Genomic DNA, 115,343 nt, shown 5'->3' on the forward strand with positions numbered 1-115,343 from the left:
CTCTAAATGTTGGAAAATTATTCTTGCTTTGTAGCTCATACTTGTACTTTAGAGTGCTAAAAATTAGCACTCTAAATTGTTGTTAAACGAGGAAAGTTTTGTCACAAGTCTGCTTGATGCGCTGAACAGCAGTTAAATTATATTGACAACAATGTTATCGTGCTATGTCGGACAAAAATTTGCAATCTATTCGCAAATAGTTATCATTTTTATAATGCATCGACATGGTTGAGGAAGCTTAAATTTACCAATTCCTAGAAGCTTAAATTTACCAATTCCTAAAAAATTATTTAGGATTGAAGAATATAAGATTGAAGAATATTAGTAGATAATATTGTTATATTTTTGAGTGTTGTTACAAATACCTTTCAACACAACTGAAATATATATTTGCTTCGATTTTAGATATCTGTCGAACTTATTTTTATCAAGAACAAAGCAAAAAAACAACTAAGCTTGTTTTTAAAATGTCGTTGTGCGTTGAATATTAATAGTGATAGAACACTAAATTAATAGCAGTTTTTTTGGGAATAAAGTACTTTTCCATACTTTACTAAAAAAAACAAATTGAAGAAACACGATTATGCATAAAGCAATTAAACTTTCCATAGCAGCCTGCGTTGGTTTTTTAGCCTTATTCATGGCGGCTAATGCACAAGACTTTGTTTATGAGTTTCATTCTTACCTTTTCTTAATTTCTGCGGTTGCAATAACGTTCTGGTTAATTGCTCGTAAGGAAGATAATATTAATCTAAATAGTTATATGGACGCTCCAGTGCGCATTGGCGTGATTGCCACTGTCTTTTGGGGTGTCATTGGATTTGCTGTCGGTGTTTTCGCATCTTCCCAGCTGGCTTGGCCAGATTTTAATATTGCGCCATGGTTTAATTTTGGACGTGTACGCCCTTTACACACCTCAATAGTAATTTTTGCTTTTGGCGGTAACGCGCTTCTTTGTACCAGTTTTTATGTAGTACAACGTACATGCCGAGTACGCTTATTTGGCGGCGATCTTGCTTCGTTCGTTTTTTGGGGATATCAACTCTTTATCGTCCTAGCAGGAACTGGCTACTTGCTTGGTAACAGTGCATCCAAGGAGTACGCTGAGCCAGAATGGTACATCGATATTTGGCTTACAATTGTTTGGGTTGCTTATCTGGTCGTATTCCTCGGCACTATCCTTAAACGTAAAGAGCCGCATATCTACGTAGCTAATTGGTTTTACTTAGCTTTCATTATCACAATCGCTGTATTGCATGTGATAAACGCCTTAGCGATTCCGGTATCTCTAACTGGCTCGAAAAGCTATTCACTATTTTCTGGCGTACAAGATGCTATGATTCAATGGTGGTATGGACATAACGCAGTTGGATTTTTTTTGACTGCCGGGTTTTTAGGCATGATGTACTATTTCATACCTAAGCAGGCTATGCGACCAGTGTATTCTTATAGGCTTTCCATTGTGCACTTTTGGTCGCTGACTTTTTTATATATATGGGCGGGCCCACACCATTTGCATTATACAGCTCTGCCTGATTGGGCACAAACTCTTGGCATGGTATTCTCTATCATGTTGTGGATGCCGTCGTGGGGAGGAATGATTAACGGATTAATGACCATGTCTGGGGCATGGGATAAGATCCGCACTGACCCAATCATACGAATGATGGTAACAGCACTGGCATTCTATGGCATGTCCACATTTGAGGGACCTATGTTAGCTATAAAAAGCGTAAATGCTCTTAGCCACTATACTGAGTGGACAATAGGTCATGTACATTCCGGCGCACTTGGTTGGGTAGGTATGATCTCTTTCGGGGCTATTTATTTTTTAACTACGAAAGTATTTAAAAGTGATAATTTATACTCAGTAAAAATGGTAAACTGGCACTTCTGGCTTGCTACATTAGGAATAGCTGCTTATGCTAGTGTGATGTGGGTTAGCGGAATTATGCAAGGCCTTATGTGGCGTGAGTACGATTCTGAAGGTTTTTTGGTTTACTCATTTGCTGAAACTGTTGATGCTATGCATCCTTTCTATGTAGCTCGCACCATTGCTGGCATACTATATCTATCGGGTGGCTTAGTAATGGCGTATAACATAGGTATGACTATATTAGCTGGTAAAGATAACAAGAAGACAAGTCTTACTGTATTACCTAGCTCTGCTTGAATTTAGGAGAAAGCTAATGTCTATCCTGGACAAGCATCATCGTCTTGAAACCAATGCAACGCTACTGCTTATCCTTTCTTTTTTAGTGATCAGCATCGGGGGGATTGTTGAAATTGTTCCCTTATTTTATCTACAAAACACTATTGAACGCGTGGAAGGGATGCGTCCATACTCACCATTAGAATTAAAAGGTCGTGCAATCTATCAGCGCGAGGGTTGCTACGTGTGCCATAGCCAGATGATCAGGCCGTTTCGTGATGAAGTGGAGCGTTATGGTCACTACTCTTTGGCAGCTGAGAGCATGTACGATCATCCATTTCAATGGGGATCAAAGCGAACCGGTCCCGACTTAGCCCGTATAGGGGGGCGTTATTCTAACAAGTGGCATGTTCAGCATTTGACAGACCCTCGTTCAGTAGTACCGGAATCAATAATGCCATCTTACAAATTTTTAGCAAAAAACAAGCTCTATATAAGCGATATTACAAGTCACCTAAAGGCCAATCAATTACTTGGTGTGCCTTATAATCAGGAGATGATGGAGAAAGCATTTGCCGATGTACAATCCCAGGCTGATCCAAACGCTGATACAACAGAATTACTAGAGCGCTATCCTAGGGCTAAGACTGGTGATTTTGACGGTAATCCAACTCGACTCACAGAAATGGATGCCTTAATTGCTTATCTACAAATGCTTGGAACTTTAGTAGATTTTTCGACGTTAGAACAAGGGCAAAACATTAGTTTAGAATAATTGCATGACCTAATTGCAAGCTATCCAGCTTTAATGATCTTCCAGCTATGAGATACTTTGTGTAATTTGGTAACTTATTATATTGATAAATTTCTCAAGAAATTCCTTCTTAATAAATTCTAATCTACTAATATGCAAGCCTTATCCACATTAAAAGCGAATAAATAATGAGCAAAAAGGAGAGTGACCTTGTTCAAAAAGTCGAAACTACTGGATACGAGTGGGACGGCATCAAAGAACTAAATAACCCCCTTCCTCGCTGGTGGCTTTATGTATTTTATAGTACTATAATTTTTGCTGTTTGTTACGCTATTTACTATCCTTCTATTCCTCTAATAAAAGGATATACTGAGGGCTTTTCTGGCTATTCTAGTCGCGAAGAATTAGAGCATGAGATGGCAGAAGTGCAGTCAAGTCACGCAACAATCTTAGAATTAATCAAAACAATGGACGTAAGTGATATTCAATCTGATCCTAAGCTAGCCCGCTTCGCGACCGCTGGCGGTGCCTCGAATTTCAAAGTTTATTGCTCACAATGCCATGGTTCTGGGGCGCAAGGTGGAGTGGGCTATCCCAACTTAAGCGACGATGATTGGCTATGGGGTGGATCGATCAAGCAAATCGAAACGACTATTCGCCACGGCATTCGTTATGAAGCCGATGAAGATACCAGATTTTCGGAAATGCCTGCTTTTGGACGTGACCAAATCTTGTCAAAAGAGCAAATAATTGCAGTAGCTAACTATGTTTCCTCATTGTCTGGTTTGGAGCACGAAGATAGTCTTATAGATTTAGGAGCTATGGTTTTCGCTGAAAATTGTTCAGGATGTCATGGCGATGATGGCCAAGGGATCAATGAAGTTGGCGCCCCAAATCTTGCTGATACGCTCTGGTTATATGATAACAGCAAAAAAGCAATTATTTCCCAAATAATTAATCCACAGCATGGTGTAATGCCTGCTTGGGATGATCGTCTTGGTGATATTATAGTGAAAGAACTCGCCTTATACGTACATGGACTAGGAGGTGGCGAGTAATCAATGATTAATACTATTAAGCTAAGAGCATCTGATGAACAATATTAGCACAAGCGATATCGAGCAATTTGACGTTGAGGCTGTAAACCGCTACGATAAGCAACAACCCCTTTATGCTCCACGCAAAAAAATTTATCCAAAACTGGCAGACGGTGTATTTCGTCGCTTTAAGTGGATGGTGATGCTAATCACTCTTAGTATTTATTATGTTACCCCATGGCTTCGCTGGGATCGAGGAGAATTTGCTCCAAATCAGGCAGTGCTGGTCGATTTATATCACCGCCGTTTTTATTTTTTCTGGATCGAGATCTGGCCGCAAGAATTCTATTACATCGCCAGTCTATTGATAATGGCGGCAATTGGTTTATTCATGGTCACATCCTCAATCGGTCGTGCATGGTGCGGTTATACTTGCCCACAAACGGTTTGGGTTGACTTGTTTCTTGTAATTGAACGTTTTATCGAAGGAGACCGCAATAAACGCATGCGCCTCGATAAATCACCAATCAACCCAACAAAACTAGCTAAAAAAATTAGCAAGCATATTATTTGGTTGCTGATTGCAGCAGCAACCGGAGGTGCTTGGATTTTCTATTTTGCTGATGCACCAACACTTCTATTAAAAGTATTAAATGGCAGCGCATCAACAGTTGCTTATGGAACTATAGCTGTGCTTACTTTCACTACATATTCGTTAGGTGGTTTAATGCGTGAACAAGTATGCACCTATATGTGTCCCTGGCCACGCATTCAAGCAGCTATGCTTGATGAAAATTCGCTAACCGTAACATACAATGCCTGGCGTGGTGAACCGCGTTCTCACCACTCGAAGATCCAGAATCTTATTGCTGGCTCAGAAAATATCTCTGTTTCTAGCGGAGATTGTATCGATTGTAAGGCTTGCGTTGCTGTTTGTCCTATGGGAATTGATATTCGTGATGGTCAGCAACTTGAGTGCATTACTTGCGCGCTTTGTATTGATGCATGTGATAAGGTAATGGAAAAGCTAGGTAAGCCAAAAGGGCTAATCTCCTATTCTACTTTGGCAGATTACAAACACAACACGGAACTATTTTTCGCTACTGTTAATTCTGAATTAGTTCAAGTAAATAGAGAAATTATAAAACCCAAATTTAAACATACGACTATAAGCAGAATTCTGCAGCAACCAAGAACGATTATATACTTTGCTATATGGGCGCTAATAGGCTTAAGCATGATGATTATGTTAACCACACGCTCTCATTTGAAGATTAATGTTCTTCATGATCGTAATCCATTATATGTACGCTTATCGGACGGTAGTATACGTAACGGTTACATCGTAAAAATATTGAATATGATCCCAAAACGCAGAACATTCACCCTAACCGTTGAGGATTTCATTGATGGGGAGATGATAATGCCGCAGAAAAAAAATGACCGTTTTCGTAAAATACTCTTAAATGTTAAGCCAGATAGCTTGTTGGCGCAGCGGCTTTTCGTAATTTCCAGTCCTAACAAGAAAAAGGCCGTACAAAGAACCTTTCGGTTCCAAATACATGACAATGCCAGTAGTGAATCAGCGGAATACACCACTATTTTTTCTTATGGATAACTGCAGAAGCAATAAATACTAAACTTATAATTCCTGCTAGTTTGACTAGTTGTTTTAAAAATGACCGACCGACACATTTTGATAATCTTAATTTTTTTCTTTGGAATTGTAATAACGGTTAATGCAATACTGGCTATTTTAGCTAATAGAACTTGGCCTGGCCTAATAGTAGATAATTCCTACGTGGCAAGCCAGCAGTTCAATTCTCACATCGCTGATGCACGTAAGCAAAAGGCTTTAGGTTACACTCTAGATTTTGAACAGGCAAAAAATCAACTTACTCTAATTCTTTATGATAAATTTGGACAAGGTATAAATATTCTCGGCGGTAACGTTCGTATTGGTCGGCCAGTAACACGTAATGAAGATCGTGTAATTCATATTCCTTTTTTACCAAACGGCCGATTTAGCATACCAAACGCTTTAGCTGCAGGTACTTGGGTGGCTGATATCACTCTTACGCTGAGTAAAGATTGCACTTGGCGATCTGAAAGAAGGTTTTCTGTAATAAAAAACAATTAATGTATCGTATTCTTAGTTATATATTTTTATCTTTAAAAGAGTTATTTTTGACCAAGAAAATTGATAGTAATCTTTAAGAAAAGTTACTCTAACACTTAAGTAGAAGCAATATATTAGGCTTGATCTCTTGAGAAATAGCTAATCTCGATTATTTAGTCTTTAGCTTGCATAAACACTTTTTTGGACGGGAAAACTGATGAGCATTAGTTAAAAAATTAAATTATGCTAGATTGGGCTAAGCTAAAATTTATCTCTGTGCCGTCGACTAGCATATCTTTTATATATTAACGACATCGAGCAATCCCATATACTGCTATATAGCATTTAGGGGATTTTTGTTAGATTAATGACTACAATTTTAAATTATTTTTCTTTTTTTTGTAAAATTAATTTGCTTGCTATAGAAATACATATCTTGATACATTAACGTAATGTAAAAACACGCTAAATAAACTAATTTATCATCAGTTCTATGACCTATCTAGCAAAAGCATTTTTAACTTCTTCGGAAGAATTCAGGTATAATAAACTTCATGTAACTAAAATAGTTAATTAAACGTAAGAATAATAGCAAAATCTCAGTAATAAAAATCTACTATTTTAAAAGTTAAACTCTCTATGAATACACAATCGACAGCACTTGTAACCCAGGTAATAATATTTTAAGGGATTAAGTTATACAAAAATTCTCATCAAAAAGTTGAGCACTTTCTAGAAAAAACAATCCTCAGCGTATTGTATTAGATTAATCAGAGTTTGCGATTAATCAGAGTTTGCAATAAAAAAAGAAGCATCATTTTGGAGTAGAATGCAAGCTTAAAACCTAAGACTCTTTGAGTTTGTAATCAAAAACGATTTAAAAGAGTATTAAATGCTAATTGAATGATTAAAATTAAGGAAGCAAATACGATTAGAATTTTTCAATAAAAAAAGAATATTTAGTTTCCTTTTGTCCAAGACTTTAGATCAATTAATTTTCCTTTAGACAACTCTTGGATTATAAAATATGAAGAGTTAGATTAAATCACATGTTAAATACCTAAATATGTATTCATTTTTCTCAAAAGCCATTAAATGTAAACCAAATCAAATATATTATCAACTAATCTTAATTAAGTTATAAATTTAGCTATAGCAATGAGTTGATCCGGTAAAAAAAATTTTTTAGAGGTTGCTAAACATATTTGATAGGTTTGAGTTATTTGGTATTATTTTAAATTTATTTATTACCCTACTATTGTATTAAAAGGATTTAATGCTTATGACGTATCAAGTCAATCATTTAATTTAAAGTTAATATCTTTGAATACTAGCTTTAATGAGTGAAATAAAAATTCTTATTCATGCGGGTTAAAATATTCTCTCTCTCTATCTTTGAGAGAGAGAATATTTACTTGTTACCCACTTAAATTGACCTTGTTTACAAAAGAATTAGTTTGTGGTGTTTTATATCCACGATATTAGGTAGCAACAATCGTAATGAATTAATTTATTAGCTAGAAAAGTTCTACAAGCGAATCAGGAAAGCGTCTGGCATTATTTTGATAGTTCAATTAGCATTCATTTATATACTATGCTCAACAATTAGCTTTATTAATCAAAGTTAATTATTGTTATATAATAAAATATTATATGAGATAGAATCTATTGTAAAAAATCACATGCTTTACAAACGACCGTGACGATCATAGCAATTTAATTATATTAACGCTAACAAATACAGTTTAAACGTTTAAAGGAGGAAAATAAAATCGAATGCCTGCTTTGTGGGCTAGGTAAAATTTTATTCAAAAATTAAATTGTACTGCTTATTCTTATATGGAACTTCCTAGAAATTAAGCATTATTATTGTTATGACATTTCTTCGGCAATAGCAAGAAAATCTGCTGCTTGAAGTGAGGAACTGCCAACTAAAGCACCATTTACATTAATAACTGACATCAGTTTTTTAGCGTTATCCGGTTTTACAGAACCGCCATAAAGTACTCGAATATTAACTGCGTCGTAGCATATATCACCCAGAATGTTGCGAATGTGAGAGTGAACTATTGATATGTATTCAATATTCGGTATGCGACCTGTACCAATCGCCCAAATCGGCTCGTAAGCGACGACCAAATTATTGCTATTTAATCGTTCAGGTAGTGAGCCACGGATTTGCTTATCTACTACTTCTAATGCTTTTCCTGCACTTCTTTCATTTTCGGTCTCGCCCACACAAATAATAGGAATAAGTCCAGCCTCTATGGCTGCTTTTGCCTTAGAGCGCACAACGAGATTATTTTCGTTGTGACAGATTCTTCTCTCAGAATGACCCAAGATTACATAAGTACAGCCAAGATCAACAAGCATTTCTGGCGCGATATCGCCAGTATGAGCTCCGCTCTTGTAATTATGACAATCTTGGCCTCCAAGGAGGACTTTACTAGAACTAAGCAATAGGCTAACTGGCAATAAATAAACAAAAGGAGGACAAATTGCTAATTCAATTGTTTTTGAACTTACATTTTGTATAATATCTGCCGCCAATGTCTTGCTAGAAAGACAATTCATGTTCATTTTCCAATTGCCGACAATTAAAGAACGAGGAGCCAAGAAAGATACCCTAAATATTATTTAATTTTTTTAAAAATTTACTGTTTTATAGTAATTTTAAGGTCAAATAATGACAAGCTATTTTTAAAATTTACGAATAAACTTTGAGAAATAATTCATCTCTTTTACAGGAGTAAAATCTTTGTCTAAACAGTAAAATTCAATAAATTCATACAATAGCTCGGCATATCTTGTTGATAATACTGGAAACTATACTTAAGAGTTATCTTAAGTTGAATACGTTCAATAATAGAAGATGGTTTTAAAAAATAGCGAACGATCCTTAGTAAGATGGTTGGACATAAAACAAACTATCTTTATGCTAACTATCTTTATGCTTATCATAATGATTATTTACTTTAAGAGTCGTTCGGACCTCAGACAATTGCCAAATTAGTATAGCAAAACTAACTGCGATCATCAGCTACAATAGATACACAAATATAAGTCTATATAGACTAGTCTTAAAATCATCTATACTAAAAAATCTCGCCTCTAATTGACTAGTAGATATTTGGTATAGTTTTTTCAACTAAGATTTTTACTTAAAATAACATTTTTACTTAAAGTATTTTGCGATCAGGAAAAGATTAACACACTCTATTAATTTTTTAACACGATTCATCCTCGTTATGACACTTTTATAAAGTTGATTACGATATTATTTTAATAATGATGCTTAGGGAGAACATTAACTCGTATTATATACTTATACCCAATCAGTATTGGGTATGTTGAAAAGAGATATAAATAACATTACATTTTATTATTAGCCGAAAAAATATTCTTTATACTTTAATGAACAATAATAAAGATAATTAACAAATAATAAAGATTCATATGGATTAGTAAAAATCCTTTAGATGTAGTACGGTAAATCATACGACAAGCATTAAACAAATCACTTTTTCTATCGACGATCTTAATATTTGCTTAATTTATTTTAATAAATTTTTTAGAAATTATTGAATATAGAATCTAAAATTATTGAATATTTTGTTCTACAATCAAGTTAAGTTAATTCCTCTTGAGACTTACTAAGGGTAATTATATAATGCAGTATATGCGACAATCAACTTAAAAAGATTGTTATACATTATAGGTTGAGTTTATGATGCTACGGACAATAGAGTAGGTAGTTGATCTATTATCATGCTTTGCGGTTAAAAATTTTAAATTATTGAAATTGCTTTTAGAGATATTCTAGGCATATTTGCGAAAAACGAAACATATTTCAATATACTCATAGCTACAATGTTATAATACGATCTTCGATATTATAGATTTATAGATCCTAAAAAATAATATTTTATTAAATAACCTTATTAAAGGTGGGTTGAATAAGTGCTTTCAAAGTATTTATTAGCTTGGTGGTTGGAGATATTTTATCGGCTGATCTAGCATGTAGTTATTTAATATTATGTTTGTTGTATTCGATAGTGTGAGATCCAAGCGATATAATGGTTTAGATTTTATCATCATAAAAACTTTTGTAAACTGAGTTGTTTTTTTTTGAGAAAACATCCAAAAGCCAACGGTAATACAGTCGCTTGCGTTAGCAAAGCGACTTGCAAAGTACTAACTGCTAAAATTTAGCATGGTTAAATTTTCACAATATTTATTGCAATACTTTTTTAAGTAAAAAACGTTAGTATAGCATGCATATAATTATTCTATTTATTCACCTAATGATTGCTTTGGCATTGATCTTTACTGTATTAATTCAGCCTAGCGAGCATGGCGGTATGGGAGTAGGTACTGGTGGTCGCATCGATTCTTTTATCTCTGGGCGAAGTAGTGCAAACCTGTTAACCAAAATCACGACCATTTTGGCTGCCTGCTTTATGGTGACTAGTTTAATTTTAGCAATCATAGCCTTCCAGGCTAAAAAGATATCTATAGTGGATCAAAATATAGATAATAAAGCATTTATTAATTCTCCATCTCCAGCTGCACCACTGTCTCAGTAATTATGAGGATTTGGCAGTATTTTGTCACCTATTGATTTGTGTAGTACTGGATAGTTCATAAGAAATGCCCAACTAACATTGAATAATCTTTATAGAACTAAGATGACACGGTTTATCTTTATCACCGGTGGCGTAGTGTCTTCTCTTGGAAAGGGGATCGCCACTGCTACTCTAGGTGCTTTATTGCAAGCAAGGGGTTATACAGTTAGGCTACGTAAGCTGGATCCTTATTTAAATGTTGATCCAGGTACCATGAGTCCGTATCAACATGGTGAAGTTTACGTTACTGATGACGGGGTAGAAACTGATTTAGATCTTGGGCATTATGAGCGTTTTACTGGCGTTTCTGCTCGTAAGAGTGATAGCATAACGACTGGGCAAATTTATATGGACGTGATCACAAGGGAGCGTCGAGGTGATTATCTTGGCGCTACGATCCAAGTCATTCCACACGTTACTGATGCTATCAAAGAATTTATAAGATGCGATATTACGGAAGAGGATTTTGTTCTTTGTGAAATCGGCGGTACCGTAGGAGATATCGAAGGGTTGCCCTTCTTAGAAGCGATTCGCCAACTAGGTAATGAGCTAGGGCATGATAATTCTTTGCGCTTACACTTGACCTTACTCCCCCATATATCCTCAACTGGCGAATTAAAAACCAAGCCAACTCAACACTCTGTAAAAGAGTTACAGAGTATGGGTATTCAACCAGATATTTTGCTATGTCGCTGCAATCAATATATTCCGATCGATCAACGCTGTAAAATTGGACAATTTTGCAATATTCGTCCTGAAGCTGTGATTACAGCTCTAGACGCTTTGTCTATCTACGAAGTACCATTGCGCTACCATGATGAAGGGCTTGATACAGAGGTGCTTCGCTATTTTAGCATTTTGCGAGAAGAGATTAAACCGAGTTTAGCACGTTGGACTGGTATTATGGATCGAGTGTCAAATCCGGAAGGTCAGGTTAAAATCGCTGTAATAGGTAAATACACTAGCTTATTAGATAGTTATAAATCGTTGGCTGAAGCATTAATTCATGGTGGAATAGCTAACAAAGTGAGAGTTGAGCTTGATTGGATTAATAGTGAGATGTTTGAAAAAGAAAGCGAATCTTTTATTCGACTGAATGATGTTAATGGCATCTTGGTTCCTGGTGGGTTCGGTGAACGTGGCTCGGAGGGAAAAATTGCAGCAGTGACCTTTGCTCGTGAACGGAGAATTCCATATTTTGGAATATGCTTTGGTATGCAAATGGCTTGCATTGAAGCGGCACGCTCAGGCGGTGGATTGCTAAATGCTAGTTCAAGCGAATTTGGCCCCTGCGACGAGCCAGTTGTCGGTCTACTCACTGAATGGATTAATTCTACTGTAGCAGAGATTCGTAATTTTGATAACGACTATGGTGGTACGATGCGTCTTGGTTCATATAAGTGCCAATTGGATAAGAATAGCCGAGTGTATAATATCTACGGCAATGCTTTGATTGATGAGCGTCATCGCCATCGTTACGAAGTTAATATCAACTATAAATCTTTGCTAGAGAAAGCCGGCTTGCGTTTTGCTGGTATGTCACTTGACGGATTGCTACCGGAGATAATTGAGCGGCCAGATCACCCTTGGTTTGTCGGAGTTCAGTTTCATCCAGAATTAAAATCCAAACCTTTTGACCCCCATCCACTATTTACTGGATTCATTGCTGCGGCGATAAAGCAGGCAAGTCTAGTATAGTATTTTAAAGTGAGGTTTTAATTTTATCATGGATGCTCCTACACATACTGTACGTATTGGGGACTTACTGGTTGCTAATGATCGTCCTTTTACCCTAATAGCTGGTCCTTGCCAGATCGAAAGCCGCGAGCATGCACTAGAGGTAGCGAGTGAATTGGTTAAATTGACTAGCGAAGTTGGTGTTTCTCTAGTATTCAAATCTTCTTTCGATAAGGCCAATAGGACCAGATTAAATGCGAAGCGTGGAGTCGGTATAGATAATGGACTCAAAATTATGGCTGAGGTAAGAGAGACTTTTAACTGCCCAGTATTGACTGATGTGCATGAGAAAATACAATGTAGTATTGCTGCTGAATACGTTGACGTCATTCAAATTCCAGCCTTTCTTTGCAGACAAACAGATCTGGTAGTTGCAGCTGGAGAAACTGGCAAGGTAGTTAATATCAAAAAAGGTCAGTTTCTTGCTCCTTGGGATTTAGTTAATATTATCTCAAAAGTGATTGCCACAGGCAATAGGAATATTTTGTTGACTGATAGAGGCACAAGTTTTGGCTACAATACGCTTATTTTTGATATATGTGGCATATCAGAAATGGTTCGTAACGGATATCCAGTAGTGATTGACGCTACCCATTCTGTGCAGCAACCGGGTGGTATGCGGGATTCTTCGGGCGGCAAGCGAGAGTTTGTCCCAGTTATAGCTAGGGCTGCCCTGGCTGTTGGTGTAGCTGCTGTGTTTATGGAATGCCATCCAGATCCTGACGTTGCCCCTTCTGATGGAACCATCATGATTAGACTAAAACAGGTTGCCGACTTGCTGAGAATATTCAAGAATTTTGATAGCTTAGCTAAAGCTAATCCTATTATTCCTTTAGAATGACGATAAACAAGAGGTTTATGTCACTCTCACTCAGAGTAGCCAAGTGTGTAGTATTAAGATATGAAATATCTTAATGACAAGTAGATATAATCTTTGATAGTATGATAAGCGGCTCTTTATTAATCGTAAAAGCACTTTAAAAGCTGATAGTAAATAGATAACGTTGATTATGATATCTAAATAAAAATGTATTTTGACGATTCATTTAAATTGCTATTAGAGAAGATAGCACTCAAGTAATATGAAAGCAAAAAATACATTAATAATTATGCTAACCGAAATAATTATTGCTTGTTTTCTTAGGAAATATTTATTGTATTATGGGTAATAGTTAACTGATTAAACTAACGGTTATTATTTTTATATGATTAATATTAATAATATCACATCTTGTGATTCATTAAAGTTTTTAAGCATAAGCATCCATACTGTAATGCTGCTGTATGAAATTTAATATTGGACTCTTGTATTAACTAATATTTAGTTGTAGATTGACTAATATTTAGTTGTAGATTGAGAGATAGAAGTATTTCGATTGATTGAATAGCTTTGCCGGAGTATATTTTTTATTGCTTTAAATAAGTTAAAGATTATAATATTTTTGCTGAGCTTTAATTTATCTTTAATATGAATCTATAAAGCAAATTGAGTAATAATTAAGAATTTTTTATTGACATCTTTAGGCAGAGGGTTACATAAAATCGTATTGGTGATATTGAAGCAACAAATCTTATGATTTTGCTAATCAATCTAGAGTTTTTATTATGATATTTATATTAATTTCTACTTCATTTATTTGTCTGCAAAATTGGTATTAATGTTTATAATTAACATTAAAATGTTATAGATTATCTGTATCAATGTTTGCTTTTATTTTATAAAACATTAAGGTATACATCTGAAAATTACTCACGCTTTTAGGGTAGTATCGAATGACCTGAATATTCCTACCTAAGTCTCGGATATAATTTTAGTATTCAAACTTATATAATTAAGAAGAGCAATACTAGGTATTGCAACTATGATATGTGTGCGGTTATTTCGCTTTTATAGGCTGCGCTATGGTTAGCAGGTTGATGTAAGTAATTATGTGACAGACAAGTGTTGAGTTATTAAATGAATCATTGATATTTTGGATCCTAAAAAAAGAGAGATAGCTTTATGTTTATTGGCATCCTCTAACTTTGCCTAAAAGTTATTCATTGGCTGAACTACATCGGGGAGGAAAGTCTTTGATTATTATTATTTCTGCTAAACATTGCTTTTAGGAAATTGATCCTTTTTTATTATTGTAATTGTAATATATAATCTACTAACTATTCCTAAACTTAAGATTTTACAAATTACATGTTAAGTATCGTATCAATAGGAAATACTGTTTTTCTGATTTTCGACTTAAGTGTATAGGGATAATTATGAGCGCTATCATAGATATTACTGCTCGCGAAATATTAGATAGTCGAGGTAATCCAACTATTGAGGTGGATGTAAAGCTTGAGACGGGGGCTTTTGGCCGGGCTGCGGCCCCATCAGGCGCTTCTGTAGGATCTTATGAGGTATTGGAGAAGCGTGATAATGATGTTAAACGCTATGCTGGTAAAGGCGTACGGTCTGTTGTTGATGCGGTTAATGGTGAGATTTTTGATACCTTATCTGGCCGTGAAGCTTCAGAACAAATTCTTATAGATCAGACTATGATTGATTTAGATGGTAGCGAAAATAAGGCTCGTCTCGGTGGTAACGCATTACTTGGCGTATCGTTGGCAGTTGCTAAGGCACAAGCAGCAGAGATCAGCCAGCCTTTGTGGCGCTATTTAGGCGGTATCTATGCCCGCGTTTTACCAACTCCAATGATTAATGTAATCAACGGAGGTCTTCACGCTGATAATCCTATAGATTTTCAGGAATTCATGATCATGCCGGTAGCCGCATCCTCTTTCGCTGAGGCGCTTGCTTGTAGTGCGGAGATATTTTATGCTTTGAAGAAGCAGCTTTTTGCCGATGGCTACAATACTAATTTGGGTGATGAGGGCGGATTCGCACCAAATTTACATAATGTTCATGATGCGTTGGATGTCATCATGAAAGCAATTGAAGAGGCTGGTTATAATCCTGGCAATGAAATTATGATTGCTCTCGATTCTGCGTCAACTGCGTTTTTTCATGACGGCAAATACGTTTTGAAAGGTCAAGGAAAGAGCTTAGACAGCGATTCTATGATTAGGTTTTATGCTGAGTTATGTGAGAATTATCCTATTGCTTCAATTGAGGATGCTCTATCAGAGGATGATTGGGGGGGCTTTAAGGCGCTAACAGCTGAAATCGGTAAAAAGGTACAGCTTGTTGGCGATGATTTATTTGTTACCAATCCTAAGCTATTAAAACGTGGCGTAAAAGAAGAAAGCGCTAATGCCATTTTAATTAAAATCAACCAAATAGGCACAATATCGGAGACATTAGAGACCATCTCTATTGCACGAGCTGCAAAATTCGGTACTGTGATTTCTCATCGTTCTGGAGAGACAGAAGATACTACAATTGCTGATATAGCCGTGGCTACAAATGCAGGTCAAATTAAAGCTGGTTCAATATCTCGTTCTGAGCGAACTGCTAAGTATAATCAGCTTCTTCGCATCGAGGAGTCACTTGGTTCTGCAGCTAGCTATGCTGGGCGTAGTTTCCTAGCTTCGCTAGCTAATTAAAGAAACTGAGAAATCTTTCTTGACCCTAAAGATTCATACTTTTAATCTGATAATTCTCTGCATGTTGTTGCTATGCTCGCTATGAATTTATAGCTAGCACTTGTTTTATTACCTATAGAGCTGTATTCAAATACACAAATCTAGCATTTAAACGTCCAAAAATTATTCGATTGCAGATAAGCAGACTTATACTGAACATTAGGAAAAAATCTCAAGTAAGTTATAATGCAAATTGTTTAATAACTTCAATAGTAAATACCCTTATATGTTATTTTTACTTTTATCAAAAAAATTTTAAGATTTGTTAAATAGACTTATGTCGAATTAACAATTCATTTTAATTAATGCATATTTTGTAATGTAAATATTTATTAATAAAAATTATCGCTATTAGTTAGCTCAGTAGCGATAAGCTTACTTGACTAATAAGTAAGTTTCTTAAGCTTAAGATTTGAGATTAATTGTAGATACAAAAAAACAAAAAAACTGAAAGTTAATTAAATTATTGCTTGTTAACTATAAATTATTTAATAATAATATTAATTAGTTATTAAATAATTTAGCATGAAATAAATTAGCTTTTAGGTGAATTTACTAGACAATAAAAAAATAATAAAAGACGCTCCAGATATGAAATTAATATAATCTAATTATAAAAATTGTTTTTTATTTTGACTCCTATTAAGTTTTTTTATTATCTGTTGGTGAAATATAAAGGTTTTATTAGTGTAGGTATTAATCTAAGTTAGATGAGCTATTTTTTTTTGCCGCCTTACTCATACAATATAACATTGTTTAAAAAATACGATGCCATATCTCAAGTTACTTGTATTGTAGGGATAAGCGTTCCTTCCCCTTGGAAGGTATTTTGTTTATTTATATGATTCGATCTTGATTTACTTTCCAGCTTAGTATACTTCTTTTGTATAATACTAATAGAGTTACGTTAATATGAAATATATAATGATTTATAGATGAGCCTTTAACTTATTTAATCTGTATGAGCGTTCTGATAAAAGTTAATTATGATGTTGTCTATGACAAAGACTGCTGCAATTGATTCGATGCGGGGTGGACGTTTTGTTGATGTGATTGAGGATGCTGTTGCGCGAATCAACACATCGATCGATTTTGATCGTCGTCTTTGGCGCGAAGATATTGCTGGCTCTAAAGCACATGTAGAGATGCTTGTTGCTCAAAGAATTATCACTAAAGAAGATGGATATGTAATTGAACGAGCTCTAGGGGAGATTTGGAGTGAAATTGACTCTGGGACTTTTAATTTTTTGCATTCGCTCGAAGATATACATCTTAATATCGAGCATCGATTGCACGAAAAAATTGGTGATACCGCAGGCCGACTTCATACTGGACGTTCACGTAATGACCAGATAGCACTTGACATGAAACTTTGGATTCGTGGTGTGGTCGACTTAATCGATAGTGAACTTAAGGAGTTACAAGCTGTATTAATTGAGCGCGCTGATCAATATGCTGAAACTATTATGCCAGGTTTTACTCATCTTCAGCCAGCCCAACCAATTACTTTTGGTCATCACCTTATGGCTTATGTGGAAATGCTTGGTCGTGATCGTACAAGGCTGGCTGATGCTCGTCGTCGAATGAATGAGAATCCGCTTGGTGCTGCAGCATTGGCTGGTACACAATTTCCGATCGATCGCCAGATGACTTCTGCTATACTTGGCTTTGATCGACCGGCAGCTAACTCGTTAGACGCTGTATCTGATCGCGATTTTGTTATGGAAGTGCTAGCATCTGCCGGTATATGCGCTGTGCATTTGTCACGTCTTGCTGAGGAATTAATTATCTGGACTACTTCTCAGTTTAGCTTTGTGCATCTGTCTGATAGTTTAACTACTGGCAGTTCAATCATGCCACAGAAAAAAAATCCTGACGGAGCTGAACTGGTGAAGGGAAAAACAGGCCGTATACTTTCAGCCTTTACCATAATCGCGATTGTTCTAAAAGGAATGCCCTTATCGTATGGCAAAGATATGCAAGAAGATAAGGAGCCATGCTTTGATGCAATTGACAATCTCAGGCTTTGTATTGCTTGTACCACCAGCATAGTACGTAATTTGCAGGCGAATCAGGAGGCTATGCGTAAGGCTGTATTTGCCAGCTTTGTTACCGCTACCGATTTAGCTGACTGGCTGGTACGCGAGACTAAAATGCCTTTTCGTAATGCTCATTATATAGTTGGCCAAGTTGTTCGTGTGGCTGAGGAAAAATGTTGTGGACTTGCAGATTTACCACTTGATTTGCTGCGCAAAATCCATCATGCTTTTGACGAGCGGGTATACAAAATATTATCAATAGATGCTTCGCTCAACGCTAGGAGCAGTTATGGTGGCACTGCTCCGGTTCGAGTTCGTGAGCAGATTATTGAAGCTCGTAAGAGATTTTTAGGTAGAAGTTGCTGAAAATTTCAGGTTAGCTTATGAATAGTGTACGTCGAAGATTGATATATAGCATATTTTTAGCCGTAGCGATTGGAATTTTGTTTTCGTGTGGAAGAAGAGGCGATCCAATTAAACCAAAACTATATTGATTGTCTAGCTGTAGCAGTATAAAGATAATCGGTTAGGCTACAGAATAGTAATAAATTTATGGTATATTTTTAGATAGTTAACGTTTTTTTTGATATTTATTGATCGCTTCTTACTCTTTTAGGCTATTGAAATTAAATATATTGTTGTGCTAATTGATTAGTTATAGGAAAAATACACAATGTAGCTAAAATATACTAATAAGATGAAAAGTATCTTTTTGTTTGTTAAGATTTAATATACTTGGATTGAATTTGTCGTTTGCATTGTGATCAACCTTCCTTAAAGGTGCTATACTTAATAAGACATTTTTTGATTTAGTATATATACTCAGTGCTCATGCTAATGTTTTATCGTAAAGATAGTTTTACTAAATTTTAATATTTACCATCCAGCTAATATAAAAAGTTATTATTTCTACTAAATATTGCTAAGAAGTGGTAATTTGGCTTTATCTTCTGTTGTACTTGGACGGAGATATTGATGCAAATTTTCGGTTGTAATGAACATGATGTAATTATTGCTAATCACCGAGTCTGCTTTATTGATTTCTTGAATTTTTGCTAGCGATTTCTGTAGTTACATTATTGTTTAGTCAATATATTATTGTGTTCTTATAGCAATTTAAGTCAAGTAATTTACCCTATATTAGTAGTACAAAATTTGTTTTCCTTAATATGCTTTATTACAATAGCTAATGTTTTAGCTATTGTAAGATGAGCTGGAGCTTATATATTAAGTCAATTTATCAAATAGCAATAAATCTATAAACTAATTTGATACCCAGTGTAAAAATGATGTAGCTAAAAAGGTTTTTCTTGTTTTATACTCTATCTATAGTATTGTAATTTATTCTGGGATGAGAAATAGCAATAATATGCATTAGCCATGCATTTGACCTAGCTCGAAATATCCTTAGAATAATAAATTTATTACCTAGCGTATTTCTCTTTTTCTTTTGATGAAAATTAGTTGCTAAAGGCAATGAAATAGTTTCTGAATAATTAGCAATAATAGTTTAATCAATGAACTTATTCATCTACTAGCTTTGGATGGGTTTTTTGTATAGCTACTTAGAAGGAAATTTAGTAGCGGCATCAGATGACTGAATCTTTTAATCAGTTAGCGAGTTTATTTGAACTCATGAGTTATATCCCCATGATTGCTCCTATTCAGACAATGTAATCATAGGCATATAACTCATCTATAATCCAGCTGTTTGCCAGCATAAAATCTTAAAATTGACCACTGTCTATGATACTATTATTACTGTCTATGATACTATTATTTAAGAAGTAATAGAAACAGCTCGCGATGAAATTTGCATTTTGCTCGATCCCCTGATGAAGAAAATGCCTAAAAACTGCTGAAACGTTTAAATTAATATTTGACTTTTTATTAATTTGTAAACTAAATTCTATATAAATATTATGCTTTTGCTATTTTTTATATTATTGAATAAACCATAGAGAACAAAAAATACTTTAGTTTTGCACTAATTTTTAAAAAAATTAGCTTTGTTGTCGACAAAATATTAGAGATCAAAAGATTATATTTTTACATCTAAGGATTAGAGTGTACTTATTAAGATAAGGGTTAGATATTATCACATTTTCCTAAATGTATGAATCATTTAGAATGCGAAATTTGCTTGCTAATGTTTGTAATTCAGCAAGCGTTGCTTATGGGGTATATATAATTTGACATATATTTTATCTTAAAGTTTTTCTTTTAAAATGTTAATTTGCAAGACTATGTTTATCTAATTAATTATAAATTGTAGGCTAATAAGTAATACTATTAAAGACTAAATCTTCGCTCAGGAAAGCGCAAATTCTAATGTGCTTGCTAGATTGGATACAGAGGACTAAAATATAGTTTTTTAATTATATGTCTTTATTGAACAGTCTATTAGCTAGATACTTACGTACTATAATTACATAACTAAACCAGAATACTTTTTTGCACAAATGTTGTACGCTAATTGCAACCGTATACTGTACAATTGGTTGACAGATATTTAAAGTAAAATAATAATATTTGTATTTTGTAAAATATTTAATAACAATATCGTCTAATATTGAGATATAGGCTTTACTAAACAATAAATCTTTCCTATTAGATAGAAGTAAGATTCATTTTGTTAAGTAGTAAATTTTAAATTTACTTGAATGCTTACTGGTTTGTAGAATTTTACAAATGGTAAAAAACAATTTTCAATAAACTTAATAGTGCTTTTGTTGCATTTAAACAATTTGTTTATTCTATTTTAATTAGTTTATTTGCATTGTTACAGTAATGATAAAAAATGTTTTGCTAGTAAACTTAAAAATTGTTGCAGATATTTTCTATCTAACTGACTTGTTAATTTAAATATATTATACTAAGACAAGTAGAAAGATGATGCAGGATGTTAGTTATTTAGTATTTGACAATAGATATAAGTTCATACTTATGGCAAGGAATTATCGGTTGATTGTTTTTGATTTTTACTCGCATTGTCAATAGAGATGAACAACTATGAAAAAAGATTAATGAAGTATCTTGGAATACATAGTCTAAGATAAAAGTAATCCTATGAAACTATAAATAAATAACTTATTTTCAAGTTTTTAAGGCTGATTAATATGATTAATTCGGATATTATGTAATTGTGAAAATGTTTAGTATCAGGATATTGCCTGCAATTGAATTAATAATAAATTAGAGAATAAAGTAAATTGATTTAACGGAGCTACAAATGACCTACATCGTTAACGAGAAATGCATTAATTGTAAGTATACTGACTGCGTAGAGGTATGTCCAGTAGACTGTTTTTATGAAGGTGAAAATATGCTAGTTATTCATCCCGATGAATGCATTGATTGTGGAGTATGTGAACCGGAGTGTCCACCAGAGGCCATTATGCCGGATACTGAATCAGCAGCTGAGAAGTGGATAACACTTAACGCAGAATATGCGAAGATTTGGCCAAACATCACGCATAAAATATCAGCGCTGCCGAATGCCGATCAACTACAGGAGGAGAGCGATAAATATGATCGGTATTTTTCTATTCTTCCCGGTGACGGTAATTAGCAAAGGTAAATAATTTATAGGTTAGTTTTAGTTTAATTTTACAATCATTGATGAGTATATATTTGATATATCTATCTTTATGCTACACAGCTGTACAAGCAATCTAGTTTGTCGTAGTACAGCTGAATTAGGTTGATGCTAATAAATATCTAACAACATGGCCGTATTTTATTTCTTGGATGTTTTTTAGACGCCTAATAAATTTATTGTTGTATTTTGCTTTGTTTTTTTTGGTATCATTAAGTTTTGCTTGTCATTTGTTATCCTTAAGCTAGAATACGCTTAATTAATTTTTTTTGCCTATAATAAGTATTTTATCCTGATTATTGTTTTATAGTTGTATGAATCAATAATCTTATATTGCTAATAATACTACCGGATGATTATTAAAAAATATAATACAGCAGATTTGCTTTGTTGGAAACTTTGTCTTGAAATTACTTGTTAATCAAATAGATTGATCAATGCATGACAAAATAATTTTATTAGTTTTCCCTTAAAATAAAGGATTTCAAATATTTTTGAAGTTAATGGAAGGTTGTTGATGAATTATTCGATAGGTACTTTTCACCATTCAAACATAGCATCATGCTTGAATGTGATTACTAAATCGCATTAGTAATTCTACCGTTATTAGAGTTTGCTATTATTCAATTGAATTTAAGCCTTTAAGAATTTATTTTTTGATTTTTGCAGAATGTTAATCGTAGTAGCATCTACAAAATATGATCATTGTTAGTAATTTTATAATAAAAAACAATCTTTAGTAGAAAAAAACTAAATTGTTTAAGTATATTTGCAAATTATTAATTTCTACAATTTTAGATTGAAATTACTATTGTCATTTTCATCGAAAAAAATAACTTAGGGTTATCTCTATATCCACAAAATCTTGAAATGTAGAGATAAAGCATTCAACTCTTTCGCCTGTTGAGGGCTTTGTGTTAAAAATTGATTCTTTGGATCGGTAAATTATTATTTTATCTTTGTTCGGCAGGATTAGACTGAATGCGTAAAAATAGTGAATTGCCCGAGAATGTGGAAATTAGTCTTAAGCAAAACCTGAGTTTAATATACTGGTTAATTTCTGTTCTATTTCGATACATAGTGTTAGTTTGATCAAGGGTACGGTCCTCAAAAAATTTCAAGAAGTAGACTTGAACCGTTCCTTCTTGATTTCGAATAGAAAAGGATTATCCTGCCTATTCCTTTTAACCAAGCAAAGATAAATGCTTTTGCATTGTTTTAATTCCCTTAATCAGATAGATGCAGTTCATCATTAAGCTTAAGCATCCTACATGGGTTGGTGCTATTATTCCTAGTCTTCGTAATCAATAATATAAAACAAAGATTAGTTCTGACGATCCAAATTGCTTATTGCAGAAATTCTCTGTGACTTGTAGCATCTTATTCGTTAGTTATGATCATCTTATAGTATAAACTAATAACTTTACCAAGCTGCTATTGATTCTCTGGATCATGAATTTGCTAAGATATAAAATACACTGATGAGGAGCTAACTCTCGAACGATTTAACAGTTATCTATAATGCTTGATTTTTTTTAAGTAAAATAAATATCTATTCGCATAGATAACGTTATATTCGCTTTTGGATTTTTGATTAAGACAAAAATGATTATCTTAAATATTTAGTGATATATTGATAATTTTACTATAAATATAAAATTTTAGTCATTATAGATTAGTTAATCTGCTATTCTGTTATATTATTTTTTAGTGCAATTTGCACCATTCGTGAGCTTGCTAGTTATAAAATAGCTACAAAAGACATAGCTATTAAATTGAACTAACGTTTAGAGAACTGAAAACTTCGTCTAGATTTAGCTTTACCATATTTTTTACGCTCTACCATGCGCGGATCGCGAGTTAAAAAACCACTCTTTTTTAAGGTAGAAAGCAAATTTGGTTCAAATAATACTAGAGCTTGAGATATTGCATGACGTATTGCACCAGCCTGTCCGGACAGGCCACCACCGATAACTGTGCATAAAACGTCAAATTGATTAGATCGCTCAGTAAGCTTAAACGGTTGTCCAATAATCATTTGTAATACTGAACGAGCAAAGTATCTATCGTGTGTTTTGCCGTTAATAATAATAGTTCCTTTGCCATGCTTTAACCAAACACGAGCGATCGCATTTTTACGACGTCCAGTAGCATAGGAGCGACCAAAACTATCAAGTACTTGTGTATTAGCTGATAAGGAGTCTGTTGCTAAATTATCATATAACTTCGAATCTAAAACATCTAATTGTTCAAAAGATTTATATTTATTAGTGATAATAGTTTTATCTTCAATCGACATCGCTATACCTCGTATTTTTTGCGTTTATGGCGCTTATATCAAGAAGATTTGGCTGTTGTGCTACATGCGGATGCTTCTCACCTACGTAAACTTTTAGTTTAGACATCTGTTTTCTTCCAAGAGGACTTCGAGTAATCATCCCTTGCACTACTTTGGTAATTAGACGCTCAGGATGAGCACTATTAATAATCTGTGCTGGATGACGTGATTTGATTCCACCAGGATAGCCTGTGTGCCAATGGTAGCACTTTTGGTTCATTTTATTACCTGTAAACCTAACTTTTTCGGCATTAATAACTATAACGTTATCACCGCAATCCATATGAGGCGTGAAGGTAGTTTTATGTTTTCCGCGAAGATACCTTGCTATTATTGAAGCAAGCCGACCAATGATTAACCCGCGTGCATTAATGAGAATCCACTTGTTCTTTATTTTGCTTGGTTTTTCAAAATAAGTCCGCACCATTACCTCGCTCATTGTATGATATAAAATAATATAGTACGTAATGCTAAAATTTATTGATTTAAAGGTTATAACCTAAATCGAGCAATAGCGCAATTATACTGGACTATTTTGTTAAAAAAATCCTAAATCAAAGTTAATCAAAGATTAAAATTAATTAGCTATACTCATAGAGTAGATTTAGCATATTTGTATACAAGATTTTCTGTATAGATAAGTTTATTATTATAAATTAAATATAATCGCTAAATGTAGAGTGGAATATAAAAATCAATTAACTAATAATTTAAATTATTATCAATAATTATGCCATAATTTATGATTAAAAGAGCTTTTAAACTTTAACTGACTTCATCATCCTTTTTGGAATCTATTAATATGTTATAACTACATAAGAATAGTTAATTTTTATAAAAGTACAAAAATTAATAATACTTAGAAGAATAAGTATTATTTTAAGATATAATAGATACGATAATTATAATACAGTATTTTTTAAAGAAAATCATGTTTTGATCTAAAGTATTATACAAATTTTATAAAATAAACTACCTAAAGTACTAGTAAAAATTTTAAAATCATGAATAAAAGAAAATTTTTACTAGTACTTTAGGTAGTTTATTTTGATTTATAAAGAGATAATACAAAAATAATATTTTGCATGTCTATTATTATATAATTTATTATTAGTAAATGCCTTATAGCAATTTAAAACGTTTATGAAGTGCAATAAATTTTAAAATAAATTGTTAGAATTAAAGTTCGCCAAAAATAAGCGTAAGGCTTTCACTAAGATAATTAAGTAGATTACAGAATAATAAACTGTGGTGTTATAGTTAAATTTATTTGATCTTCTCTAAGAAGTATAGTTATTAATGTGCTTATGTTTAAAAAGCAGACAAGTAAATTAATTACAAAATAGCATCATGATGCTATTTTGTAATTAATTTAAGGCTAACCACTAATGAAACTAATTTAGTCCAAACTAAACTTAAATACTAACAATAATTAACTTATCAATAAAGCAAACATACATTGCTATTAGCTAAAGCAACAAAGCTATCAAGATTATTTTTTTATTTTTAATAGTTTATTATTATAGCAGTTTAAGTTGTTAATTGAGATACTGAATTATTTTCTCGCACATTTTTTTAGCGTCGCCGAATAACATCAATGTATTTTTTCGAAAGAACAAATCGTTTTCCACGCCAGCATATCCAAATGCCATTGAACGTTTAGCAAATAGCACAGATTTAGCATTTTCCACATCTAGTATAGGCATCCCATAAATTGGACTTGAAGGATCGTTTTTAGCTGCAGGATTAGTTACGTCATTAGCACCTATCACAAAGGCTACATCAGTTTGTGCAAATTGAATGTTAACTTCGTCTAGCTCGAGTACATCCTCATATGGCACATTAGCTTCAGCTAGTAGTACGTTCATGTGTCCAGGCATTCGCCCAGCTACCGGATGGATTGCATAGCGCACAACCACACCCTTAGCCTTTAACAAGTTTGCCATTTCACGTAATGCATGCTGTGCTTGTGCTACAGCCATACCATAGCCAGGTACGATAACAACTGAAGATGCTTGCTTCAACATGAAAGCTGCCTCTTCTGCATCACCCTCTTTTACTGAAATTTGATTGCTTTCTGATTGACTTTTTCTAATATTTTTACTCTTTTTTCCAAAACCTCCTATAATAACACTAAAAAACGACCGATTCATTCCCTTACACATAATATAACACAATATAGCCCCAGAAGATCCTACCAAAGCCCCGGTTATGATCATCAGGTGGTTATTGAGTGTAAAGCCGATTCCTGTTGCTGCCCATCCAGAGTATGAGTTAAGCATTGAGACCACAATTGGCATATCAGCTCCCCCAATTGGTAAAACAAGACAGCAACCGAGTACAAGCGCGACAAAAAATATTAGCCAAAAAGCTGCTGGACTCTGACTATAACATAACAATATAACCAAAGTTATTAATACACCGCACATAAGTGCGTTAAGTACATGTTGTCCGGAAAAAATAAGTGGATTGCTGGTAATAGTTCCTTGTAACTTGCCAAAAGCAACAATTGAGCCAGTGAAGGTGATAGCACCAATAGCTAAACCCAAAGCAACCTCAAGAAGCGCACCTGTTTTCATCAAGCCGAGTTTATTACCTATGCTGTACGCCTCTGGTTGGTAAAATGCCGCAATTGCTACAAAACAAGCGGATAGACCGACAAGGCTGTGAAAAGCTGCGACAAGCTGGGGTAGGGCAGTCATCTGTATTTTGCGAGCAATTATTGTTCCGATTGTTCCGCCAATGAGTAGTCCTACAGTAATTATTGCGTAATTCTGAACTACTTCTAATGTTAAGGTAGTAAATATGGCGATTACCATTCCAACTACACCACAATAATTTCCTGCTCGTGACGTAGCTGGGTGAGATAAACCTCGCAGCGCTATGATAAAGCAAATACCTGATATTAAATACAGAAAAGAGGAGACAGTACTACCCATGGTATGAGTCCTTTTCTCACTTTAAATTTTTTTTAAACATGGTGAGCATACGCTCAGTTACTAAAAAACCACCAGCGATGTTAACACTTGCTAAGACCACAGCAAAAAAGCCAATAATTGAAGAGAAATTCATACTATCAGGACTTGCTGCAATTAAAGCCCCGACGATGATTACGGAAGAGATAGCATTAGTTATAGCCATTAGTGGTGAATGCAAGGATGGAGTGACACGCCAAACCACATAATAGCCGACGAAGCAAGCTAGTACAAATATAGTTAACCCAACTACCGTCGGGCTAAATCCGCTATCATGTAAGATTGGTATTGATGTTTCTGGGCTATAATAGTGTAGCGTAGCCGTATTAGCCTGGCCAGATAAATTAGCGGCATTCAAAGCAAGTTCACTAGCCTCTTCTGCAAGGTTTTCTAGTTTATCTGCAAAAGGAATATTTGACATTAATAAATATAGTCCTCTCTAAAGTTAAAAAGTTTTGACATGATGCTATTATAGTAGATGCTACTATATAATATAATTATATATTGTTAATTATATAATTATACGTTTTTCTTTAGGTGCTGATTAATCGTTAATTCTCATTCACTTATACATAAAGCTAACTTGTTAGTAATCATACCGTTATTGATGATACTTGATGCCTTAATGATCTCATCATTTTCGTTTATGTTAATATTGTGGCTATCCTTATTAATGATTAGCGTCATAAAGTGTAACAGATTTCTAGCGTAAAGTGCACTGGCATCAACCGCTATGCGGCTTGGAGCGTCATTGTAACCAACTATAGTGATTCCATAAGCTTTTACTGTTGCTCCTATTTTAGATAATTGACAGTTGCCACCTTGCTCAACTGCTATATCGACTATGACTGATCCTGGCTTCATAGACTTTATCATATCCTCAGTAATCAGCAAAGGTGCTGATTTACCGAGGATTAGAGCAGTAGTGATAACAACATCCTGATTAACTATTGTTTTTTCAATCAGGGCAGATTGCCTATTTTTATACTCATCGCTCATCTCATTAGCATAACCGCTGGCTGTCTTAGTTTGCGTATAATCCATATCTTTTACACTCAAAAAAGTTCCTCCTAAGCTCTCAATTTGCTCTTTTGTATCTGGCCGAACGTCCATGGCAGATACTACAGCGCCGAGCCGACGAGCGGTAGCGATTGCTTGTAAACCAGCGACGCCAGCACCTATTACAAAAACACGAGCCGGTGGCATAGTGCCAGCAGCCGTTATCATCATCGGAAAAGAACGACCAAATAAGGCTGCAGCGTCAAGTACGGACTTGTAGCCGACTAAATTAGATTGGGAGGATAGTACGTCCATCGACTGAGCACGAGTAATTCTAGGAATTAATTCTAGAGCAAAAGCACGTATACCTTGTTTAGCAATAGCGCTTATTATCGCCTTATCTTTGTAAGGTTCCATTAAGGAAATCAACAATGCTCCATGTTTAAAAAATGGAATCTCTTCAAATGTAGGTTTTCTAACTTTCAATACTATATCGGCATCGGCAATCGCTTCTCTTGCAGTGTTGACGATATTTGCTCCAGCAGTAGTGTATGCTTCATTGCTTATCCCAGCTGACAATCCTGCGCCAAATTCAATTACTACGTTTGCACCGAGCTTGATGTATTTACACACTGTTTCTGTAGATACTGCAACACGTTTTTCGCCATCCCGACGTTCTCTGACGATACCAATTTTCATCTTAAAACCTCGATTAAATTATTTTCTATCGATAAATTATGCCATTTAGTGCACATGTTATACAAAGCAGTAAGAGAATATGACGTTATCATCAGATAATCAAATTAAAAGGTTAGGCGTTACTATTGGCAATCTCTGAATGAACTAGTAAGTTGAAAGTTAGCGATGATAATGTGTATAATTTCAAAAATTATTTTAGTGTCTTTAAAATAAACATGATAATTAGGTACTAGTAAATTCTGGCGTTTATCAACTTTAAGATCTATTATTTATTGAATTATCGTATCTTTTCGATAACTCAATTAGTTATTAAAGTTAATTAGAGATTAAATCAAACAGAAATTACTTCAATCTTATTTGCCAGCAATAAACTGTTTGATGTAATGTTTAAGTTTAATATGTTTTCCACATAAGTGTTTTTAAGTACAGCAAACTTACGTGTACATATCTTCTATATTTTGGTATTTAGCTAGAATAGCTGTAGGAAAATCTTTTCGTACTTCAGCACGAAGCGATAATAATACGCTTAATTTTATGTAAAATCTCAGCGTAAAAATGATCTTGCAAAGGCGTTCTAGTTTTGAAATCTTCAATGTATAACAAAGCTTAGCTCTGGCTATTTATTTTTTTTAAAGTCCACGGACTTATGGTAAAAGTTATCGTAAAATAATAATATATAAAATTTTATAATAATAATATTTATTCTAATCAAGTAAAACAAAGCATAAGCATTGAATACCAGTGATCGATGATCAGCTTTTATTAATAATAAAAAATAAAGATTATTGGTTAAAATCACTTGCTATTAGCAATACATCTATAATTGACTTAACGCATTATTGTTAGGAATTTTTAGAAAAATTTAAGAGTATAAGTTGATAATGCAGCCGCACCTTTCTTCTAATTTACTATTTAAAAGCTATCGTTATGTTTTGTTGAGGTAACATTATTATATTAAGTGTATAGTAAATTTTATTTTTATTGCTTAATAAACAGATTCATAAATATTTATAGTTAAAACTTCGTTTTAATATATAAGCAGCACACTATAATTGTAATTTATTCTTCAATTCTCGCCTGTAATAACATTGATTATTCCGTTGGTTTTTTGAAAAAATATTGTCCAAGCGGTTTATTTTTGATATTAAGCATTGTAGCAGATTAATTTCATATAAAAGCTACGCTTAGCTAAAATTAAAAAGCTCAATCAAAGGCCCTGCTACAAGCAGCACTGTACTTTATACCGATTACTATTCAATTTTAATTGAATAGTAATCGTAACACTAACAGCCAACAACTAATATTTTTATTTTTGCCCAAAGCCTTACTTCAGCAGCACATTAATCCAAACAGATTATATTGCTATGTAATCTCAAGTACGATGTCGGGAAATAACTTTAGACATGAAGAATCACAGCATACGAGTAATATTTGAAATCTATTTTTATAAACACATCTACCTAAAAGAGAATTACTGCGTGCTAAATAAGCAATAGTCTATAAAAAAATAGAAGTAATTTACTGTTTAATACAAATATATTGGTCATTATTTCGCAAGGTAATTCTTATTTACATGACACTTATCGATATGAAGAAATATAAGCTTATGAAAATCCTTGCATTTTAATTTTTATGTCAGCAATTTTGATCAGTATTTTTAATTTTAATATAAAAATAGTAATTTTCCGCAAAATTGCTTTCGGTTAAAGTTTTGCGTATTAAGTTACTATGAAATGCAGGTTTTATTCACTGTTTAAGCGACAAATATAGTAAAATACTTCAGAAATTTTCTATTATTATCTGATAATTGAATCAGTATATACTTTTAAGATACTAAAACGTTTTTATCAGTACTGTTTTATAGTATTCGTTGTAATATTTAAAATTGCACCTAATAATAATGTGTTAGTATTTTAGCTCCTGGCTTAATCAAACAGAGAAATTCTCTACAAGAATAGTTTATTTCTTGTAAAATTTGCTATGCTAGACGTTAAATGCAGTTTTATAAGTTAGTTGTTAAAAATTGGGTCAGAATTTTAAGAATTAATAAATCAATATAAGTAGATATCGAAAAAATATCTAAGACATACGAATGATTTTTTATTCATTTCCGTGAAAATAGAAAAAAATTTTTTTTGCTAGCATTGTACTGATCCCGTTTACCGCTTTTAAATCTTCAAAGCTTGCGCGATAGACTCCTCGAGCCGAACCGAAATGACACATAAGAGCCTTTTTGCGATTTTTCCCAATACCGATAATATCATCCAATCGATTGGTTTTAATATTTTTAATGCGTTGCACTTTATGATTTGTGATAGCGAAGCGATGGGCCTCATCGCGTAATCTCTGTAAGAAGTGCAATACTGGGTCGAATTCTTTCATGAAGAATGGTTCGCGACCAGGTAAAAAAAAGCGCTCTCGACCAGCATCTCGATCTTGGCCCTTAGCTAGAGCTACTACTGTTATATTGTTGATCATAAGTTTCTCTAATATTTCGCAAGCTACATTCAATTGACCATGGCCGCCATCGATCAATATTAAATCTGGCCAGCATTCAACTGTACGATCTTGATTTTGCTTCCCAGCTTGAGATAATCTTCGTGTTAATACTTGTCTAAGCATTGCGTAATCATCGCCAGGTGTGAATTTGTAAATTCTTTCATGTCCAGTGGCTTTTTCCCCGATGAAGTTGCGTATGTTGAACTTACGATAAGCATTTTTAATTAGCCCATCTGGCCCGGCTACGATCATAGCACCAACTGCGTTACATCCTTGTATATGAGAGTTATCGTATACTTCAATGCGTTTCAGCGTAGTATTAATTCCAAACGCGATAGCAACTCCTTCTAGTAGCTTACTCTGATTTGCATTTTTTACAATTCGACGGGCAAAAGCTTGATGAGCATTAGTTAGCGCATAGTCTATTAGTTTGCGACGCTTACTACGTTGCGGCTGTAATAGCTCTACTTTACGTTTAGCTTTCCTGGAAAAGGCCTCAGCGATCAATTCGCTTCCGGAAACATCATGACTGGTCAGCACTAGCTGTGGAGGAACCTTGTTATTGTAGAATTGCCCAATAAACGCTGCTAAGACATCTTCTGATCTAGCCTGCCTATCGTGGTCAAGAAAATAAGCTCGATTACCAAAATTATTGCCAGATCGGAAGAAAAATACCTGAACACAAGTTAATCCGTTTTCTCCGTACATAGCGATTACATCTGCATTCTCCGATTTCTTTAGCTTGATTTGCTGGTTAGTCTGGATGATTGTCAGTGCACGTATGCGGTTGCGATATATAGCTGCGGTTTCGAAGTCGAGAGCTTCGGCTGCTTTCTGCATTTTATTAGCAAATTCGCGCTGTATCTGGTTGCTTTGGCCAGTTAAGAATCTCGTTACATCTGCTACTTGTTTGGCATATTGATCCTCACTTACATATCCGACGCAGGGAGCTGAGCAGCGTTTTATTTGATATTGTATACAAGGTTTTTGACGATTGATGAACATGTTATCGCTGCAGTTGCGCAACAAAAATGCACGCTGCAAAGCTGTTATAGTACTACTTACCGAACTAGCTAATGCGAATGGACCAAAATAACGTCCTTTTATTCTCTGTATTCCGCGGTGCTTCATTATACAAGGGTAAGGGTGATTTTCAGTCAGTAAGATATATGGAAAAGATTTATCGTCGCGGAGTAATATGTTAAAGCGCGGTTGTAGTTGCTTAATTATGTTATTCTCAAGCAATAGAGCCTCTATGTCTGTATGAGTACGTATGATCTCCATAGATGCAGTTTCGCTTACCATACAGAAAAGTCGGTATTCTAACTTAGCTGGTTTGGTATAGTACGCTACTCGTTTTTTTAAATTGCAAGCTTTACCGACGTAGAGTACTTTACTATTCGCGTCCAACATTCGATACACTCCTGGAGCATTTGGTAAAGTACGTACTTGAGCTTTGATCACATCCACACCGCGTTTAATATCAGCAACATTGTTACTAACGTCTCTGCTATCCCTGTTTTTTAAGCGCAGTTTAGTGTATTGGGTATTTTTTAAAAAGTTATCCATTATTTGTTCGATAAAATTTATGTCATCTTTCCTAAAATTATTAAGATAATAATGCACTATAAAATATTAACAGACAACTTCAATAAAGAATTACACTAAAGTGATATATTTAAAGGTATGATATACAGGTTACTTATATCTAGCTTATCTATATCTACCAAAAATAAATTTTAAAAAAAATTAATCCAAGATTACTTGGAAACACAAAACTAATTGCAAGCTATCTTATTATATAATAAGATAGCTTATGTTTTAATTATGTTAAACTAGTACACAGTTTTTCTTTGGTTCATCCATATAAACCATTAACTTTAAAATTTAATAGTTTACGTACATTTTGTACGTTTCATTTTTGTATCTTGAGTAGTATCGTTGATGCTTCAACTATCCTACTCATACGAGTAGCATGCAAGATGCTGCCCACTGTCTACCGCGATCATCTGGCCTGTTATTGAATGTGCACCAACTAGAAAAATTACCGCTTCAGCTATTTCCTCTGGACTAGCATTATGTTGGAGGGGTGTTGCTTTAGATTGACGATCAAAATCTTCTTTATCTTGGTGAATACTCGGTAATATTGGGCCTGGGCCGATTCCATTTACCCGAATTCGCGGTGCAAGCTCTAAGGCGAGTATACGAGTTGCTCCCCATAAGCCAAGTTTAGATAGTGTATAAGACAAAAATTTATCGTTTAAATTCCATACCTTTTGATCAATAATATTTACTATGACTCCTTCGTTTTTTTTTGGTAAGCGGGCAGCAAAATCTTGCATAAGAAATATAGGTGCCCATAGGTTTGGAGTCATATGCCAGTCCCAGGAGGCTCGAGTAACGGTTGCTAAACTATCTTGCTCAAAGGTAGAAGCATTATTAACTAATAGTCCAACAGGCCCGAGAGCGATTTCGCACTGGAGAATGAGGGTTTTTAATTGAGATGTGTCAGCTAAATTTGCACGGATAGGTTCAGCTTTTACCCCAAAAGTACGTAAGTTGTGTACTGTAGCTTTCGCCTCATCAGCCGAATTATCATAATGAACAGCGATATTCCATCCTTTGGAGGCCAAAGCTATAGCAATAGCTTTTCCTATACGACGAGATGAACCAGTCACTAGCGCCGTTTTTGGAACTAGTCGATAGATGTATTTTGCCATAAATAAACTCAGCCAGAGAAAAAATTTAAATACTCAAGTGAAAAAACTGATGAGTAATAAAAACTACATAAGTCGCAAAAAATACCGTAGCCCAGATTCTATTAAACTTTGGTAATACAATAGCTATTCCCACAAAAAGAACAGTAACACTAAACATAAACCATATGTTTAGTGTTACTACATCTTCTGGGATAGGCAGCGGATTGAGCAAGGCAGCCATTCCTATAATACCCATTGTATTAAAAATATTGGATCCTATGATATTACCTACCGCTAAGTTGTTTTGTCGGTGTAGCGCAGCGACGATTGTAGTGGCAAGTTCCGGTAATGACGTGCCTATGGCAACGATAGTAATTCCGATAACTGTTTCTGAAATACCGGCATGATTAGCTATGCTAACTGCTCCGTCTAGTAAAAAGCGAGCGCCAACAAGCAGAGCAATTAAACCTGCCGCTATGTATAAAGCGATACATCCGGCGTTTGTTATTGAGGAATCGCATCTTTCAACTTTTTCTGGATCTAAATTCTTGTGCTTTCTTTGTTCTTCTCGATAGCAGTAGAACAGATAGATAATAAGTGTTAGCAGCATAATCGCACCATGCCAACGCTCAATGATGCTGTTGTTTATGCTGATAGCAAGAAAAAAAATAGTTCCAATTATTAGAGTTATTCCATCGCGTCGTATTCTTACGCTATTACAGATGAAAGGAGAGATCATGCCAACTGTACCAATCATCAGCAAAATATTAGCTATATTAGATCCAATTACATTGCCAATAGCGATTCCAGGTGAGCAGTTTATTGCCGCTTTGAGGCTGACAAATAGTTCAGGTATTGATGTGCCGAAAGCAATGACTGTAAGACCTATTACATGAGAGCTGATGTTTAGCTTTTGAGCAAATACAACTGCGCCCCTGATCATTATTTCTGCGCCAAAGAGAAGCAAAACTAGTCCTGCTAGGATGAAACCTGACGATATCATGTCTTCCTCTCAGAGAATTAATAACTAGTCGTGTACAAAAGGCATCTGAGAACTTTTATTCTGTTATCGTAGTTAACTAAACAACTATATTAATGCTAAATTGTGTTTTATAAAATCATTAATAAAAAGAGTCTGTTCTGAAAAGGTAGGATAAATTATAAATAGTTATACTAGGCACTATATTACATCACTGTGAATCAGTATGTATGGCTTTGGCCATGATTGACTAGTAGATTTTATAAGATAAAACGACGATTGCTAAATACGCCATAAGAATCATATTGTACAGATGCTTGGCAGTTTTTATATCTTAACTATTGGTTCAAGATTGTTATTTTTATTATTTGAACTTTTACATACGTAGTAATTTAATCTAATTTTTGATCTTATCTTTAAGGTATATTTCCATATTCTTCTTGAGCTCCCCTTAATAAGCAAATTCGCTTAAATTTACGAATTTATATTTTATATAATCATTATCGTTTTCTGTTAATTGTACCAAAAATTTTTTCTGCTCCTAGAACAGAAACCACAATTTACACGGATGATTTTGTTAATTACTCTAATGGAGCTAGTATTAAGGATCGTATATAAGTTTACAATACCCGATTGCAAAAGATATCTACTAATCTAAATATCGCATCTAAATTTATTACTAGTGTATTTACTAAGTAGATTCATTCTTAATATATTGCTTGGTTGTCTATTAATTAAAATATTAACTAGAGTTTTGATTTAGTAATACAATTTTTTTGAATTTAGGTAGAATGGATCTACTGGTTGTCTGTAGGAATATAATACTTAGCTATTATAGTTTTTTGTACTGAGCTATTGAGCTGCACTATTAAATACAAATTATTTCTTAGTTTTAAGAATAAACTAAAATTTGGAAAAATTTTTATAGTGACAAAGTTTAATACTTATGTTTATTATTGAATTAACTTAATAACCCGTCGATGAGCAAATATGCAGGCTTGTTAATTGATTGTTCTATGATTTCTCAAGATTAAATGTTGCTGTACTAAAGATAGCTTGGGTGAATAGCAACACTATGATATAGAATTATTATTTTAATGTTTGATATATTACAGTATATATCAATTAAATGTTTTTATTTTAGACACAGAGTCTAAAAACCTTTTAGTAATCAATTGTAATAAGGTTAAAAACACAGCTATCATTTAGTTTTAATACTATTATACTAATAAAATCAGTAATAATGACATAAAAATGGTCTATCCTTACACTAAGGATCGATTGGATGAACTGATTATGTACAATAAATCCGAAAACATTACATTTATAAGCTAGAATAGAAAAAGCAAATTTCTAAAATTTGCAACATGCAAATAATTACGAGATTAATTATTGTTTTATTATCTTTGTGCGATTTTGTTTGACAAAGTATCAATGCTGATATCCTTAATCAGCTTAGTTAAAACACTACCGCACCCAATTTCCTCGAAATTCGCACCGATTTCTTGCATCAAATATTGAATGCTTTCGACCCATCGGACTGTGTGATCGATTTGTTGAACTAAATTGTAAGAAATTTCATCATCACGATAAGGTAAGGCGGTTAAGTTAGCAATTACCGGTAGCATCAGTGGCTTAAAGGAAAAACCAGCAATAAAGGCACCAAAAGAATTTTTAATAGGTTTCATGTAACGCGAATGGAAAGCTGCACCAACGTTTAGCGAAATTACTCTTACATCATTAGTCTTTTCACAAGCAAGGGCAACTGTTTTTAAATCTTCTGTGGGCCCGGCCAACACTATCTGTTTAGGTGCGTTGTGATTAGCTATATCTATTCCTTGATTCTTAGTCTCTACTAGAATTTCACGAATCGCTTCAATCTCTAATCCTATAACTGCTACCATAGCGCCATCTGAAACTTTACTCATCAACATACCACGACGCTGTACCAAACGCACCCCATCTGCAAAGGAAAACACTTCAGCAGCAAATAGTGCGTTGTACTCTCCAAGACTGTGGCCCGCCACAAATGCAGGCTTCTCTCCTGACTCTTCAAGTCTAGCTAAATAGGATAGCGCATTAACAACAAAAAGTGCTGGTTGAGTAAATTGAGTGCGTATTAAATCACCATTTGGGTTTTCTAAGCAAAGAGTTTTGATAGAATAGCCAAGAATATCATCAGCTTCTGCTACATAGTCCGGGTAGCGATCAAATAAATTTTTCCCCATTCGCTTTACTTGGGAACCTTGTCCAGGAAATACAAAAATTTTAGTCATGCTAACCTCTCTACTGCTTGGTTAAAAGTACGAATATCACTTCCGAACTGATTCATAATAATAATTGCTGGCCTAGTTATTTTTTTGCTCTTCTGTGAAGAGGCGGGGTGACGATTAGGTATCCTAAGAAAGCCAGCTAGTGTTCCTGATGGTCCTACATCTACGAGTCTTGTAGTATAATTGTTCGCCAATGGAACAATTGTATCATAAAATCGCACTACTTCACGAGCTACTCGCCAGAAATGATAAGCTTTGAATTCATGGATTTCACCGCTTAAGGCGCATGATTGCACGGGAATTCTCGGTACACAAAAAGAAAGTTGTTCTGTTATTTCGGAAAAATTTTCTTGGGCATTATCTATCAGTGGCGTGTGAAAAGCAAAGCGAATTGGTAATAGTGCATGGCTAAGACCATGAGAATGAAGTGCTTCCATAAATGCACTGCAATCATTTTTTTTCATACCGTAAACGTAATGAGCAGGTGCATTTGCCGCTGCTAAATGTACTCGCTTACGTAGATATAATGGCATCGCTTCTGTTATTATTTCATGGGAAGAGAGCACGGCAACTAAGCATCCTGGACTAACTAATTTCTCAAATACGGCTGCTTGGGTCCGTACTGCCCATATCGCCTCTTCAGGGGTTAAAGCACCTGATACCACAGCACTAATAGTTTCACCTAGACTATAACCCAACACTCTATTAGGAACAATACCTCGTTCTGCCAAAGTATCAGTTAGTGCCAGAGAAACCGCAACAATCAGCGGATGAGTTTCTATCAACTTGTCAAAGTACATGCTATCAGACAGTGGCCTAGAAAATATAATTTCCGTCAATTCGCGTCCGTTAATCGGTCCTGTTAAGTTGCTATAACGTTTAAGCGCGGCGCGGTATATTGGATCATGCTCCCATAGTTCTCGACCCATCTGGTAATACTGCGCACCTTGTCCTGAATACATGAAAACGATTTCTTTGCTGGTCATGCTTACTCTCCAGTAGGACTAGGCAGTATACTAAAAATTAACTTTTTGCATATTTTAGTATTCAGTATTTCTAAATTTCGATATAAAATTTCTTGCTAGCCGGAGTAGATTTTTCGATTTAATTAAGCCTTAATACAACTCAATAACAAACTGATTATTTACGCTCAATCAGGAAGACATTAAGGTAGAATAAAATATTTCTTTAAGTTCTAAGTAATTATCCTAACAAAATTTCATTTACTGCATACTTTTGCAGAGTGCGAGTAGTTTCATTTAACCACATCATTCAATAATCGTTGTTTATGACTATAATTTATATTTGTGAGCTTAGGTTTTATGAAGTACCATTGATAAAAGATGAGAGGTTTTTCCGCCAATACAATAACTATCTCTGAGAAACCTTAGACTTTATTACGCTCTTCAGTACTCCAAACTTCTAATGCTTTTGTTGTATAAAGCTACATGAAACTATAGCAAAGAGATAAGGTTAGTATAATATTAAAAAATTAACGCGAATCTAAAGCATAGAAAACTTGAGGAAAAATTTCCATTATTAATAAACAGCAAGCATAAAACATTAAATATTCAATCATTAAAAAGTACGGAAAGATCTTAAATCTAATTGAGCGCTAATAGATAATTTATTGTTTCATTGATGATTAAAAATAACGTTTTGCTTGTAGGTTTATTGAAGTTGCTTCTATTGTTGCAACTTGATTTCTGGACATTCTCGATTGATTTTTAGTTAGGATAATATAGCCTAAGTATAAAAAATTTCTCTATCATTATAAACTAGATTTAGCTATTCAGCTAAACTATAGTTACATAACATAAACATAGTTACATAACAAATTGTTTTATTTAGAATTATAGCTCCTGACTCAATATTTCTTGTATAAAGTTGCTTTTATACAATTTTTTCAAAACTATATGCGTACTTTACGCACTTTGTAGTAGTCAAATAATATAAGCTGTACGATTAAAATCAAATTTGTGTTCGGATACTGCTTATCACTAATTCTTAATTATCTTTGATAAGCTAAATCAACTACATACGACTTTATAACAAGAGCAACTTAGGATGAATTAAGTTGGTATTGATTGAATAATTGGCGTTGAGTTAAGCAGTGAATGATGATCAAAATATGCTAATAGATTATTTTTGACTTTAGATATTAAGTAAGCTATTCAGCTTGGAGTACATTTTAAATCATTACTGATTTGTTTCTACAATTATCTGGCACTTAGTTTTGCTTCCGAAAAAACAATTTACACTAGAGTTAACTTTCTTGCGTTGCTGTAATTACTTAATTTGGTTACAGCATACTTGTATATTTTTAGATTTTGACGAATTAGTCCTAATTAATAAACTAAATTAAGTCTTTCTAAAGTAAATATTTATCGATTGTAGATGAAGAGAGCCAGTATACATCGATTCCTACGAATCGCTTGGACATTTTAACATCCTTGGCTATTAAGTTAATTATTAAGCCTGGCTTTAATTATTACTCAAAGAGATATTTAGAAGGGCTAATAGCTGACTAACAACTAAAATGCACTGTACTAGGTTAGTGGTTTCATTAAAAATTTTAAATTAATTAAGTATACTTCTTTGCCTACATAAAGTGAGAAACATATATACTAAATATCGTACATACAAAAGCGCATAAAATTAACATGATGCTATGTGTACAGAGTAGCATAATAATCCATTTACTATCTTTTGGTTTATTTATTGAAGTACTAGTAAACCAAAAGTTAAACATAAAATGAACAATCACTAAATTAATTATCTATTTCGTTAATCAATAGATAATTAATCATTGATTACCTGTTACGATTGAGAAAAATTTTCTTTAGCTAATTAAAATTAGATAAATAACGTTAATGAAGTTAGCAAAAACTAATTACCAAATGATTATTAATGACTGCAGTGTTCTTCATTCTTAATACAGGTATGCGTTTAACATAAAATAGATAGCTTTAAAAATTAAAAGGTATTATTTTTTAAGTCTACAACAACCGAATAGGGAATATATTTAGCAGACAGTGTTGTATTCCTTATAGCTAAAACTTTTCACAATTATCGCTAATAAAATAAGTTGTATTGAGGGGCGTATAGGCAAGGATTTCAACAAAATTGCGAGTAGTTAGCTAGTTATTCTTGCAGATATGATGAATATCAATAGCAATGAATGGCTAGCATGGATTTAAGTTTTTGGCGCGAAAAGTGAATAAATAATCGCTCGTAACTTGGCGATAAAAATACAATTCAAATTGCTTATTGTTTGCTTATAGATTAATACCATTGTTAGTTCATTATCATAAAACCTATAAATTTCTAATGTATTATTGTTTAAATTGATGCATTTAGAGACGATATTTTTTAAATTAAGAAAACTTCTGAAGTTAACAAGAGATAAATTAATCGTAAGTTATTAAACTTTAAATATTAGTTTATAAGTATATTCTATTAGGTGCAATCTAAGGAAGAAAATAAAATCATTGGATTACTTAAAGAATCATGAAATATATGAATTTGTAGTATAAAATTTTCGTAGACAATTAATAGTTTAACATAATATTTTAAACTATTACATGGGAGTAAAATAGTTTAATATTATCATTTCAATAGGTTTTTTGACTTTGTTTAATTTTTATTACAGTAACTTATTCAGTTTTATTTTTGATAAATGGCAATAGGAGTTGTTATTTAGCTGTGCTGTTTTAAGTTTGAAATGTTTTTATGCTTAATAATATGAGAGATACTTTTGTTGTGAAAGACTGTCGCTCTTGGCGAATATATTCTAAAAGTATCAAATTATATTAGTACGCATATAAAACTGCAATAGACTACTTTTACTGCAGCCAGCTCAAATGGAAGATAAACCCAAGAGAGTAGGGAGAAAGTATTAATGATGCAGCCGCTGATGCCTAAGGCTACCGCTGTCTGGTTGATTGACAATACTGTACTTACTTTTGAGCAAATTGCCAACTTTTGTGAATTACATAAGCTGGAAGTTCAAGCGATTGCTGATGGAGAAGTGAGTGTTGGGATTAATGGTTTTGATCCAGTTTTGAATGGTCAACTAACACGCGCGGAAATTGAACGCTGCGAGAAGGATCCAAAGACTAGATTGACAGTAACTCAGTCTGTGCTGCCTAAGTTTTTTGATCCGATTTACCGACCAAAATATGTACCACGTGCGAAGCGAGGCGATAAGCCGGATGCCATTGCTTGGCTTTTAAAGCATGTTGAGCATTTAAAGGATGCGCAGATTGCTAAGCTGATTGGGACTACAAAGGATACAATTAATAAAGTGCGTGATCGTACTCATTGGAATGCAAATAATATTGAAGCTCGTCACCCTGTATTTTTAGGTCTTTGTACCCAGCGTGACCTCGACGCTGCTATTGAGAAAGCTGGGGGAAATAAGGTACCGCCTGAACAGCAACTTGCATCTATTAGTGAATTGCCTTAAATTTTATATCAAGATATAAAATTTAAGGGGCTGAGGGCATTTACAAATCCAGTTATTTGTTGCAGTTTGGTTATAATGTGTAATGTTTTGACAAAAAAACGAAGATTAATTGATAAAAATTATAGCCTAACAAGGACATTGTAGTGACAAAACACTGAATAATTTTTGGAGCCTATGATGGTTTTCTGATTCAGTTCACAGTAAGAATTTTAATAATTTTTTAAATTTATTAAGGCACAGCTTATTTAATAATCTAACTATTTATTTTCTGACGTGATAACTTTGTTATGGAGTGTATTTGCTTTATTCTTTTTTTTGCTACTTGTTAGCGAATTGATTGAGGCTCAATATAAGAGTCTTACACGAGGATGATATTTTAATCTTTCTTAAATCTATAAATTTTAGCTTAATTTTCGATATTATGTAATTTATTTTGTAGTTCGAAGTACGACAGTTCTCATTTTAAGAACGTTGAAAATTTGCTATCACTTGCTTAGGCATTTTTACGATAATTATAGTGATGTGCGTTAGTTTAATAAATAAAATATTTGCTTAATCATTTGTTTAGTAAGCCTTGGTCGATATTTTTGTCTTAGATTAAATCCTTTAATCGATGATTTTGTTTATACAAAACTAGCAAATAAAAATTAATTCCTTAAAATATTGTTTTGTTTAATATAACGATTATTATACGACGAGGTGTTTATAAAGTGTACAAGTAAACTACAATAAACATAATCTAAAAATTACTGGCTACTTAATGTAAATTAACCCATTTAAGAATCATTAGCTTGTATTTTATGATAGGGATGGTGTTTAAAAAAACAAGCAAAAACTTTTATCATTATTACTATGATGGCGTTATAGTTATGAAAATAATACAGGATTTAGATGCTGTTTGCTTAGTTATAAATCGAGTTAAACAATGATAATTGATGAAACGGTTTTATGTTGTTCTCTGCTAGGTGCGCATTCTGATTATATAGCATATCATAATGATGAATGGGGACGTCCAGTGTGCGAAGACAATCTGTTGTTTGAAATGATATGCTTGGAAAGCTTCCAATCAGGATTATCATGGTTAACTGTCTTGCGCAAGCGTGACGCCTTTCGTTCAAGTTTTGTCGGGTTTGATTTTTACAATGTAGCAAAATTTAGCGATGTTGAAATAAAAAAAATTCTAGAAGATAGGAAAATAATAAGACATCATGGAAAAATTCGCTCTGTTGTTAATAATGCCCAGCGTGCCGTGCAGCTTGTGGAGGAAGCTGGTTCACTCAGCGCTTTTATGTGGAGCTTTGAGCCGAATAGAAATTTAGAACAAGCGCAATTGGGTGAGGATGATATCTTAGTTCCTAATAAGAATGATGAGAAGTGGGCAGCATCTATTTCCCTATCAAAAGCGTTAAAAAAACGCGGATGGCAATTTCTTGGTCCAAAAAATGTATATTCTTTTATGCAGTCGGTAGGTATCATTAATGATCACTTGAGGAAATGCGCATTTTGGGATGTTTGCCAACAAGAAAGAGCGCTATTTAAAAGGCCTTAGCACAAGATGTAGAATATTCAGAATAGATTATTGTATGATTCAATGGTTGTTGCTTTTTATTAAAATTTATTCAGAACAAACAAGACGAATCACAGTAACAATGTCTTTCTTAATCGGGGAATTTCAATTAAACAAGATAACCATTTAACTGTGCTGTTATGTATTTATCAGCATATTTGAACCAAAAATGTTCGTAGTTTTTTTTTACAAAGAGGTCTTCTTTTTTTTAAATGTATTGTTTATTATCTTTACAAAAAACAAACAATTAACTTAATCATTCATAACATATTATTTGACATTTTTCCAGATTCTCCTTTTAGTTGCATAGAGCAATAATGTAAAAATTACAAGAAAAATCATAGTGATGACACCTATACGTTTACGCTCTTCCATTTCCGGCATAGCAGCCCAAGCAAGAAAAGTAACAACATCCTCAGCTTCTTGCTCGATTGAGCTCGGCGTGCCATCTTCAAAAGTAACATCATCACCATAAAGTGGCTGCGGCATGGCAATTTGGTGACCAGGAAAGTAGGTGTTGTAGTGTAAACCAGACATCAAATTAAATTTCATAGGAGTTGATTCATAGCCAAGTAGTAGAGCTCTAACATAATCTAAACCATTGGGCCTAGCCTTAATAATTAAAGACAGATCTGGTGGCAAAGACCCCCCATTAGCATCACGAGCCGCTTGCTCATTAGGAAAAGGCGAGGTAAACTTATCAGACGGCAATGCAGGGCGCTCATATAGCTCAAGTCCTCCATTTTTATTATACAATACCTTAGCTTCAGAAGCGATTGATTTAATCTTATTCTCGCTATAGCCAAGATCTGCAAGATTACGGTAAGCTAAACGTTGAATACCGTGGCAAGTAGAACAAACATTTTGGAATATAAGAAATCCCCGGCGCAAAGCAGCCTTATCAAAATTATCAAAAGGACCAGTATGTGACCAAGAATGATGCGGTATATTTATATGTTCATCAACAGCACTTTCCCCAGACATAGGCAAGGCGATAAGTACAAAAAAAGATGTAATAGCCGCAGAAATAGTAATTTTAATTTGAGATATGATCAGAATTGCTCCTTATTGGAAAAGTTTTGTATTATTCTATTCCGTTTACTTCTGGCATCGGCGTACTGATTGACTTAGGGAGTAATCTAGAAGAATCAAATTTACTTAGCACTGGCAAAATTACTAAAAAATAAGCAAAATAGTAAGCAGTAGCAAGACGAGAAAAAATCACATACATTCCTCTACTAGGCTTACCACCAAGATAACCCAGCGCTACTATATCTATCAGCAAAATCCCAAAAAATATCTTAAATACGCCTCGAAAATGACCACTACGCACTGGAGAACGATCAAGCCAAGGTAATAACAAAAGAACAACAATAGAGCCGAACATACTAATCACACCGCCGAGCTTGTCAGGGATAGAGCGTAGAATAGCATAAAATGGGAGAAAATACCATTCAGGCACTATATGCAATGGTGTAGACAACGGGTTTGACGGAATATAATTGTCAGGTTCGCCAAAAAAATTTGGCGCAAAAAAGACAACTCCCGCAAATAAAATTAGAAATACACCCAAGCCATATGCGTCTTTAATAGTGTAGTACGGATGAAAGGGTATAGTATCATTCGGATATTTTATGTCTATTCCAAGTGGATTGTTTGATCCAAAACGGTGTAAAGCTACAATATGTAGCAACACAATGCTCACGATAATGAATGGGAATAGATAGTGCAAAACAAAGAATCGATTAAGTGTGGGGTTATCGATAGAAAATCCTCCCCACAGCCAAGTAACAAGCGATTCACCGATAAGTGGAACAGCAGAGAATAAATTAGTAATAACGGTCGCCCCCCAAAAACTCATCTGCCCCCAAGGTAAAACATAACCCATGAAAGCGGTCGCCATCATAAGTAATAAGATAATTACACCAAGAATCCACAGCAGTTCACGCGGCGATTTGTATGAACCAAAATAAACTCCACGGAAAATATGTATATAAACTACTATAAAAAAGAAACTTGCCCCGTTCATATGAATATAGCGTATCAGCCAACCGTAATTCACATCACGCATTATGCGTTCAACGCTATCAAAGGCGTGATTCACATGTGGCGTATAGTTCATCGCTAAAGCTATGCCGCTAACAATCATAATTGCTAGAGATATTCCAGCCAATGAACCAAAATTCCACCAGTAATTTAGATTTTTTGGGGTTGGATAATCGTACGCTGCATGGCGTAAATAACTAAAAACCGGTAATCGATGATCAATCCACCGCACCAAAGAATTAGAAAAATTTGCAGCCATTATTTAAGTACTACCTCATTTAACCGATACGTACGACAGTATCGGAAACGTAGCGATATTTCGGCACTGGTAAATTAGTTGGCGCCGGACCTTTACGAATGCGTCCGGAAGTATCGTACTGTGATCCGTGGCAAGGACAAAACCAACCCTCGTATTCGCCTTTTGGCTCATTTGGATTTTGGCCCAGCGGTACGCAACCAAGATGCGTGCATATACCCACAACAATTAAATACTCAGGCCTTTGTGCTCGACTAGAATCGTCTTCAGGATCTGGCAGATCAGCCAGCTTCACTAAATTAGCTTTTTCAATTTCTTGTGCTGTTCGATGACGCACAAAAATTGGTTTTCCTCTCCAAATCAATGTGGCTGATTGGCCTGCTGTGATTTTTGACAAATCGCAGTCAACTTTTGCCAAAGCTAACATGTCAGCAGCTGGATTCATTTGATCAATAAATGGCCAAGCGAAACAAGCTACTCCCACTATACCAAAGGCATTTGTGGTTGTTATTAAAAAATCCCTGCGGGAGGTATTTTTGTTATTCATGGATCATAGAACTCAACAATCTTTAATAAAATAACTCGTTAATTCTTTAACAACAGATAACGTGAAATAGGCTGCAATTTAGAAAATAAAACCCAATGCACATTTTGAAGAACATAGCGTAAGCAACTGTGCGCTATAGCCTACTAGAGTTATAGTCTTGGCAATAGGAATTCAAGAACTGAATTATGATATCTTTATTACCTTAGCTAAAATAACCCAGAGGTATCTGGGAATATTTTATCATTAATGTCAAACGAATATATTATAGTATATCATCATGCAATCCGGATATGATGAGAAATATTCACTAAAAATATCCGATCTCTCTAGCCTAACTTGACAAGTTAGGCTAAAATGCTTTCACAATTTTTATTTTACTAGAAGCTTAGCTTCTTAGATTAATTATTTCTATAACTTAGTGCTACTGCATTGGGAAAAACAAATTACAAACTTACGACTAAAGTGATCACAAATGATCACATGTAAAACATCAAAAATTAATATCTGGAAACTAATTTTGTATTCCTCAACACATTAGTTTTTATAGTTTTTAGAGGATTAATACAGTATTTTAGATGATTTACAGTATTAATTCATAAACTTACTATAGTTTTAATAATATGTTTAAGTAATTAAAAGAACAATTGTTTCTGCCTTGACTTAATTACATTTAAGCAAACGATTAATACACAAAATATATTCTTAGTATTTAGCTATTTTATATATTTAGCTATTTTTATGCTTAATGCTATATCAGAAGGATTGCTTCTAGTTGTTTATTTCACGCATTTTTAGTGTACTCAGATTGATATGCAAAATTAGAAATTATTGTATATGTTGGACAATGGAATGGACAATGGAAAAAAATCAATTGAACAATATTCCTTAATATACAGAATTCTATACAATGGATGAGCTTTGTCTCTTAGAATGATGTGAATTATCAATTTGCAATAATATGCTAAGTTTGCAATAATATGCTAAGTTATAAAAGCACATTATTTTTATCATGTTGCCGTATTGAGCAAACTAAGTGAATAGACTCATTAATTATAAATCAATTTAGTTATTTCATTAGAAATTATATCAGCGTGCGCAAGTTTATTAAGCATTCGGATAGATATGCTATGTTTTGATCAAATCTTCGAACAAAATTTTTTTTCATAAAGCGTGAAGCTGAGTATATAACGAAGATTATTCAGCATAATCATCTTTAATTTCCTTTACCTAAACTTTAAAAAAGTTAATAACATCCGATTCATACAGTGCGATCTCCCAGTGCTGCAATTTGAGTATATAATCTTGGCTGGAAATGAGAGAGTGAATTATAGTTCGCTTACCTTTCAGGAGCACAGTGCGGGTTATTCTACACTTTCATACGACGCATTATTACCCATTGCTGTATAATCGATAATAAGTTATTCCAAGTCCAGTAAATTACTAAGCCGGCAGCGAAATTAGATAGTAAAAAAGTAAAAATTAACGGAAGAAACATAAATACTTTTGCTTGCACTGGATCAGTTGGCTGAGGATTCATTCTCTGTTGTAGAAACATAGTTATGCCCATAAGGAGAGGCCAAACTCCTATCATAAGCATTGTCGGTGGATCCCATGGAATCAGGCCAAATAAATTAAATATCGTAGTGGGATCGGGAGCCGATAAGTCATGAATCCAGCCAAAAAATGGCGCATGGCGCATTTCAATATTAACAAATAAAACTTTATACAATGAGAAAAATACTGGAATTTGCACAATTACTGGCAAACAGCCGGCTGCAGGATTAACTTTCTCTGATCTGTACATCTCTATAATGTCTTTATTTATAAGCTGACGATTTGCCCCATACTTATTCCTCATTTCTTGCAGTCTTGGAGCTAGTTCCTTCAGCTTTGCCATTGACCGATAAGATTTGTTAGCCAGAGGGAAGAAAAGTAATTTTATGCAGACTGTTAGCGTAAGGATTGCTAGGCCAAAATTGCCTAGGATGCTATGAAACCAAGTTAACACGATAAAGAACGGCTTGGTTAGGAAATAGAACCAACCGAAATCTATAGCTAAGTCAAATTTGGGTACGCCTATTTGATCTTCGTATTTGTCTAGCAGATCAAGCCTCTTGGCTCCAGCGAATAAGCGTAATCGATTGGTAATCTTATCACCTACGTGTAATGTTTGAGCAGCTCCCATATAATCAACCTGAAATCGTTCACTGCGATCTGCCATGAAGTGGCGAAACTTATAATTCAACCTGGTGTTTTGGTCTGGAATTAAGGCTGTTAGCCAATATTTATCAGTAAAGCCTATCCAACCGCCCTTAGAATGTACCTCCATATCATTTTGATCCTGGAGATCACCATAGTCAATTTCCATCAGGCTATCGTCAAATACTCCAAGCGGACCTTCATGAAGAATATAAAATCCTCTAATGCTTGCTGGAATACTACGACTTATTAGAGCATAAGGAAATAATTTTCGCGTTATTCTGCCTTCGTTGCTTATAGTATCAGTGATACTGAACATATAATCATTATCGACTTCTATTGTGCGCTTAAATGTAAGATAATTTTGACTTTTCCAGGTTAAAGTTACTGGTGAATTCGGGGTTAACGCTACTCCGTCAGACTCCCACCGGGTGTTTGAATTAGGTAGATCTACGTCATTGACTGTTTCGGATATCCAGCCAAACTCAGCATAATACGGCCGCAAGTAACCTTTAGGCTCTAGTAAGTGAATAGGCCCGCTAGCTGGATCAAGCGTAACTTGGTAATTATCCAGAACTATGTCGTCAATACGAGCGCCTATCAAAGAAATTGAGCCGTTAATAGTCGGAGTCTTAATCTTAATCCTTTTAGTAGCAGCCAATGCCAGAGTTCGTTTAGCATATGGAACCGTTGCTTTATCCGACGAAGGCTTTATGTTCTCAGCTCTATAATGCGAATCATTATCTAAACTATGTTCAATAGATCGCTGGGGAGTAGTGATTGCTGACGGCCAAAAGTGTGCAACCAGCAACTGAAACCCTAATAAGATCGCCAAAGAAAGGGCGATGGCAATGATTACTTTCTTCTGTTCGTTCATCGAACGCTTCTATAACATGGTTGAATAACATGAAAATTCAGTTGATTATGTGAGAATTTATGAAGATAAGCGGATTAAAGATACATAAAAACAAAGCTACTATTTTTTACTTACCCTAAAAATCTTACCCTAAAATACGGTCTATCTGTTCAGGGTCTAGTAGAAAATCAAATACTAGACAATCAAATATAAAATTTTCCTCGCAGCTGAACAGTTTAAAATTTTTACTCCCAGTCTAAAATCTTAATATGCTGAGTCAATTGCAAATGCAAAGAGTTGATGCAGATGATAAGTAGCTTCTTTATCAGTTAGGTCAGGATAGCACAGGACATTTAGTATTAACTTACAATCTTGTACTTTCATGCAATATTATCATTCTTCGACTTCATCACTATTTTTTCCATTCGATCTAGAGCACTGGCTAAGTCATTCAGTAGATTACTATACGTACGTTTTGCAGTTGCGGCACGAGCTATTAGTACGTAGTCACATCCTGGTTGCGCTCGGCGCACGAGTACATCGTTAACTATTGCTCTGAGACGACGGCGTGAGCGATTGCGCTTTACTGCGTTACCAACCTTACAGCTAGCGGTGTATCCTACACGAGATAAAGAATAAACCCCTTTACGTATTCTCATTTGTAAGACCAAGCCCACTGCTACAACTTTATAAGCACGCGCGGTAGCAAGAAAATCATTACGGCTAGGCAACTTCTCCAGATTAATTGAGTTCGAAAACTTCATGCTATCACTGTCTTTTCATGCTATCACTGTGCTGATAGATCTAGTGTTACTTTAAATTAATAGCTACTTTAAAGTGTTACTTTAAATTAATAGCTACTTTAACTTTATCATTATCAGGCTATTGTCATTTATGGACAAGAAATCTATAGTTTATAAGTTTCGTTTACAAGTGATAAAATTCTTAGAGTTTGCGTTTTTTAAGGCAATTCCATTAAGATACAAAATTAGCCTAAAGTAAATTCTCCGTATTTAAGGTTATACGGTATTGTGCTTTGGTAAAATAAGCGAAGCACATGCTTTCTAACCAACTAAATTTGTCTAATGCCAAACATTAAGTTCTTACTTAAAGACATTTTCAGTTCTCTTAAAAAATAAATAATTTATTAAGGTCTTAATAACAGGGTAATTTAACAGGGTATATTATAGAATGTTTCAGGATATTATAGATAATATAAATATATAGATTTACTATAATATTTTGTACTAGACAATAATTGTACTAGACAATAATGTTTTATTGCTATTGCGCAAGTAATTAATTCGTTAAGTCATGAGCTGGAAAAGGAGTGTTTAGAAGTGATGTCTCATGAACAGTCTGTTAAAAAAATTGTTCTTGCCTACTCTGGCGGGCTAGACACTTCTATTATTCTGCGTTGGCTGCAGAATAATTACAAATGCGAAATTGTCACTTTCACTGCTAACATCGGCCAGGGGAAAGATATCGAGATGGCTCGAGAGAAAGCTAAATTCATGGGCGCTAAGGAGGTATACGTAGAAAATTTATGCGAGGAGTTTGTACGCGATTTTGTATTCCCGATGTTACGTGCTAACACACTTTACGAAGGGACTTACATGTTAGGCACACCAATTGCTCGTCCGCTTATCGCTAAACGCCAAATTGAGATTGCTGAGGAAACTGGGGCGGATGCTGTAGCTCATGGAGCTACTAGTAAGGGGAATGATCAGTTGCGTTTCGAGTTGAGTTATTACGCATTAAAACCAGACATTAAAATTATTGCTCCCTGGCGTGAATGGAACTTAAAATCGCGAACATCATTGATGGATTATGCAAAAAAACACCATATTACAGTACCAATGGATAAGTGCGGTGCAACGCCATTTTCTGTAGATGCCAACATGTTGCACGTTTCCTCTGAAGGAAAGGTGTTGGAGTATCCTGAGGTACAGGCTGCAGAGTACATTTGGTCTAATAGCATTTCACCGGAAGAGGCGCCAGATGAGCCGACTGTGCTAGATATTGATTTCGAAAACGGTGATCCTGTATCTATAGACGGCGAACGATTGAGCCCGGCGGGCATATTGCTAAAACTGAATGAATTAGGCAGCATGAATGGCATTGGACGCCTTGACCTTGTGGAAAATCGTTTTGTTGGATTAAAGAACCGCGGACTTTATGAGACTCCGGGCGGTACTATTTTGCATATTGCACATCGAGCCATTGAGAGCATTACTCTGGATCGTGAAATGGGACATTTGAAAGATGAGCTTATGCCTCGTTACGCTAAGCTTATTTATAACGGATTTTGGTTTGCTCCAGAACGAGAAATGCTACAGTCTGCCATTGATTTTAGTCAATATGCGGTGTCTGGCACAGTTACAATGAAACTTTACAAAGGCAATGCATTGGTTGTTAGCCGCAAATCGGTTAATAGCTTATTCTCTGCTGACTGGGTAACATTCGAAGATAGTAGTTTGAATGATTATAACGATAAAGATGCAACCGGCTTTATAAAATTAAACGCCTTGCGTTTACGTCTAAAAAAGATACTGCAAGCATGATCTAGCTATTAACAAAATCGATGGTATTTTTACTCACTTCGGTTTTTTTACATTATGTTATGAGGAGCGCATTTAACATGGGGTATGTAGTAAGTTTTGTGCAAAGTTGCAGCTTTGATTAATAATCGATACTGAAACTATAAACTTTAGCAAATAATAAAAAACTTTAGCAAATAATAAAATTTATTACTTTCTGTGGGTTAGGCTTGTTATTTTGTTTTCGCTAATACCGATTACTACAGCAAATTGCTTTAGTGAGCAGTATTTAGTGCCATAGTAAGTCTATGGTCAATATCGATATACTTTGTTGATAATTAGCAAGATCTAATACTCTGGCTTAGAAGTAAATAACCGGTTGATTAATTATCTATAAATTCTTTTTCAACAAGGGCTGAATTTTTGAATGATTTAGGACTGAACAGCAGGGGTTTTTAATTCTAGAAAAATTATCGCAATTACAGTTTAGCAGCTGTCGATGCTTATTTTTACGTAGCTTAGAATTTAATGGATGATTATCTTGCTTTCACTAATTTTTTTAAAACTATACCATTTGTAATTATCGCAGAGTGCATTCAAATCTAGGATTTGATAGTATTTTTGCTTCTTTAATTTCAGAAAAGAATTATTTTATCACCTTAAATTTGTCGAGAACCATATCGCCTATAATTGCAATGATTTTAATATTTAGGTAGTTTTGTTGTTTTAATATTTTAGGTAGTTTTGTTGGCTAATTAATTAATTTTAATGCGTTGTGTTGCGCTAGTTAAATGAGAGGAATGGGCATTTCACGTGGTTTCACAATTAAAGGATATTGCTGCTCGCTACGCTTTGGCGCTGTATGAGTTAGCTAACGAGCAAAAATCTTTGCATGCTTTAGCCGAAGATCTTACTTTTTTACGTCAACTGATTGCAGAGAGTCGGGCATTTGGTTATTTGATTTACTCTCCGATTTTGTCTCGTAGCGATCGGACTAAAGGGATGCTTGCAATTTGTGAGAAATTCTTTACTGAACAGCTAACGTTAAATTTTTTGGGAGCATTAACCTATAACCGTAGATTATTCGTTTTACCTGAAATTATAAACCTTTACATTGAAAAACTGGCACAAGAGCGTGGTGAGTTAGCTGCAACAGTTATTTCTGCTGTGCCTTTGTCCGTGGAGGATATAGATGCGCTGGCTAAGGCTTTGTACAAAACAATTGGACAAAAAATATTCTTTGATCTTAAGGTTGATCCATCACTTATAGGTGGTTTGATAGTGCGAGTCGGGTCGCGTATGATTGATAGTTCGCTTCGTACTAAACTGCGTCGTTTGCGCTTTGCTATGAAAGGGTTTAGCTGATGGGAATTCGTGCTTCCGAGATCTCTTCTATTCTAAAGGATCAGATCGCAAACTTTGATGTGAATGCCGAAATAGCGGAAGTAGGTAGTGTTTTGTCTGTTGGCAATGGAATTGCGCGCATATACGGTCTTGATCAGGTTCAAGCCGGTGAAATGGTTGAGTTTCCAGATGGCGTCAAAGGGATGGCTTTGAGTCTCGAGTCCGATAATGTCGGTGTTGTGATTTTTGCTGATGACAGTAAAATCAAAGAAGGTGATACGGTAAAGCGTACCGGCAGTATACTGGATGTGCCGGTTGGCAAGGGTTTAATTGGTCGCGTTGTTGACGGCTTGGGTAATCCGATCGACGGCAATGGTCCTCTGGTGGATGTTGAACGTAAGCGCGTTGAAGTGAAGGCACCTGGAATTATGTCGCGTAAATCTGTACATGAGCCAATGCAAACCGGATTGAAGGCGATTGATATTATGGTACCAATTGGCCGTGGCCAGCGTGAATTGATTATAGGTGATCGACAAACTGGAAAAACCGCTATCGCTATCGATACTTTCATCAATCAAAAAAGTATTAATGATGCAGCCGGTGAGTGCCAAAGCAAAAAAATGTTTTGTATATATGTAGCTATTGGTCAGAAGCGTTCTACGGTTGCTCATATTGTGAAAACTCTAGAGGATCATGGCGCAATGGAGTATTCTATCGTTGTAGCCGCCACCGCTTCCGAGCCAGCACCACTTCAGTTCTTGGCTCCTTATGCAGGTTGTACTATGGGGGAATTTTTCCGCGATCATGGGATGCATGCTTTAATTGTCTATGATGATTTATCTAAACAGGCTGTTGCTTATCGACAAATGTCTTTGTTGTTAAGGCGACCGCCAGGACGTGAGGCTTATCCGGGGGACGTGTTTTATCTTCATTCTCGATTACTTGAACGTGCTGCAAAATTGAATGATGCCAACGGAGCTGGTTCATTAACCGCTTTGCCAATTATTGAAACTCAATCAGGTGATGTGTCAGCGTATATCCCAACTAATGTTATATCAATAACTGATGGTCAAATTTTCCTTGAGACTGAGTTGTTTTATAAAGGAATACGGCCTGCGGTTAATGTTGGTTTATCGGTTTCCCGTGTCGGTTCTTCAGCTCAAATCAAGGCAATTCGGCAAATTGCTGGATCTGTTAGGTTGGAGTTAGCCCAATATCGCGAGATGGCTGCATTTGCACAGTTTGCTTCTGACCTAGATGCTTCCACTCAACGTCTTCTTGCTCGTGGAGCTCGCTTGACTGAAATACTAAAACAAACACAGTTTGATCCCATGCCAGTAGAGAAGCAGGTAATATCTATTTTTGCTGGCGTTAAAGGATTTCTTGATAATATCCATATTGCTGATATTAGACGGTTTGAGCAATTACTTTTATTTGAAATAAATAGCAAGATGCCAAGCATTTTAGAAACTATACGAATTGAGAATGCATTGTCTGACGATACATCAGATAAGCTTGTTTCTTTTATAGGTAAATTTGCTGATAATTTTGTTTAAACGAAAGTTTACTTTGCTTAAAAAGTTTAAATTATAAGCGGAAGAGGTTATGCCTAATCTTAAGGAGCTAAAAGTTCGGATTAATAGTGTTAAATCGACACAAAAGATTACTTCAGCTATGAAGCTTGTTGCGGCAGCAAAACTCAAGCGTGCTCAAAAATCTGTCGAAGCTGCACGTCCTTATGTAGAGCGTATGGAACGTATGATTGCTATATTGGGATCTAGTTTGTCTAACAATTACACTTCTAAGTTGTTAACTGGCACTGGTCATGAAGAAGTTCATCTTATTGTGGTTTTTACCGCTGATAATGGCTTATGTGGGGGGTTTAATTCATCAATTACGCGTGCAGTAAGGCTCAAGATTGATGAATTAATTGCCAACGGCAAAACCGTTAAGGTTGTAATTATAGGTCGAAAAGGGTATGATCACCTTTGTCGTACTCATGGTGATAAAATTATCACCTTTAATAAAAATTTGCTCCGTCCTGCGTCTAATTTTAAACTGGCCGAAAATATTTGTCAGGAGCTAATTAAGCTTTACGAAGAAGATAATTTTGATGTAGTTACTTTGTTTTTTAATAGATTTCATTCGGTGATAACTCAAATAGTTACTGAACAGAGAATAATCCCAATTAACTTGTCTGGTTACAATAATCAAAAAGAAATCAATGCACTTAAGGCTATGTATAAGTTTGAAATAGATGAAGAGTCAATTATGTCGGTCATTTTGCCTCGTTACTTAGCTGCTCAAATATTTAATTGTTTGCTTGAAAATGCTGCTAGTGAGTATGGCGCGCGAATGACAGCGATGGATGAGGCTGCCAGCAATGCTAAAGATATGCTTAGTAAGTTGACACTTAAATATAACCGTACACGACAGACCTGCATCACTAATGAATTGATCGAGATTATTTCGGGCGCTGAGGCTCTTTAGTGATCTTGAAAACTTGCACTCGCATTTTAAAAGCTAAGGAGCTAAAAGAATGACTAGCAATGCGACTGGTAAAATTCAACAAGTAATAGGTCCTGTGGTCGATGTGCAATTCGAAGGCGCCTTACCTGAAATACTGAATGCTTTACAAACTAAAAACGGTAATAATACGTTGGTTCTTGAAGTTACCCAACATTTGGGAGAAAACGCTGTTAGAACTATCGCTATGGATGAGACGGAAGGCTTGGTTCGTGGATCACTTGTAGAAGATACAGGTGCTCCGATTACCGTACCAGTAGGTCAAGAAACCCTAGGTCGTATTATGAATGTTGTTGGCGATGCTGTGGATGGTCTTCCTGCGATTAAGTCCAAGATACGTTACCCGATTCATCGTCATGCCCCAGAATACGTCGATCAATCTACTGAAGCAGAGATACTGGTCACTGGTATCAAGGTTATTGACCTACTTGCTCCTTACGCTAAAGGTGGTAAAATTGGTCTATTCGGTGGTGCTGGCGTTGGTAAGACTGTACTTATTATGGAACTTATTAATAATGTAGCTAAGACGCATGGTGGTTATTCGGTATTCGCAGGTGTAGGTGAACGCACTCGTGAAGGTAATGATCTTTATCATGAGATGGTTGAGTCTGGTGTTATAGTAGAAAATAGTTCGAAATCTAAAGCAGCTTTAGTTTATGGACAAATGAACGAGCCACCTGGCGCTCGTAGTCGCGTCGGACTAACAGGTTTAACTGTAGCAGAGTACTTTCGCGACGAAGAAGGTCAAGATGTTTTATTTTTTGTAGATAATATTTTTCGCTTTACTCAGGCAGGTTCAGAGGTGTCAGCTTTGCTAGGCCGTATCCCATCCGCAGTTGGTTATCAACCTACATTATCTACTGAGATGGGTCAGTTGCAAGAGAGGATTACCACGACAAAAAAAGGCTCGATAACATCTGTACAGGCTATTTACGTGCCAGCTGATGATCTAACTGATCCAGCGCCAGCTACATCTTTTGCACACCTCGATGCAACCACAGTGTTAAACCGCTCGCTTACCGAGCTCGGTATATACCCAGCGGTTGATCCGCTTGATTCTACCTCGCGGATGCTAAATTCAAGAATAGTCGGTGATGAGCATTATAATGTCGCACGGCGTGTACAGGAAGTATTACAACAATATAAATCTCTACAAGATATTATTGCTATTTTGGGTATAGAAGAACTATCTGAAGAAGATAAGCTTATTGTGGCAAGAGCTCGTAAAATTCAACGTTTTTTTAGTCAACCATTTCATGTTGCAGAGGTTTTCACTGGATTGACCGGAAGGCTAGTTAGTATAAAAGATACTATTAGCGGCTTTAAAGCAATAGTTGAAGGTAAGTACGATACTTTACCAGAGTCAGCTTTCTACATGGTAGGGAATATAGAAGAAGTAATGAAAAAGTCTAAAAGACTTGGTGACTAAATATGTTCAATAAAAGACTATGTTATTCTAATACCAGTATGATTTTTGATGAGATAAAGAAGGATACTTGGTATGGCTGATACTACGCAATTTGAGCTTATTGCTCCTGAGCAATTAATTTTTAGCTGCTTAGCGGAGATGGTTGTTATTCCTGGAACAGCTGGTTATTTTGGTGTTTTACCACGTCATATATCAATGATTTCTACTCTGAATGCTGGTGTGATTGATGTATACGAACATGGTTCTGTGTTTAAGCGTATCTTTATCACTGGTGGTTTGGCGGAGGTAACACAGAAACGCTGTACAGTATTAGCAGAGAGCGCTACACCACTTAATGACAGCAATTCTGTGTTAAAATAAAAAAATTTAGTACCCAGATTACTATGTATTTAGGTAAAGCTTTAGTAATGAAGAATAAATTAGTTTGAAGAGTAGGCTTACTAAAATATAATTCAATGATTTTTATATCACTTAATAAATTTTTAAAATTAAGATTTCTTGTGTTGATAAATATTCCATTTGATTCTATAACCAGCTTATAGCCTACGATAACATAAATCAACTTAATAATAAATAGCAGTTAAGGTTTTTTACAATTAATTTTATTATTTTTAAGGTTTATTATTATTTGCAATGATAAACTTGACTTGTTATACTGATTTTAATAAACAACAAAAATTTGATGCCTTAGAGCTAAAAACATAGTGTTGATTGCAAGCTCAATAAACACTATGTTTTTCTAGTTGATTCGACTGCATTATCTCTTAAATGAATAATTTTTACCCTATCCATAATGTCAACTTATTTGCTGAATCATTTTTAAGCCAGGAGAGCCTTGCTTGTTCTTTTATCTTGTTCTTTTATATAATTTCTTGCACCAAGAATAATCGTTTTGATTTAGCTAAGCAATTGCAGTCTCGCAATTACCAATGACCAGTAGATATCTGCTTTCTTCTGCACGTTAGGTATATCTTTAAGGCCTGTTGTCCTAATGAAAATTTAGATTTTTAATGTTTTTTAGATAAATTTTTACTTGAAATTTCAATAAAAGTAATTTTGTCAATCTTATTGAGCTGAAGTACTATTTCGTAATTCTTTTTTAATTAGGCATGTTAAATATTATAGTCCATAATGTAAAGATAGTTCGATCTTTATGATGAATTGTTTAATGAGGTTAAAGGGATTGTCAAATAATAAGTTATTACTTTTTAATGAGTTAGGCAAGGTATTTTATTGTTTCTTTATGATGAAAATTTATTATTAGAGTATCTTAAGTTAAATCACAATATCTTGTGTAGGATATAAGACAAATTTTTTATTTTAAATTACCAATTAGAAGAGTATTGGCAAAATTATTAAATGAGTTTAAAAAAACTGACTTGTAAATATAGTTCAAAACTACCATTCTGGATCATGTACTTGAATTAATAAAGATAGTTGCTTTAGTACTATTTTATTTGCTGAGCGAACATAACGTAAATATTTTTAGTGATAGTAATCATAAGATTGAAGTAATTTTCATCAGATTAAAGCGTCAAAAAAAAGAAGAAGAGGTAAAAGTCCAGTCAATTTTGATTATTATGTTTCTTCGTTCTCCTTTCACCGTGCGTTAAAAGAAACTATTGCTTTATTTTAATTGATACTCATGCTTTATAAAAATACTAAAGCCTTTCTCAGGATAGATTATAGGCAAATAGTAAAAAAAGAAATGTCTAATTATATCAAAATATTAGCAACATATGATATGATAAAAAATGCTATTTTTGTATTTATATACAACAAGAAAAACAAGCCAGCGCCCTTAAATTGATAAACTTACTTACTGTTATAGCTCAAGTTTTTCGGTGAAAATCAATTAATTTCATGTTCTTAAGAATTAACTAAGAATCTTGAAAAAAATAATCATATAGTTTCTTCCTTAAAAAAACTTATTTAGTCGCACGGTTAGGATAAAAATGATCAACTTATTTTTGTATCATGAAGGCGATCTGCATAAAATCTACTATTCGTGAAGTATTAAATTATTCTTTCCTAATTTATTCATAAATAGTATAAACCTATCTCATACCTAGACAGCATAAAATACAATAAGAAATTATTCTAAATGTAATCGTATTTAAGTGTATTATAGCCTGAAAAATACGGCTATATTGTTTAGTATTTTAAGTACGCCTATAGTATTAGCTAAATAGGGTATATTTCGGTAAATTTTATAATTCAAAACAGCGCTTTATAAACAAAAATACCGCACAGAGTGTTAATTTCATTTTTTATTAGGATACACATTTATTTACAATACAGTATATTTTTTAAAAATTTAATCATCCTTCTGTAAAACTTGTATGATAAATCACCGGAGTAAGCTCATTCATGACTTGTCGGTAAGCTGTGCGCTTGAATGGTACAATCAATTCAGTAACGCAGTTGATATCGACCCATTGCCAATCATCAAACTCTGGATATTCAGTTTGAAGGTTTATATCAAATGTCGTACCAGTAAACTTACAAGCTAACCATTTTTGTGTTTGACCTCGCCATTTTTTACGGATTGTGCTTGTTAAATTAGCTGGAAATTCGTAGGTTATCCAGCTTGCGGTTTCAGCAACAATCTCAACTTGGTTGGTGCCTATTTCCTCCTCAAGTTCACGTAGTCCAGCTTGGTAGGGAGTTTCACCTTTATCTATTCCACCTTGAGGCATCTGCCAAGCGTTATCAATGTTGATACGTTTTCCAAGGAAAATCTTTTTTTTATCATTAAATAGTACAATACCAACACATAAACGAAAACCAAGATCTGTCTTCTCCAACATAAATTACCTAATCTAATCATGAGAGTTAATGCAGGTGCTAATAAAAAGTAACTTATGGATTTTTGTATGCGAGTGTACCTCTAATAGTACGTGTGATTTAGTAGTATAGAATTTATTTTGAGATAATGGTGTGGCAATCAGTCATTTTTAAACACTAACGCGCATTCGGTGGAATATCTATTTTCATCTTATCGCGTAATTTTTTAGAAATGATTTTTTATTGATACAGGAGCTTAAGATTGTCAATCATTGCATGATTTTTACTCTTGCTTGATAAGACAAAGAAATAAAAGTAGCTTAGACACACTAAGCTAGACATTAAACTTGACAAACTAACACGCTGCAATCTAAGCTATTATTTGTTTTACAAGCTGCATGTGCTTAACTGTAATTTTTAAATTAACTAGATACCATCGTAAAATTTTTGCTTAATGTAGAGATATATGGGTTATACATATTCAGGTAATTCTTATTAAGTTTCTTATGTTGATTTATAATACAATAGATTATCAGTTAGTTTTAAGCATTCCAAATTGTTATGGAATAGCTTTAGTAGCATGGGTTTTGGATTAATTTTTGTTCTTCATAATAAACATCAAATTGCATAAACCAAACCACAGGATTTTCATCCTGGGTAATGAATTGAATAAACGAAGGCTAGAGAAACTAGGATACTCTAGAATGCATGTGTTAATATGGCTAATATCGAATATTTTTAGTAGTAAAGCAGCAGTTAGTCTTTCTTAAATAATACTAACTAAATATAACTTACTATGTTTAGTTAGTATTACGCCACTATTGAGATCAGTTTTTCGTACTTCCATAAACTTAATAGTACATCTACAACCTAATTTTTGTTTGACTTTAAAATAAATCGGCATTCTAAACCACATCGTTAAATATACTTGGTATTTTTATCAATAGCAAGGTGCAATGGTAATAAAATTACACTAAAACAACAAATAATCCCAGTAATTATTTTTGAAAGTTATTTTACAGGGCTGATGTTCAAAAGTTAGTGAATGCAGATAATCTATTCTTAATTATCTTTATCGGCGTTCTCAAAAAATTGTTTGCTTAATTACTGTAAGATAATAGCATATATTGCTATGAAATTTTCTTATTTTTATAAGGTTATCTATGTATGTCTAATCGTAATGAGATACTTTGTGCTGCTCACGATCCGATAGTAATACTGATCAATTGGACATTAAACTGTTGCTTATAGCAACTATCTATGCTCAATAATAATTGAGTTTATTGACATTTTATTCTTAATACCTAGTTAGAAATTATCTTAAGACATTATACCTTTGTATGGCATCTTAATATGATTTCTTAGTTTCACAAAAAAAATTATATCAACTTCCTGAGTAATTCTAATTGATGAAAAGAATTTTATAGAGCTATTTTACTCAAATTATGTAGGTATTCTCAGAATGCTCTTTAAACCGAGATTGGGTGGTAAATCTTACACTATTCCTAGTTAAGATAATTTCTAAATTTTGCATGGTGTTATATTTGTCTTAGCTATCTTGGCAATAGCTAAGTAAGCTTAGACAATTTAAGTATCTACATAAAAGAAAGTTGACAGATTAACATGGTAAAGTTTTACATAAATTTTTATGATGATTTATATAAATCATCATCATTGTAAATTTTTTATTGCAAAACTAAGAATAAATATTCTATTCATCTTCACGTTGCAAAATGGTACAACTATTTAGGTTTATATTATGGTTAATTATCTGCTATAGAGATTAATTAAAAAGGTAATCTCTATAGGGCTAGTTTCTAGCACATAGCTTCTAAATTATGGCGCATTTTGTTTTTGATGATGAATACTTGCACTGCATATCTATATTCCTTAGTTCAATTATATTGGAGTTTTTATTTATGGGAATTCTTTATATCTTCCGATTACCTACGAAGTATTATTTATTCTTTACTACCGATATAGTATAGAATACTAAGCTTAATTTTTTAACATGCTCAATTTTTACGTTAACGAATATTTAATTATGAGATTACTTTCAGTATACTAAAAATATCTAAGCTTGTATTTATCAAATTTGTATTGAATTGTATATTCTTTCGCAATATCCATAGAGTAATTGATTTTTAATCAACGATAGTTGATAGCCAAACCTTTACTCAACAAGAATATCATTATAGCTATGTTTCAAGACGATTATGACGTACATCACTTTGTATCTAACAGATGCTAATCTTAAAAATTAATGGTATTAAATTTTACATTACCTTTTTGATTTACTAACAAAATTTATCCTAACAAGCATTAGATAAACATTCAAATATTAAATAGTAGCACTACACTGCAAGCATAAAATACTTAATTACTTAAAATTTGTCGAGTGAATTATTTATCTTATTCTAATGATTTCTGGACGTTGGAGAGTATTTTTGTTGTGTAATCGCATTTCTGATTAAAGCTACATACAAATTGTTTGCTGTTAATTGCATCTTTCTAGCAGAATAGGCTGGTTTACAGCATAAATTACTGTGCTATTTAGACAATCTAGCCAAACTTATTGGGCTGGATTTAAAATATATTTATTCTTAATACTAAAATCATTGCCTTATTAGTATTGAACTGTAGCGTGGCTGAATTGATGTTAATTTGACATTGATAATCGCATAAGATGCAAGGTGAAGTAGAAAAATATTATTGGTATTTTCTTCTTTACTTCAGACTACCATTTACATTCTAAAAAATAAGGTAAGCTTGATATTTTAACTTGATGCTAAATACACTAGTTTTGTTGTTCGTGGTTTATGCCTTAGGCATAACGGCTCTAATTAATGGTTTGCTTTCTGCTTAATATACCTCTAATAAGATAGAGATAAGCTAAGGCGAACAAAAATATTTTTGTTGGTAAGTGGCAGAGCGTCATTAAAAATAATAATACTAGTGATTTTTACTAAAAGATTTTTAAAATGTGGAGATGTAATAGATCTTACATTCAGTAATAATGAATATTGATTACAAAGAGTGCAAAATAATTTACCAAATAAAAAATGACCAATCATATCATTAGCTTACTTTCTAAACAAAATTTACTTAATTGTTTTCATCGAAAGTTATAACCAAAAGATATAAAAACAATAAAATGATCATATATATGTTGGTAATAAAAGAGCAATACTTTATACGAAATTGATCTTCAATGGAGAATAAATAGTAATTAAATACTTGATATTTTTCTATGCAGATAATCTTGATGATTGTTGTAGAGTATTGTGAGTTAGTAACAAATATAACTCTTCAGGTTGAGGTAACTATGCTGAGTTTATAATCAACGATTACTTAAATATCGTTGATAGAATTGCAGTTGGCTATTGTTAGCTGTTATATTGCAGTCAATTTGCAAAGACTAAAACAATATCTGTAGCTATATATTGTTTTCTGATCATGCCAATACTACAAGAACTATATCCAGATATGATTCTTGTATTATAGCAAAAAAATTTTTTAGGCTATTAATTTTTCATTATTTGGTTTTAGTAAATAATGATTTTTATATCAGCTCTAACAAAGTTGGCTAATTACTACTGTGATTAATTATCCATTAAAACAATATCCTAGATTAGTATCCATTTATTCGAGTAATTGCCTTGCCTAATGTATAAATAATACAAGACGATAGATATTTTATTGGCTATAAATATTATCGGTTTATTGATATGAACTATGATTTGATAAAAAGCTGTTAATATATAATGAAATGTATTGATAAATTCGTTGATAATGGGCCTATTGGGTATGTCGTCTGCTTCTTTGTTGTGCTTTAAAAGCTAACGTAAATGGGAAAATTATGTTTGATTTAAGCGACAAGATTGCTTTGGTAACTGGAGCTACCGGCGGTATTGGTTTTGCTGTTGCCGAAAATCTGCATAGACAAGGTGCTCATGTAGTATTGTCTGGTACTCGTCAGATGGTACTAGAGGAAAAAGCAGCCATGCTAGGTGATCGGGTATCTATAGTCTTCTGTAATCTGGGCGACAAGGATTCTGTGAAAAGTTTGCCAAAGACAGTTGAAGCAAGTATCGGCGCTCCAGTAGATATTTTGATAAATAATGCTGGTATTACTCGTGATCAAATGCTTGTACGTATGAAGGATGAAGATTGGGACCAAGTAATTTCCATCAATTTAACTTCTTGCTTTCTTTTGTCCAGAAGTTTAATCCGCAGTATGATAAGAAAGCGTTGGGGTCGTATTATTAGTATTTCTTCAATTGTCGGTACAACAGGAAACCCTGGCCAGACAAATTACGCTGCTGCTAAAGCGGGCTTGGTTGGTTTTTCTAAGGCACTAGCTGCAGAAGTGGCAAGTCGAGGTATAACTGTAAACGTTATAGCTCCAGGACTTATTGCTACTGCAATGACTGATGCGCTTCCATATGAACAAAAGGAGAAACTTTTGGAAAACGTTCCTGCTAGACGATTAGGTACAACAGATGACATTGCTGCTTCTGTGCTTTATTTAGCTAGCGAAGAGGCTGGTTATGTTACAGGTGCTACCATTCATGTCAATGGCGGAATGGCGATGCTGTAAAGTAGAGCAAATACAGTTGCCTTGTTAAAAATTGAGTTTTTGGTCTTAGCAAAAAAACTTATCTTACAAACGACTGATCCAAATAATCGCTGGTTGCGGATTTCACGGTAGGTCGGATAAATAATTGATAAAAGCGCTAGTAATATAGATAAATCAGAGGTTTATAGTTATGATTGATGTTTCTCAGAGGGTTAAAAGGATCGTTGTTGAACATTTAGGTGTTGACGAGGCAAAAGTAACAGAAGATGCCAGTTTTATTGATGATCTAGGAGCAGATAGTTTAGATACTGTTGAGCTAGTCATGGCTTTTGAGGAAGAGTTTTCTTGCGAAATTCCAGATGATGCTGCCGAAAAGATTTTAAATGTCAAAGACGCAATCGACTTCATTAAAAGCCAAGGAGGTTGATTCGACTTTTAAAGCGTATGCTTTAATCGTCTACTCGCTTCACGAAGTTGTAAATGAATGATGTCATGCGACGCGTCGTCATCACTGGTCTCGGGATAGTTAGTCCGCTGGGATGCGGTGTTGAAACCAACTGGGATCGTCTGATGGCCGGTAAATCCGGCATCAGGGCAATCGACAGTTTTGACGTTTCTGATTTGTCAGCAAAGATTGCTGGTATGGTGCCTGAGGGAACTAAGGATGCTGGTGGTTTTAATCCATTAGAGTGGATTGAACTTAAAGAACAGCGAAAGATTGATCGTTTTATTTTATTTGGTTTAGTTGCTGCACAACAAGCTATTGAAGATTCTGGTTGGCAACCAAGAGATGCAAAGAGTCAAGAACGCACAGGGGTAATGATAGGCTCTGGTATTGGAGGATTAACCACCATCGCTGATGCTGCTGTTCTATTACAAGAGCGCGGCCCGCGACGTATTAGTCCATTTTTTATTCCGGCCGCACTAATCAACTTGGTTTCTGGTCATGTCTCGATTAAATACGGCTTTAAAGGACCGAACCATTCAGCGGTGACTGCTTGTGCCACAGGAGCTCATGCCATCGGTGATGCAGCACGGATAATTGCTTTGGATGATGCTGACGTTATGGTTGCTGGGGGAGCAGAAGCAGCGATTGGTCGACTTGGTTTAGCTGGCTTTGCAGCTGCTCGTTCCTTGTCCACTGGTTATAATGATACACCTGAAGAAGCATCACGCCCTTGGGATGAAGGGCGTGATGGTTTTGTGATGGGAGAAGGGTCTGGAGTGGTTTTGCTTGAAGAGTATGAGCACGCTAAAAAGCGTAATGCGAGTATTTATGCTGAATTGATTGGTTATGGGCTATCTGGTGATGCTTATCACATAACGGCTCCTTCTTATGCCGGAGATGGAGGATTTCGCGCTATGAAAGCCGCGCTGAAGCGAGCGAAGATGTCACCGTACCAGATTGATTACATTAATGCACATGGTACATCTACACCCTTGGGTGATGCTACCGAATTTAGAGCAGTAAAGCGTCTGCTCGGTGATGCCGCTGCTACCGTTTCTATGTCATCTACCAAATCTGCAATTGGACATTTGCTAGGTGCTGCCGGCGCCGTAGAAGCAATTTACTCGGTATTGTCCATTCGTGACCAAGCCGTACCGCCTACGCTAAACATGAACAATCCCTCCAAGGGAATTTACGGCATGGATTTAGTACCGAATGAGGCACGCGAGCGTCCAGTTCGTACTGCCTTATCAAATTCCTTTGGGTTTGGCGGCACTAATGCGTCCCTTATTTTCTCTAAAGTCTTGTGATTAAGCAAGCAAAATGTATAGTAGAATATTTTTTTTGACTTTGACTTTGTTATTTTTGTTGGCATTTTTTATTACAATGGCTTGCTGCTCTTGGATTAAATTTACTCGGCCTGGCCCGCTTGTTGCTGCAACTAATCTAATTATCCCGGTTGGTTCGAATATTAAGGCAATTGCTGACCTGTTGATGGAAGCGGGGGTGATTAGCGATATTAGTGTATTTGTGTTAGGAGCTAGAGTAACCGGTAAGACTAGAACCTTAAAGGCTGGTGAATTTGCTTTTCCTGCTGCCATTAGCCAACAGGGCGTACTTAAAATTTTAGAAAAAGGAACAGTAGTTGCTCATCATTTAACTGTAGCAGAAGGACTTTCCGTTATTAATATTGTAGCCATAATAAACGCAACTCAAGGTTTGAGTGGTGAAATTCATGATATGCCATTGGAAGGAACATTGTTACCTGAAACTTATTACTACGTTTATGGCGACAAAAGAGCTGACATTATTAATCGCATGCGCCTTGCGATGGATAGGACAGTGAATGAGTTGTGGAAAAGACGCGATCCGGCTCTACCGATAGCTACTTCTAAGGAGGCTTTAATACTGGCTTCTATTGTGGAAAAGGAGACAAAGATAGAGGCTGAGCGTCCGCTGGTAGCAAGCGTCTTTGTCAATCGTTTAAATTTTAGGATGAAACTACAGTCAGATCCTACTGTAGTTTACGGTATTTCGGGCGGTGAGTGTCTAAATCGTCCTCTAAATAAAACTGATTTAAGACTACACACTCCATATAATACTTATATAATCTCTGGCTTACCGCCTGGACCCATTTCTAATCCAGGGGTAGCTTCCATAGCAGCAGTCCTGCAGCCTGCAAAAACAGATTATCTTTATTTCGTTGCAGATGGTAAAGGGGGGCATGCGTTTTCCAGTACTTTGTTTCAACACAACCACAATGTTAGTGATTGGCGAAAACAGCAAAAAAACTCAGCATACAGCTTGTATAATTAGTATTGTATAAAATTAGCTTAAGATCGATTATCGCGTGATCGCACTATTTTGAGAAAAAGAAAAACATAATAACTTTATTAATCGTTAATCAAAACTTTGAGGTTTATGTTTTACTAAAAATAAAAGATAAAGTTTTCCATAATGTGCGAAGATTTAGTTGTTTATTATTTAATTTATTATGCTTTACTGTTAGTAAAATATTCTCATTAATTGAAATAAGTTTTACTGAGCTTGTTGTTATTTCCATCCTATTGAGCAAAAATACAATAAAGCCAATACAAATTCACTATTAGGGTTTTGGGAGATATTCTGGTAAATAATTAATTTTTCTCACTATTATGCTAAAATAATTTAGCTTTTTTAACTAGTTAATCGTATTGTTAATTTCTTTGAGATTTTCTAAAAGTTAGTCTCCATAAATTCGATTATATTCCTTTGGTATAATTAACAGTTCATAAGTTCTATTAGTATAGAAATGTGAAATAATTTGTTTAGGTGGTATCGATTATTATATAGAATGAATAAAGTATAGAACTAATTTTGTTGGAGCGGAAAGATTAGCATCTTCTTTGTTACTATAACATAGTATGTTATAGTAAACTGATTGCTTCTAGATAAAAAAATTATCTATTAATAGTCCTTAATTTTACTTATTTATTTAAAAAGTAAGTTTGTGGTTTTAGCCAAAAAAAAAGATCTCTTAATTTTAAGAATTATCGGCAATAGTGATCTTTCCAAGAAGTGCTTATATAATTTACTGATATTTTTACGCAAATGCAAAAATATAGTATAGCTTTACTGGGTTACAAAAGCATAGTTTGTCTTCTTGGATTAGTGTTGATCTAAATTTAATAATTATGCATTAATACCTGCAATTTAAGTAATAAGCTTAATATATTTTTTGTATACAATAATCACATTTTTGCTTTGGTAGAAGTTGATCGAGCAATATAGTAAAATCTTTAATATTATTAATCCGGAGATTTTTTATTCAATGATCAGTAGACGCAGTTTAATGCTCATTCTTTCTTCTCCTTCTGGAGCCGGTAAAACTTCTATTGCTCGCAAGCTTTTAAATAATACATATGACATCTCTATATCGATTTCTGTAACTACTCGATCACCACGTCCTGGTGAAGTGCATGGTCTTGATTATTTTTTTATTAGTCTTACAGAATTTCAAGTTATGCTTAGTCGTAATGATTTGCTAGAGCATGCTAAGGTGTTTGGAAATTACTACGGTACTCCACGTAAGGCGGTGGAAGGTATACTTGCGAGTGGTAAGGATATTTTGTTCGATATTGACTGGCAAGGAGCAGAACAACTTAAAGCAAATATAGGATCAGACCTTGTAAGTGTTTTTATTTTACCTCCTTCTAATAGCGAGTTGAAGAACCGGCTTCGTACTCGCTCTCAAGACAGTAAAACAGTACTTACTCAGCGGATGGCTAATGTAGCTGATGATCTCAGTCATTATCAAAAATACCAGTACATAATTATCAATGATGATATTGATGTCAGTGTGCATAATATATCTACGATTATTAGCGCCGAACGTTTAAAGCGAGAACGCTTAGTAGGACTGACAGAATTTGTCAGGATCTTGAGTGAAGAGAAGGAATTATCTTAAAATACGTAAATATTAATATATGATATATAACTAAGCTAAAAGTATTTAATATTAACAAAGGAATACTTTTTTTAAAAATTAATTTTTACAATTAAATTTATAAATTAGTATAATGTTTTGTCTAGTAAGTTATCAACTTTATAGGACATACAATGTAATGTAATGTAAAAAAGATTGTATTTAAAAAGATAATTACTCTTTTAATTATTAATGAAAACGTAATTTAGGAACTAAATTAAATAGTTATGATTGACTAACTTAATAATTATCCGAAAACGTACTTTACTAATTCATTGAATTATAGTAATTTGAAGTTAGTCACTTTTGTGATTGACTATCACTTACTAAGATATGTTTTATATTAACTGCTAATAAATTATTCACTTATCTTATCAAATAAAGATATTTAGGATTCTAAAGTATTCAGTTTACCAATGATTATTTAATTTTATTCAATTAACTTAGAATAATTATTCCATACAAGATAGTTCGTGTAGCTTATTTTTTACTCCGATTTTAATTTTTGCTGGATGAAAAAGATCTAAAGGCTACTTGTAATGAGTAATATTATAGGTTTTACTCATTACAAGTAGGTATCTTGAATAATAACAAAATACGTATGGATAAAAATCACATTTATTGATTGACTGTTCAAGTTGTAGATTGATCGTTTTTTAATTTATGACAATTATACAATAAGTAGAGTAATTTTTAAGGAAATGCTAAATATACTAGTAAATTAGGGGTAATTCTTAATTCTAAAATAATATGCAGAATGCCGCACATCAATAATATTTAGCTTGTTGTTTTAGATGTACAGAATTCACAAAATTATAATTTTTATTCTCGCACACATTACAAAAAATAATGATTTTGATAGCATAGTGATGTGTGTTAATGCATAAGTTAAATTAACTTAGTATATCTATTGTATTTTAGTGTTTATGTTACTTAGCATAATTTGGCGCATTTACTCATAATTAGTAGTAATTAGTTTTTTTTCGATTAGTTAACAATAAAAATTAAAATACAGTCACTATAAACTGGATAATATACTTTTTGGTTGAATAAATTATTATTAGATGAATTTGATTACCATTAAATTTTGTATTTTAAGTTGTATTTATAAAATTAGATATTATATGCTCTAGATAGTTAGAAATTAAAATAAATTGTTAAATTTCAAATACTTAATATATTATTTATATCCAAGCGTTATTTTAATATTATTTATATCCAAGCGTTATTTTATTATTAAATAATTGCCATTTATCTACTTACTAAGGAGTAGTTTTATTAAATTCGTTAAAAATATTTTTTTCTTTTGATGTAATGATAATTATTCAAGTGGCATTCAGAATATTTCGAGACTGATTAGATAAGAATATTTTAGATACTCTACGACATATAGAAATAAAGTTATACTTAAACCATAAGTGACTATATATCAGAAGATAGATTTTAACGCAATAATTTTATTGCATAGGCTAAGATAACTTCTTATAGAGTATTAATCTATTAACCTATTTTGTTTATTATATATATTTTAGAGCAGTAGGGACAAATTACTTTATTCTCTTCTTTAGCAATTTCTAGAAATATACGAGGATGACCCATTAATTCGTCACCTCCATCACATTTTACTGAGTATTCGTTTACTTCGATACTCTCGAACGCATAATTGTTTACTTCTGTCATCGGTCATCCTTAGCTGTTAAGTAAAAATAGTTAATCGTACTTAAGGCAAGCTTATCTTATAAAATTTTATTGCTATTTTAATAGTAAATAAAATTTAACGGTTTTTATTAATCATTTGTATGATGTTTATGCTGCTTATCTTATTTTGCGCTAGCAATTTTTAATAAAACTTAAAATTTCTAGCGCATTTAATAAAGCGACAAATGGTAAAATGTAACTATTAATGAAAGTTTAACAATATAAACAGTAAAGCTAAATCTGGCTTTAATTTCTTTATGCGCATACGCAAACAAATATAAATCAAATAATATTTTTATTACAGATTATCATTATTTGATTTTGATATTTTTTGCATTTGTAACTAGAGTACAATAGAGTAAAAATTATTATACCCACAGCAGCTTATCTTATGTTTCGAACCTTAACGTGAAAGGAATTCAACTATAATTTAGTTATCACCGCATTTTTTATATTCCGTAAATTATTATCATTTGTTTTATTTGAATCAACTTCTGCAATTAGTACTTGAGTGCCAATGAATTTGCTTTAATTGCTAATTTTATCGTATTAAAATTATCGAATCGATAAAGCATAACTAGCTATTACGTGCTAGCTATGCTTTATTTATGCCGAGAAAATTTCATTATTGAGCAACTAATAGATGAGTAAAACGATTGTGCATTACAAATTTCAGATAAAACAGCAATAGGTTAGTAAATGTAGCAATTTTTCTTAAAAAATGCTACACTAGGAACAAAAAATATTGTTTTTTCTAAGCAATTAAATAAATCTAATACAGAATTCAGTTTGCTTACGCAAATACGTAACAGCCTATACATCAGTATAATAACTATCTAACCATCATCCAATGAATATGATAACTAGAAAATATTTTATATGCTACATAGAGTATTTTATTTTATATCCTATATAGAGTATGTTTTTAAAAATATACTAATACCTTTAAATAAAGTATTCGTTATAATTATAGCCAGTACTATTAATATTCGCTATACAAATATATTTTACTTCATACTAATGCTTGTAAATTGATCCTTAGTAGATTTTGGAGGATAAGCCTATTTATACTTAAATGCAACCGTTTTTGGTCTATTACGTGATTAATTCTAATACTGGATAACCAGAAAATTAACGTTATCTCACATTATTCTTCTAAATTGTTAAACTACAAGATTTGTTTATAATAGCGCTTGTGTTATTATGATTCTTATAAGCGTGTTTTATAAAGTGACAAAGATGATCGATTCCATACTAATAAATAGTATTTTATATTCAAATAAAATTGCAGCTAATTCTGTAATTAGCAAAATAACATCTACTACATACTGAGGTATCTAGGCTAATTTTTGCAGCATGTTTAAGTCCTAGTAAGAGATATTACTCTGCTCCTCTGCTTTTGTGATAGGTATAACGATAGTAGTTAGCTTGTTTTTTACGTAGAAACTGATTGCATTTTGGCAAAATCCTGTTCTTAATAATAATAGAAATCAAGATATCAAATAATAATAAAAACACAATTACATAATGTATAGTAGAATACTGCCATTGCACCGCTTGTGCTTGTCGATTTATTAGTATTAGCCGTGTTCTCCATTAATAGTCAGTGAGCTATTATTAGCAGAAATATTCACTACGTCACCGTTTTTTATACTGCCATTAAGAATATAATTCGCAAGCGGATTTTGCAAAGAACGTTGAATAACTCGCTTTAGGGGACGAGCACCGTAAACTAAGTCGTAGCCTGTCTCAGCTAGCCATGCTAATGCAGCTTCATCTATTTCTAGGTGAATACTGCGGTTGGCAAGCGTATTACGCAGTCGGGCAAGCTGAATATTAACGACACTCTTCATATTATCTCTTTCTAGACGCGTAAATATTATCACCTCATCAATCCTATTGAGAAACTCAGGCCGAAATGACTTTTGCACGACTTTAATCACCTCATTTCGCACAGAATCTACAGAGGACCCATCAGGAATTTCTGCTAAATGATATGCACCCAAGTTTGAAGTCATAGTTATAATAGTATTACGAAAATCGACTGTATGACCTTGTCCATCAGTCAAGCGGCCGTCATCTAGTACTTGTAATAGTATGTTAAATACTTCAGGATGGGCTTTTTCTATTTCGTCAAATAATACGACTTGGTATGGACGTCGTCGTATAACCTCAGTTAGGCTACCTCCTTCCAAATAACCTACATAACCTGGAGGTGCACCAATTAAACGAGCTATGGAATGTTTTTCCATATACTCAGACATGTCAAGACGAACCATAGATTGCTCATCATCGAACAAGAATTCTGCTAGTGCTTTGGTTAATTCAGTTTTTCCTACACCGGTGGGTCCTAGAAATAGGAAAGATCCAATTGGTCTATTTGGATCTTGTAATCCTGTGCGCGAACGGCGCACTGCATTAGAGACTGCCGATATGGCTTCGTTTTGACCAGCAACACGCTTATGCAGATTAAATTCCATTGCTAGTAGCTTGTCTCGCTCGTCTTTAAGCATCTTTTCTACAGGAATGCCAGTCCAGCGCGATACTACCAAAGCGATATCATCATCTGATACTTCTTCTTTTAGCATACGTGTAGAGGCTATATTCTCGCTTTGAAGTATCTTTTGCTCTAGTTGCGGAATGATTGAATATGTCAATTCTCCAGCTTTTGTTAGATCACCAGCACGTTTAGCAATTTCTAAATCATTACGAGCAACTTCAAGCATTTCTTTTATTTTTTGAACACGTGTCAGCATTTGCTTCTCTCCTTGCCAACTTGCAGTTAGCTCGGATGAACGTTTCTCCATATCACCTAGTTTATTAGTTAGAATTTCTAGACGCTTACAACTAGCCTTGTCATTCTCCTTTTTCAAAGCCTCGCGTTCAATTTTAAGTTGTATAATTCTACGATCTAATTCGTCAATTTGATCTGGTTTGCTATCAAGTTCCATACGCCGCCGACTTGCAGCTTCATCCACTAAATCAATCGCCTTATCCGGCAGAAAACGATCTGCTATATAGCGATTAGATAAGTTGGCAGCTGAAACTAGCGCGTTATCAGTGATTCGTACTCCGTGGTGTAGCTCATACTTCTCTTTTAGACCTCGCAATATACACACCGTTTCTAATATACTAGGCTCATCTATCATTATTGGTTGGAAACGTCTAGCTAGGGCAGCGTCCTTTTCAATGTGTTTGCGGTATTCTTCAATCGTAGTTGCACCAACACAATGCAACTCACCACGTGCTAATGCTGGCTTTAACATATTTGAGGCATCCATAGAACCTTCAGCTGCACCAGCACCCACTAGAGTGTGAAGCTCGTCTATGAATAAAATAATATCACCTTGAGTCGTGCTAAGCTCCTTCAGTACTGTTTTCAAACGCTCCTCAAACTCACCGCGAAATTTTGCGCCAGCTATTATTGCAGCCAAGTCAAGCGCCAACAATTTTCTTTTTTTTAGTCCCTCTGGTACATCACCGTTAATAATGCGTTGTGCTAAGCCTTCAACTATAGCAGTTTTACCAACACCAGACTCTCCGATCATTACTGGATTATTTTTAGTTCGACGAGATAAAACCTGTATGGTGCGACGAATTTCCTCGTCGCGTCCAATTACCGGATCTGTATTGCCATTCTGAGCTAATTTAGTAAGATCACGAGTATACTTTGTTAAAGCATCAAAATTGCTTTCTGCATTAGGACTGTCTGCAGTTTGGCTTTTACGCATATCCTGTATTACCTTCTCTAGGTTTTGTGGCAATAAATTTTCATTGATTAATGCTTGCGGTGATTCAGCATGCGAAACAATGGCAATCGCTTGTAGTAAACGCTCAACAGTAACGTATCGATCGCCCGATTTTTTCGCGATCTCTTCTGATTTAGCCAGGACATTTACTAGTTCTGGCGATATATAGACTTTATCTTTAATATTGCTCTCTACTCGAGGTATTTTGTTAAGTGTTTCTTCTACTTGGGATAGTATAACATTTGGATGACCGCCGGCACGCTGAATCAGATTAACTGCAAATCCTTCATCATCTTCAATTAATACTTTAAGAAGGTGCGCTGGCATCAGTTGTTGATGACCAAGATAGAGCGATAATGTTTGAGCTGCATACAGTAAGGCATTGCATCGATTAGAAAATTTTTCAAAATTCATATTTAAATTCCACTATAATCTATAGCTTTCTTAATAGAAATAACCTTCTATGAGCTTAAATAGCCTAATAAGCTATCTGTTGTTAATTATTTTTTAAGCTGATAATACATCTGTCATACTATTTTAATCAAAGCATGAGTGATAATTGTCATTTAATTTATCGTTTTGTGATAAAATGCATACTGAATTACGTTTAAAGCGTTCCTTCTTATAAGGAGAGTTATTTGCAATCTAGCTTAATTTTTAAGCCTACTTTGCATCATGATTAATAGTATAATTTAAGGATATACTTTATCATTAGCTTTAAAAACATTATTTATTGAATTTATTTATTAGCCGCGTTTAGCTTCAAAATATTAGAAAAGAAAAATGGACCTAGCGTTGGATCCCAACAGGAGGACAATTCTCCTCTGCTATAAATTCAATAAGCTACTTGATTGAATATCAGCTATTACGATCTATCGGATGTATAGTGTATCCAAAATAATCAATAAAATAACAGCAATTTGCTATATAATTGGCGATTAGGATAGATGTTATTGCACTATAGGTTAATCAACAACAGTTCAATATTTTAAATACACAACTTTTTAGTAACCTCGTGTGTTTAAAATATTATTTAATTCAGCCTTTGCATTTATGGTTTTGTATGTACCAAGTATCTTCAATGCCTAAAGTTTTCAAAGCAGCAAGTATACCTTAATTAAAAAATTAAACCTATATCGCAAAATAATTAATAATTATTGCTAATATAAGAAATAATTGAAATCGTTATATTTTACCTAAAGATAGTCCCGGATCGATTGATGTTAATACATAATGTAGGTTATTTAATACTTGATTATAGATTAAATTTCCTCATAACAGAAAATAAATATAGTGTTTTATTGTATAATCCATGCAATTTTAGCTAACAATATATTAGCCATTCTGTGTATATTAATATATGTATATTAATATACACCTTATTATATTCTTTAGTTCGAAATAACTAAACAGTTAAGATTATGGTAACCTCTACCTTACCCAAGGGTAATTTACTATCGTAAATTGACTTCTAAACTGTTATTGCTTCATTTTAAAACAAGTGCTCTAGGTATGTTGGCTAAATCAGTTTTACGATTGACTTCTTGCAAACCAGCTTGAAGCATGATATCTGCAACAGCGTTCGCTTGACCAATTCCCAATTCTACGATCGTTATTCCATTATATGATAGAGCACGACGGAGTACAGGTGCAAGGGCACGGTAAGCATCCAGACCATCAGCTCCACCGAGAAGAGCATTAATTGGATCGTAATTGCGTACTCCATTTTCTAAAGTTAAAATTTCACCTTCAGCGATATAAGGTGGATTCGATAGGACTAAATCAAATTGATTATCTTGCAAACTGTTCCAGTTTTGACAACGGATTTCAGCTCGATCGGACAGCCCTGTCATCCACGCATTGTGTCGGGCTACTTCTGAAGCTGCCTGCGAGTTATCAATTCCAAGACCAGTGGCTGTAGGAAATTCTGAAAGAGCGGCCAATAACAAGCAACCGGTACCAGTCCCAAGATCAAGAACACGACTGGGTGATTTGCGATTTATAAACATTTCCAGAGTAGCTTCAATGAGAGTTTCGCTATCAGGCCTAGGGTCTAATGTATCTGTTGTTACCTTTAATTCCAATGTCCAGAAGGCGCATTGGCCGGTAATTTTATTAACTGGCTCTCCTGCAATGTGACGAGAAATCAATGCTTGGAATTTCTTCAAAGTCTTAGTATCAAGTAATTCTTCTTCGTGCGACCACACTGCCCTATTCAATAAATAACTAAGTAACAATCGTGCATTAAATCTACCATTATCGATTCCAGCGCAAGCAAAATCAGCAGCAGCAAATTTTATGACGTTGCGAATACTACTCAATTTTTGTCTTGCTCTTAGTTTATTTTTGCTAAACGTTCTGCTTGATCATCAGAAATCAGTGCTTCTATTACTTCATTAAGCGCTTCACCATTAATCACCTGATTTAGCTTGTAGATAGTTAAATTGATTCGATGATCGGTTACTCGGCTTTGAGGAAAATTATAAGTGCGGATGCGTTCTGAGCGACTACCAGAACCAACCTGGCTTTTACGATGAGCGGCACGTGCATGATCAGAAGCTTGACGTTGTATATTATAAAGCCTAGATCGCATAATCCGCATAGCTTTAGCTCGGTTTTTATGTTGAGATTTCTCATCTTGTTGAGTAACAACAACTCCAGTAGGAATATGGGTGATTCGAACTGCGCTATCGGTGGTATTCACATGCTGCCCTCCAGCCCCCCTAGAACGGTAAACATCCACCCTTATATCTTTTTCTTCAATATGAACATCGATTTCTTCTGCTTCCGGTAATACGGCAACGGTAGCAGCAGAAGTGTGTATGCGTCCTTGATTTTCGGTAACAGGAACTCTTTGCACCCGGTGCGTACCGCTTTCAAATTTTAGGTAAGCGTAAACTCCCACTCCAGTAATGCAAGCAATTGCTTCTTTATAACCATCCAGTTCATTTTCAGATAAATTCATGACCTCAAATCGCCAACCAGATTTTTGGGCATATCGTTGATACATGGTAAAGAGTTCAGCAGCGAATAATGCGGCTTCGTTCCCTCCAGTAGCGGCGCGTACTTCCAAGATGACGTTTTTCTTATCCGCCTCATCTTTCGGAAGCAACAAGACTTGTACATCACGCTCTAATTGTGGCAAGCGGGATTTGATCTTTTCAATTTCTATTTCAACTAGTTTGTTCATTTCTGCGTCTTTGCTGTCCGCTAAAGCTAGGGTATCAGCAAGCTCCGCCCAAGCGCGTTTAAGATTCTCGATCTTATTAACTACTGGGGTTATTTCGGACAACTCAAGAGCTATTTTTTGAAATGCGTGAGAATCTAGTGAGGATGGTTTAGAAATTAGCATTTCCAATTCACGCGCGCGCTGTAGCATATGCTCGAACGCCGAATTTAGATTCACATTTACTCTCCTTGCCTACTTAACCATACACTAAAAAATATCAATACTAAACGTTTGCTTGGCTAAACCACTATGTTTGATTAGTTCTAAAATACAATCACTAGCCTAATTTGCTTTTAGTGTGAGTTGTAATAATAGAACGATATTATCGCTTAATCAATAGATTAGTTAATATACTGATTTAGATATTTATTAAGATGTTATTCATCAAAATATTTCCAAATTAATTTCATAACGCAAAACTGTTGCCCTTTTCTTTTAATACTATTGTATTCGTAGTGCTATTGTTTATTCATCAAATATTTTTATCAATAGTGCTAATTATCTGAGCTAAAGTATGTTAACGTATTTTCGGTAAACTGACTTGACATTGTGATACGAAAATATACTGTAATGAGCTAATAAGGTATTTTTGTGTGTATCATGAATGTAATCATTAAAATGCTGTTTAGAATGAATTATTAGGTAATCCCCTATTTCATTAGCCAATAGTTAAGTTATGTAGTTTGCGTATTTAACAAATACTATAACTACGCTTAAGTGTACCCAGCACAATTAATGAAATAATATAAGTTAGTATAGGGAAATGATGCATTCCAAATTCCTTATTTACTCTGGCTGTTGTCAACAGTATTAGGATTGCTAGATCTCTTTTATTCTTGAACAGATCTTAATTGATGACAGCTATTCAACCTTTGTCATTTGAGCAATTTATTGTTAATAGATAGCTTTTTTATATTTATAATGTGTTGCAACAGCTTTTTCTAGATTCAGCTTATGCAGCCCAGCGTTAAGTATAGCACCGTAAGTATCTTAGTATCACTAAAAAGTTATAAGTAACTTAAATGGATATTTAGTAAATAGCGAATACAAATAAGATAAAGCACATTATGGATGCAATAAAAACCAACAAAAATATAAACCTCTCGCAGAAATTACCCTTTTGGAACGCAAGTTCAAATTTATGATATTTAAGTTAATGTATTATTTACATACTTCTATAAAGAACAAAGCATATTAATTTAAGCTCAGATATTGATTAATAAATTCGTTCTAAATGGAGTTCGTGCTTATCAGAAGATGCGCTTGTAATATATTTGAATAAAGTTTATTTATTCTTCAGTTGAGTAACTGATTGAGTATACGGGAAAATAATCAATAAGGTTTAAGTGATACTATAGTAAAGTTGGCTATATTTAAATCTAAATAGTGTAAATAAATCTTCTGCTGAATCCAATATATTATGATTTAATTAGAAATTTGCTTAATTTTTATTATTTTTATTATTTTTAATACTATTGCGATCAAAATCTATTCTGTCTTATCTCCAGAATGTACCATTTTTTGTGCTTTAATTTCTGATTCGATCTCAGCCGCTTTTTGTTCGATAAGTTTTACCATATAGTCGACAGTGTCTTTTCTTTTTAAGCGATGCTTTGGTTGACCAGCGGCATACACCATATGAGTACCCTTGCCGCCACCTATGATACCTATATCAGCATAGCGTGCTTCACCTGGGCCGTTCACTACGCAGCCGATTACTGCAACAGTCATCGGTGTAGTGATATGGGTTAGCCGATCTTCAAGCACTCGAACGTTTTCTATTACATCAAATTGTTGACGAGCACAAGATGGGCAAGAGATCACATTAACACCACGTTTGCGGAGGTTAAGGGATCTAAGAATGTCAAAACCAACTTTTACCTCTTCTTCAGGCGAAGCGGAGAGAGATACACGGATCGTATCACCGACACCGCTCCACAAAAGTGCACCAATACCTATGGAAGATTTTACAGTACCGATTCTCTGAGCGCCTGACTCAGTTACGCCAATGTGTAAGGGATAGTCACAAACCTGAGCTAAATCCTTATAAGCAAAGGTGGTGAGAAAAATATCAGAGGACTTTACGCTTATTTTAACGTTGTGAAAGTCATTATCTTCCAGGATGCGCAGTTGATTAAGCGCACTCTCGACCATTGCCCTTGGACAAGGCTCTCCGTACTTCTCCAATAGTTGCTTTTCTAGACTTCCAGCATTGACACCAATACGCATTGAACAGTTATTGTCTTTTGCTGCTTTCACCACCTCTCGCACGCGAGATACAGAGCCTATGTTACCTGGGTTGATTCGTAAGCAAGCAGCCCCATTCTTAGCGGCTTCAATTGCGAGTTTATAATGGAAATGAATATCAGCTACAATGGGAACGTTTACTTGAGCGGTGATCTGTTTTAACGCTTTTGAAGATTCTTCGTTAGGACAACTTACTCGCACTATATCAGCTCCGTTAGCTTCGCAGCGCTGAATTTGTTCAATTGTTGCTTTAATGTTAGTTGTTGGAGTGTTAGTCATAGTTTGGACGGCTATCGGAGCTCCATCGCCTATTGGAACCTTTCCTACATAAATACGACGGGAGAAACCTCGGCGGATGTCACGATAAGATCTAGTGCTCATGTTAACCTCAGCTATCGGCTATCTATAGTCTATTTTATTTTTTAATATATGAACATAGTTGTATAGCAAAAAGTAAGTCGTGCAATTCGTTTGCAGATTTTATACTTAAATTCAGTTCTTAATATAGTAGGCAATTATCTTGTTTAATTATATGGTACTTTGTTGGTAAGGATAATTTGAAAATGCTCATTATCATGAGGATAACATGTACTATAATTCCCTATAAATGAGTTAAAGTAAAGCTAAGTCTAATTGATTTATAGTAAATTATAGTCCGAATAAAATTTATGCTAATTGTGTTCGGCAAAATTTTATAAACCATCTTATCGGCTATGAGCGCACAATTAGACAATTTATCTTTGTCTAATATAAAAGGATTATTTAAAATATTATCGCATATGCTTAGTTAAGTTAAGTTTTAATAAAAGTTCTAGAGAACTATTGTTTTTTTTTGAGTTTTTCAAGCTTCGCTGTAACGCTAGTCAATCAGCGAACTTAAATATAAACAATAAAAGTCATATTTTTAATTTAAAAATTATTTTTTGCATCAAATTATCTTAATAGATAGAGGACTTAGTGTTTTGGTAATAAGGTATTTTAAATAATTGATGCTGCAATTGTAATATCAGTAATTATCGATCAAAAACTGAACATTGGAAAAGGAAAATACCGAAAGAAAATATTTTAGTACAAAATTATTAAAGCAGAAAATAGATATTATCATTCAACTAAACAACAAAGCCTTCGAGTAAAATTAAGCTTACTATTATCTATATAACTAATAAATCATCTAACTAAATTTAAATGAATAGCTATTTCTATCGTTTTAATAAATCATTGATAATTTTGAATAGTTCAGTAAGTCATATTCGGTGAAATTTTTCTTGTTTTCAATTTAAACATTACAACAAAATAAAGCATATTGCCTTAGTTAGATCGCCAATTAATGTAGAGATTACTTAGGAATAAGGGATCTTGTATTAATTTTTTCTTGAGATACATTGCTTGATATGCTGGGAAGGTCTATAGATTTTTCGCTCTTTTTGGTAAACAATTCCATATCTGTAATTGTATCAATTATAAATTGATGCGCGGCTAATCTTTAACAATGCTTTTTAACAATTTCTCAACAGACTTATTGCTTTCTGGAATATTTTCTGTGCTTAATGCGTCGCTTGTTCATCACTCCATAACTGATCTAACTTATAAAACTTTCGTACTTCTGGGCGGAACAAGTGAACTATTATATCACCAGTATCTAGTATTACCCAGTTACCTTGGCAATCCCCTTCTACAGATACCTTATTTATTCCATTACTTTTGAGCATGCTGCGAATGCGATCAGCCATAGACAAAACGTGGCGTGAGGAGCGACCATTGGCTATTATCATATAATCACCAATCGGTGACTTGCTTACTAGATCGATAATCATCAAGCAATCCGCTTTATCTTCTTCTAGTAATTCTAACACCATCTTTTTGATATTTCTGTTTTGGTTATGAGTAAATTGGTTGCTTATGGATAGTCCTCCTTATATCGTTAGAGCAAATTCATAATAAACGGTAATTTAACGAATATTTTATTATTATCGTAAAATCTTATTGCTATGTTAATTGATTGATAGAGGCATTTAAATGATATTTTGTATCAATCTAGTGTTAAGGGTATCTCAAGCGTCACCAATCAAATTGTTAATGGTACAGTTATATTTTAATATTTATTTACTCAAAAATTATCTATAAGGATAGGATGATAGCTTGTTCGCTTAATTCGTAATCTAACTAATTAATAGAAAACATGATATAACAAAAGTTTATTATTGTCAAAAATTACTTATTTAGCTATTAAATAGCTACAGAGCAAACAATTAGTATTTTAAAATATTAATTGACTTTTTGATTTGGAACTTATTTATAAAACTATTATTTGCATTAGGGTTCATCGCAGTTATTAGCAAATTAAATACAAAGCAATCATGCTTTATCTGCTAGTGATATATTAATCTTTGTACACAATTTTGTTTGTGTGTTTCATAATATCTAACATTACTAGAGTACTAGTATTGTTCTCTCCTAAATATGCGTTTTATTTTCTATTTCTTAGGTCAATCACAGATATATGCTATAAATTTTTATTTACCCAGCAATTTACCTCTATTCCAAAAAAAAAAATATTAACTTTGCTATCTTTAAGATTATAGTGTAGGTTGCATAAGGAATAATAAATTATTTAATTGCTTACACACGTACACGTAATGGTAAAGATAATCAAACTGCATCTCTGTGAGCATAGTATTATTAATTTTTTTCATAGCGGAAAGCTTAATTAAGCATTTTAATGAGCTATATATACCACGTTAAGCGTCCAGTTGTTCTTTGTATCATGGACGGTTGGGGTTACCGTTCTGATCGTAACAATAACGCCATAGCACTTGCCAATACTCCAAGTGTGAAAGATCTTTTTTCCCGTTGGCCAAGTAGTTTAATCAATGCAGCCGGTAAATTTGTTGGTCTGCCGGATGGACAAATGGGTAATTCAGAGGTTGGGCATATGAACTTAGGTGCTGGCCGCGTAGTTATGCAAGATTTACCAAGGATCAATTTAGCGATCAAAGATGGTAGTCTTGTTAAACAACCTGCTATTACCGAGTTATGTGATGCATTAAAAAATTCGGGCGGCACATGTCATCTTATGGGTTTGATCTCTACTGGGGGGGTGCATAGCCACTATAGTCATGTAGTAGCTTTAGCTAAGATCATTTCCGCTAAAGGCGCAAAGGTTGTAATTCATGTTTTTACAGATGGTCGAGATTGTTTTCCCAAAAGTGCGAAAAATCACCTGCACACATTTATTAATGCTCTTGGTGGAGTAGCTGATATTGCTTCTGTTAGCGGGCGATTCTTCGCTATGGACAGAGACAATCATTGGGATAGAATCGAACATTCATGGAAAGCTGTTTGCTTAGCAGAAAGTGGAAGAAGTGCAAATGACGCTATCGCTGCGGTAGAGCAAGCATATGCTCAAGAAGAAACTGACGAGTTTATTACCCCAACTATAATAAATGGCGGTATGCCAGTACGTAACGGTGATGCCGTAGTTATGTCAAATTTTCGAGCTGACCGATCCAAAGAAATTTTAATTCCTTTTGTAGACGAGAACTTTAACGGATTTTCCCGCTCTCGTATTCCTAGGCTCTGTATTGTTGTCGGCATGGTCCAATATTCTTCTGACTTAGCTTCAAAAATGCTAACAATATTTCCTCCAACCAATATAGCGAATACACTTGGTGAGGTTGTAGCAAATGCAGGTAAAGCCCAGCTACGTATCGCTGAAACTGAAAAGTATCCTCACGTTACTTTTTTTTTGAACGGTGGCCGGGAAGAGATCTTTGACGGAGAGGAAAGAATCATTATTCCTTCGCCAATGGTAAAAACTTACGATTTGCAGCCTGAGATGTCAGCATTGGAATTATGCGATAAACTTGTTTCAGCGATTGATGCCGATAACTATGATCTGATTGTTGCTAATTTCGCTAATCCAGATATGGTTGGCCATACAGGAAGTTTAGATGCTGCTATCAAAGCAGTGGAAACTGTAGACAATTGTATTGGTCGAGTCGCAGATGTAGTATTAAGGGTTGGTGGAGTGATGTTTTTGACTGCTGATCATGGAAATTGCGAGATCATGATTGATTCGGAAACTGGAGAAGCCCATACGACACATACTAACAGTCTAGTCCCTGCCATTTTAGTTGGTGCACCAGATGATATAGCGTATCTGAATAATGGAATTCTTGCCGATGTAGCTCCTACTTTACTTTCTCTAATGGGAATACAACATCCTTCAGTAATGACCGGCAAATCAATGCTTTTGTATAAATATTAAACAACAAGCTTGTCAATCCCAATAAGAGCCCAATACTTGTATATTGGTTACTTGATCTTAAGAATAAGGCTATTTAACTGTTTAGCTCAAAATTTTTGTATGCAGGATAATGTGTATCAAAGTTTTGCATTATTTTAATGCATTGAGCATAGTACGCAAGCAACAACCTATCTTAAATATGTACGTGAGAAATCTAATCTGCAGCACGTTAATACCTAGATAATTATTTTTTTGCATGTATTGACTTGGCTAGTATTCTTTATTGCTAGAAGACTAGCTCTGGATAGTCTTGTTAGATAGCTAAAATTGAGAATTACCTTGATAGCCTAGAATCGACAAATTATTTGATATATTTACTTCACATAAAGTAATATTCTCCTCTTTATCCTAAAGACATTACTGTAATTAAAGTAAATTTAGCTAATCAAGATTTCTTATAAGTTATTTGAATTTTTTAATTAGCTAACACTAGAGGCTAGTATTTTATGTAAATCCTGGCAATATCATTCCTTTATTCCATTAACTATTTATTTTAGTACGGTAAAGCTTTTTGCTAAATTGTTTTTACCACATGCAGTTAAACTTTCAAGAGCAAGCAGCTTAGCTTATTAAGGATTTTATTTAATAAAGGTTTTATTTTTATAGATGAAGCAAGGAATACTTCTTATGCAGCAGGCAGTGTTTTGTAAGCCGCCTCGTAGTATCGATTTGTTTGCTTATTATTACTTATTAAGAATTTTTAACGAAGTAAATACTTCGATGATGTTCATAAGTTTAAAATATAAAAAGTACTAACTAGTAATACAGATGGTTGTTTGATAAATTTTTATCTTATGTATTAATTTGGTATAAGACATTTTGCGTAAAATAGCTAATTGATTTTGGATTGTTTGTTTGTATTTAATGATGCACTAAGATGCAATTTAGTTTTAAAGAAAAATTTACTTGATATAATCTCGTTATGTTGATGATAATAAAAATATTTTATTTTAGTAGTTATTGTTTAATTTTTTTTGTGTAAAGTGCATGGTGAAGCTTCTCCAGGGTTTTTACTAACCAATTCACTTAAACTTTTACTATTAAAATAATAAGAATTAAGATCACTTTCTTGTCATTTTAATATTAACTTTAAGTATAATCACAGGAATTATTAATCTTCTATAAGAAGATTAGCTTGGCCTAGCATCATAGCTATTTTGTACAAAAAATTATCGCTCTTGGCGATCTAAAAAGAGCAGAACTTTTGTATTGCAATTAAAGTGATTTGTATCTAATTCTAATTTTATATTCATAAGTACACGATTTGTGGATTCATTCTAACTATTCTGCAAAAAGATATTGGATGTTTTTATTTAAGTAATAAAACTTAGACAGAATAATAGTTCTGATTACTCCACACCTTACTTTTAGTACTTATTGCAAGTCACATGAATTTAATTAGCTATGAGTTTTAATATGGCTTGATAAAAAACTGGTGTGATTTATTACTGAAGCCGCTAACTAGTTTATTCAATAGTATATATTCTCTAATTGAATTATTATCATTTATCTTGGGAATAATTCTTCTTAAAAATTAAAAGTATTAGTCAACTTGATAATAAATATACCATGCTAATAGAATAGCATATTTATTATATTATCGATTAAGTTATTGAATTTATCGATTAAGTTATTGAATATAAATATAAATAATTTAAACAACTTACATAAGCCAATAAAACCTAGATTAAAAAAGTTGATCAGTTTTATTAAAATCGCTATTTTAGGCGAACTTATTATCTGCTTTAGCTTTATATAAAGCAGTTTTGCTATTTTTTAATTTGCTGTGACACTATAATTTATGATGTAATCATTATTTTTTAATGCTAAAAAATTTTAGCCTATCGAAGGTATAACCATAATGGCTAAAATAATCGTTGTTAAATTTAGCTAGAATGTAGTTGCGTAAAATAATTTATTAATTAAAAGGTATTATTGCTTTGGTGTATGCTAGTTAATAATAAATGCTAGTTAATATTTTAGCTTTTACATAATGCCTATTGTGTTATTGATTGAATATAGGACTTAAAATTTTTAAAAACTTTTTGCTGTATAAAAAAATAAATAAAAATTAGTTTCTAATTTGCGAATATTGAATATTAGCAAATTTAATGTAGTTTTGCCATATTAAGCACGGGCATCCACGAACCGACTCTAGTTTTACTTCTTTAAAAATCTATGAAATATTGATAATCAACGTTAATAAATCAAAGCCATTAATACTGCTCCGGTATATAGTTTTCAGCTGCGTAGTTTGTAAATTTCGTTGTAGAACCATCGAAATTCAATTTCACTACACCAGTTGGGCCATGACGTTGTTTAGAGATGATTATCTCAGCCCTGCCATGAGCTTTCTTGCAACGTTCTTTCCACTGATCGTAGCGTTCATGAAATTTTTTAGCATCTTCTTCTATTCGCTGAATTGGTTCAGATTTCTGTAGATAATATTCCTCACGGTAGATAAACATGACTATATCTGCATCTTGCTCAATCGAGCCAGATTCACGTAGATCAGCTAAAATTGGTCTCTTGTCTTCGCGTTGTTCTACTGCGCGAGATAGCTGTGATATGGCAAGGACTGGTACATCAAGTTCTTTAGCGATTGCCTTCAGCCCCTGAGAAATGGATGAGATTTCTTGCACTCGATTATCGATGCGTCCACCTCTGGCCTGAGCAGGACGCATAAGTTGTAAATAATCTACTACTATCAGTGATAAGCCAAGCTGACGCTTTAAACGTCTAGCGCGAGTGCGCATTGTATGAATAGGAATAGCTGGGGTATCATCGATAAACATCGGCGCTCGTTCTAAATACTCACTTTCTGTTACTAATTTTTGAAAATCTTCGTTATTAAGCTGTCCGCGACGCAGTTTGTCTGAAGCTATACCGGTACGTTCAGACAAAATACGTGTGGCAAGCTGTTCAGCCGACATCTCTAGAGAAAAAAATGCTACAGGTTTTGCTGGTATATCCGGATCATCCATCAAGCTAGTAGAAATGTGAAAAGCTATATTAGAAGCTAGAGTCGATTTACCCATAGCAGGACGAGCTGCTAGAATTAGCAAATCAGAGGCATGAAGACCGCCAAGCAAATTATCAATATCAATGAAGCCAGTAGAGTATCCAGCAATTCCTCCTTCTCGTCTATATGCGGCTTCAATTTGTGCAACTGATTCTAATAAAGCCAGTTTTAATTCTTTCATACGGTTTGTGTTTGCACCAGTCTCGGCTAAGGTGAATAATTGATTCTCAATATTATCTATTAGTTCGTGCGCAGGAATATCAATATCGCGATCAAAAGCTTCATTAACCATTACTTCACCAATATCAATCAGTTCGCGTCGCAAGTAACATTCGCGGATCTCGCGTCCGTAGTCTGAAGCGTTAATTACAGTAACGACAGAAGCAGCAAGTTTTACCAAGTATTGAGCACCGCCAACCGTAGACAAAGCCTCATCTTGATCAAACATACACTTAAGTGTGATTGGTGTGGCTATTTGTCCTCGATTAATTAATTTAGCACAAGCGTCAAAAATGCGTCCATGTACCGGATCAGCGAAATGCTCTTTGCTCAAAAATTCGCTGACCTTATCATATGATCGATTATTTACTAGGATTGCTCCAAGCAATGCTTGTTCTGCTTCTAAATTGTGTGGTGGTTCTCGATAGGATGATCTGTTCTTGGAAGAACTATCTGTAAACAATGGATTAGTATTAGGAAATGAAGAGATACTAGATTCGTAATTTGACATACCTAAATATACCGAAGTTATCTGACAAAATTTTTAATTACATTAATTTTTACGCACAATTTATTTTACAATAAGTTAGTTCTCTCTTTAGTGCTTACATTAAATAATTTAACGCACAAGAATAACATACCCAATTGTGAATTAGTTTGCTGTACTTAACTTTAATAAGTTAGCTTGATAGCTAGTTGTTTTAAATTGTCTAAGAATCACTCGGTTGTCGCTCTGCTGCCTTTTCTTAAAATTGACTGCTTAAGCAGTCAATTTTAAGAAAAGGCATGATTGTCATGGTAAAGGTTTGACTATTTTAATACTAAGAAAAATTTTCTACTGAATTATTAGCTCATTCCTGGAATTCAAAACAACCCTCCTCGTTCAGTCTTCTCTGATTTACTTAAGATTATAATTTCAAGCTTCATCAACACAAAATAAACAATCATATTTGTATACTTAAACTGACTGTTATTCAACTAAAAGTTAATTATCTAGAAAGTTTAGGTAAAATATAATGCAACACGATGATTTGATATAGAAAAAGGAAGCTAACTATTTTATTTTACCTATCATTTTTAAGAATAACAGCGCTTAAAGTTTTTCATAGTTGATCTATAGCTAAAGATTATGCAAGATAATGCTGTTGATCAATAACGCATTATAAATAATTTACTACATTATAAATAATTTACTATTTATTTTTATCTACCTTGCGGGGGTATAATCCTCAATTCTTATTAATTACAATAAGCGCAAAATGCAAGATTACTTTATTAAGTTGTCAAAAGATTATTCTGCGCTTTTATTAATTGACTTTTGAATAACTTAACTATCATTTTCATATGTTACATAAAATTAAGTTTTCACTTTGTTAGGTGGTTTTATACTGCACTTAAGCTAGAATACAATTGTATTCTAGCTTAAGTATTTGATTTAGTTATAATAATACCAGCGTGCATTGTTTATCCAATACTATTCCTATCGATTTTGACTAAATACTTTACAATCTTCCTTTTATCTACTTGCTAGTTTTACTTTTTGAGTTTTGCTAAAAAATCTATTGGTCAATGTCATCACAAAGTCTAATGGGTTTAAAATACTGATCAAAACTGTTATACATCTTTTTAAGCATTAAGACAGCTGCTGGTGTTTTACAGTTCAATTTATTATTCTATGCGCTCACATAATTAATTAGCTTTAGGCTTAAAATAGCACTATAGTTAACAAAGGCAGTGTATACTTCATTATAGTTATTAAATCTATCGCATTACATCTATTCAATCTATCGCATTACATCAATCGCCGGCTATTCATATAATGAATTAAATACAGGAACTATCAAAATTACAAACATCACTCAAATCTTACTTTAAGGTGGATTTAAACCCACATTGAGCATTATATTCATTAAATAGTCTCTGCAAAGAGAGCAAATAATTTTTCTATTTTGCATAGCCTTATTTACTATCATCTAAATCTCTAGTCTCTAGAGAATCAATAATTTGGTAATATAGCTCATTCCATGACTGCTTATCAACGGTGGTGATGATTCCACCACTAAGTTTTGTTGGGCAATAAGCTGTACCGTCTATACATGCGGAATATCCTCCAGCTTCATGATGAATAAGTAAACCTGGTAGATGATCCCAGGGCATTTTTTTCCAGTAAATTCCATAGTGCCATTGCCCAGTAGCCATTTGGATGTAGTCGTAACCTGCGCAACCTTGGCTATAATATCGATCGCACAACACAGCGTTAACTCTTTTGCGTATGTTGAAGCGTAATCTTTCTGGGATAAAACGAAAGTTAAGCGATCCCTCCATTGCATCAATAGCAACTGCCGATGCTACTTGAAGACGCTCGCGACCGTTATGGTTTAACATCCACGCCCCCTCATTTAATCCAGCTATAGCTGTACGCTCTTGAGTAGGTTGATGAATTGCGGATGCAATGGTTTTGCCATGATAGTTTAACGCTACCATTAAACAAAATATGTCTTTGCCCTCAACGAAATTGTTCGTGCCATCTACTGGATCAACAATCCATACAGGATTATCTTCCTCGATTAACTTTATTAGTGATGGATTATTTTCAATCGATTCCTCTCCTATTACCAACGAGCCTGGATAGAGCGATGGCAATAATTTGATCAACCTACGTTCAGCAGCTTCGTCAGCTATAGTTACTAGATCACTTGGTCCTGTTTTTTCGCGAATATCACCTTCCTTTAAATTGCACCATCGAGGCATAATGTCCATCTTTGCTACCTCCGTTAAAATTGTAGCAAGACGGTCAAGATCAACAGTCGTCATCTTATGTAAAATAGCTCCCTAAAAATAATCTTCTAGCTAAAACTCGTGTCATGGTGTTATTGCATGCGATTAGTGCTATGGTTAGCTAGTGGGATTAATAGCTCGTTAGATATAATAATATACATTAACTAAATATTCAAAATCTTGTGTTATTTAACTTGTAAAACCGACTAACAGTATCCGCATTTATTACTAAATAAAGTAAAGCTAACAAAATTACTGTTAATCATAGCATTACATAATTTTTAAGTTAAGTATAATACTAATTAATTTTTTAAGCATTAATAACATTTTATTTACTGTAGCTTAATTATTAATAACATTTTATTTACTGTAGCCTAGCGTTAATTGAGCACTTTATCTATTCCTGTTACGCTCTAGCACCCCTGCAACGATTAATAGTTATTATCGATAATTTAAAATTGACATCAATATTCTTAAAATATTCAAAATTAACAAGTGTTAATAGTCGCTAATCATCTTTAGAATTCATAATTTATAGATGATAAAATTTCAAGATATCTCCCGTTATTTCAATAATTAACTAGTTACTAAAAAATTAATTATTGCATCAATTTAAGATAAATAATGATTTAAGATTAAATAATGATTCGGCTAATCTATAACATTAACAATGTGATTGCGTAATCAAATTTTAACATTACACAATCGATAAGATCAATTTTAGCAGCATAATTTATTTTTTTAGATAAACTACCCACTGGATGGCGAATTTGATATATTTGCTACTTTTTAAACTCTATTTACATTGACAATAAAGTTTAAGCTTGAATTGTAAAGCATTATCTAAGGCAAAATTTCCAGGAGTAGTGCTTAGACTGCCTTGAACGTAAAACTCAGTCAGTAACATGTACGTTTTCCTAAAATAATCTTAATTGTAATACAAAAACAGTTAACTCTCTTTCAATAAAAAATGTCAAATGTTTATTTGTAGCCGATAATAATTTCATACATAGGTTTCTGTTTTCACTCTTTCGCTGTATTCATTTCTCTACAATTTTTGCACTCTAGATAATTAGTAGAATAATTCTTTATTATATTTTCGTGTAGCTGATCTGCAAGCTTTGCAAAATATTTTATTCGATAAATAAACTAATCGCTTAAAATTATATATTTTCAATATGGCAAAAAGATTTTTTCTTTATTAATATAGATTAAGATTGTCTAAAATGCACTACCCTTAGCGGTAAGTAGTCCTATTGCTAAGATTTAGCTAAATTTGATGATAAATATTAATGTTTCCTAAGTTTGCTTAATGTCTGGACTATTAACAGCTAAAGCCTTTAATATTACGCTTAATGTTAACTAATAATTAGCCAGCGCAATCTGATATCAATATCCAGATCTACTCTAAGTAAACTTTAGATTACTCTATTTACACGCATTAAAGTAAAATCCTTGTGTGCAATTATTTAATTTTATTAATTGCTAATGTTATCTTAATTATTTGGATAATACGATATGGTATTGATTTTCTTATTTTATTTTTGATTATCCGCAATCTATAAATACGAAATAATTGTAATTTTTAGCTTTAAGATAGAAAGTATTGACATTTAGGTTTGAGGATAATTGCTAGCTTTGTAATATTGTTAACGTAAAACTATACGATAAAAGAAACGACCATATGACTGTGCGAGCATGGATATTAATACAATCCCAGCCGAATATGATGATTATTTCAACTGTTTTGCAAGTTAAGTCGTTACAAATTGTATTATTAGGGTAATGCTAGCTTTGCTAGTATTCTTACAACTATCTAGAAACATACAATTCTGGGTGGTCGGACTTAAACAATTATTTATAAGCACTTCGGCACAGCCTTAGGGCAATGAGTTATCGAAAGAGTGCAGTTTTTAAGAGCATTTGCAAAAGCATTGCAATTATATTACTAATAATAATCTAATCTAGATTAGCTCTAAAGCTTGGCTAGCAGGAGCTAGCGCATATCTACAAGGTAAGTAAAATCGTTTCGGCGCACTTTGTGTTTCACTCGTTTATATGGTACCGCCTTGCTGATTAGCATATTCTATATAACTACCTCGTAAACCAAGCGATAAAATACCAGCCCTACCATCACCAATTAATACATCATCAATTTGGGTTACTGGAGTAACGAAAGTAGTGGCAGAGGATATAAAAGCTTCTCGTGCTGCTTTAGCTTCTTCAATAGAGAAAGATCGCTCTGTATATTTAATACCCAAGCGCTTAGCTAGCTTTAAGATTGATAATCGAGTAGTGCCGTTTAAAATATCATGATTAGCTGTTCTAGTTATCAGAGCACCACTTTGAGTCACTATCCAAGCGTTACTTGATGTACCTTCAGTGATTTTACCATTTTCATCAACTTGCCAAGCCTCGAAAGCACCTTGTTCTTTAGCTTTTTGTCTGCCTATAATATTAGGCAGCAATGCTAATGATTTAATATCACGACGTTTCCAACGAATATCTTCAATGGTTATCACTTTCACACCGGCCTCTATAGTTTTTTGACTAGGCATGGTAATGGGTTTGGCGGTCAATACAATACTGGGTTGGGCTTTATTGGGAAATGGATGCTCGCGCTTGGCAACACCGCGGGTTACTTGTAAATAAATTAAACCGCATTTAATTTTATTCAGTCGTATTATCTCGCGTATTATAGAGCGCAGAGCTGCTCGACTAACAGGTTGCCTTATGCATAACTCCCTCAACGAGCAATCCAGCCGATCAAGATGCATAACCTCGTCAATCATCATACCATTATACACGACAATAACTTCATAAACGCCATCAGCAAATTGATAACCACGATCCTCAATGTGAACTGTGGCATAAGAATGCCGCAGGAAACGACCATTTACATATGCAATTCTGGACATAAACAACTCTAAATAAACCTAGTGTATACTAATATATTACCATTAACTATGTATATAATATTACCTGTGTATATAATATTACCTAGTAAATAAACCTAGTGTAACTAATATATTACCTATTAACTATGTATATAATATTGCCTATGTAAATAATTACTATTACCTATATGTAAATAATTACAATAGTATTCATAATAATATCGAATAAAATACAACAACTTCATACATGGAAATTAACTATCATCAAATCAATGGCATATTTGCAGCTGAGATTATAGAAAAACAGCATCGCTATACCAAAAATAGCTAACTATAATTTGCCCTTCCTGCAGAATTTTTTATTTTTGTCACTAGAGTATTTTATTTTTATGGTTGTTATTGTGCAACCATTTGTGACTAGCGATGTTGGACTAAACGTAGTTATAGATTCTAAACGTAGCTATTGTAAACCTGTTTTCAAAAAATTTTATTTTTATTTGCCCTAGAATTTTAAAATTTGTCCTAAAAGAATTTTAAAAATATATTTAGCGTCTAGGTGCAAAATGATATTCTTGGCTTAGTTCCAATAATGTTTTAAATGAGCTTGTTGCGTCAATTCACCAAAATAGATTGAATTTATTAAGATTATCTAGAATATCTAGAAATTTTGAAGATTATGCTAGATTTTGCACTTAGAATTATTTGTGTGATTTTGCGGTTTTTATTTGGTATCTAATAGTTTTACTGATTTTAAAAGCCTTAGCTGTAATTTGAGTTGATTAGTTTGTGCATTGCAACACAAGAATTTATAGATCTTGAAAATGAGAGGTTTTCCATTATTTTTCTCCGTTTAAGGTTTGGAGCGAAGTTAAAGTGCTGCCGCATATTAGGGGGTACCCAATGGCCTGTGCACCAAGCAAAAAGTCTTCCTCGTCTCTTATGGCTTCTGAAAAAGAGCCAGTTGCTGACGAGGTTTCATCATTAGGATATAAGTTGCCACTTATAACTGTGCCTTCCAAGGAGGAATTAATTGCTCTTTATCGTAACATGTTGGTAATTCGACGATTTGAGGAAAAGGCCAGTCAACTCTATGGAATGGGTCTTATTGGAGGCTTTTGTCATTTGTATATCGGCCAGGAAGCAGTGGTTGTGGGTATGCAGGCATCAATTGAAGACGGTGATACTGTTGTAACTTCCTATCGCGATCATGGTCACATGTTAGCTTCTGGCATGGAGGCACGTGGTGTTATGGCCGAATTAACCGGTCGTATCGGTGGCTACTCTAAAGGCAAGGGTGGCTCGATGCATATGTTTAGTCGTGAGAAAAATTTCTTTGGCGGTCACGGAATTGTTGGCGCTCAAGTGCCGATAGGCACTGGCCTTGCTTTTAACCACCGTTATAGAAAAACTGACCGGGTTTCACTTATTTATCTAGGGGACGGCGCGGTAAATCAGGGTCAGGTTTATGAGAGCTTTAATATGGCTGCGCTCTGGAAGTTGCCAGCGATATTTATTATCGAAAATAATGAGTACGCCATGGGTACATCGCAGCAGCGCTCTACTGCTGGTTTGTCTATGGCGCAACGTGGATGTGCCTACGGTATTCCTGGTGAAGAGATTGATGGTATGGATGTTTTGGCCGTTAGAGCAGCTGGCGAGAAGTCAGTTAAATATTGTCGCGATGGCTACGGTCCCTGCCTTCTGGAAATGAAGACATACCGTTATCGCGGCCACTCTATGTCTGATCCAGCTAAGTATCGCAGCAAGGATGAGGTCAATGATGTGCGTCAAAAGCGTGATCCGATTGATTCTATTCGTCGACTAATCTTGAAGCAGAGTGTGTGCGAAGATACCCTAAAAAAAGTTGACCTTGAGGTCAAGGATTTGATTACCGAAGCTGCAAACTTCTCGCAGCAAAGCCCTAGTCCTGACATTGATGAGTTGTGGACTGACGTGCTGATCTAAGGTTAACTTGAGCTTCACTAAAAATACTCTAAGGATAAGGTGAGTAATAATTTTATTTAGTGCATATTTTAGAGCATTTTGCTTTGCTGCTAAGCTTACGTATTGCGCTAAGAAGTGAGGATTGCGAAAATAAGATACTAACTATAGCTCTTATTTCTGGCAGGTGGTTAACTATTAGTTTGAGTACAATCTAGCAAATCTGTAATTAAGGGTCTAAATTAAGTTGATAATGACACAGTATCTGTTTAGAGGATTATTGTGAAACTGTAAAAACAAGACAATACTGATAATCGTATGTTCGATAAAGTTTTCCTTAAAGTAAAAAAGGCTTTTGGCTGAATCCAGTTATCTCCTAAACAGTCTAGAAAAAAGAAAACTATCGAACCATAGCCCTCTGAAAGAAGTCAAATAACAGACTATGTATATTGAAACCATTAAAGCCGCTACTTCCGTTTATTTTTAGTTAGTACGGGGAGTTACCTTTGTGTCCAATGTTCAGCTTCCAAGCGAAGAAAATTTTTTTAAAGAGACTGTGCGTGAAGCTTTGCGTGATGCAATGGCTGAAGAAATGCGTAATGATAGCGAGGTTTTCCTTATTGGTGAAGAAGTTGCTGAGTATCAGGGAGCTTATAAGGTTACTCAAGGCTTACTTGATGAATTTGGCGCTGAACGGGTCGTCGACACCCCGATCACGGAGCATGGTTTTACTGGACTTGCCATCGGCGCTGCTTTCGGAAATTTAAAGCCGATTGTAGAGTTTATGACTTTTAATTTTGCTATGCAGGCAATTGACCAAATAATCAATTCTGCTGCTAAAACTCTTTACATGTCTGGAGGGCAAATTAGCTGTTCAATTGTATTTCGTGGTCCAAATGGAGTTGCTTCTCGTGTCGCTGCTCAACACTCCCAGTGCTACGCTAGTTGGTATGCTCATTGTCCTGGTTTAAAGGTTATCTCTCCTTGGTCTGCAGCAGATGCTAAAGGTTTATTAAAAGCTGCGATTCGCGATCCTAATCCGGTTATTTTCCTTGAAAATGAAGTAATGTATGGTCACTCCTTTAATGTTCCGGTAGATCCCGATTTTATTTTGCCGATCGGTAAGGCGGAGATCGTGCGGTTTGGCAAAGACGTTACTATCACAGCCTTTTCTATTATGGTGGGTAAAGCTCTTGAGGCGGCCGAAAAGCTAGCAGAGCTAAAGGTTGATGCTGAAGTTATCAATTTACGTACTATTCGCCCGCTCGATATAAAAACTATAGTAACTTCTGTGCAAAAAACAAATCGTTTGGTTACAGTAGAAGAGGGCTGGGCTTATTACGGCGTTGGCTCAGAGATTGCAACTCAGGTTATGGAGTTTGCTTTTGATCATCTAGATGCACCTGTTGGTCGTGTTGCTGGCGCTGATGTGCCAATGCCATACGCCGCCAATTTAGAAAAACTTGCGGTGCCGCAGGTTGATAATATAGTTGCTGCAGTCAAGAATGCCTGCTACCGCACATAACGGAAAAAATTTAAGCGATGCCTATACCTATTACAATGCCGGCGCTATCTCCAACTATGACCGAGGGTACTCTCGCTAAATGGATGGTAAAGGAAGGTGATACTGTATCTCCAGGCGACGTGATAGTTGAGATTGAAACTGATAAGGCTACCATGGAAGTGGAAGCAGTTGATGAGGGTATATTAGGCAGGATAATCATCAACAGCGGCACTAGAGGGGTTGCTGTTAATACGGTGATTGCTTTCCTTTTGGAGGAAGGCGAGAATATCCAGGATATTCCTGTCGAAAAAAAATTATCGCCTATATTAGAAAATGAAAAGCTTTTTAACGAAGAATTATTTTTATCTAATGTTAGTCTTACTTCAGAAAATTCTTTTAATCCAATCAATACCAGCGATAAGCGGGTATTCGCTACTCCCCTTGCTAGACGTTTAGCTAGGCAGATTGGAGTTGATTTGAATGGTATTATCGGCACTGGCCCAAATGGGCGGATTGTTAAAGCCGATGTGGAAAACGCAGGAGCTGTATTAGCACCTAAGGATATTTTGTCTGAGTCTTCTATAGATCAATCATTACCGTTTGGCCAACCTAATGTTCCAGATTACAATGAGATTACAAATACTACTATGCGTAAGATTATTGCCAAACGCTTAATCGAATCCAAGCACTGTGCTCCGCATTTTTATCTAACTATTGATTGTGAGATCGACGAACTTCTTAGAGTTCGCAAGGAACTAAATGCTAAGTCTAATGACTATAAACTATCGTTAAATGATCTATTAATTCGTGCTGCTGCTATTGCTTTGAGACGTGTTCCAAATGTCAATTCTTCTTGGAGGGAGGAGGCTATTCGCGTCTATCGCCAAATCGATATTGCTGTTGCAGTAGCTATCGAGGGGGGGTTGGTTACGCCGGTGGTTCGTGATGCAGGCTCTAAGGGGTTAATTGAGATATCATACTTGATGAAAGACTTAATCAGTCGCGCTCGTGACGGTAAGTTGCTGCCGGAAGAGTATCAAGGTGGAACATTCTCGATTTCCAACCTGGGTATGTTTGGCATAAAAGATTTTGCTGCAATCATTAACCCACCTCAGGGGGCGATAATAGCTATTGGTAGTGGCGAAAAGCGTCCAATAGTTAAAGATGGTAAGCTTAGTATTGCTACAATTATGAGTTGTACTTTATCTGTTGATCACCGTGTTATAGATGGTGCTGTTGCTGCAAATTTTCTAAATACTTTTAGGAATTTAATCGAATATCCTCTTGCTATGCTTTTGTGAAGGAGGATCTATATGTCTAATGATCAATTTGATCTTATCGTGATTGGAGGCGGTCCAGGTGGTTACGTCGCTGCAATACGTGCTGCTCAGCTAGGTATGCGGGTAGCACTGATCGAGCGTGAGCACCTTGGTGGCATTTGTTTGAACTGGGGATGTATTCCGACCAAGTCGCTGTTACGTTGTTCAGAGGTCGCCCACATCTTACACAACTTAGATCTTTATTGTTTTACTGCTAAAGATATATCGTTCGATCTTAAAGGAATAGTCAGGCGCTCACGTGACATTGCTAAGCAGCTTTCTGCTGGTATTGCCCATTTGCTGAAAAAAAATAATATCACCTTCCTTGATGGCCATGGTAAATTAGCAGGAATTTCCGGGAGTTTACGTAAAGTTGAGGTAAGTAAAAACGGTAAGTTAATAAAAAACTACTGTGCAAAGCATATAATTTTAGCTACCGGTGCGCGTGCAAACACACTTGCAGGCATTAAGCCAAACGGCAAAAATATCGTCACCTATAAAGAAGCTATGTCACCTGATACTATGCCAAAGAAGCTCTTAATTATTGGCTCTGGTGCTATCGGCATGGAATTTGCTAGCTTTTATAGCGATATGGGTGTAGACGTTACCGTTATCGAAAGCATAGATCGTATTTTACATGCCGAAGATGCAGAGATCTCTGCTTTTGCTATGAAGCAATTTATTAAACAAGGAATCAAGATATATACTTCTGTTAATTTACATCGTCTGATTGCTATCAATCAGGGCTATAAGGCTGAAATTGAGTTAAGTGGTAACAACAAGAAAATTATAGAAATTGACCGCGTTCTTTTAGCCATTGGTATAATAGGTAACGTGGAAAATATAGGCCTGGAAAACACTAAGATAAAGGTAGAAAAAACTCATGTAGTCACCAACGAGTGGTTTGATACTGGGGAACCTGGCGTATATGCAATTGGTGATTTAGTCGGTCCACCATGGCTTGCCCATAAGGCAAGCCATGAGGCGGTACTCTGCGTGGAAAAAATTGCTGGCTTGGATGGCTTGTATCCTATTAATGCTAGAATGATTCCTAACTGTACCTATACTCGGCCACAGATAGCTAGTATTGGCTTGACTGAGGGAGAAGCTAAGAAAACGGAGAGCGAGCTTAAAATTGGCCGTTTTCCTTGTATAGGTAATGGTAAAGCAATAATATTAGGTCAGCAGGAAGGTATTGTGAAAACTATATTTAGTGCCAAGACCGGTGAATTATTGGGCGCGCATATGATTGGCGCTGAGGTAACTGAATTGATTCATAGTTATGGAATTGCGATGAATTTGGAAACTACTGAGACAGAGCTGATGCATACTATTTTCCCGCATCCTACTCTTAGTGAAATGATACATGAGTCTATTCTTCATGCATATAGCCGAGCAATTCATTTTTAAAATTTTAATTTTTAAATATATATTTAATGGAATAAAGGGTTAAGCAATGAAAGGGTTGGCGTCAATATATAAAGATAGATTACGTGTTCGCCATCCTGAGAAAGCACATAAACCAGATAATTTGGTACAAAAGCGCAAGCCTAGTTGGTTAAGAGTAAGAGCCGCTTCTTCACAAACTTACCAGGAAACTCGTACTATAATGCGCGATTTTAATCTTCACACTGTATGTGAAGAAGCGGCTTGTCCCAATATAGCTGAGTGCTGGTCTAAACGTCACGCAACGATGATGATACTTGGTTCAGTTTGTACTAGAGCTTGTGCATTCTGCAACGTTGCCACGGGTAAGCCAAATCAAGTTGATCCTAATGAACCAGAAAATGTAGCAAAATCAGTTATAAAGCTTGGGTTAAATCACGTGGTAATTACTTCAGTGGATCGCGATGATTTACCGGATGGTGGTGCAGGGCATTTTGCAGAGACCATTTTGCAAATTAGAAAGTATTCTCCTACTACGACTGTAGAAGTTTTGACACCTGATTTTAGACGTAAAACAGATGCTTTAGCCATAGTAGTAGGAGCTAAGCCGGACGTGTTTAACCATAATCTAGAGACAGTACCGCGTTTATACACTGCTATTCGTCCTGGTGCTCGTTATTTTAATTCTCTTCATCTACTACATAGTGTTAAGGAAATGGCTCCTTTTATATCAACTAAATCCGGTATTATGGTTGGTTTGGGCGAGACTGCTGAAGAGGTTAATCAAGTGATGGATGACATGCGTTCAGCTAAAGTAGACTGTATTACTATTGGTCAATACATGCAGCCGACTCCTAAACACCATGCGGTTGATAGATTTGTACCACCAGAAGAATTTGAAACTTACAAGAATCGTGCCTTTAGTAAAGGTTTTCTTATTGTCTCTTCTTCACCACTCACTCGCTCGTCTTATTTTGCAGGAGAGGATTTTGCTAAACTAAACGCTGCTCGTAAGGCGCGGTTAGCAGATAAAGGCGATGTTGTATAATGCTATCAGCTCAATTTATAACTTTTTCATTATGCTCATATAAATTAATGCAGTTGTATTGAATGCCGTTACATTCAGAAAAGCGCGTAGTTTATTATTTACCGGAACAGATGTACGCGCTTGTCGCTGACGTCGAATCTTACCCTGATTTTTTACCGTGGTGTGCTGGGGCACGCATTAATAAGCGCTATGATAATATTTTCTTTGCTGATTTGATGATTGGATATAAGCTATTTCGCGAGAAATTTACATCTAAAGTTGGGTTATACCCGCAAGAAAACCGAATTGAGGTAACTTATACAGACGGTCCTTTTCTTTATCTTAAAAATTACTGGGGTTTTCATAAACATGGCGATTATTGCTTAATCGATTTTTATTTAGATTTCGAATTTAAGAACATCGTCATACAGCGTATGATGAGATTGTTTTTTAACGAGGCCGTGCGCCGTATGGTGCAAGCTTTTGAAGATCGAGCAGAATCATTGTATGGTGCATCGAGCATTTTTAAGTCTGCTAGCTGTTCTTCGAAGCATTTTTAGACTAGATAAATTTGCTTTGTTTGTGTTTGAATAAGTAACAATGCTTGATTTTACTTTCATTTGTATAGTATAATCAGTGGGTTATATTATCTGCGTACAAGTTGAAAAAATTGATTATTACTCTGCGAAAGTAATTGTATAATTAATTTTTTATTAGTTGAATAATTTTTTCTTCATTAAAGTAGTTCGGTGAATATATTGTTATTTGTTGTGAATTTCTAAGCTAACTTGCTATTAAGCTAGATTTATAATTATATTCTTCAAGAATATAATTATATTGCGATAAGATTTATTGATAGTTTATTTAGAAGATTTTTGAAATTATGCGTAGAGTATATTTCATGAAAAAGAATAATTAATTTATTTAATATCTAATTGAACATCCCTTAGTGATATCTTTCAGTATAATTCAACCAATTATTTATATCAAATTGATCTATCTAATAGATAAAGTATATAATAACTAGTGTTTAACCTAAAGTTTGTTTATTTTGAACTATCTCTTTTTATAAAGAAGCAACTAATAAAATTTCCTTACTATTTTAGGAAAAAATTTACTGTAGCAAGAGTACAGGAATTAGGTAATTAAAATGATGTACTAATGTAATTAAAGTTATACAATATATCATCTTATTAAGATGAATTTATCTTTTTTTTTGTAGTACTATAACTAAAATTATTTCAGTAGCTTAGTCGAATTGTTATTCGTTAGTTCTATTAAGACATAGATTATAAGTGTCTTTAGTTAGATTAGTTGTTTAATTGCTGCAGTACGCTGACTTATTTTATAGAATAAAATACAGCTTGTTAAGCAATGATTTATTGATTTTTTTTACTTAACACAATTTTTATATACTATGATTAATCTTGTATTAGCTTTTGCGCAATCGATTTATAAAACGATTAGAATTATCGTAAAAAACTAGATATCACTATAAATTAGAATGCTAAGTAATTTTATAAACAATAACAAAGTGCTAGAAGTTGTTTTTATTTATTTGTGACATATTTTAAAAATTGTTTTTTGAGATTAAACACAGGATAAGTAATTTATAATTCTAAATTAGAGATTTTTGCTAAATTTCCAATACATAAGGTAACTAATTTACTATTTTATGAGAGCAAAAGATTAATTATTAAATACTTAATTAAAATACGATGCTTATCATAAAGATAATTAACGGTTATTTAAATAAGCATAATGTAGAATATTACATTGTAGAATTCTTCATAAATACTATTGAATTTGTTTAAAGTGTACTAATGATTTTTCTTATTCTTTGTAATAAAACCTATAAGTTCAATGAGTACATACTGAATAAGCAGAATATAATCACAAGTATTTTTAAGGCGATTATAAGTTAGTTCAAGAAAGAAAGCTTTGCTAGATTGTACCTATTTCACAGCAATAAAAATATAAAATGATTTTATCATTCTTACGGGGTAGAGCTACTTATACAATATACTATAGATAATATCTATACGATCTTACAGATTATTTCATTAAAAGCATCAACAATAAAAACTTGGATTATAATATAAAACTAAATTTTGATAACTACAATGAATTTAATCAGATTAAGTCTATTCGTATAGACTATCGAGCTATAAATAATAGCAATACTCTGCTAATTATACACATCTCAAAATTCATATGAATAAAATACGCTATTTAACAATAACAATCATATCTAACAAGCTGTTTAATTTTTGAACACCAGAACTAGATTAGTAAAATCTAACTAGTAATAATAACAAGTGTATTAAGAAACATTGTTCCTCATGGGCGTTAAATGTATTAAATTATTAAATACGAACGATTATCAAAAATAAGTTATATAAAGCTTAATTTGATATTGATTAGTCAATTATAAAAATTATTGCATGAATAATTAAACTATTTTATTGTAGATTTATGAGGCAATGCAATTTAAATAATATTAATATTATTTTAAATTGCATAAAAAATTGCAAATTAGCTAGAAGCTATAAAGAAAAAAAATAAAGATAACAACTAAATTAGTTAATACGCTTTATTATCAGCCGATCCTTAGCCGATTATTTGTGATGGAATAATTTCCATATCATAAAAAATAAAAATAGCAATAAATAATAACTTACCTTGATATAAGGTATTATAGAAGCACAGTAATGCAATTTTAATTTATATTATTTCGCTTTTATTGGGAGGGATGGCCGAGCGGTTTAAGGCGCATGCCTGGAAAGCGTGTAGAGATAAAAAACTCTCGCGGGTTCGAATCCCGCTCCCTCCGCCAGTCTTTCTTTAAAATACTATTGTACTCTAAAATTTAAAAACTATTTTATCTTTTTTAGCACACTACTTATTCTTTCTTCTTAAAAGATTTTTCATTATAGATTCTTCTTAGTACAATAAAAAAAATTAATGAAGTTAGTGTATAATAATTTTATTTTTTGTAGCATAGAATAAAATACTAACTTATAGTTAGCTATAGCGTGTATTTATACGCACAAAATCTGTTGCTGCCTACAAGTAAAACAATAGCATTTAGTAAAAATGATTTAGGTATAACTTTTGCTTCAAATTTATAGAATATGATACGAAATACGGTGTTATTTTTGCGTAATATCTTTATCCTAAGTAATCGCATCTCTACTTGAAATAAAGATGTTAATAGGTATAAGCTTATCGAATCATAAGATAAAAAATGTTACTTATCAAGTAGGGTATTAAGAATGATTCCATTTGGTTAAGTAAACTCAGGTTAATTCTTATTATACAATATTGATTTTGCTATGTGTAAAAATCTTGACAAGAAGATAGCTATTATCTTGAGATAATTTTAGAGTTAGCTAGTAAAATAGAATACTGCGATATGAAAGTACTAAGTATACCTCAATAAGTAACTGATTCACAACAATACAGTAACTTTAATGCTATTTTTGATTATCACCAGCATTTAATTGATCTCTTTATCAAATTAATTTACTTAATGTAGTAGATGTTATGTTCTTTATATTGCATGAATAACTAATGCAATAAATGTTGTGCTTAAACAAATTGTCGTTTTATTTCTTGAAGATTTTCAGTTAAAAGCATAATTTACATTAATTAGTATTTAAAATTGTTTAAAATTTAAGTACTCTGTGAGTATGTGTAATTTTCTAACCTAGCATTTAAACAACGAAAAATTTATTATTCTAAATATACTTGTAGATATGGTTATTTTTAGCAATAAATATCTATTAACAGTTTAAATTTGTAAAAAATTTTATTATCAGAAAATTAAGCTATAAAATATCAGAATAATAATTTTTTAAGCAAATCTATGAAATAAATTAATTGCTATGCATGTTGGTAATATGAATGCGTAGGCAAGTGTACTGCATTTACAGTAGATCAATATTCACTGATTGACGTATAAAAGAAATAATTGCTTTGCTAAGATTATTGAAATCTATAATTAATTTAACTTGGGTTATATTTTAGTGGGTATAAGGCGATTTATATAACTGCATCATAGGCAATGTGTTTTCTTTAGTAAAGGAAAATTGAAGTATGATTGGATCACATCTGTTGTAAGTATAGCAAGTAAATTAGGGACAAAGATACATTATATTAGCAGCCTATACTTTATACAAAGTAACCTAAATTTCTTCTGCGTTCCAATTTGTTTAATACAGTTAGTAACAGTATTAAATAAAAAAACTACTTTTATTTTAGTATTATAATTTACTATAAACTTTTGTTTTTCTTTTAGAACTTCAGATAACAATATAAAGGTAAATATACATAAGAAAAATCTAAAAATATCATATGCGATAGTGATATAACAAACATTACCACTATCAATATAGGTACGAAACTATTAAAGGTACTATACTAAATTACATACATATACTATGAGGTAGGTAATTATTGATGAAAATACAAAAACATTATTTGCTAGTTAAATTATTCATACCTTGGTACTACTGAAAATTGTTCGTTCTTCATTATCTTATACATAAGCTTTAATTATTCTTAATATTATAAAAATAAACTTATTACGATAGTATTATTTTTATTAAAAATATCAATGATATTATAATCTATTTGTGTATTTTGTCGCATTCTACTGCAAATTAATCCATCACTAACGATAACAAGTTTTTAATAAAAAAGAACACATTGAGTATTATATTTTGTCAGAAAGTTAATTTTATGCAGTCAACAATAAAAATAAGTTTATCATGTAGATTGCTTTACCTCATTATACATTTATTAAAATGTAATTAAGAGAATTACTTTATATATTATCAATATTTTATATCTTAATTTTTAAATTATACGAGCGTTGGATTTATAGAATATAAAATTTTTTATTCTAATTCTAAATTATAACAAGGAAAAATTGATATGATTTTCATAAAATAGTGAGCAAAAATAATAATACACTTTATCATATTAGTATTCGTAGCAGTTAAAATCATGAAAATAAAAATAATATTGAATTGAATATATATTTCCGATTTTAATATTTAATTGTATGATTTTATCATTGTAATATTAGCAATTGATGTTAACTAATTGGTAGTTAAAGATAAATAAAAATTGATTTGCTTTCTGTATTATATTTACTGCGAATGAGTATATTAAAATCATGCTGTATATTCTATTATTATTATTGTGATGTCTTGTGTAATTATTGAGCTTGATTCTATTGACAGTACTAATTGGGAAGCATGTCGTCGAATCGAAAAAGGTGTAACTGATGGAACTATTATTACGGCTTACAAACAAACTAATGGTCAAGCGCGACGAGGACGAAGATGGGATAGTCCTCCTGGAAATCTTTATTGGAGCCGAGTCGTTTTTCCAAAACTCGGATGGCCACTTCCATCTACTCTCTCTATGATTTCTGCATTAGCGGTAGTTGATTTAGTACGTTTAGTTTTACCGTCAGATGTATCAATCTGTATTAAATGGCCAAACGATATACTGATCGCAGGCAATAAATTAGCTGGTATTCTATTACAGAGCGGTGAGAAGGGCAGTACTCCTTGGGTAATTTGCGGTATCGGAGTAAACTTAGCATCTTCTTTGAGTATCAAACCACCATATCCTGTTACTGATTTACAAAGCTGTGGAGCAGTAACAATTGATCGGAAATATTTGGCATATGATTTGGCAAGACATTTCAATCGTAGATTAGCGGATTATTTAAAATGGGGCATGGTTGCTATTCATGATGCGGTGTTAAAAAATTTAGTAGGGATAGGAAATTTCGTCACCGTCTGTATCAACAATAGGCGAGAGGATGATGTAAGTGGTAGATTTTGTGGTTTAGATGATCAGTGCAGAGCAGAAATTCTTACTGTCGATGGTAAGAAACGAGTAATTTCAGCCGGTGATTTATTTTTGCATTCTGGCATCAATAAATAAAATCTGTGTTTATTGCTTATAGCAATGCACTTTTATTATTCAATAATATCTAGTTAAGTATAACGACAGTGCTGATTTTAACATATTAAAACTTTACCGTTATTATCACTCTGATCATAAGAAGTATTTACTTTGGTTGATTTTATAGGTAATTTGATAAATTAGCGTTTAGTGCTAATTTGCTGAATATTTGTTTGTTAATCTTAGTACGCAAACTGTTAAAAATATTGCAGTTCTTAGCTAACGCTAAGTTATTGATCAATAGATAATGTTACTAAGTTAGATATATTAATAAATATTTAGTTTATAGCTGTCAGATGGTAAGATAGTTAACGCATTCTTCATAGCTACTTAGAAGTAAGCAAGAACAATTTAGTTTAATTATTAATTCATTGGATTAAATTAATTGTATGAATTCTACTAGAACTTTATATATCAATCAGGATCAATGAGTACCGCTCGGTAAGTAAAAGTATACTCTTAGTGAATCAAAAAACGCAATCTGATATTAGATTACTGTCGTATTAATTAATTAGTTAGTTAGCAATCTTTTAACTAGCGTACTAAAAGAACGTTTTAAAAAATAATTGATTACATGAGACAGTAAAAATTTATTAATCTTGTTAAGCTATTAATTATTAGTAATAATCGGCTTGGAATTAATACTTAATTCCTTTTACAGTAATAATTAAAAGTAATCTTTTATACTGAATGCAATAAACTAAGTTAGAAGTTAATTTGAAAAAAATATAGAATAATTCAAACCTTTATCTATAGTTTTAACTATTCTACTAATAAATGCTATTTCTAACAAAATATAGATCATAATTCAATCTTTATGTATAGAGCATAGCTACAATGATTTATGTATTTAGCGAATAGATTATACACTTTGCGGATACTCTAAGTAAATCTAAAAAGGTATATTGGTTTATAATTAAGCTATTTACTCCCTCGAATAGTCTCGGCGTAACGGAAAATTGCTAATGTATAACTATTAATTTCCATGACTTGTGCTGTTTTTGAGCTAATAAAATTCAATGATCTGATAATAAGATTTAATTGTTGCGTTACAAACGATTGACTTGGTAAGCGTAATATTTAGCAGAAAATAGTGTTATTTTATTCAACTCTTGACCATCATCAACATGTAAAATAGAAATTACTGCTATTGAACTATTACATAATTCACAATACCGCTCACAAAAGGTATATCCTGAGCGTGTGCAATCACACGACTAAGCTCATTCTGGGTATGAGCAATTCCCATTATATAAACAGTTTGATTCACTACATCTACTGAGTAGTTAATAAATTTAATTTTGTTGTCAGCCAACATTCGGAAACGGAGGTCAGTACCGATCTTTGTATCAAGAGCAAAATTGGTTATACTAGCTCGATTATTGACTTGTAGTTCGTTGATAACTTCAACTACTCCGTCAACGCTCCAAGCTAAACGTGTTGCAATGATTCGATTTTCTGCATTCTCTACATTACCTGTTAATAATACCCTTCCGCGATCAACACTAAAAGAGAGGTGGGGAAATAAATTATAGTCAGTTTGAAATAATTTGCCATTAAGCTGTAAATAAATCAATCTATCATTGATAGTTCGAACGAAACCATTTTCAGTTTTTGCTGCACTGAAACCAGCTACGCCAGCGCCGATAGCAATTCCTGCAGGTGAACAACTTACTAAAAAAATCGAAAGAACTGCTATTGCAATAAGAGCTATAATTACACAAAATTGATACTCATAGTTACGCTGATTCATGAATGATTGCCTTTTTATTTCTTTCTTACCATTTTCATTACGCCATAAGATTATTAGATTTGTTCATTCAACAGGGTATAATCCATACCGTTAGAAGTATGTATTCTGGAATTTGTTGTACTCGTAAAGCTGTGATCTATTATCAGATCGATAAGTTTATTAATTATTTTAGTTTTAGCAGATTTGTAGATAATGAGCATTATTGTATAAGATAATGAGCATTATTGTATAGAGGAACAGAGTTTAAATATTAATTGCTATTAATAGAGTACTACTCGTCTAATTGATATTTTAAAACTCACGTTTTTAACAACAATCGGTTTTGCTTTGGTTAACTTATTACTTAGTAATTATAAGAAAATACTTTTAATTATTATAATTTGATCGATAGACAAGAAAATCTTGTGTATCATCCTAATTAAGAATGATAACAAGTGAAAATTACAATCTGTTTCTCATTCTAAATAACAAAATATTGCATATTGTTTCTTCATTATTAATAATATAATAGATTTTAATGATTAATTTCATTGGCGGACTAAGCTACTATGCTATAATTCACTTTAGCGTTATTTATTTAATGATTTTTTCCCTAGAAAAGTACAAAAAGATTAAATCATTCTAGACGCTATGTAGTCCAGTAATTAATTTTTAGTTAAATTAATTACTGGTTGATCTGAATAATTTATGATTGCTATATGTAGTGTCAAAACTATAGCTTATAGCATTCTAAGATTAATTAGTTTTTAAATTAAATTTAAACAATGAATAAACACTCATTTATACGATATTTATTCATATGCAGCCTTCCACTTCTCATCCAATATAATCAGCTTAATTATGATTAGAACTTTTTAAGCTGTATATTGTTTTTACTAGCGAAAAATGCCTGTTGTTAGCAACAAAATAGAATTATCAACTTTAATTGTTAGCATTTTGTTTAATTTTGTTAGTTGAATTTTGTAGTCTTGATTGATTAATTCTTCTATTATTTGTAATAATTGGTGAGTTAAAGTTAGATGATGACGTTATTATTATGCGCAATAAAACAATAAATTATAATTCTTATATATCAGATTATTGGATGCGATAACAATTTTATTCATAGAAAATAAAATTTAATAACAAGCGATTAGACGCTACAAGCAAATAAATGAGTTTATTCAACAAATATTAGCTTAACTTATAAATTAATTAAATAATTTTTGTAATATTATGCATGTTAGCTTTAAGCAATAGAAAGATCTACTTAATATACTATAATCTTTCTTATTATAAATATCGCTTTTCGTTATTTATTTTTTAAATAACTAGTTTAACAAAATAACGCTTGAAGTTATCAAATTGATAATATCATTAATAATCTAAATATAATACATGTTATTTTATTCGGTATTTTTTGAAATATCTAAAACAAAACAAAATACATTGAAGTTCAGTTTGAAGCTTTATAGTTTTCTGTTTGAATTAGCAAAATTTAAATTTAACTAGATAAATTAGTTAACTGGATAATTATAAGAATTACGTCATAAAGTGCATATAAAAGCACAACTAACATTTAAAAGACATAAAATAACTAATTTTTATTAGTTATTTTATCGCGCTAAAAGAGAACGCATCTGCCCATTAGCTACCGCTAACATAGCCAGATCAACATGTTCAGTTGAACGAATGTCAAAAAGCAATCGATCAGTACGTTCTATATCATGCAAGCGATTTGTACTCCAAAAAGAAATAGCATCATCCGTAGATATCACATCGTTATTATGACTCATCAATTTCTTGGGCTGCTCATTCATCTGTTGAGATTTCTCCTTTGAGCCTGCAAGGTCTATTTTTATGTGATCTAATACCTTACGAGCAAGGTGGCTTTGGTGTTGATAAAAATCATCCACTAAAGCATTAACGGCCTGTTTTTGCCAATAAGTATCTGATACCATTTCTAATGCCTTATCACGCAACCAATCTAGCGAGAATCTGGTTCCAACTTTAAAATAAATAATTGCTACTGTGCGTACATCTAATTTTGTTAATGATGCTAGCCGAACTACATCGCAGGCTGAGGATAATACTTCTAAAGAAGCAATTTCATGAGAGAGAGTTTGAGGAACAGCATTATCTTCCAGCTGGCTGCGTACCGTTCTCAGATTATCGCGCTCCGTATCGCCAATCACTTCTATTAAACAGCTTTTTAGAGCACTGACGCCTGGGTAGAAATCATTGACATAGCTAGCAATATCAAGTGGTCTGCGTCCATTGCGTAAAAACCATATAGTTCCACGTTCCACTATCTGCTGTATATCGATCAACATCTTAGTTTGCACCACTGCGGGAACTTTATTGTCTAGATTTTCAATTGCACTCCAAAGCTTTCGCATACTGAATACTTCACGCACAATGATAAAGGCACGAGCAATCTCCACTGAACTAGTAGCAGTTTGTTCATGAATCACATTGAGGAAAGTAGCTCCAACTTTATTAATCATTGAGTTGGTGACAGATGTAGCTATAATCTCCCTTCGTAGACGATGCTCAACAATTGCTTTGCTGTAATTTGTACGTAGTATCTCTGGAAAGTATAGTGCTAAGTCATTAGCTAGTGCTGGATCGTCTGGCAAATCACTATCCAATAAATTATCATACAATTCCATTTTAGCATAAGCAAGCAAAACAGCTAGTTCCGGACGAGTCAACCCCTTACCTTCTGAGATCCGGTTTATAATTGCTTCATCATCAGGCAAAAATTCTATCTGACGGTTTAATTTTAAATGCCCGCGTTCTAGCTTACGGATCAGCCGGCTTTGATAATCAATTAGCGAAAGGCCTTTGTATGAATCAACAGAGAGCGCTTGAGTTTGGTCGTAATTATCAGCTAAGACCAGCTCAGCAATATCATTTGTCATCTTTTCAAGCAGTTTATCGCGCTGTTTCAGAGTCATATCGCCATCAGCTATTATAGCACCTAGTAAAATTTTAATGTTTACCTCGTGATCCGAACAATCTACCCCCGCAGAGTTATCGATCGCATCTGTGTTTAATTTGATACCACTTAAAGCTGCTTCGATACGGCCGCGCTGAGTAATCGCTAGATTAGCACCTTCACCAATCACCTTAGCTCTAATTTCTCTAGCATTTATACGTATTTGATCGTTAGCACGGTCACATGCATCAGCGTTGCTTTCGCGTTCAGACTTAATGTATGTCCCAATTCCTCCAAACCAGAGCAGATCAATTTTTGCCTTTAACAGAGTACATATCAGTTCATTGGGTGATACCACATCTTCAGTTATAGCAAAAGTTGTTTTGATCTCCGGTGTGAGTTTAATAAACTTAGCCGTACGATCAAAAATTCCGCCACCATTAGATATTACTTGAGTATTATAATCAGACCAGCTTGATCTTGCTAAATTAAACATTCTTTGGTGTTCTTTAAAACTCTTAGAAGTATCAGGATTTGGGTCGACGAATATATGCAAATGGTTAAACGCTCCTAACAAACGAACATGCCTTGACAACAACATTGCATTGCCGAATACATCACCAGACATATCACCGCAGCCTATTACGGTAAAGTCTCTGCTTTGAATGTTATGTCCCAGTTCTCGAAAATGTCGTTTTACGCTTTCCCAAGCGCCACGAGCTGTAATTCCCATCTTTTTATGATCGTATCCTGCTGAGCCACCAGAAGCGAAGGCGTCATCTAGCCAAAAACCATATTTCTGAGATACTTCGTTTGCAATATCAGAAAATGTGGCTGTACCTTTGTCTGCAGCTACTACTAGATATGGATCATTGCCATCATAACGGACAACATCTTGAGGTGTTATTATATCCGTGCTAGAAATATTGTCAGTAATATCCAACATTCCGCTTATCATTGTCTTGTAGCATTCAATTCCCTCAGTTTGTATTTCTTCTCTGCTACAACCTAGCGGTAACCTTTTAACAACAAACCCACCCTTGGAACCAACTGGTACTATTACCGCATTTTTGACCTGTTGAGCTTTCATTAAGCTAAGAATCTCAGTGCGAAAATCTTCGCGTCGATCAGACCAACGGATGCCACCGCGAGCTACTTTACCGCCACGTAGATGAATAGCTTCTACGCGTGGACTGTAAACCCATATTTCGAAGAGCGGCCGCGGAAGAGGAAGATCTTGTATAGATTGGCTATCAATCTTAAAACTAATATAGCTTTTTGGTTGACCATTCTCGGTCATTTGATAAAAATTAGTGCGCACAGTGCTGCAAATTAGATTCAGGAATCGGCGCATTATTCTATCCTGATCTAGGTTGGTTACACTATCTAAAGCCGAATGAATTTTATCTGTTAAATCCGCAATAATTTTTTCTCTGTCATGTTTAGTTGTCATTGGTTTAAAACGAGCAGTAAACAGTTTTACTAGCAGTAGTGCGATCGGTGCATATGCTAGCAACGTTTCTTCCATATAATCCTGAGAAAATGTAAAAGCTGTCTGACGTAAATATTTAGCATAAGCGCGAATGACAGTAATTTCACGCCATGTCATACCAGCATTGAGGACTAAACCATTAAATCCATCATTTTCTGTTCGATTATCCCATACAGCAGCAAAAGCCTCTTCAAAGGGCTTTTTTATATTTGCAAGTTCACATTCGTTATTTCCTCGTAAACGCATTTCAAAATCGTGCAGCCAAATTGGATGTTTCATGCCGCTGCCTTCTATTTCAAATGGTACTTCTGAAAGTACACGCACGCCCATGTTCTCCAACATTGGCATAACGTCACTAAGCGACACTGGCTTATTGACATGAAATAATTTTAGGTGTAGCACATCATCATCTACCCCAATAGGCCGGAACAGGTTAATACCGAGTGTTTCTTCGTTATGCAACTCTTCCATTCTTTCGATGTCTAAAATTGCAGCATGAGGAAGATATGATTCCTTATAAGCAGTCGGGAAAGCTGTAATGTAGCGATGGCGAAATTTTACAGATGCTTCTTCCCCCATATCTGCAATCATAACGTTATGCAATTTATCACCCCAACTTCGTCCCGCATCAATTAATCGCTGCTCCAGATCATCAATATTAACCTCAGGAATTTTCCCGCGTGTAGTAGCGATTATAAACTGCAAACGAGCTAGTACACTATCTGATATCATTGTATAGAACGAGGTTATTTCACCGTTAAATGCTGTAGATAGAATCATTTGAAAATTTTGGCGAAGCTGAGTATTGTACTGATCTCGCGGTACGAAGACGAAAGCGGTTACGAAGCGCTCGAATGCATCAGGATAAGCAAATAGCGCAATTTTTTGTCTTTCTTGTAGATGCAATATGCCAATCGAGATTTCAAATAAATCTTCTTCGTTGGCATGAAATAGCTCATCGCGAGGGTAAGTTTCTAGAATATTAATCAAAGCTTTTTCATCATGACTTGCTGGTCTAAGCCCAGCACGCTTTACAATATTTTTTACTCTTTGACGTAGTAGAGGTATTGCTTTTGGACTTTCATTGTAAGCGACAGATGTAAACAGGCCAATAAATCGATGCTCTCCTATTACTTTCCCAAATTCATCGATTTTTTTGATACCAATAGATTCAAGAGGAACAGAACGGTGCACAGTAGAAACTTTATTTGCCTTCATAACTAGAAGCAGGCCAGAATCAAGCAAAAATCCCTTGACTTTCGATGGCAAAGATCCAATCTCTCTCAACCCATCAAATACACTGACTTCAGGTGCTCGTATGATGCCAAGTCCGCTATTATTCACAACTTCCATGTGCAGATCATTGCCAGTTCCTATGTAATCATATTGACGATAACCAAGGAAGGTAAAATGATTATCCTCAACCCAGCGTAAGAATGCACAAATTTCCTCTCGATCATCCTTCCTGTTATTTTTAGGTGATAATTTTTCTAGCTCGATAACTACGCTTATCATGGTTCTACGCATAGCTTGCCAATCTTCAACTGCTGAGCGTACATCTTGCAAGACATGAGCTAATTCTTCTTCGATACTTGCTAAAGCATCGCTAGAGGTTTGTTCTGAAACCTCCAAATGCATGTAAGATTCAGCAATTGCACATTCAGCATTGCTATTTTTATCTAATAAGGTTCGTACTAGGCCATGCTCATCACGTATGACACGAATAATCGGATGGATAATAAGGTGTACAGTAATCTCACGACGATTAAGGGCAGCAGTTACAGAATCTACTAGAAACGGCATATCGTCATTTATTATCTCGATAATAGTGTGAGAAGATTGCCAACCAACTTCTTCAAAACGTGGATTGTAAGCTCGGATACGGGCTTGATTTGGTTTGCGCTCTCGACCGTAGTTCCATACCGCAATCGTAGCTCCAAAAATATTTTCCACTTCTTCATCGATCAAGTCTTGCGGTGCAACGTTAGCAAAAAACTGGCGTAAAAATTTTTCCACCATGTTTGCTTTTACACCATGCAAACGATCGTTAACCATAGCGCAAATAGCATCTATCTTCTGCACTTTAAGAGCTTCTGTGCGATTGCGCATAACTATTCCTCAATAAAATCTCTTTGAAATTAGCGATAAATATAGCAGTATTATTCCATTCGATATCCAAATGCCTTAAAAAATACTTATAAATAATATAAAGTTGTTTGTATTCTCAATTGATTGATCTATGACAAGATATAAGGGTTTTATTTATGGATTTTGCTTACTTAAACAACCTAAATTAAAATATTTAATGTCTAATTGCACATTTTTATCTTTTTAGCAAATTTTAGGCAATCTAAAGTTATTAATTAGCCATTAAATGTCTGCTTGTCAGTAGTGGAAATAAATATATAAAGACAACTAATAACTTAAATACATTGAGCATCAACAAAAAATTTAAACATCACATAATCGATAAAGTATAAATTTTTTGCGTTTATAGTTGACTAAGCGAAATGCTATCCCAGCTGATTAATTTAGCGTTGCGAAGATAAGTTGAGACGTTGCTATCTTTATTTACAAAATTTTTTAAAAAAATTATTAATATAAAATTAAGCAATATACAAGATTGTTTATTTTTAGCATAAAGTTATTCAAATTTTAACTTTAAAAAATGAAATTCTAGGCATTAGTCTTAGTGAGAACTTGCAATAAAATGAGCCTACACCATTTTTTTTACAAAATATAATATACAAATTCTTAGCAAAGCATTCTAATTAGAAAAGCTAAAAGCAAGCAAATATTTTATTATTAATTAATTATAAAACAATAAGAATTGTTGTCAGCTTTAGTTTGAGTATCACATCGGTAAACACGTAATAAAGTTTTATTATTCATTGCGCGAAACGCTAATAAATTTCTTTTAGGTTATATAAGTTGATACCTGATAAAAAAAGATCTAGTTTACTTTTAGTAATGCTTTTGCAAATCAAGACAAATAAATTTTACGCTAGACAATTATATTTTACCTATTTTTCACTTAGGACAGTGAATGTCATGAAAAGACAGCTATATAATTTGTTGTTTTAATATCGTTACGGTATCTCTCTCAAGTAAATTACTCTAAATTTTGCAATAATTCAGCTCGTACAGTATTACCTAATAATTTTTAATCTATTGCTTAAAAACTAAGTAAGATTAGCAAAATCTTTCTCAT

59 protein-coding genes, 1 tRNA gene and 1 pseudogene are annotated in these 115,343 nt (G+C 33.9%); 33 read left to right on the forward strand and 28 right to left on the reverse strand.

Going from position 1 to position 115,343, the window contains the following annotated elements; all coding sequences use genetic code 11:
* The first annotated feature begins 763 nt into the window (after positions 1–763).
* The 5 genes from ccoN to P856_RS01780 all read left to right on the forward strand — a co-directional run bounded on the left by ccoN (position 764) and on the right by P856_RS01780 (position 6,083).
* Complete coding sequence (ccoN, locus tag P856_RS01760; protein WP_227028695.1) at positions 764–2,173, forward strand: cytochrome-c oxidase, cbb3-type subunit I; 1,410 nt, start codon at positions 764–766, stop codon at positions 2,171–2,173.
* 16 nt (positions 2,174–2,189) lie between these two features.
* A complete protein-coding gene (gene ccoO / locus P856_RS01765; RefSeq protein ID WP_025300456.1) occupies positions 2,190–2,927 on the forward strand; it encodes a cytochrome-c oxidase, cbb3-type subunit II in 738 nt (245 codons plus the stop codon).
* Positions 2,928–3,094: 167 nt separating this feature from the next.
* Positions 3,095–3,964, forward strand: a complete 870-nt coding sequence (gene ccoP, locus P856_RS01770; RefSeq protein WP_025300457.1) for a cytochrome-c oxidase, cbb3-type subunit III — start codon at positions 3,095–3,097, stop codon at positions 3,962–3,964.
* A gap of 34 nt (positions 3,965–3,998) precedes the next feature.
* Positions 3,999–5,561, forward strand: coding sequence for a cytochrome c oxidase accessory protein CcoG (ccoG, locus tag P856_RS01775; RefSeq protein WP_025300458.1), 1,563 nt, complete (start codon positions 3,999–4,001; stop codon positions 5,559–5,561).
* A gap of 60 nt (positions 5,562–5,621) precedes the next feature.
* Positions 5,622–6,083 carry a FixH family protein gene (locus P856_RS01780; RefSeq protein WP_025300459.1) on the forward strand — a complete coding sequence of 154 codons (462 nt, stop codon included), beginning with the start codon at positions 5,622–5,624 and terminating at the stop codon, positions 6,081–6,083.
* A 1,851-nt stretch (positions 6,084–7,934) separates the two neighbouring features.
* On the opposite strand, the gene tpiA is transcribed toward P856_RS01780, so the two are convergent.
* Positions 7,935–8,678 carry a triose-phosphate isomerase gene (gene tpiA / locus P856_RS01785; protein WP_025300460.1) on the reverse strand — a complete coding sequence of 248 codons (744 nt, stop codon included), beginning with the start codon at positions 8,676–8,678 and terminating at the stop codon, positions 7,935–7,937.
* Positions 8,679–10,336: 1,658 nt separating this feature from the next.
* On the opposite strand from tpiA, the gene secG reads away from it, so the two are divergent.
* The 6 genes from secG (at position 10,337) to fdxA (ending at position 21,616) form a co-directional block, all read left to right on the forward strand.
* Positions 10,337–10,648, forward strand: a complete 312-nt coding sequence (gene secG, locus P856_RS01790; RefSeq protein ID WP_025300461.1) for a preprotein translocase subunit SecG — start codon at positions 10,337–10,339, stop codon at positions 10,646–10,648.
* Between the two features lie 102 nt (positions 10,649–10,750).
* Positions 10,751–12,385, forward strand: coding sequence for a CTP synthase (locus P856_RS01795; RefSeq protein ID WP_025300462.1), 1,635 nt, complete (start codon positions 10,751–10,753; stop codon positions 12,383–12,385).
* A 28-nt stretch (positions 12,386–12,413) separates the two neighbouring features.
* Positions 12,414–13,265 carry a 3-deoxy-8-phosphooctulonate synthase gene (kdsA, locus tag P856_RS01800; protein ID WP_025300463.1) on the forward strand — a complete coding sequence of 284 codons (852 nt, stop codon included), beginning with the start codon at positions 12,414–12,416 and terminating at the stop codon, positions 13,263–13,265.
* 1,415 nt (positions 13,266–14,680) lie between these two features.
* The gene (gene eno / locus P856_RS01805) at positions 14,681–15,967 is read left to right on the forward strand and encodes a phosphopyruvate hydratase (protein WP_025300464.1); all 1,287 of its coding nucleotides are present in this window, start codon (positions 14,681–14,683) and stop codon (positions 15,965–15,967) included.
* Positions 15,968–17,004: 1,037 nt separating this feature from the next.
* The gene (gene argH, locus P856_RS01810) at positions 17,005–18,411 is read left to right on the forward strand and encodes an argininosuccinate lyase (protein ID WP_081713450.1); all 1,407 of its coding nucleotides are present in this window, start codon (positions 17,005–17,007) and stop codon (positions 18,409–18,411) included.
* A 2,866-nt stretch (positions 18,412–21,277) separates the two neighbouring features.
* On the forward strand, positions 21,278–21,616 hold the full coding sequence (fdxA, locus tag P856_RS01815; protein ID WP_025300466.1) for a ferredoxin FdxA: 339 nt from the start codon (positions 21,278–21,280) through the stop codon (positions 21,614–21,616).
* A gap of 1,807 nt (positions 21,617–23,423) precedes the next feature.
* On the opposite strand, the gene rpsI is transcribed toward fdxA, so the two are convergent.
* The 10 genes from rpsI to P856_RS01865 form a co-directional block, all read right to left on the reverse strand.
* Positions 23,424–23,918 carry a 30S ribosomal protein S9 gene (gene rpsI, locus P856_RS01820; RefSeq protein ID WP_044214986.1) on the reverse strand — a complete coding sequence of 165 codons (495 nt, stop codon included), beginning with the start codon at positions 23,916–23,918 and terminating at the stop codon, positions 23,424–23,426.
* 13 nt (positions 23,919–23,931) lie between these two features.
* The gene (gene rplM, locus P856_RS01825; RefSeq protein ID WP_025300468.1) at positions 23,932–24,405 is read right to left on the reverse strand and encodes a 50S ribosomal protein L13; all 474 of its coding nucleotides are present in this window, start codon (positions 24,403–24,405) and stop codon (positions 23,932–23,934) included.
* A gap of 1,114 nt (positions 24,406–25,519) precedes the next feature.
* Positions 25,520–26,920: an NAD(P)(+) transhydrogenase (Re/Si-specific) subunit beta gene (locus tag P856_RS01830; RefSeq protein ID WP_025300469.1), complete on the reverse strand. Its 1,401-nt coding sequence runs from the start codon at positions 26,918–26,920 to the stop codon at positions 25,520–25,522.
* A gap of 16 nt (positions 26,921–26,936) precedes the next feature.
* A complete protein-coding gene (locus P856_RS01835; RefSeq protein WP_025300470.1) occupies positions 26,937–27,377 on the reverse strand; it encodes an NAD(P) transhydrogenase subunit alpha part 2 in 441 nt (146 codons plus the stop codon).
* Between the two features lie 137 nt (positions 27,378–27,514).
* Positions 27,515–28,654 carry a Re/Si-specific NAD(P)(+) transhydrogenase subunit alpha gene (locus P856_RS01840; protein WP_025300471.1) on the reverse strand — a complete coding sequence of 380 codons (1,140 nt, stop codon included), beginning with the start codon at positions 28,652–28,654 and terminating at the stop codon, positions 27,515–27,517.
* A 2,100-nt stretch (positions 28,655–30,754) separates the two neighbouring features.
* A complete protein-coding gene (gene uvrC / locus P856_RS01845; protein WP_025300472.1) occupies positions 30,755–32,722 on the reverse strand; it encodes an excinuclease ABC subunit UvrC in 1,968 nt (655 codons plus the stop codon).
* A gap of 389 nt (positions 32,723–33,111) precedes the next feature.
* The gene (locus P856_RS01850) at positions 33,112–33,873 is read right to left on the reverse strand and encodes an SDR family oxidoreductase (protein ID WP_025300473.1); all 762 of its coding nucleotides are present in this window, start codon (positions 33,871–33,873) and stop codon (positions 33,112–33,114) included.
* Between the two features lie 25 nt (positions 33,874–33,898).
* Complete coding sequence (locus tag P856_RS01855; protein ID WP_025300474.1) at positions 33,899–34,855, reverse strand: calcium/sodium antiporter; 957 nt, start codon at positions 34,853–34,855, stop codon at positions 33,899–33,901.
* Positions 34,856–36,231: 1,376 nt separating this feature from the next.
* Entirely contained in the window at positions 36,232–37,107 is an 876-nt protein-coding gene (fabD, locus tag P856_RS01860; RefSeq protein WP_025300475.1) for an ACP S-malonyltransferase, read from the reverse strand.
* Positions 37,104–38,090: an acyltransferase domain-containing protein gene (locus tag P856_RS01865; RefSeq protein WP_025300476.1), complete on the reverse strand. Its 987-nt coding sequence runs from the start codon at positions 38,088–38,090 to the stop codon at positions 37,104–37,106. Before P856_RS01865 ends, fabD begins: the two co-directional genes overlap by 4 nt.
* A gap of 2,915 nt (positions 38,091–41,005) precedes the next feature.
* Here P856_RS01865 and P856_RS01870 point away from each other — a divergent pair.
* Together P856_RS01870 and P856_RS01875 are read left to right on the forward strand one after the other, a co-directional pair.
* A complete protein-coding gene (locus P856_RS01870; RefSeq protein WP_025300477.1) occupies positions 41,006–41,572 on the forward strand; it encodes a DUF1013 domain-containing protein in 567 nt (188 codons plus the stop codon).
* A 925-nt stretch (positions 41,573–42,497) separates the two neighbouring features.
* The gene (locus P856_RS01875; RefSeq protein ID WP_044214861.1) at positions 42,498–43,121 is read left to right on the forward strand and encodes a DNA-3-methyladenine glycosylase I; all 624 of its coding nucleotides are present in this window, start codon (positions 42,498–42,500) and stop codon (positions 43,119–43,121) included.
* A gap of 288 nt (positions 43,122–43,409) precedes the next feature.
* On the opposite strand, the gene P856_RS01880 is transcribed toward P856_RS01875, so the two are convergent.
* The 5 genes from P856_RS01880 to rnpA all read right to left on the reverse strand — a co-directional run bounded on the left by P856_RS01880 (position 43,410) and on the right by rnpA (position 49,807).
* On the reverse strand, positions 43,410–44,123 hold the full coding sequence (locus P856_RS01880) for a cytochrome c1 (protein WP_025300478.1): 714 nt from the start codon (positions 44,121–44,123) through the stop codon (positions 43,410–43,412).
* A gap of 100 nt (positions 44,124–44,223) precedes the next feature.
* On the reverse strand, positions 44,224–45,444 hold the full coding sequence (locus tag P856_RS01885) for a cytochrome b (protein ID WP_025300479.1): 1,221 nt from the start codon (positions 45,442–45,444) through the stop codon (positions 44,224–44,226).
* Positions 45,445–45,463: 19 nt separating this feature from the next.
* Positions 45,464–45,988 (reverse strand): ubiquinol-cytochrome c reductase iron-sulfur subunit, encoded by a 525-nt coding sequence (gene petA, locus P856_RS01890; protein ID WP_025300480.1) that lies wholly within the window; start codon positions 45,986–45,988, stop codon positions 45,464–45,466.
* A 1,366-nt stretch (positions 45,989–47,354) separates the two neighbouring features.
* Entirely contained in the window at positions 47,355–49,064 is a 1,710-nt protein-coding gene (yidC, locus tag P856_RS01895; protein ID WP_025300481.1) for a membrane protein insertase YidC, read from the reverse strand.
* Positions 49,065–49,423: 359 nt separating this feature from the next.
* Positions 49,424–49,807: a ribonuclease P protein component gene (rnpA, locus tag P856_RS01900; RefSeq protein ID WP_025300482.1), complete on the reverse strand. Its 384-nt coding sequence runs from the start codon at positions 49,805–49,807 to the stop codon at positions 49,424–49,426.
* 579 nt (positions 49,808–50,386) lie between these two features.
* Between rnpA and P856_RS01905 the strand changes: the two genes are divergently transcribed.
* From P856_RS01905 to atpC, 6 genes are all read left to right on the forward strand, one after another.
* Entirely contained in the window at positions 50,387–51,607 is a 1,221-nt protein-coding gene (locus P856_RS01905) for an argininosuccinate synthase (RefSeq protein ID WP_025300483.1), read from the forward strand.
* 789 nt (positions 51,608–52,396) lie between these two features.
* Positions 52,397–52,948 carry a F0F1 ATP synthase subunit delta gene (locus P856_RS01910; protein WP_025300484.1) on the forward strand — a complete coding sequence of 184 codons (552 nt, stop codon included), beginning with the start codon at positions 52,397–52,399 and terminating at the stop codon, positions 52,946–52,948.
* Entirely contained in the window at positions 52,948–54,483 is a 1,536-nt protein-coding gene (gene atpA, locus P856_RS01915) for a F0F1 ATP synthase subunit alpha (protein WP_025300485.1), read from the forward strand. The genes P856_RS01910 and atpA overlap by 1 nt, the downstream gene beginning before the upstream one ends.
* A 49-nt stretch (positions 54,484–54,532) precedes the next feature.
* Positions 54,533–55,417 carry a F0F1 ATP synthase subunit gamma gene (locus P856_RS01920; RefSeq protein ID WP_025300486.1) on the forward strand — a complete coding sequence of 295 codons (885 nt, stop codon included), beginning with the start codon at positions 54,533–54,535 and terminating at the stop codon, positions 55,415–55,417.
* Between the two features lie 49 nt (positions 55,418–55,466).
* Positions 55,467–56,882 (forward strand): F0F1 ATP synthase subunit beta, encoded by a 1,416-nt coding sequence (gene atpD, locus P856_RS01925; RefSeq protein WP_025300487.1) that lies wholly within the window; start codon positions 55,467–55,469, stop codon positions 56,880–56,882.
* A 72-nt stretch (positions 56,883–56,954) separates the two neighbouring features.
* Complete coding sequence (gene atpC, locus P856_RS01930) at positions 56,955–57,242, forward strand: ATP synthase F1 subunit epsilon (protein WP_025300488.1); 288 nt, start codon at positions 56,955–56,957, stop codon at positions 57,240–57,242.
* 1,961 nt (positions 57,243–59,203) lie between these two features.
* On the opposite strand, the gene P856_RS01935 is transcribed toward atpC, so the two are convergent.
* Entirely contained in the window at positions 59,204–59,692 is a 489-nt protein-coding gene (locus tag P856_RS01935) for an RNA pyrophosphohydrolase (protein ID WP_025300489.1), read from the reverse strand.
* A 3,836-nt stretch (positions 59,693–63,528) separates the two neighbouring features.
* Here P856_RS01935 and fabG point away from each other — a divergent pair.
* The 5 genes from fabG to gmk all read left to right on the forward strand — a co-directional run bounded on the left by fabG (position 63,529) and on the right by gmk (position 68,642).
* A complete protein-coding gene (gene fabG / locus P856_RS01940) occupies positions 63,529–64,269 on the forward strand; it encodes a 3-oxoacyl-[acyl-carrier-protein] reductase (protein ID WP_025300490.1) in 741 nt (246 codons plus the stop codon).
* A 169-nt stretch (positions 64,270–64,438) separates the two neighbouring features.
* A complete protein-coding gene (locus P856_RS01945) occupies positions 64,439–64,675 on the forward strand; it encodes an acyl carrier protein (protein WP_025300491.1) in 237 nt (78 codons plus the stop codon).
* Positions 64,676–64,740: 65 nt separating this feature from the next.
* Positions 64,741–66,006: a beta-ketoacyl-ACP synthase II gene (gene fabF, locus P856_RS01950; protein ID WP_025300492.1), complete on the forward strand. Its 1,266-nt coding sequence runs from the start codon at positions 64,741–64,743 to the stop codon at positions 66,004–66,006.
* Positions 66,007–66,082: 76 nt separating this feature from the next.
* Positions 66,083–67,012, forward strand: coding sequence for an endolytic transglycosylase MltG (mltG, locus tag P856_RS01955; RefSeq protein ID WP_227028689.1), 930 nt, complete (start codon positions 66,083–66,085; stop codon positions 67,010–67,012).
* Positions 67,013–68,006: 994 nt separating this feature from the next.
* Positions 68,007–68,642, forward strand: coding sequence for a guanylate kinase (gmk, locus tag P856_RS01960; protein ID WP_025300494.1), 636 nt, complete (start codon positions 68,007–68,009; stop codon positions 68,640–68,642).
* 1,518 nt (positions 68,643–70,160) lie between these two features.
* Here the strand turns inward: gmk and P856_RS01965 are convergent.
* The 6 genes from P856_RS01965 to rsfS form a co-directional block, all read right to left on the reverse strand.
* The gene (locus P856_RS01965) at positions 70,161–70,340 is read right to left on the reverse strand and encodes a zinc-finger domain-containing protein (RefSeq protein WP_025300495.1); all 180 of its coding nucleotides are present in this window, start codon (positions 70,338–70,340) and stop codon (positions 70,161–70,163) included.
* 1,598 nt (positions 70,341–71,938) lie between these two features.
* Complete coding sequence (gene clpB, locus P856_RS01970; protein ID WP_025300496.1) at positions 71,939–74,521, reverse strand: ATP-dependent chaperone ClpB; 2,583 nt, start codon at positions 74,519–74,521, stop codon at positions 71,939–71,941.
* A 1,073-nt stretch (positions 74,522–75,594) separates the two neighbouring features.
* Entirely contained in the window at positions 75,595–76,428 is an 834-nt protein-coding gene (gene prmC, locus P856_RS01975) for a peptide chain release factor N(5)-glutamine methyltransferase (RefSeq protein WP_025300497.1), read from the reverse strand.
* 14 nt (positions 76,429–76,442) lie between these two features.
* Positions 76,443–77,513 (reverse strand): peptide chain release factor 1, encoded by a 1,071-nt coding sequence (gene prfA, locus P856_RS01980; RefSeq protein WP_025300498.1) that lies wholly within the window; start codon positions 77,511–77,513, stop codon positions 76,443–76,445.
* 1,311 nt (positions 77,514–78,824) lie between these two features.
* The gene (ispG, locus tag P856_RS01985; protein ID WP_025300499.1) at positions 78,825–79,964 is read right to left on the reverse strand and encodes a flavodoxin-dependent (E)-4-hydroxy-3-methylbut-2-enyl-diphosphate synthase; all 1,140 of its coding nucleotides are present in this window, start codon (positions 79,962–79,964) and stop codon (positions 78,825–78,827) included.
* A gap of 1,163 nt (positions 79,965–81,127) precedes the next feature.
* A complete protein-coding gene (gene rsfS / locus P856_RS01990) occupies positions 81,128–81,439 on the reverse strand; it encodes a ribosome silencing factor (protein WP_025300500.1) in 312 nt (103 codons plus the stop codon).
* Between the two features lie 863 nt (positions 81,440–82,302).
* On the opposite strand from rsfS, the gene gpmI reads away from it, so the two are divergent.
* Entirely contained in the window at positions 82,303–83,850 is a 1,548-nt protein-coding gene (gene gpmI, locus P856_RS01995) for a 2,3-bisphosphoglycerate-independent phosphoglycerate mutase (protein ID WP_025300501.1), read from the forward strand.
* A 2,255-nt stretch (positions 83,851–86,105) separates the two neighbouring features.
* Here the strand turns inward: gpmI and P856_RS02000 are convergent.
* The 3 genes from P856_RS02000 to P856_RS02010 form a co-directional block, all read right to left on the reverse strand.
* Positions 86,106–87,641: a replicative DNA helicase gene (locus P856_RS02000; protein WP_025300502.1), complete on the reverse strand. Its 1,536-nt coding sequence runs from the start codon at positions 87,639–87,641 to the stop codon at positions 86,106–86,108.
* Between the two features lie 1,448 nt (positions 87,642–89,089).
* On the reverse strand, positions 89,090–89,944 hold the full coding sequence (locus P856_RS02005; RefSeq protein WP_025300503.1) for an inositol monophosphatase family protein: 855 nt from the start codon (positions 89,942–89,944) through the stop codon (positions 89,090–89,092).
* Positions 89,945–91,962: 2,018 nt separating this feature from the next.
* The gene (locus P856_RS02010; protein ID WP_025300504.1) at positions 91,963–92,826 is read right to left on the reverse strand and encodes a D-amino-acid transaminase; all 864 of its coding nucleotides are present in this window, start codon (positions 92,824–92,826) and stop codon (positions 91,963–91,965) included.
* Between the two features lie 879 nt (positions 92,827–93,705).
* On the opposite strand from P856_RS02010, the gene pdhA reads away from it, so the two are divergent.
* From pdhA to P856_RS02050, 8 genes and pseudogenes are all read left to right on the forward strand, one after another.
* Positions 93,706–94,770, forward strand: coding sequence for a pyruvate dehydrogenase (acetyl-transferring) E1 component subunit alpha (gene pdhA / locus P856_RS02015; RefSeq protein WP_025300505.1), 1,065 nt, complete (start codon positions 93,706–93,708; stop codon positions 94,768–94,770).
* A gap of 514 nt (positions 94,771–95,284) precedes the next feature.
* Positions 95,285–96,271 (forward strand): annotated as a pseudogene (locus P856_RS02020) (pyruvate dehydrogenase complex E1 component subunit beta); the annotation flags it as partial.
* A gap of 17 nt (positions 96,272–96,288) precedes the next feature.
* Positions 96,289–97,551, forward strand: coding sequence for a pyruvate dehydrogenase complex dihydrolipoamide acetyltransferase (locus P856_RS02025; protein WP_025300507.1), 1,263 nt, complete (start codon positions 96,289–96,291; stop codon positions 97,549–97,551).
* A gap of 12 nt (positions 97,552–97,563) precedes the next feature.
* Complete coding sequence (lpdA, locus tag P856_RS02030; RefSeq protein WP_025300508.1) at positions 97,564–98,979, forward strand: dihydrolipoyl dehydrogenase; 1,416 nt, start codon at positions 97,564–97,566, stop codon at positions 98,977–98,979.
* 46 nt (positions 98,980–99,025) lie between these two features.
* Positions 99,026–100,003 (forward strand): lipoyl synthase, encoded by a 978-nt coding sequence (lipA, locus tag P856_RS02035; protein WP_044214864.1) that lies wholly within the window; start codon positions 99,026–99,028, stop codon positions 100,001–100,003.
* A gap of 62 nt (positions 100,004–100,065) precedes the next feature.
* Positions 100,066–100,542 (forward strand): type II toxin-antitoxin system RatA family toxin, encoded by a 477-nt coding sequence (locus P856_RS02040; RefSeq protein WP_025300510.1) that lies wholly within the window; start codon positions 100,066–100,068, stop codon positions 100,540–100,542.
* A 2,186-nt stretch (positions 100,543–102,728) separates the two neighbouring features.
* A tRNA-Ser gene (locus P856_RS02045) sits at positions 102,729–102,818 on the forward strand.
* A 2,375-nt stretch (positions 102,819–105,193) separates the two neighbouring features.
* Complete coding sequence (locus P856_RS02050; protein WP_025300511.1) at positions 105,194–105,946, forward strand: biotin--[acetyl-CoA-carboxylase] ligase; 753 nt, start codon at positions 105,194–105,196, stop codon at positions 105,944–105,946.
* Between the two features lie 1,168 nt (positions 105,947–107,114).
* On the opposite strand, the gene P856_RS02055 is transcribed toward P856_RS02050, so the two are convergent.
* Positions 107,115–107,720, reverse strand: a complete 606-nt coding sequence (locus P856_RS02055; RefSeq protein ID WP_025300512.1) for a BON domain-containing protein — start codon at positions 107,718–107,720, stop codon at positions 107,115–107,117.
* Between the two features lie 1,595 nt (positions 107,721–109,315).
* Positions 109,316–114,241, reverse strand: coding sequence for an NAD-glutamate dehydrogenase (locus tag P856_RS02060; protein ID WP_025300513.1), 4,926 nt, complete (start codon positions 114,239–114,241; stop codon positions 109,316–109,318).
* Positions 114,242–115,343: the final 1,102 nt, after the last annotated feature.

Source organism: Candidatus Endolissoclinum faulkneri L5, from assembly GCF_000510265.1.
Classification (GTDB): domain Bacteria; phylum Pseudomonadota; class Alphaproteobacteria; order Thalassobaculales; family Thalassobaculaceae; genus Thalassobaculum; species Thalassobaculum faulkneri_A.

Bases quoted from the DNA above. Each gene is read 5' to 3' on its own strand.
- P856_RS01865 (WP_025300476.1), bottom strand. From the start codon at position 38,090: ATGACCAGCAAAGAAATCGTTTTCATGTATTCAGGACAAGGTGCGCAG.
- lipA (WP_044214864.1), top strand. From the start codon at position 99,026: ATGAAAGGGTTGGCGTCAATATATAAAGATAGATTACGTGTTCGCCAT.
- P856_RS02060 (WP_025300513.1), bottom strand. From the start codon at position 114,241: ATGCGCAATCGCACAGAAGCTCTTAAAGTGCAGAAGATAGATGCTATT.
- P856_RS01870 (WP_025300477.1), top strand. From the start codon at position 41,006: ATGATGCAGCCGCTGATGCCTAAGGCTACCGCTGTCTGGTTGATTGAC.
- fabG (WP_025300490.1), top strand. From the start codon at position 63,529: ATGTTTGATTTAAGCGACAAGATTGCTTTGGTAACTGGAGCTACCGGC.
- kdsA (WP_025300463.1), top strand. From the start codon at position 12,414: ATGGATGCTCCTACACATACTGTACGTATTGGGGACTTACTGGTTGCT.
- petA (WP_025300480.1), bottom strand. From the start codon at position 45,988: ATGAATAACAAAAATACCTCCCGCAGGGATTTTTTAATAACAACCACA.
- eno (WP_025300464.1), top strand. From the start codon at position 14,681: ATGAGCGCTATCATAGATATTACTGCTCGCGAAATATTAGATAGTCGA.
- P856_RS01780 (WP_025300459.1), top strand. From the start codon at position 5,622: ATGACCGACCGACACATTTTGATAATCTTAATTTTTTTCTTTGGAATT.
- P856_RS01850 (WP_025300473.1), bottom strand. From the start codon at position 33,873: ATGGCAAAATACATCTATCGACTAGTTCCAAAAACGGCGCTAGTGACT.
- P856_RS01885 (WP_025300479.1), bottom strand. From the start codon at position 45,444: ATGGCTGCAAATTTTTCTAATTCTTTGGTGCGGTGGATTGATCATCGA.
- P856_RS01920 (WP_025300486.1), top strand. From the start codon at position 54,533: ATGCCTAATCTTAAGGAGCTAAAAGTTCGGATTAATAGTGTTAAATCG.
- gpmI (WP_025300501.1), top strand. From the start codon at position 82,303: ATGAGCTATATATACCACGTTAAGCGTCCAGTTGTTCTTTGTATCATG.
- rnpA (WP_025300482.1), bottom strand. From the start codon at position 49,807: ATGAAGTTTTCGAACTCAATTAATCTGGAGAAGTTGCCTAGCCGTAAT.
- uvrC (WP_025300472.1), bottom strand. From the start codon at position 32,722: ATGGATAACTTTTTAAAAAATACCCAATACACTAAACTGCGCTTAAAA.
- atpD (WP_025300487.1), top strand. From the start codon at position 55,467: ATGACTAGCAATGCGACTGGTAAAATTCAACAAGTAATAGGTCCTGTG.
- ccoN (WP_227028695.1), top strand. From the start codon at position 764: ATGGACGCTCCAGTGCGCATTGGCGTGATTGCCACTGTCTTTTGGGGT.
- P856_RS02000 (WP_025300502.1), bottom strand. From the start codon at position 87,641: ATGTCAAATTACGAATCTAGTATCTCTTCATTTCCTAATACTAATCCA.
- P856_RS01855 (WP_025300474.1), bottom strand. From the start codon at position 34,855: ATGATATCGTCAGGTTTCATCCTAGCAGGACTAGTTTTGCTTCTCTTT.
- atpA (WP_025300485.1), top strand. From the start codon at position 52,948: ATGGGAATTCGTGCTTCCGAGATCTCTTCTATTCTAAAGGATCAGATC.
- P856_RS02005 (WP_025300503.1), bottom strand. From the start codon at position 89,944: ATGACGACTGTTGATCTTGACCGTCTTGCTACAATTTTAACGGAGGTA.
- ccoP (WP_025300457.1), top strand. From the start codon at position 3,095: ATGAGCAAAAAGGAGAGTGACCTTGTTCAAAAAGTCGAAACTACTGGA.
- P856_RS01795 (WP_025300462.1), top strand. From the start codon at position 10,751: ATGACACGGTTTATCTTTATCACCGGTGGCGTAGTGTCTTCTCTTGGA.
- P856_RS01875 (WP_044214861.1), top strand. From the start codon at position 42,498: ATGATAATTGATGAAACGGTTTTATGTTGTTCTCTGCTAGGTGCGCAT.
- pdhA (WP_025300505.1), top strand. From the start codon at position 93,706: ATGGCCTGTGCACCAAGCAAAAAGTCTTCCTCGTCTCTTATGGCTTCT.
- P856_RS01880 (WP_025300478.1), bottom strand. From the start codon at position 44,123: ATGTCTGGGGAAAGTGCTGTTGATGAACATATAAATATACCGCATCAT.
- P856_RS01835 (WP_025300470.1), bottom strand. From the start codon at position 27,377: ATGTCAAATATTCCTTTTGCAGATAAACTAGAAAACCTTGCAGAAGAG.
- ispG (WP_025300499.1), bottom strand. From the start codon at position 79,964: ATGAGCACTAGATCTTATCGTGACATCCGCCGAGGTTTCTCCCGTCGT.
- P856_RS02055 (WP_025300512.1), bottom strand. From the start codon at position 107,720: ATGAATCAGCGTAACTATGAGTATCAATTTTGTGTAATTATAGCTCTT.
- P856_RS01935 (WP_025300489.1), bottom strand. From the start codon at position 59,692: ATGTTGGAGAAGACAGATCTTGGTTTTCGTTTATGTGTTGGTATTGTA.
- P856_RS02040 (WP_025300510.1), top strand. From the start codon at position 100,066: ATGCCGTTACATTCAGAAAAGCGCGTAGTTTATTATTTACCGGAACAG.
- argH (WP_081713450.1), top strand. From the start codon at position 17,005: ATGACAAAGACTGCTGCAATTGATTCGATGCGGGGTGGACGTTTTGTT.
- fabF (WP_025300492.1), top strand. From the start codon at position 64,741: ATGCGACGCGTCGTCATCACTGGTCTCGGGATAGTTAGTCCGCTGGGA.
- P856_RS02025 (WP_025300507.1), top strand. From the start codon at position 96,289: ATGCCTATACCTATTACAATGCCGGCGCTATCTCCAACTATGACCGAG.
- ccoG (WP_025300458.1), top strand. From the start codon at position 3,999: ATGAACAATATTAGCACAAGCGATATCGAGCAATTTGACGTTGAGGCT.
- mltG (WP_227028689.1), top strand. From the start codon at position 66,083: ATGGCTTGCTGCTCTTGGATTAAATTTACTCGGCCTGGCCCGCTTGTT.
- gmk (WP_025300494.1), top strand. From the start codon at position 68,007: ATGATCAGTAGACGCAGTTTAATGCTCATTCTTTCTTCTCCTTCTGGA.
- P856_RS02050 (WP_025300511.1), top strand. From the start codon at position 105,194: ATGTCTTGTGTAATTATTGAGCTTGATTCTATTGACAGTACTAATTGG.
- P856_RS02010 (WP_025300504.1), bottom strand. From the start codon at position 92,826: ATGTCCAGAATTGCATATGTAAATGGTCGTTTCCTGCGGCATTCTTAT.
- fabD (WP_025300475.1), bottom strand. From the start codon at position 37,107: ATGACTAAAATTTTTGTATTTCCTGGACAAGGTTCCCAAGTAAAGCGA.
- P856_RS01965 (WP_025300495.1), bottom strand. From the start codon at position 70,340: ATGACAGAAGTAAACAATTATGCGTTCGAGAGTATCGAAGTAAACGAA.
- ccoO (WP_025300456.1), top strand. From the start codon at position 2,190: ATGTCTATCCTGGACAAGCATCATCGTCTTGAAACCAATGCAACGCTA.
- yidC (WP_025300481.1), bottom strand. From the start codon at position 49,064: ATGAACGAACAGAAGAAAGTAATCATTGCCATCGCCCTTTCTTTGGCG.
- rsfS (WP_025300500.1), bottom strand. From the start codon at position 81,439: ATGGTGTTAGAATTACTAGAAGAAGATAAAGCGGATTGCTTGATGATT.
- clpB (WP_025300496.1), bottom strand. From the start codon at position 74,521: ATGAATTTTGAAAAATTTTCTAATCGATGCAATGCCTTACTGTATGCA.
- atpC (WP_025300488.1), top strand. From the start codon at position 56,955: ATGGCTGATACTACGCAATTTGAGCTTATTGCTCCTGAGCAATTAATT.
- P856_RS01905 (WP_025300483.1), top strand. From the start codon at position 50,387: ATGTCTCATGAACAGTCTGTTAAAAAAATTGTTCTTGCCTACTCTGGC.
- secG (WP_025300461.1), top strand. From the start codon at position 10,337: ATGCATATAATTATTCTATTTATTCACCTAATGATTGCTTTGGCATTG.
- fdxA (WP_025300466.1), top strand. From the start codon at position 21,278: ATGACCTACATCGTTAACGAGAAATGCATTAATTGTAAGTATACTGAC.
- P856_RS01840 (WP_025300471.1), bottom strand. From the start codon at position 28,654: ATGAAAATTGGTATCGTCAGAGAACGTCGGGATGGCGAAAAACGTGTT.
- lpdA (WP_025300508.1), top strand. From the start codon at position 97,564: ATGTCTAATGATCAATTTGATCTTATCGTGATTGGAGGCGGTCCAGGT.
- P856_RS01945 (WP_025300491.1), top strand. From the start codon at position 64,439: ATGATTGATGTTTCTCAGAGGGTTAAAAGGATCGTTGTTGAACATTTA.
- P856_RS01830 (WP_025300469.1), bottom strand. From the start codon at position 26,920: ATGGGTAGTACTGTCTCCTCTTTTCTGTATTTAATATCAGGTATTTGC.